A 105287-nucleotide genomic window follows, 5' to 3' on the forward strand; every position below is an offset into this window, starting at 1 on the left:
CTTTAATTGTTAGTGTGCTTTAATTTAATATTTCTATCGTTTTAATATCTGACTCATAGAAGCCATAATACATACCATCTTTAGTTTTTATATCTAATATATCTTCTTCCGATTCATTGGTTTCTGCATCCATATAATAAGCCATACCAATAAATTTATTATTATCTACATCTATTAATTTAACATATTTATTGTTATAATTTAGTAATTTCATTTTTACTCCTCTCTATGATAAGTTGGAATTAAATGTGATCCAGTTTTTGAATAGTGAATTGTCATTCCATTAGCAATATTACCCGAATATATATCAATTCCTAAATTTATTGTTTCCTTAAAATCAACTATTTCATGATTTTTAATATCACCTTTGATTTGTCTAAATCTTCCAGTCATTTTATATTCATTATATAACTTTTCCACATCTACGTCATCATAAAAATAACTTTTATATTCTCCTGCAGTAGATTGTATATGTCTTTTTTGTTTGTCTATATTAATTTCATCTTTCCATATACCTTTATTAAAATTATTTTGAATAAATACATGGTCTTTTAATTTTTCATACTCTACTGGGTTATCATATTTCAAATTCTGAAATGCTGATAAAGATTTAGGCATTCTATCTTCGCCCAATATATCCATATATTTTTTATATTGTTCTCTATCATCTTTTCTATTTATATCTTTTATTTGAATATTATGTCTTTTTCTTATTTCTATTTTATCATCTTTTTTCAGGATCATACCACTTTTTAGAATGAACATTTTGCTTTTTCCCATATCCAGGATAATAATCAACAGTACACCTACAAAATCTATGCCGTCTATAAATATCTTTCGGAACATTAGGATAATCATATTTACCGACTACGCTTTTACACCAATCACAACAATTTCCAACTTCTGTCCTTATTATTTTTGGCTTCAATCCCATTTTATAATGATGTTCTACATTAATTTTTATTGTATCATCTACAATTGATTGGCTAAAATTTTTCACTGGTTCATCTAATATCCAAGATATACTATCAAAATTATCTTCATTTGATAACCTTTCAATTATTCCATCTATTCTTGATTGATTTATTTTAGGTTTAATCCCATTAATGTTTAATTTTGCTTGATTATTTAATGCTGTTTGAGTTTTAACTGCATAATCTGAAATTAGATTGTAATTTTCTTTTAGCCTATCATTTAATAATCTGTCAGCAATATTATAGTACATTCTGCCATCTGGAAGTATATCTGATGAAATATTATTCTTAAATATTGTAGCAAGAATATATCCTACTTCTATAGCATAATCATTTGCAATCATATAATTAGATTCTCCTGATTTTAGAATATCTTCTAATTCTTTTATTTTATTACTACCTTTTATTTTTTTGTCAAATTCATTTTTTATTTTTTGAATTAATTCTGGTGTTATATCTTTCATAATTTCACCTAAAAACTTTTATTTTTTCTATACTATTTATTTTTTTGCTAAATTCTATTAACTTTTTTTCTATTTCTAAATTTGCATTAAACACCGAGTGAAGATTTTGCATATCTCTTTCTCTGTTTCTTATCAAGATATTCTTTTTGCACTGATTTATAGATGTATCAATTAAAATAATTTTAGGATTATATATTTTTAATTCTTCTATTTCTTCTTCACTTGGAACTGTAGTAATATGACATACTTTAAGATTCTTTTTTAAAAGTTTTTTAGTCCAATTAATTTGATCTTGTTTTCTGGCCCACTTATTCATATAATCTAAATCGGTAAAATAATCAAAATTTGATAAAGCAAAAGTTGTTTTCCCTGAACCTATAAGTCCACATAATATATACAATTTCCCCATTAACTTATCCTTTTTATACCAGTCAATTCTCTTAAAGTTTCTCCATTAAAGTAATCTGGAACTGCTTGATTAATTTTTATTGCTCCATCACCGATTAAAGAAATGGTTGAAGCGTCAGGTCTAAAGATTGGTTCCCATTTCATTTCTAAGTGAGTAAATGCTTCACGTCTATACTCTAATTCATCTCTAAGACAAACTGATAAATATCCTACATTTAAGAATCCACTCCCGAATCCTCTTTGTGCTTTTTCAGCCATTACTCTTAAAGTTTCATGACTTGCTTTAATTGCTTCAGCACTTGATGGATTATCCGAAATAAATCCTAAGTCATCTAAGGTAAGTCCTGTTTCCCCAGCGAAACCACTAGCAGCCATTCTTAATTGCTCTACAAAAGGACTCATTGATGGTGTTGTAAATTGCCCTAATTTTGGTGAATCTCCATCTTCATCTTTTTCAAATGATAGCATGGATGCAATAGTTGCTTTCCAACTGTCTAATTGTTCAACATTGTTACTCAACCCAGTTACATATTTTTGTGGAAATGAATAAAATTCAGCTGTAATATCAGCCCTTTCTAAAGTCCTTTTAGCATATTTTTGCCAATACTCACATGATTTAGTAATCCTACTTCTTCCAAATGGTCTTACCGCATCTGGTCTGTGAAGTATTGGTACAAGCAGTGGATAAGGAACTTTATGTCTTATCTCTTGAATATTTTCATCTTCATCTTCATTTTTAGATATTATTGTTGTCACATAAGGTTCAAAAAACGCTTCTAAAATAGGCTTATTTTTCTTATCTCTATCTAACACTGCATATCCCTCTTTAAGTAACCCTGTTATAGGATCAATAACCCCTGTAGCATTTAATGATTCAATTACTTGCAACCTAACTGAATCTCTTTCATCTTTTGAGATATAAATAAAACTACAAGATGAAATTAATGCATTAAGTATAGCACTATCGAATAGTATATCTGGATTGTTTGTTCTAAATATATCATTGATGTTATATATACTATCTTTTACCTCTCTAAATACAAGCCTATCAGCTAACGAATCTACAGCCTTAGTAGTCCAGCCTAAACTTGCTCTATATCTATCTCTTATGTGTCTAGGAATAACAAATCCTATATCATAGTCAAAGTATTTTACATCATATTGAGCATATCTTTGCATTGCTCTTTTTTCAAAAGTTTTTAATTTTTTTCTTAAATATTCAAGCTTTTCATATCGCTTATTTTGGTCCATGGTATCTCCTTTAATTTATTCAGCGAGAAAAATGTACAGTAAGGGTCTGGAAGGTCGTTTGGTGTAAGGGGGAGGGGGTGTACCCCCTATTATATAAAATCTTTTAAAACTCAATTTAAGGCTTTATATGATAACCAATCTACACTATGTGGTAAGTGTCTATTACCTAATATTTCTACATTTTTTTTATTGTTTTTTAAATTATCTGAAGCAAATAACTTATCACTTTTCTGCCTGTTACAATAATGATGAGCTATTTGTAAATTCTTAATATCTGACGGGTGCCCGCCTTTTGCGATTGGTAAAATATGATCTATTACAGCGCACATTGGATCAGGATATTTAAGAGACTTATCAACTGGCTTCCCACATATTCCACATATATCTTGTGTTTTTAATATTTTCTTTTTATTTGATTCATATACAGCTCTATGGCTACCAGTCCTTTCAGGTCTTTTTATAGGCATGATTCTCTCCGTTGATATTTATCCCCTCGGGTATTTTTAATCCCCTAGACACATATTTTAAATACCTCCCTATGAGTGTTTTTATTATAAGGGGTATAAAAATAGACACAAAAAAGACAACTTCTCTAATCTGTGTAATCAAAATTATTAAATGGAGTAAAATATGAAGGTAGCAGAAGTTGCCCGAAAAATTGTTGTATTATATTGTCTATATTTTTACAATACTAGTATAGCACCTTTATTTTTCCCTGGTGTTGCAACTTTTTTTATTTTATTAAATTTTATTAAAATATTTCTAAATCTTTTGCAACTTGATATATGAATTTACTTTTCCATCTACCATATGTTGATCTATCTGCATATATAGGATATGCTGCATTGTACATTATATTGTTCCAAATTCCTTTTCTGTATTCTTCAGGAATGCTTAATAGTGCATTTTCTATCACTTTAACTTGAGTAATATACTTATCTCTTTTCATTACTATATTTTCTGTTTGATTTGTTATTTTATTTGTTGATTGTACTTTATTAAAGTTAGGCTCTGGAGATTCTTCTATTAAGCTATCACATATATCTTTTAGTCTGTAGTAGTCTCTAATTACCCAGATAGTTTTTTGGTATACGACTCTATCTATTATGTATTTCGTATGCTTTTTTCTTTGATAGTCTCTCATAGTTTCTTATATCCTTTATTTCTCTTTGTATTGATATATATTCTTGAACTTCTTCTCCATTCCAATTATGTTTGCCTTTTATCTCTAATTCTCGTGCTTGTTTTTCTAAAAAATAAAGTTTTTTGTTGTTTTCTAATCGATTCATTATTTAACCTCAATTTTTTCTATGATTTTTTTTATTTGAATATCTTTATACATTCTTGCAGCCTTTGTCTTATGAAATTCAGCTTGTGCAAGTGATGAGTATAGAGTGGCATTATCTAATATAGTAGGTGCATATGTACCTCTTATACTTTGCTTTAGATATCCTTTTTTAGTTAAAAGTGTAAATTTTACAATCATAGCCATTTCCTTTCAGGAAGTTTTATTTCTACCCCCGTTTCTTCAAGTATAGTATCTCTTATATCTTTGAAGTCTAGTAGTCCAATACTCATATCTTTTATAAGTGTTGAAGCATGTTCCATAAAGTCTCCTAATCTCTTTTTGCCAAATCCGTACTTATCTCTTAAAACTAATATACTTATATAAAACATTATTGCTAAACTTACATCTACAGCTTCTTTTTTAATTCCTTCTTTTGCGTTGTGATTAAGTGCTTGTTGTAACTTAATCATTCTTTCCTTTTGCTTCTTTTTCATTTTTTACCTCAATAATATTTTTTTGTATCCAATAATCTATTTTATTTCTGATTTCCTTTATTCTATAACTATCTGCATGATTCCATGCTAGATCTTCTAATTCATCTAATAAGTCTTGTATACTCCTCATTGATTTACCTCTACTATTTCAATTTCAACTCTTTCATTTTCCTTATCGATATAAAATTTATGACTTATATTTCCTATCTCTTTCCAACCGTCATTTTTAATAACTCCAGCTGATTGAAGTCCATCAAATATAAATTTTTGTCCTGCCATTATATTGTCTTTATCTCTTTTTTTATTTTGGCAATACCAGGAAAAAATAAAATCTGCTTTTTGATTTAATTTTTTAATTTTGTAAATCTTACAATACCAAGCCACTAATTCTGTATACTTCTTTTTTTGTGCATTACTTATTATTTTATTTCCTCTTGCTTGATATATAATTTCATTTAATCCTGGTAGCCTATGTGGAATAATTAATTTCATCATTCATCCAGCATATTTAATTGATTATCTTTTACTTTAACTATTCCAAATTCATTTCCAATTTTAACTAATTCACAGTCTTTGAATGTTAGTCTATATGCGTCTTGATAGTTATGCGATAGTTTTGTATTTGTATCAAATGTTATTTTTGGTTCTTTATAACTAATTACATTTTCCCCTATAAAAGTATCTTTTTCAGTAACTGATAGCTTTAACTTTAATGTTATTGTTGCTTCATCAAAATTTTCTGAATTTATCTGAATTAATGCTTTTTTTATATGATTATCTAAAGTGTTTAGTATAGGCTTAAACATTTCATCAGATGTGTTTATATAATTTTTCATTATTCAATCACCTCCGATTTCCTTTTTATATCTCTTATAATTCTTCCAGCATTTTTGTGTGATACTCTTGGATAATACTTATACAAAATATTTTCCAATTCTATATCATCAATATAATATTTTTCTTTAATCTTTTCTCCATAGCTTTTTATATTATTACATATTTCATATGCTTTTGTATTTGATAATACTTTTGGGGTGTAAGATAATAATACTTCTAATAATTCTTTTTCACTTATCTTTATATTCATTTTATTTTCTCCTTTAAATCTTCTTGCTTAACAAATATTCCATTAATCATCTTGCCTTTTCTTTTTGATATTTCATTATATGCAAGTTCTACACATTCTCTTAATGTTGTATCTCTTTTTATCGCATAAAACGAAATAATAAATCCTAATATGCTAAAATTATTAAATTCATATATTTCAGGTATTTCATTTTCTGATATTCTATTTAATTCAAACGAAACACCATTTAACCATTTTATTTCATCATTACCACAATATTCTTTAACATTATTAATATCTCCATCACATTCAAATTCAATATAATTACTCTTAGCTCTTTCTAATCTGTCAAATAAATCTAATGTTTTTTCTTCATCTTTTGTTTGAAGTAAAGTACCTATTACTAAAGTTACATATACATCTCCTATACTATCTTTAATCATAGATATATCATTTTTACATACAGCTTTAATTAATTCAGCCATTTCTTCGATAGTTTTTACCCTTTGCCCTTCAACTGTTCCTTTTTCGTTTATTTTTCTTTCTTTTGCCCAATCTATTATTTTTTTTACTAAATCCTTCATGTGTCTACTCCTTAAAATGGTATTCTATTATCGTCAACTGGATTATATTCTGCTGTGTATTCAAAACTATCAGTTTGGTTATGATCATCTTTATAGCCTTGAGTTTGGTCTATTCCGTTATTATTATTTTTCCAATCGATAAATTCTGAATTATGTATTAATACATCAGTTGTGTATATCTTTTGTCCGTCTTTTTCATATGATCCTGTTTGAATTGAGCCATTAATTATAATTCTTGATCCTTTGTCTACAAATTTAGCAATATTTTCTGCTAATGTTCCCCAGCCTACACAATTAATAAAGTCAGCTGTTGCCGTTCCTTTTGCTTCTAGCTCTTGCTTCTTTTCTTTGCTTAAATTTTTTTCGCAAGCTATGTTAATCCTTACATAAGCTTTATTGCTTCCTTGTAAATATCTAAGCTCTGGTGTTTTTGTTAATCTTCCCATCAATATTACATTGTTCATTTTTACTCCTTTAATTAACTGTAGATAACTTTTTTATTTTTCTTCAAAATTTACTTTTTTTAAATGTATAACTAAATTTTCTCTAACAAATGCTACTACATCATCATTCTCATCATAGAAATTTAATAGATCTTCACTATATCCCCAATCTGTAGCATTGTATATTTTTATACTTTCTCCTTCTCTTAATGTAACAATATGTGTTACTTTGTTTTCTGTGCTTTGTTTTTGTTCATTTTTAGATAAAGATTTCATTATATTGCAAGTTCTTTCTAAATTCATACTAGTTGTAATCTTTAATCTTCTTATTTCACTTTTATTTTCTTCAGTATCTAAATATAATTTTATTAATCCTAATATTATAAATACTAAAAATCCTATTATTGTATATTCTGTTATTGTTAATTCCGTCATTTTATTCCCTTTCTTTTCATGTGGATAACTTTTTTTAAAAATTTAAATGTGGATAACTTTTGTTTATCGTTCTATGTGGATAACTTTTTTATTCCTTTTTTCTTAACTTGAGATATATGCTCCAGCCTAATAAGTCACTATGCACCTCTTCATATCCATTTTCTTTATCTGCAATGTAATATCCTGGATATTGTTCTTCCCAATACGATAAATCTTTTTGATTTCCTACTATTGATTGAATTTTTTTCCTGGAGTATTTATAGTCATTTGTTCTTGAATATGGTCTTTCAAGATTTTGGCTACTGCTCCATCTTCTCTTGTTGGTAGGTTGTTTAATCATATATCCAGCTATTGCGGCTAATCCAGTATTAGGATCTGGTTGAAGTCTTTTAGGATTAGCATATCCCATTCTTTTTTTATTTTTTCCTCTTCCTTTGCTCCACAACTCTTCTAATATATCTCTATCAATTCCACCATTGACTAATAAATGATGATGTACTCTTACTACTTCTGTATCTTCATCTTTATTTATATTTTCATTTTCTTTTTCTTTTTTAGGTGTGAATGCTGTTATGACAATATATTTTAATTCTTCCACATTTTCTTTTATTCTTCTGTTTTTTAATCTTCTTAAATAGTTTTCTACTTCTTTTTGTGCTTTTTCTAAAGTATTAGGTAAAAATTCATCATTATATGTTAGAGTAAGAAAATAGTCTTTCTCTGTGAAATTTGCTTCTACTAACTGTATTAGTTTTCTTTTAGCATTTTTATCATTTAAATTTCTTTGACATGGTAAGCTCTCTTTTTTCTTTTTACTTCTTTTACCATTTTTTTTACTAAAATTATAATGATATATATCTACCTCTAAATATTTTTCACCACAATATATTTTCTTTTCTCTTATCATTTTTTCTATCCTTGATTACCTTATATATTTTTATTTTTTATTTCTTTTCTCTCTATATATTTTTATTTAAATAGTTTGGTTGAAAAGATAATAATCTATACAAGCTCGTAAGATAGGCTATATAAACCTATCTAATTCTTGTACATTTGTTAAATATATGATATAATCAATTCGTAGTGTGTTGATTATATCAATACTTTGGAGACTTCCCAGTCTCCATTTTTTTATTTATTTTCTTGTATCTCTTCTTTTTTTATCTTCATATCTTTGAAGTATTTCCTCTAATCCTAATAAATTTTGAATTAGTGAATATATATGTTCTATTGATCTTGTAGTATTTTCTGATATGATTGTGTTCGTTAATAAATTTAATTTATTTTCTGTGTCAATTATTTTGTTGTTTATATCCTCTTTTTCTTCATCAGAAAATTTATCTGGATATATAATTTTTTCTTCTGTAAATTCTAATTTTTCTACCGGAACTACATATACTGCATCAGCATTCATATCTTGGCACTCTGCTTGACAATAAAATTCATCTCCATATTTTCTATAGATTAATGCATTTATTCTCTTAAATTTTAGATCCCTGTAATATACCTCTACCTTTTCATCAAATGCTTTTTTTGCTTCTTGATTGTTCATTTGACTTTTCCTTTTTTAGTTTTTCTCTATGTTCTTTTTCATACATTTTCTTAAATCTTTTTCTAACTCTCATCTCTTCGATAAATTTATATAATACAATTGATGTATCAATTAATTTACAGATTCCATATATAAGTAGAAAAATTGTTATCTTATCTAATATGCTCATTTTTAATCTCCTTTGATAAATCCTTAAAATCAAGATATATATATCTAACTAAAAATATTAATGGTACTATTAATATTTCCCCTCCTATTGCCTTGTATCCTCTTTTTGAATATGCAAAAAATATTAAAAATACATTTAATAAAAATATTAAAAAATATTTTATTAATATTTCTTTATCTATTTTTCTTTTATGTTTTATTCTCCTTATTTGTAAAACTCTTTCATTCATTATTTCCATCATTCCTCCTCGTATAATTCCCACCTACACAAAAACCTGGCCATAAATGGACTAAAAAATAATATTTTTATTGACTAGAGTTACAGCTCTAGTTCTTTTTTATTTCAATTTTTCTTTTAGAAAAACAATAAGCTTTTCCAAATAAATCAATCTGCAACCAACTTTCTGCATATAGCTTCCCATTTTCTATATATTTAGTAATATAATGTTTAATCATTTCTACTCCTTTCATTTACTTTTACAAATCCACCTAAATTTATTCTTGCCCCATCAATTTTTTTAACAAATTTATCTTCTAAAAATTTTTCAATTTGATTTAATTGAGCTAAGTTTAATGCGTAATCTTTACATTTATTTTCTTTATCTTCAACAATATCTTCAATATTTCCGTTAAGATCATTTACTAATTCATTTAATGAAGATAATTTTTCAATATATTCGCTAATTGCCATTCCATTAATATTTACTTCAATTTTTACATTTACTTCTGCTTTTTGTTTTAATCCCATTTTTTATAATTCTCCTTCCAAATATTTCTCTAATCTCTTCTTAAAAATATAATAAGAATACTCTTTTGTTTGTTTAACAGCTACTCCAAATGGAAATAGCTTTTGCTGTAATCCATGTCTTAATCCATTTTCTGTTATGTTTAGTTTTTTTGCAGCTTCTTTTACAGTTATCAATTCTAATTCTCTTACTGCATCCATCTCTTATCCTTTCTTTTTTTCTTTAATTTTTTGCTATACTTTACTCTAACCTCTCTGATATACTCTTATTAAGGTGTTTGCAGATACCTAATACTTAATAGGGAGGTTATATATGAAACTTGATTTTGATATTGTCCGTGAAGTTTTAATTGAAATAGAATCTAAAACTTCTCTTGATGAATATGTTATTTACAATAAAACAGATACTGAAATCAATAAATTTTATGCTTTATTAAAATTAGAAGAATCTAATTTAATTAATTGTCATATTATAGAAGCTTGGGGTGGACCTATAGGTATACGTGTATTTTCCCTTACTTGGAATGGTCATGAGTTTCTTAACAATATTCGTTCTTCTAAAGTTGTACAACATACTAAAACAGTAATAAAAGATTTAGGATCTGTTTCTTTGAAAGTTTTTTCTCAAATAGCAGAATCTTATATTAAAAGTCAGATTGGAATTTAATATTTTCTGTTGGAATCACAAATTTTATTGTTAGTTGTTTTTCGTACGGAGTTCCTTCAATCTTATATTCTTTCACAAAATTTATAGGAACTCCGTTTATTTTTAATTCAAATTTTTCCTTCGTGTCAGTTAATTCAAATTTCTCCATCTCTTCCTCTTTCTTTAATTGTTACAAATTTGTTTAAATTACGTAATGTGTAATTTTTTAATCAAAAAAAATTTCGCTAGGATTTTCAATTTCTAAAACTTTGGTCATTATATTCATTTCATCTGATTTAAATATTCCAGATGAAAATCTATTCGTTAAAGTTCGTTCTGATATTTTCAATATTTCAGCTAATTTTTTGTGGTTAATTTTCTTTTCAACCATTTTAGCTTTTATAATATTTATTTTCATTTTTTGTTCCTCCTTTATAATTTTATTACTTATTACGTAATAAATATATCATCTATTATATTGCGTGTCAAGCAATTTTTTTCTATGTATACGAAAAATATTGCTTATTAAGTAATTAATTGTTATAATTTTTTTAAGAAATTAAGGAGAATGTTATGAATATAGGAGATAGAATTAAAAATAAGAGAAAAAGTCTTAATCTAACCTTAAAAGAATTAGGAAAAAAGACTGGTGTAAGTGATGCTACAATTCAAAGATACGAATCAGGTAATATTTCAAATATTCCAAGTGACAGAGTTGAACTAATAGCTAAAGCATTATCTACCACTCCAGGATATTTAATGGGATGGGAAAAAGATTATAACTTAGACTTAGAAAAAATAAAAGGTATTACATTATTCAATAGGGCAAGACAAATCCCTATAGTTGGTACTATAGCATGCGGAACTCCAATTTTTGCTGATGAGAATTTAGAAGGTTATTTTATAGCTGATTCATCTATTCGTGCAGATTTTGCTCTTAAGTGTAAAGGAGATTCTATGATTGATGCTGAAATATATGATGGAGATACAGTTTTTCTTAAAAAAACTCCTGATGTTGAGAATGGGAAAATAGCTGCTGTATTAATCGACAATGAAGCAACGCTAAAAAAAGTAATTAAAACAAATGATGTTATAATTCTTCAGCCTTGCAATTCTAATAGCAACCTATATAAGCCTATTCTATTAGATGGAAAAGAAGATACAATGATATTAGGTGAAATGGTGGGTGTTTATCACCCTTACAAGAAATAGGAGAAGTAATATGTTTAAAAATAAAAGTTTTTTATGGTGGATATTAGTTGGCTGGTGGATATTTTTATTATACATAATAACAATTGGTTGGATAATAGAACCTGTAAAATATTTTTCTAATAAAAATAAAAATATTCCTAAATATAATAACTTAAATTTAATAGTTGCTGGGACATATTTTAGAAAAAAAGAAATTGAAGAATTTATGAAAAAAAATAGCGAAAATTTATGGGATAAAATTTCTCCAAATTCTAGAACTTTATTTAAATATAAATCCATACGTAACTATTCTAATGTTGAGCTTATTAGAGAACCCAATAATGAATATGATTCTAATGCAATAGCTGTAATACTTGATGGATTTAAGGTTGGGTATATTTCTTCAAATGATAATATTCAAGTTGGTTCAATTCTAAAAAATATTAAAAATATTTCAGCTGATATAAATGGTGGTGATTTCAAAAAAATTGACAAAGATGGTGATTTAATAAAAATTTTAAATGATTATAATATTACAATACATTTAAGTTGTTAGAAAAAGAAATAGATCCTCTTTTTGAATATACTAAAGAACAATATGCAAATTTGTTAGGAGTTAATTAAAAAGTATTAGATTATATAGTGGATAATAAATAAAATAAAAAATAACGCAATTAAAAAACAAAAATTAGGAGGGTAAATTTACACGAGTTTTGTACGAGTTTTACACAAGTTTTGTACAAGATATAAAAATGAAAAAATAAAGTTGGAGAATTAAATGGAAATAACGAAAAAAATGCTAAGATAATAATAAAATTTATCATATTTATATAATATTGACAAAATAATATAGTTTAATGTATAATGAAGTTAACCGAAAGGACAGGTTCGTGTTTAGAACCAACTTAGTAAAGACTTCTTTATGAAGTCTTTTTTTGTATTTAAGGAATAAATTATGAAAGAATTTAAAACAATTGATGAACAAATTAAAATACTAAAAGATAGAGACTTACTTTTTGATAACGAAGAAGATGCTAGAAATAAATTATTTAGATATGGATATTATGAAATAGTAAATGGATACAAAGATTTTATATTAAAAGAAACAGATAAATTTATAGAAGGTGAAACTTTTGAGCATCTATTCTCACTATTTACTTTAGATATGAATTTACAAAAAGAAATAATGGATGCTACAAAAAGATTCGAACTTATAGTAAAAACAGCTCTAGCATATCATCTTTCAGATAAGTATGGACATTTAGAATCCAATTATCTTAAAAGAACTAATTTTAAAAGTGGACATAGAGTTAATGGAATATTTCAAATTGACCAATTATTAAATACTTTTAATAAAGTAATTAACGATGATAACGAACCATTTAATCACTATAAAATTAATCAACATCATACACCAGCTTGGATTTTATTTAAGGGTGTTACATTGGGTAGCTTAAAAAATTTTTACAAACTACAAAAAAGTGATATTAAAGAAAAAGTTATTAGAACTGTACTCGGTATACCTATCTCAACTGATGTAGATGAAGATATAAAAAATTTATTTAGTACAATATTATATTTGTCTCATAAATTTAGAAATAGAGCAGCACATAATGGAAGAATATTTAGCTATAACCCTAGATATAATGATTCTCCTTTTATTAGTAACTTCCATAATAATATACATATTACAAGAGAAATGTTTAATTCAGGATATGGGAAAAATGATTTATATACATTTATAAATTATTTGAAAGTTCTAGATGAACTTAACATATTTGCTGCTTCAAAAGTAGGTATTGAATTTTATATAAATAAACATTTGAGCATATATCCAAAAGATAAACAATTACTCTTTGAAAACATGGGAGTTCCCGAAGAAGTAATATCAAATTATAATAAATCTAAGACAATTTTTTAAATAAAAAATCCCCTACCTCTCTCACCTGGTAAGGGATGTGTAAATAGAGTATATTGCTATACACTTCTTTGACAAGAATATTATAGCATATACTCGTTTCGTTGTACACAAAATACATGAAAGGAGTATTTTTTATGGCAAAAAGAATGAGATTACCTAATGGATATGGATGTATTGAAAAATTATCCGGAAAAAGAAGAAAACCTTATGGAGCAAAAGTTACAATAGGATATGATCCAAGTGGAAAACAAATTAGAAAATACATAGGTTATTTTGGAAGCTATAAAGAAGCATTAAATGCTTTATCTGAATATTCTTCTAACCCTTATGATATAGACATTAATAAATTTACTCTTAAAGAAGCTTTTGATAAATATAAAAACTGGAAATTTACCGACATGAGTACAAGTTCAATAAATAGTTATAAAGCAGCTTTTGATAAACTTGAAATATATCATAATAAGCCTCTTGTAAGTATCTCTTCTGAAAATTTACAAATTATATTAGATGATAAAAATATTGGACATGGTACAAAAAGAAAAATAATTATCCTTTTTAATCAATTATATATGTACTATTCAGAAGATATTCCTCAATTAAAGAAAATTACATTAAAAACTAAATTAAAACAAACTAAAAAAGACCTTCCTACTAAAGAAAAAATATTTACTAAAAAAGAAATCAAACTTTTATTGGATAATTTAGAAAATTATAGAGATTTAGATATTACTCTAATACTTCTTTATACAGGTTTTAGAATAAATGAATTATTAAATATTGAAATCAAGAATGTTAATTTACAAGAAAAATGGATGCGTGGTGGCAATAAAACAGCTGCATCAATTAACAGGATAGTTCCTATACATCCTAAAATTTATAAATTTATTGAATATAGATATGATGAAAATAAAACTTATTTAATAAGAAATAAATTTAATGAAAAATTCAAATATTCTAACTTTAAAAGAGAAAGGTTTGAAAGACTTATGCAAGATTTAAATATGGATCATACTCCTCATGACGCTAGACATACAGTAGCAACATCTCTTCAAGTTAATGGAGCAGATAAAATATCTATACGACAAATTTTAGGTCATGCTGGAAAAGATATTACTGAAAATGTTTATACTCATGCAGATATTGATGATTTACATAAAAATATACTTTATCTTGATTATTAATTTGTAGACTATTTGTAGACTATTTGTAGACTACGTACAAAAATGCTCACGAATTGTGAGCTATATTTATAACTAAAAAACGTTGGAATATAAGCAATTCCAACGTTTTGTAATTTGTATAATATTATCTCTTTGAGAATTGTGATGATTTTCTTGCTTTCTTTAGACCTGGTTTCTTTCTTTCTTTCTTTCTTGAATCTCTTGTTAAGAAACCTGCTCTTTTTAAAACAGTTTTTAATTCTTCATCAACTTCTAATAAAGCTCTAGATACACCGTGTCTGATTGCTCCTGCTTGACCTGTGAATCCACCACCTTTAACATTAACTTTAACATCAAATTGTCCTAATTTTTCTGTTAATTTTAAAGGAGATTTTGCTAATTCTTTAAGTGTTTCATATCCAAAATATTCTTCAATATCTTTTCCATTAATTGTGAATGTTCCTTGTCCAGGTAAAAGTCTAACTCTTGCTACAGCAGATTTTCTTCTTCCTGTACCGTAAAATTGTTCGCTCATGATACCTCCCTTAAATTTCTAATGCTTCTGGATTTTGACCACCATGTTTGTGATCTGGTCCTGCATATACATGTAATTTTTTGAACATTTGTCTACCTAATGAATTTTTAGGTAACATACCTTTAATTGCATGTTCTAAAATTCTTTCTGGATGTTTTGCTAAAACATCTTTGTAAGGGATTTCTCTTAAACCACCAGCATAACCTGTATAATGTTTGTAAACTTTATAGTTCGCTTTATTACCTGTTACTCTGATTTTGTCAGCGTTTACGATAACTACGTAATCACCTGTATCCACGTGTGGTGTGTAAATTGGTTTTGTTTTACCTCTTAAGATAGAAGCAACTTTAGATGCTACATCACCTAAAACTTTGTCTGTTGCATCAATAACATACCATTTACGCTCAACTTCATTGTGTTTTGCTAAAAATGTACTCATTTTTATCCTCCTGTTTCTTTTTTATATCTAGCCCCATTTATTTAGAACTCGCCTAATGAGGTGGCGATTTTGTAAATTCGACGATTTCTTTATCGCACATCGACGCTGCGATTTTAGATCGTAGATATCTAAAAAGAATCAAGATTCTCTTTAAATACTTATATATTATATAGTTAAACTCTGCACTTGTCAACTATTTTAGTATTTTATATCTATTAAATATAATCCTTGTGGTCCATAAGTTTTAGCAGCTCTTTTAATTTTTTTATCAAAAATTTCATTTACATAATTTACTTCTCTAAATCCTCTACCTATATCTATTAATAATCCAACCATTATTCTAATTTGATTGTGTAAAAATGACTGTGCCTCAAATTCTAAAAATATATCATCATCTTTTTGATAAATTTCAATATTAGTCATATTCCTTACAGGATTTTTATCTTGTCCCAATTTCATAAATGCCGAAAAATTATGTTCACCTTTTAATAATTCTCCAGCAGCCTTCATTTTATCTAAATTTAAATCATGTTTGATGTGAAGTTTATAATTTCTTTGATGAGGATAAAATTCCTTTGAATTACAAATTATATATCTATATTTTTTTAATTTCGCATCAAATCTCGAATGAAAATTTTCATCAGCTTCTTCAGATTCAATTATTGAAATATCCGTAGGAAGATATTTTTTCAATTTAAATTTATATGCTTCTGCTGGCAATAATGCATTTGTAAAAAAATTAGATACATGCATTGTTGCATGTACCCCTGTATCTGTTCTTCCCGCTGAAATAATTGATACTTCTTCCTTATTTAATCTCTTTAATGCTTTCTCTATTTCCCCTTGTACAGTTCTAACATCAGGTTGAATTTGAAATCCATTAAAATTTGATCCGTCATATGCTATTGTCAATTTTATATTTTTCATAAATAAATTCCTACTAAAACTAGAGATGTAAAGAATATAGTTACAATTATAAACACAATATAATCTAATTTTCTTAACTTTAATGGATTTAATCTTGTACGTCCTTCAGAACCTCTATATCCTCTTGATTCCATGGCAATAGCAAGCTCTTTAGCTCTCCTAAAAGAATTTATAAATAATGGAACTAATAATGGAACCATGCTTTTAGCTTTTTTCATTATATTTCCAGAGTCAAATTCTGCCCCTCTAGCTAATTGTGCTTTCCTTATTTTATTGGCTTCATCAAACAAAGTTGGAATGAATCTTAAAGCTATTGATATCATCATTGCTAGTTCATGAGCAGGAAACTTTATAACTTTTAATGGACTTAATAATGATTCAATACCATCAGTTAATTTGGTTGTACTTGTTGTAAGTGTTAAATATGAAGTACCAATTACTAAAAGAATTAACCTTACACCAATATATATAGCTCTTTCTATCCCTTCTAAAGTAATTGTTAATCCTATGAATTTAACCAATTCCTTACCAGGTGTAGAAAAAATATGAATTAATGTTGTAAATACTAAAATAAAAATAATTGATTTTAATGATTTTATTATATTCAAGAAACTCAAATTAGCAATTTTTATCGTCATATAAACAAATAAAAACATTGGAATATAATAAACTAAATTATTAATTAAAAATAATGTAATCATATACATAAAAACCAATATAATTTTAATTCTGGGATCTAGTCGATGTACAATAGTATTTCCTGGAATATATTGTCCTAGTGGAGAATTATTCATCCTTACCTCCCATTTGTTTTATTAAAGCCTCATATGCTTCTTCAACATTTATTATGGTCTTATCAAATTTATATCCTTTATTTTTTAATAATGAAGTAACTTTTGTTATTTGTGGTACATCAAGTCCAATATTTTCTAATTGTTCTTCATTACTATAAATTTTTTCCGGAATATCATCATCAAATACTTTTCCTTCAGACATAACAATAACTCTATTTGCTATTTTAGCTATATCCTCCATTGAATGAGACACAACAACAACAGTAAGTTCATTATCTGAATTATAAATTTTTCTAAGTTCTCCAAGTATTTCATCTCTTCCTTCAGGATCTAATCCAGCAGTAGGCTCATCTAAAATTAAATACTGTGGTTGCATAGCTAAAATCGATGCTATAGCAACCCTTCTTTTTTGTCCCCCTGATAAATCAAATGGAGATTCATCCTTAAACTTTTCATAATCTAATCCAACAAGTTTCATAGATTCTTTAACTCTTTTTTGAATTTCATCATCAGATAAACCTAAATTTTTTGGACCAAATGCGATATCTAATGCAATAGTTTCTTCAAATAATTGATATTCTGGATATTGAAATACTAAACCAACTTTTTGCCTTACTTGCTTTAGATTAGCTTTATTTTCATCAGAAATTTCTTCATTATCAACTAATACTGTACCTTCTGTAGGATAAACTAAACCATTAAATAATTGAACTAAAGTTGATTTACCAGAACCTGTATGTCCAATAATTCCTATAAATTCATTTTTATTAATTTGTAGATTAATATTGTCTAGTGCATATTTATCACTAGACATATTATATTTATATTTTACATTTTTTAATATTATACTCATAAAACTTCTACCAATTCATCAATAGTTAAAATATCTTTTTTTATATTTACTCCTGATTTTTTTAATAAATATGCTAATTCAGTAACTTGAGGTACATCTAATCCATAGCTTTTTATTTTCTCTACCTGACTAAATACTTCTCTAGGAGTCCCATCTAAAACTATTTGTCCTCTATCTATAACAACAACTCTATCTGAAAGAACTGCTTCATCCATGTAATGCGTGATATTTATAACCGTCTTATTTTCTTCTTTATTTAATTTAATAGCGTGATTTATTACGTCTTTTCTTCCAGTTGGATCTAACATTGAAGTAGGTTCATCAAATACAACAATATCAGGATTCATAGCTAATACACCAGCTATTGCAACACGTTGTTTTTGTCCACCTGATAACATATGTGGTGCATGCTTTCTAAACTTATACATTCCTACTGTTTTAAGTGCTTCATCAACTCTATTTCTTAATTCAGGATTTGGAATACCTAAATTTTCCGGTCCAAACGCAACATCTTCTTCCACTACAGTAGCAACAATCTGATTGTCTGGATTTTGAAATACCATTCCTACCTTTTCACGTATATCCCATACATCAGATGTTTTTGTATTTTTACCATCTATTATAACCTCACCTTCAGTAGGAAAAATTTGAGAATTTAACAATTTAGCTAATGTAGATTTTCCTGATCCATTTCGTCCTAAAATAGAAATAAATTCTCCATTATTTATATTTAAACTTATATTTTTTAACACATATTCTTCATCTTCACTATATCTAAAATTTAAATTTTTAATTTTTATCATTAACTTACATCCACCTTAGCTTCACCTTTTCTTATCATTTCTTGTTTTTCAAATTCAGTTGGTGATAAATTTGTGCTACTTTCATATATTACAACTGCTGTGTTTATAGGTACATTTTCAAAAATTATTTTCATTGCAGATGGTGGCGTATTTATACATGAACTACTTCCCCAAGTTTTATAGATATTACCACCATATTCTTTTCTTGTACTTGTATCATGTATACCTGATCCTGTCCAACCTACAGGCATCCAATATTCAACTGGATAAACATATTTCTCTCCAGTAATTTCATTTACACCTATAAGATCTTTACCTCGCTCTTTTGACCAAACCTTGTTAACACCTGTTGGAGTAGCTGCATTTCTTGATCTTGCATCTCCAGAAATAATATCCGTATCAATTACCAACTTTCCATCTTTATAAAACCACATATGTTGTCTAGAAAGATCTATCTCTATATAAGTGTTTCCTATATCATTTTTGCCTCTATGTTTTGCTTCCATTTCATATGCGATTTCAACTTTTCCATCTTTATATTCATTAATCATTTTTATTATGTTTTCAACAGTTTTATCTACATCCATCTTCCAACCATAAATCCCACCAGGAACTGTAATTTCTCCTAAACCAGTTGCCTTAAATTTATGTTCCTTCGCATAAGTATTTGTTTCTCTAGCAATTTTTATTACGTAACCTTCAATTTTTTCTTTGTTTAAGACATATTTATCATTTACTAGATCATACATCTGAATGATATTTTTTCCATTTAATTCATACTTTCTATCTTCAAAATCAAATATATAATTTAGATTTGATATTGTTTTTATTTTTTTTAAATCATTATCTAATTGTTTTGAATCAGATAAAACTTTTGGATTAATATATTGTTTATCTAATATTAACTTTGTCTCTCCATTTCTTATTGCATCCTCAATAGATATTAAAGTTTTATCTTTATCTAGTTTATCTCCTAAATCATGTTTTGTAATAATGTAGTCTGTTCCATTATATTCTATTTTTGCATCTACAGGTTCCTTTATTGAATTAAATAATTTTGATTCACTCAATATTTTTTCTAATTTTTTTTTATTATATGAAATATCATATTCAACTTTATAATTATGATTCTTAAATATATCAACTGGCCAAATCCATGAATTTTGTATTGGTTGTTTATCAACATTTTTTATTTTTTTATTTAATTCTATATCATTAAGTGATATTGTTAATTCTTTACTGTTTCTACCTTCAATTTTAAAATTTAAATTTGATTCATTATTAGTATTATAGTTAAATATATTATTTAATAAAACAAAACTTTTATCATTACCATTTAACCTAGTGCCAGGATAAGAAAATTCACTAAATAAAATTACTCCAATAAAATAAATTATTGCCAAAATGATAAAAGGAATTATTACAATTTTATTATTTTTTTTCATTTATCCCTCCATAACTATACTAATATATATTACCATAAAAATATCATTTAAACAATTGAACTTTTATACAAAAAAAGGACAGAGAATTCTGTCCTGTAATATTATAAAATATATTAAACTAATTCAAGGATTGCCATTTCTGTAGCATCCCCTCTTCTTGGTCCAAGTTTCAATACTCTTGTATATCCACCATTTCTTTCTTTATATTGTGGACCATATTCGTCAAATAATTTTTTTACAACATCTGTTTTATAGATATAAGCTAACGCTTGACGTCTTGCGTGTAAGTCACCTCTTTTAGCTAATGTAATCATTTTATCAGCCATTCTTTGAGCTTCTTTCGCTCTTGTAACTGATGTTTGTATTCTTCCATTTTCTAAAAGTGATTGAACAAGGTTTCTTAACATTGCATTACGGTGGTCAGTTCTTCTACCTAATTTTCTTAAATTTGACATAATGCCTCCTAATTACTCTTCCTCATTATCATCTAATAATTTTAGTCCTAAACTTTCAATTTTTTCCTTAACTTCAACAAATGACTTCTTACCAAAATTCTTAATTTTTGCTAATTTATTCATTGGAACTTCAAGTATTTGTTCTACTGTATTTAATCCAGCTCTCTTCAAACAATTAAATGCTCTTAAGTTCAAGTCAAGTTCTTCAATTGTTAGACTTAGTAATTGTTGAGTTTCATCTTCATTTTCTTCTTCATCTTCTTCTGTCACTACAACTTCTTGATCAATATTTGGTAGTTCAGTAAAGAAGTTTAAGTAATTTATTAAAATGTTAGATCCGTCTGCAACAGCTTCTTGTGGTGTAATTGTTCCATTTGTTGTAACTTCTAATATCAATTTATCAAAATCAATTATTTGACCAACTCTTGTTTTTTCAACAATGAAGTTAACTTTTGTTACAGGTGTAAATGATGAATCTATAGAAATTAATCCCACTGGAGGATTTTCTGGCTTATGTTGATCAGCTACAGAATATCCTGTACCATCTACAACAGTTAAATCCATATGTATGGATCCTTCATCATTAATTGTAGCTATATAGTGATCTTTATTTATAATTTCTAAATTGACATCTCCAGAAATATCACCAGCAGTTACAATTTTAGGTCCTTCAACATCTAATCTTAAATTAATAGGATCATTATTATCCGAAAGTTTTTTTATAGCTATTCCTTTAATATTTAATATAATTTCCGGAACATCTTCTATTACACCTTTTACAGTTGTAAATTCATGTAATACACCTTCATCAAACTTTATACTTGAAATAGCAGATCCTGGTAATGAAGATAATAGCACTCTTCTCATACTGTTTCCTAAAGTTGTCCCGTAACCTCTTTCTAGTGGAGAGATTACGAAACGACCAAGATTCTTTTCTTCGTTTATTTCTAAAATTTCAATTTTTGTATTTAGCTTTTCTATCACGGATTTGCCTCCTGTGCTTTAAACTATTATCTTGAATATAACTCAACTATTAATTGTTCATTGATTTCAAAATCAATATCTTCTCTATTTGGATTAGATTCTACTTTTCCTTCTAATTTTTCTGTATCAACGCTAACCCATTTAGCTTGATTCCATACTTTATCTTCTGTATATTTAAATACACCATTTCTTCTTGATTTTTCTCTTACAGCGATTACATCACCTTGAGCCAATCTATATGAAGGAATGTCTACTTTGCTTCCATTTACTAAGAAATGTCCATGAGAAATTAATTGTTTAGCTTCATTTCTAGTTTTAGCAAATCCCATTCTATAAACAACATTGTCAAATCTTAATTCTAATAATTGTAAAAGATTTTCACCTGTAATACCTGACATTTTTTCAGCAGTCTTGTATACTTTTCTAAATTGTTTTTCTAAAATTCCATAAACAAATTTAGCTTTTTGTTTTTCTTTTAATTGTAAACCATACTCACTTAATTTGTTTTTACCTTTTCCAGGATTTTTATTTGATTTTTTATTAATTCCTAATACTTGTGGTGCTAAACCTAATGCTCTAGCTCTTTTAAGTACTGGTCCTTTATATCTTGCCATATCTTATAAATCCTCCCCTATACTCTTCTCTTCTTTGGTGGTCTACAACCATTGTGAGGTATTGGAGTAACGTCTTTAATTCTGTTGATTGTTAAACCTACAGTTTGTAAAGCTCTTATTGCTGACTCTCTTCCTGATCCTGGTCCTTTTACAAAAACTTCTACAGATTTTAATCCATGTTCCATAGCTTTTTTAGCTGCTTCTTCAGCTGCTTGTTGTGCAGCAAATGGAGTAGATTTTCTAGAACCTTTGAATCCTAATTGACCAGCTGATGCCCAAGAAATAGCATTACCATTCATATCTGTTAACATAACCATTGTGTTGTTAAATGTTGAATTGATATGAGCTTGGCCTCTTTCTATTTGCTTTCTATCTCTTTTTCTTACACGAGTTTGTTTACCACGTGCATTTTTAGTTGCTTTTGCCAAATTCTACCCCCTATTTTTTCTTACCTTTACGAGTTCTTGAATTATTTTTAGTATTTTGACCTCTAACAGGTAGATTCATTTTATGTCTACGTCCTCTATAGCTGTTAATTTCACGAAGTCTTTTAATATTCATACTAATGTCTCTTCTTAGATCACCTTCAAGTGTGTACTTGTCGATTTGATCTCTAATTGCTGATAATTCGCTTTCTGTAAGATCCTTAACTCTTGTGTCAGGATTTACTCCAGCATCAGATAAAATTTTATTTGATCTTGCTCTACCAATTCCAAAGATATATGTTAAACCAATTTCTACTCTTTTTTCTCTTGGTAAATCAACGCCTGATATTCTTGCCAAAGTCCTGCCTCCTTAACCTTGTTTTTGTTTGTGTTTTGGATTTTCGCAAATTACCATTACTTTACCTTTTCTTCTGATAATTTTACATTTTTCACACATTTTTTTTACTGATGGTCTTACTTTCATAAAATCCCCCTATTTCTTTCTCCAAGTAATTCTTCCCTTGGTTAGATCGTATGGTGACATTTCAACTGTAACCTCGTCCCCTGGAAGAATTCTTATATAATTCATTCTTAATTTTCCTGAAATGTGAGCTTGTATTTCATGTCCGTTTTCAAGTTCTACAATAAATATTGTATTTGGTAAAGCTTCCTTTATCTTACCTGAAACTTCTATTACTTCTTTATTTGACATAGATTAAGCTTCCTCCTGTAATTTCAATTTAATATTTCTTTTAATTAACAAGTCATCTATTTTATCTATAGATTTCAATTTTTCAAAATCTTTAATATTTTGATTTACTATTTGTAAATGTTTTTTATTCTTCTTTTTTGGATTATTGATTTTCTTATCTTTTCCATTAACTAATAGAATATAATCCTCATCTACAAACTCATACACGATATATACTTTTCCTTTGTCACGTCCTTGCTTTGATATACAAAGTTGACCTAAAACAAATTCACATTTATTTTTTTTCGTTAAGCTCATATGAATTACTTCAGAGAATTTTCTATTTCTACATAAACTTCATCAATTTCATTATTTCCGTTGAATTTTTGTAATTTACCAACTTTTTCATAATAATTAATCAATGGTGAAGTTTGTTCTTCATATATTTCTATTCTTTGTCTAGCGGTTTCTTCATTGTCGTCTGGTCTTTGAACTAATTGTGAACCACAAACGTCACATATACCTTCTACCTTTGGTGGAAGATTTGTTACGTGATAAGTAGCTCCACAGTTTTTACATACTCTTCTTCCAGATATTCTTGAAATTAAAACTTCTATATCTGCATCTATATATATAACTTTTGTAAGTTCTTTATTATTTTTTGATAACCATTCGTCTAAAGCTTTTGCTTGATTAATATTTCTAGGATACCCATCTAACATAAATCCTGATTCTGAATTTTCATTAGCTAATCGATCAAAAACTAATTCGTTTGTCAATTCATCAGAAACTAATGATCCTGATGCAATTATTTCTTTAACTTTTAATCCTAATTCTGTTTCTTCTTTGATATTTTTTCTAAAAATATCTCCAGTTGAAATATGTGTGACACCAAATTCATTTATTATTTTTGTAGCTTGGGATCCTTTACCAGCTCCCGGAGGTCCTAATAATATTAATATCATAACTTTCCCCTTATTTATTTAAGAAACCTTTATAATGTCTCATTTGCATCATTGCTTCTAATTGTTTTTCTGTTTCGATAATTACCCCAACAGCGATAATTATTGATGTACCACCTAACATTAATGCAATACCCATGAAATGTCCAAATAATCTTGGTGCAGCAGCAATAATACCTAATCCTAAAGCACCGATTAATGTAATTCTATTTACAATTTTTGCTAAAAAGTCTGTTGTTGGTTTACCAGGTCTAATTCCTGGGATAAATCCACCATTTTGTTGTAAGTTCTTTGAATATTCATATGGGTTAAATTGTATTGAATTATAGAAGTATGCAAATACTATAACAAGTAAAAATTGTACAACAACTAATGTCAATACACTTATAGTTGAATTTGAATTCAGATACTTTTGTACGAAACTTGCAAATCCACCACCAGTTATCAATGCTATTGTTTGAGGTAATGCTAGTAATGATGAAGCAAAAATTACAGGCATAACACCACTCATATTAACCTTAATTGGAATATGTGTTGATGAACCACCGTACATTTTTCTACCAACGACCCTTTTAGCGTATTGTACTGGAATTCTTCTTTCACCTTGTGTTAGTAAAATTACAAATACTACAGATAACAGTGTTATTACTAACAGAATTAAAGCTTTCCACCATACTTTTGAAAATTGTGCTGATAATAATGTACTAATCCATCCGATTATTGAATCTGGTAATCTTGAAATTATTCCTAAGAAAATTATCATAGAGATACCATTTCCAATTCCATGTTCTGTAATCATTTCACCAATCCATACAATAAATTGTGATCCAGCAACTAAAGCTGTAATAACTATTAATTTTGGTAATAATCCTTGTGCAGTAAATACTGTACTAAATATACCTATAACAATACCGTATGCTTGTAAAATAGCTAACACTAATCCTAAAACTTTTGTTATTTTTTGAATTTTCTTTCTACCTTGTTCCCCTTGTTTTGACAATTCTTCTAATTGAGGAATTGCGAATGTTAACAATTGAACAACGATAGATGATGTAATATATGGTCCAACCCCTAAAGCGAATACTGATAAACTTGCTAGTCCACCACCTGTAATTTGGTTAAGTATTCCTAAAATTGAACCAGCTGCTCCAGAATAGATTTGTTTAACAATTTTGATGTCAACAAAAGGTAATGGTAAAACATTACCTAATCTGAATACAACTAACATCAATAATGTAAAAATTAATTTTTTTCTTAAATCTTCAATTTTCCAGGCATTTGCAAATGTTCTAAACATCTTAGATCACCTCTGCCCTTCCCCCTAGAGAATTAATTTTCTCTTCTGCAGATTTTGTAAATTTATGGGATTTAACAACTAGTTTCTTTTCTAGTTCTCCGGAACCTAAAATCTTAATACCGTCTTTTGCTTTTGCTCTTTTTACTAAGCCAGCTTCAAATAATAATTCTGGTGTTATTTCTGTTCCTTCTTCAAATCTATTTAATTGAGATAAGTTAACTTCACCATATTGTTTTGCAAAATTATTTGTAAAACCTCTTTTTGGTAATCTTTGGAATAAAGGCATTTGGCCACCTTCAAATCCTGGTCTTACACCACCACCTGATCTAGCCTTTTGACCTTTTTGTCCACGTCCAGATGTCTTTCCCCATCCTGTAGCGTGTCCACGTCCAACTCTTTTCTTTCTCTTAACTTCTCCACCTGGTGCCGGTCTTAAATCATGTAATTTCATCGTACACCTCCTATTTCACTTCTTTTACTTCAAGCATAAAGTCGATTGACTTAACCATACCTAATATAGCAGGTGTTGCTTCTTTAACTACAGTTTGTCCGATTTTTCTTAAACCTAATGCTTCAACAGTTCTAATATGTTTTTCTAATCTACCGATTTTACTTTTAATAAGTTTAATTTCTAATTTAGCCATTTCATCCTCCTAGTTTAGTATTTCATCAACACTTTTACCACGAAGTTTAGCTACTTCTTCAACTGTCTTGATTGCTTTTAATCCAGCTATTGTTGCATTAACAACACTCTTAGCATTTGATGAACCTAATGATTTAGCACGAATATTTGTTATACCAGCTAATTCACATACGGCACGAACTGGACCACCAGCGATAACTCCAACCCCTTCTTTAGCAGGTTTTAATAGTACTAAACCAGCACCTTTAGAACCGTAAATTTCGTGAGGAATTGTCCCATTAACTACATTAATATTCACAGCATTTTTCTTTGCGTCTTCAACACCTTTTCTAATAGCTTCTGGTACTTCATTTGCTTTTCCCATACCAACGCCAACAGATCCTTTTTTGTTTCCAACAACTACTAAAGCTGAGAATCTCATTGTTCTACCACCTTTAGCTACTTTAGTAACTCTAGCGATATCAACAACTTTTTCTTCATATTCTGATAAGTTTTGTTTTTTATCTTTTCTCATGTTTCCTCCCGACTAAAATTTCAAACCAGCTTCTCTTGCTGATTCTGCTAGTTCTTTTACTTTGCCGTGATATATATAACCTGATCTATCGAATACTACTTCTTCTATACCTTTTTCCAATGCACGTTTAGCAACTAATGTTCCAACTTTTTTAGCTGATTCAATATTTGCTCCTACATTTTCACCTTTTAAATCTTTATCTAATGTTGAAGCACTCACTAAAGTTACTCCATTAACATCATCAATGATTTGAGCATAGATGTTAGCATTACTCTTATACATATTTAGTCTTGGTTTGTCAGGAGTACCACTAAGTTTTTTTCTAACTCTTAAATGTCTAGCTTTTCTATTTTCTTTTTTACTGAATTTTGACATAATCACTCCCTCCTATTTACCAGTCTTACCAACTTTTCTTCTAATGTATTCGTCTGAGTATTTAATACCTTTTCCTTTATATGGTTCTGGTGATCTAAATGCTCTTATTTTTGCTGTGTAATTACCAACTAATTGTTTATCAATTCCACTAACAATAATAACTCTTTCATTAGGTACTTCAGTTGTTATTCCTTCTGGATCTTCTAATATTACAGGATGTGAAAAACCTAAGCTTAAGTTTAACTTATTACCTTGTTTTTGTGCTCTATATCCAGTACCAATTATTTCTAATTGTTTTTTGTATCCTTCAGTTACACCAACAATCATGTTAGCGATTAATGTTCTGTATAATCCGTGTAATGATCTATGTTGTTTTGATTCTGAAGGTCTTTTTACTGTTACTTGATTTTCTTCAAATTCTAATTCGAATCCTCTGCTTACTTCTTGAGTTAAATTTCCTTTAGGACCTTTTACTTCTACTAGTCCATCATTAAATTTAATTTCAACACCAGCAGGGATTTCTATTGGTTTCAATCCAATTCTTGACATATCTTCCTCCTTGTTGAAATACTACCAAACGTAGCAGATTACTTCGCCACCTACATTTTCTTGTCTTGCTTTTTTATCTGTCATCATTCCTTTTGATGTAGAAACTATTGCAGTACCTAAGCCATTTAATACTTGAGGTATATCTTGTGCTGCAACGTATACTCTACGTCCAGGTTTTGAAATTCTTTTTAATCCTGAAATTACTCTTTGTTCATCAACATATTTTAAGTCGATTGTAATAATTCCTTGTTTATCATCTTCAGTTACGTAAAAACCTTTAATATATCCTTCGTCTAATAAGATTTGAGCAAGGTCTTTTTTAATATTAGATGCTGGAACTTCTACTGATTTGTGTTTTGCTAAATTACCGTTTCTAATTCTTGATAGCATATCTGCTATTGGATCAGTCATCATAAGTATATACCTCCCTCTTACCAACTTGATTTTTTCACACCAGGTATTTCACCCTTGTATGCAAGTTCTCTAAAACATATACGACAAATTCCATATTTCTTTAATACTGAATGTGGTCTACCGCATAGACTACATCTTGTGTATTCTCTTGTTGAGAATTTTTGTTTTCTTTGTTGTTTTGCAATCATTGACTTTTTAGCCATATTATCTCCTTACTTACTTCTTAAAGGGCATACCTAATTTTGCTAGTAATGCTCTACCTTCTTCATCAGTTTCAGCAGTAGTTACAACAATTATATCCATACCTCTTATTTGTTCAATTTTATCAAATACGATTTCTGGGAAAATTAATTGTTCTTTAATACCTAAAGCGTAGTTTCCTCTACCATCAAATGATGTTGATGAAACTCCTCTAAAGTCTCTAACTCTAGGTAATGCAATATTAACTAATTTATCAAAAAAATCTTCCATTCTTTGTCCACGTAAAGTTACTTTACAACCGATTGATTGTCCTTCACGTAATTTAAAGTTAGAAATAGATTTTTTAGCTTTTGTAATTACTGGATGTTGTCCTGTAATTGTTCTTAATTCTTCTACAGCTGATTCTAATAGTTTTACATTATCTTTAGCTTCACCTAAACCAATGTTTACTATTATTTTTTCAAGTTTTGGAGCCTGCATAACATTCTTATATTCAAACTCTTTTACTAACGCAGGTAAAACTTCATTTTTATATAATTCTTTTAATCTTGAAGCCATTGTTTCTCCTTCCTACTTGTCTAACTTATTGCCAGATTTTGTTGAAACACGAACTTTCTTTCCATCTACGATTTCAGTTCTTGTTCTAACACCTCTGCCTAATTTTTCATCAAATAATAAAACGTTTGATGCATGAATTGCACCTTCTGTTTCAATAATTCCACCTTGTTGTCCAGCTTGTGTAGGTTTTTTATGTTTAATTTGAACATTAACACCCTCAACAACAACTCTGTTTTTCTTTGGTAATGCTTCTAATACTTTACCAACTTTACCTTTATCTTTACCTTTAATAACTTGTACTTTATCACCAGTCTTAATATGCATTTTAGCCTCCTTATAAAACTTCTGGAGCTAATGATATTATTTTCATAAATCCATTTGCTCTAAGTTCTCTTGTTACAGGTCCAAAAATACGTGTACCAGCTGGGTTTTTATCATCCTTTACGATAACTGCAGCGTTGTCATCAAATTTGATGTATGAACCATCTTCTCTATCGATACCACTTACTGTTCTAACAATAACTGCTTTAACAACTGCACCTTTTTTTACAACTCCACCTGGAGTAGCACTTTTAACTGAACATACTACTACGTCACCAATGTTAGCGTATTTTCTTTTTGATCCGCCTAATACTTTTATAACTAGTAGTTCTTTTGCACCTGAATTATCTGCAACTCTCATACGTGTTTCTGCTTGAATCATTCAAATTCTCCTTTCCAGAAATAAAAGTTATTTAGCTTGTTCTAATACTTCAACAAGTCTAAATCTTTTTGTCTTTGATAAAGGTCTTGTTTCCATTAATAGAACTTTGTCGCCTATATTAGCAACATTATTTTCGTCATGTGCTTTTACTTTTTTACTTCTTGTTACAAATTTCTTATAAATTGGATGCTTAACAGACTTTGATACTTCTACTGAAATAGTCTTATCCATTTTATCAGATACTACTAAACCGATAATGGTTCTTCTATTATTTCTTTCCATATTAAGCCTCCTTATTTAAGTTTAATTTTCTTTCTGTTATGATTGTTTTTACTCTTGCTATATCTTGTTTAATTTTTCCGATTGAACTCATACTTTCAATTTGTCCTGTAGCTGCTTGGAATCTTAAGTTAAATAACTCTTCTTTTAAGCTAAGTAATTTATTATTAAGTTCTTTATCAGATAATTTTCTTATTTCTGTAGCTTTCATTATTTATTTCCCTCGCTTTCTTCAGAACTTGCACGAGTAACAAATTTTGTTTTGATAGGCAATTTAGCACTTGCAAGTCTCATAGCTTCTCTAGCTACATCTTCTGCAACTCCACCCATTTCAAACATAATTCTACCTGGTTTAACTACTGCTACCCAATATTCAGGAGCACCTTTACCAGAACCCATTCTTACTTCTGCAGGTTTTTTTGTAACTGGTTTATCTGGAAATATCTTAATCCAGATATTACCACCTCTTTTAATATATCTTGTCATAGCTCTTCTGGCTGCTTCAATTTGATTTGAAGTTATCCAGTGTGGTTCTAATGCTTGTAGACCATAATCACCATATGCAAGTTGGTTACCTCTTTGAGCGTTACCTTTCATTCTGCCTCTATGAACTCTACGACGCTTTACTCTTTTAGGCATTAGCATAATTTATCCTCCTTCTACCAATTAAAAATAATTGGAGCGTAAATTCTCTTATCTATTGTTCTTTTCTCTTCTATTTCTATTTTTAGAATTTCTGTTGTTATTTTTTGAATTTTGTGGTTTAACTTCTTCTACAGCTTTTTGTCCTGGTAAGATTTCACCTTTGTAAATCCAAACTTTAACACCTAATTTTCCGTATGTTGTGTCAGCTTCTGCAAATCCGTATTCGATATCAGCTCTTAAAGTTTGTAGAGGAATATTACCTTCTGAATATCCTTCTGTTCTAGCCATATCTGCTCCACCTAATCTACCAGAAACTTGAGTTTTAATACCTTTTGCTCCTGATTTCATTGTTGTTTGGATTGCTTGTTTCATAGCTCTTCTGAATGTAATTCTTCTTTCTAAATCACTTGCAATTTTTTCTGCTTGTAATTGAGCATTAACACCAGTATTTTTTACTTCTTCAACATTAACAATAACTTGTTTACCTGTCATTTTTTCTAAAGCTACTTTTAAATCTTCTACTCCAGCTCCACCTTTACCGATAATCATACCTGGTTTAGCTGTGTAAACTGTAACTTTAACTTTATTTAATGTTCTTTCAATATCAACTTTAGAAACTCCTGATTGATATTGTTCTTTTTTTACATATTTTCTAATCTTATTATCTTCTGCTAATAATTTTCCGAAATCTTTTTTATCTGCAAACCATTTGGAATTCCAATCTTTAATAATCCCAACTCTCATACCATGTGGATTAACTTTTTGACCCATACATTCCTCCTATTCTTCTTCTCTTACAACAACACCAATATGTGATGTTCTTTTAAGTATTGGATAAGCTGAACCTTTTGCTTTAGGTCTAATTCTCTTCATGGTTGGACCATCATTTGCCCAAGCTTTTTCTACAACTAATAAATCTCTGTTTAGATTGTGGTTGTTTTCAGCATTAGCAATAGCTGATAATAATACTTTTTCTAATAATTTAGCACCTTTTTTTGGTGTAAATCTTAAAATATTTAATGCTTCATCAACATTTTTACCAACTATTTCTCTACAGATAAAATGTACTTTTAATGGTGAAATACGTACGTATTTTGCTTCTGATCTTACTTCCATTCTATCCCCCCTATTTCTTAACTTTACTTGTTTTATCGTTTTTTTCATGTCCTCTATATGTTCTTGTTGGTACAAATTCACCTAACTTGTGTCCTACCATGTCTTCTGTTACATATACTGGAACGTGTTTTCTTCCGTCATGTATAGCTATTGTATGGCCAACAAATTCTGGAAATATTGTTGATCTTCTTGACCATGTTTTAATAACTTTTTTATCATTTGCTTCATTTAAAGCTTCCACTTTTTTCATTAAGTGGTCATCACAAAATGGTCCCTTTTTTAGAGATCTACCCATTCTTTACCTCCTGGATCTATTTACCTTTTCTTCTTCTTATGATATCTTTATTAGATTGTTTCTTTAAGTCTCTTGTCTTAACTCCACGAGATTTCTTACCCCATGGTGTCATTGGTTGTGGTCTACCTACTGGTGTTCTACCTTCACCACCACCGTGTGGGTGATCTACAGGGTTCATAGCAGATCCTCTTACGTGAGGTCTTTTACCCATGTATCTTGACTTACCAGCTTTACCTAAAACAACTAATTCATGTTCCAAGTTACCAACTTGTCCAATTGTTGCCTTACATCTAATGTCAACTCTTCTTATTTCTCCGGAAGGTAATCTTACAATACCATATTTTCCCTCTTTACCAGCTAATTGAGCTTCTGCTCCAGCTGTTCTTGCCATTTGTCCACCTTTACCTGGTTTTAATTCAATATTGTGGATTGTTGTACCTACTGGGATATCTTTTAATTGTTTTGCATTACCTACAATAATATCTGCTTTTTCACCAGCTTCAACTGTTGCTCCAACTTTTAATCCTTTAGGAGCTAAGATATATCTTTTTTCACCATCAATATAGTGGATTAAAGCTATATTAGCTGTTCTATTTGGATCATATTCTATAGAAGCTACTTTTCCTGGTATATTTTCTTTATCTCTCTTGAAGTCTATAATTCTATATTTTCTTTTATTTCCGCCACCTCTAAATCTTGAAGTAGTTCTACCTAAGTTATTTCTACCACCTGATTTTTTTAGTGGAGCTGTCAATGATTTTTCTGGTGCTTTCTTTGTAATTTCATCATAAGATAACACTGACATTGAACGAAGCCCAGCAGAAGTTGGTTTATATTTTTTTATAGCCATTTCATCCCCCTATCTTACATATTTTCAAAGAATTCAATTGTTTTTGAATCTTCTTTTAATGTAACTATTGCTTTTTTCCAGTCAGATTTTTTACCTACTTTGTTACCATATCTTGTAGTTTTTCCTAACATATTAATTGTGTTAACTTTTTCTACTTTAACACCATCAAAAATCTTTTCAACTGCTTCTTTAATTTCTGACTTATTTGCTTTTTTACTTACTTTAAATACATATTTCTTTTCTTCCATTAAATCCATAGATCTTTCACTTACTACTGGAGTTAATATAATATCAAAAGGTGATTTCATTATGCGAATACCTCCTCTGCTTTTTTAACAGCAGCTTCTGTAATGATTAATGAATTATGTCTAATTAAATCATATACATTCATGTTGTTTACTACTACAACTTCAACACCAGGAACATTTCTAAATGATTTATATACATTTTCATTAGCTTCAGCTACAACAACGTATGCTGTTTTATCTGCTTTTATTGCTTCTAATATTGTTTTAGCATTTTTTGTGCTAATTTCATTTAAGTTTAATTCGTTTAATACGATAATTTCATCTTCAACAACTTTTGAAGTTAATAAAGATTTTAATGCTAATCTTCTAACTTTTTTTGGTACTGAGTATGAATAATCTCTTGGTTTTGGTGCGAATACAATACCACCACCTCTCCATTGAGGAGATCTTATAGAACCTTGTCTTGCTCTACCTGTACCTTTTTGTCTCCAAGGTTTTTTACCACCACCGCTTACTTCAGCACGAGTTTTAGCTGATTGTGTGCCTTGTCTTTTATTTGCTAATTGATTTTTAACTACTTCATAAACAACGTGTTCATTCATTTCAACACCAAATAAAGATTCTGGTAATTCAATATTTCCAACGTTATTTCCTTTTATATCTAATACATTAACATTAGCCATAAACTATCTCCTTCCTATTTTGATGCTTTTCTAGCTTCTTGAACAGTTACTAGTCCACCCTTAGGTCCTGGGATAGCACCTTTAATAAGTAGTAGATTTCTTTCAAGATCTACTTTAACTATTTCTAGATTTTGTACTGTAACTCTATCGTGACCCATTTTACCTGAGCCTTTTCTACCTTTAAACACTCTAGCTGGATCAGAACCTGCTGATCTTGCGCCTGCAACTCTATGTGATTTTGAACCGTGAGCTTCAGGACCTCTACTGTAGTTATGTCTCTTGATTGAACCTTGTGTTCCTTTACCTTTTGAGGTACCGATTACATCTACGATTTCATTATCACTGAAAACATCTACTTTTATCTCTTGTCCTAGAGTATATTCATCAGTATTTTCTACTAAGAATTCTCTTAAGTATCTCTTTAATTCAACATTAGCTTTTGCAAAATGTCCTCTCATTGGTTGGTTTGAATGTTTTTCTTTTCTTTCTTTGAAACCAACTTGAATTGCCTTGTAACCGTCATTTTCTTCTGTTTTAATTTGAGTAACAACTACAGGGCCAGCTTCAACCACTGTAACCGGTGTAACACGACCATTTTCGTCAAAAATTTGTGTCATACCAAGTTTTCTTCCTAATAAACCTTTCATTTTTTCCCCTTTCTTACAGTGGATTATGCTTTTAGCACAATCATACTAAGTTTTATAGCTTAATTTCGATATCTACACCAGCTGGTAGATTTAATTTTTTAAGAGCGTCTAATGTTTTACCATTTGGGTTGACAATATCGATTAATCTCTTATGTGTTCTTTGTTCAAATTGTTCTCTTGAATCTTTGTACTTATGAGTAGCTCTGATTATTGTTACCTTTTCAATTTCTGTAGGTAATGGAATAGGACCTGATACGTCCGCACCACTTCTCTTACATGCATCTACGATCTTTGCTGCTGATGAATCAATAACATCATGATCGTAAGCTCTTAATCTAATTCTTATTTTTTGTTTAGCCATTTTTCCTCCTATATTCTTGATAGCCATACTCTCTTCCGGGTGTACTAACCGTTTTCATTAAAAAAAGCGAAGCTATCTCGCTCAAATTTTTATTTGAACTAACTCAGTGCGAATTCCCTCGAACCGCTTAGAAGCAGCGTTTCAAGCAACCTCTCACTTCTTTGCTAAAATTAGTACCTAAATATAATACTAAAAATAATATTTTTTATCAAGTAAAATACTAAAATATTAACTTTTAGATAATAAATGTTAATATTTTTTAATATATTAGAAATATGTAATATTTTCTTTATTAAAGGCATTATAAATAAATTAATATTAAATTATAGATTTTTTACATTTCTATATTTTTCAATTCTGAGTTACGGAATACCTTCATTTGAATATATCTTAAAAATCTACACCATTCTTTCTTCTATTTTTCAATTTTGATAGGACCATAATTGCCCCAAATCACAAAAAACAGTCCATTCCTTATTCCATTTCTCAATTTTGATAGGACCATAATTCCCCAAAAGCACAAAAAACAGTCCATTCCTTATTCCATTTCTCAATTTTGATAGGACCATAATTGCCCTAAAGAACAAAAAACAGTCCATTCCTTATTCCATTTCTCAATTTTGATAGGACCATAATTGCCCTAAAGAACAAAAAACAGTCCATTTCTTATTCCATTTCTCAATTTTGATAGGGTATTCTCTGGTTAAAATCTCATAAATTTACCCATTCTTTTTTCTATTTTTCGATTTTGATAGGGATACTATAGTTTAAACTAATATAATAATAAAGTTTGCTTATCCACCTCCTCAAATCTACAAAATAAGAAATAGATGCATATGCAAACTTTTATTTTTATCTATTTAATTTATTTTCAGTATTAGCAACTATAACCGAACATGTAATATCTCCAGTTACATTTACTACCGTTCTCATCATATCAAGAGGTCTGTCAATACCCGCAACTAAGGCAATTCCTTCAACCGGTAAACCTACACTTTGTAGAACCATAGCTAACATTATCATTCCTGCTCCTGGCACCCCAGCAGTACCAATTGATGCCAATGTAGCTGACAAAACTATTATAAGCTGTTGACCTAATGTTAAATCAACCCCAAAAACTTTAGCAATAAATATAGCACACACGCCTTGATAAATCGCTGTACCATCCATATTTATAGTTGATCCTAAAGGTAATACAAATGAAGATACAGATTTTGATACTCCTAATTTTTCAGATACATTCATTGATACAGGCAATGTTCCAGAGCTTGATGATGTTGAAAAAGCTGTTAAAATTGCAGGCATAACATTCTTAAAAAATTTTATAGGATTTAATTTTCCGATAAATTTAATCGACATTCCGTAAACTAAAATAATATGTACGATTGAAACAAAATATACTACTAATATCAATCTTAATAATGAACCTATTACAGCAGATCCATTTGTCGCTATAGCAGGTACAATTAAAGCAAATACTCCTATCGGAGCTAAATTCATAATCCATGAAATGATTTTATACATTGCATTTGCAATGGTTTCAAATATTCCAAATACCTCTTTTCCTTTTTCTCCAGATTCTAAAAGTGCTATTCCTAATATAATTGCAAATGTAATTGTTTGTAACATATTACCATCTACCAATGATTTAACAGGATTTGACGGTATAATATTTATAATCGTTTGAGAAATTGTTGGAGCTTCTTTAACTACAACATCTGATTTTTTTACCATATCAGAACTCATTGAAAATCCTGCCGAAACATCAAGTAAATTCGACAAAAATAATCCAAGCATTACCGCAAACGCAGTTGTAAACATAAAAAATATAATAGTTTTTAGTCCAAATCTTCCCAATTGCTTAATATTATTTAAGGATCCAATCCCTACCAATAAAGAACAAAAAACCAGCGGAATAACTACCATTTTTATTAATGCTAAAAACGCATCCCCAAACGGCTTGATATATGTAATCGCTATTTTAGAATGATCCGTCATAACAATACCGACTAAAACACCTAAAACTAATGCTATTAGAATTTTTATAGGTAAACTCAACCTTTTTTCTTCTTTTTTCATTTTCTTCTCCTTGTTAAATTTTAAATATATTACCACTTTTAATGTTATATGTAAAATATTTTAAAAATAATTGACAAATAACGAAAATTATAATATATTATATAAGTATTCAATAAATTTATGTGGTGAGTATGGCCAAGTGGCAAGGCACAGGGTTGTGGCTCCTGGTATCGTGGGTTCGAATCCCATTACTCACCCCATGCGGGTGTGGCGGAATTGGCAGACGCGCTAGACTTAGGATCTAGTATCTTCGGATGTGGGGGTTCGACTCCTCTCACCCGCACCATACAATTATATATTTATCGCAAAAAGAGATAGAGTAGTCTATCTCTTTTTGCATGGCATAATAATAAAATTCTTTATCTTTATAGTATAATAACAAAATTCTTTATCTTTATAGTATAATAATAAAATTCATGTAAATAATCAGATTTTATTATATACTGGTAAAATTCATTAACAAAAATCATGTAAAATACCTATATATTTCCTATATAGGTAAATCAATTTTTTATTTTCATACAATATTATTAAAACAAAAAATTACATGTAAAAAATAATCTTTTTCAGAGAATTTTTACATGTAATTTTAATACATCATATAATTTACAGGTTATTTAAGATAAAATCTTAAAACCGATTAAAACGCAGGTACTACAGCACCTTTAAAGTTCTTTTCAATATATTCTTTTACTCCTTTTGATTGAAACGCTTTTAATAACTTCTTGATTATTTCTTTGTTTTTATCGGATTCTTTTACAGCAATTATGTTTGAATATTTACTTTCTGAACCTTCTATTACCAAACCATCTTTAACTGGGTTTAATCCCGCTTGTATTGCATAATTAGAGTTAATTACAGCACCATCTTTTTCTTTATAAGCCTTAGGTATTAATGCTGCATCAACAGGGGTAAATTTAATATTTTTCTTATTTTCAACAATATCTTGCTCTGTTACTAAATTTCCAGTACCTTCTTTAAGTTTGATTAATCCATTTTTTTCCAGTAGGAATAATGCTCTTGAACCATTTGAAGCGTCTGCAGGAATTAATATTTCAGCTCCATCTTTAAAATCATTTATGTTTTTTACTGAAGATGAATATAAAGCTATAGGTTCAACGTGAACCGGACCAATGCTTACTAATTTTGTATTTTTTTCTTTATTAAATGTTTCTAAATATGGTAAATGTTGGAAGAAATTAGCATCTAATGAACCATCATTTAATGCTAAATTAGGTTGTACATAGTCATCAAAAACTTTAATTTCTAATTCAATTCCATCTTCTTTTAATAATTTTTGAGCAATTTTGGATATTTCTTCATGAGGAACTGGACTAACACCTATTTTTATCTTTTTAGTCGAATCTATATCCTTTGCTTTTGTCCCACATCCTACTAATAAAATAGCAAAAACTAATAATAAGCTTAGTAATTTTTTTTTCATAATTTTCTCCTATATTTTTTATATTTTATTTAATTTTCTTGATAAATAAGTTCCAAAATATTGAATAAGTTGAACTAAAATAATTATTGTTATAACGGCTAAAAACAAATAATCAGCCTTAAAATTGTATAAACCAAATCTAATTGCCATTTGTCCTAATCCTCCACCACCAAGAGATCCAGCCATCGCCGAATAACCAATTAGATTGATAACGGTAATTGTAATATCATTGACTATGAATGGTAATGATTCCGGGATTAAAACCTTAAAAATAATTTCTGATATTTTACTTCCCATAGATTTCGCTGCTTCAATAATTCCCTTATCTACTTTTAAGAATGAAGCCTCTATAAGCCTTGCAATAAATGGAAATGAAGCAAATGTTAAAGGTACCAATGACCCTGTTGTTCCAATACTTTCTCCAAATATCAATAAACTTAGTGGCATTAAAATTATCATAAGTATTACAAATGGTACAGATCTTAATATATTAATTATGATATCTAGTACTCTATATACTATAAAATTAGGTTTTAAGCCGTCTTTTCTAGTAATGTATAAAGTGATAGATATTGGAGTTCCGATTAAAAATGCTAAAAGCATTGATATAGAAACCATAAATACCGTTTCTCTTATAGAATCTAATAAAATTTTAATCATTTTTTTCCTCCACGACTACACCAAAGGATTGAAAAATCTCTATAGCTTTATTTATATTATTTTCACTACCTATTAATTCTACTTCTAAAAATCCTACAGTATTTTCACTTAATCTATTAATCTTTCCAGCTAATATACTAACATCTACATTGGTAAGTTTTATTACTTCACTTACTATAGCTTTTTTTGTAATATTGTGATTAAAATTTAAAACAACGTATTTTGAATGTTGATTTTTTCCACTGTGATCAATTGTATTTTTATCTTCATAAGTATTTCCCCTAATAAAGCTTTTAGTTATAGAATGCTTTGGATTAATAAATAATTCTTCCGTTGTATTTTCTTCTATTATCCTTCCATTTTCCATTACAGCGATTCTATCACATATTTCTCTACAAACTTCCATTTGATGAGTAATCAATATAATAGTTAAATTAAATTTTTTAACCGCTTTTTTTAATAAATCAAGTATCATTTTTGTATTTGCCGGATCCAAAGCAGATGTTGATTCATCGGATAGTAAAATTTTAGGATTTACAGCCAATGCTCTAGCAATTGCCACTCTTTGTTTTTGTCCACCGGATAAATTTGAAGGATAATCATTTTTCTTTGATTGTAAATCAACAAAGCTTAGCAATTCATCAACTCTTTTTTCTATTTCATCTTTAGAATATCCAGCTATTTCTAAAGGATACGAGATGTTTTTATAAACAGTTTTTTGATTAAATAAATTAAAAGATTGAAATATCATGGACATTTCTTTTCTTATTTTATTTAACTCTTTTTCTGATTTACCAATAATTTCCTCATCTTCAATTTTAATCGATCCACTATCGGGTTTTTGTAATCCATTAATGCATCTAATAAGTGTTGATTTACCAGCTCCACTAAGTCCGATTATCCCAAAGATTTCTCCTTTTGAAACCTTGAAACTTACATCATCACAAGCCTTAAAAATGCTGTCCCCATTATTAAATGTAACATTTAAATTTTTTAGTTCAATCATATCATTCTCCATTTTCTTTTGTGCACTAAAGAAATAATAAATACCTAGAAATCTTAAAGTTAATATAAAAAAGTCCCTATATGCCTAAGCATATAAGGACGCCCATAAACGTGTTACCACCTTATTTTGAAATAGCTTCACAACTATTTCCTCATTAGTAGCGCATTCACTACTATCTTTTGATAACGGGAAGAACCCCGGATACATCTAAAGTTTCCATTCGACATATCAAACTCCAAGACCATGTTCGTAAATATGTTTTTTAGCTCTCTCAGCGAACGAGCTTTCTCTGTAAAAAATTAATATTTACTACTCTTCTTTTCTTTGTCAGTATTTATAAGTCATATTATATAATATTACATTTCATTTGTCAAATTTTTATGATTATCTACTATACTTGATATTGTATTCATTAGCATTTCAATTGCAATTACATTTTTACCACCATATGGAATGATTATATCAGCATATTTTTTAGAAGGTTCAATAAATGTGTCGTGCATGATTTTTACAGTATCTCTGTATTGAGTAATTACTGATTCTAAAGTTCTACCTCTTTCAATAACATCTCTTTGGATTCTTCTTAAAATTCTTTCATCCGCATCTGCTTCTACAAAAACTTTAATATCCATCATATCCCTTAATTCTTTATTTTCAAGGATTAAGATACCTTCTACTACAATTACAGGCTTTGGCTTTACCAAAACTACCTCATCAGATCTATTATGAATTGAATAGTCATAAACAGGACGATATATTTCTTCTCCGTTTTTTAATTTTTTTACATCTTCTATAAGACGATCAGTATCAAAAGCACTTGGATGATCATAATTAAGGTCTGCTCTTTGATCGAAACTTAAATCATTGTGAGCTTTATAATAAAAATCATGTCCTAATACTACCAAATCATTTTCATATTTTTTTCTTAATTTATCAACTATTGTAGTCTTTCCAGAAGCTGAGCCTCCACAAACACCTATTATTGTAACATTTTCCATAATTCCTCTAATTTTTTAAAATTTCTACTTCTTCTTCAGATAATTCTCTATATTCACCAGGATCTAAATTCTTATCTAATTCTATGTTCCCCATAGATATTCTTTTTAGATATAAAACCTCTTTACCACAGGATTTTAACATCCTCTTTACTTGATGATACTTACCTTCTTTAATGTAAACATAGCATTCAAAATCAGAAATTATTTCTAATTTTGCCGGCATTGTAAGATATTGTTCTTTTTCTAAATAAATTCCAGTTTTAAATTTTTCAATATCTTCTTCACTTAAAACATTATCAACTTTTGCATAATATTTTTTGTCAACCTTCTTTTTAGGTGATAAAAGCTCATGTGCTAACTTGCCATCATTTGTTAATAAAAGCAATCCTTCAGTATCTTTATCAAGTCTTCCAACTGGAAATATTTCTTTATTTTGATATTGTTCATCTAAAATATCAAGTACCGTATCGTTATAATCTCTTGTAGCAGATATATATCCTTGGGGTTTATTCATCATTAAATAAATGTATTTCTTATATATGATTTCTTGATTTTTAAATTTGATTTTATCAGTATTTTCATCAACTTGTTGAGTTGGTTTCAAAACAACTTTATCATTAACCAAAATCAACCCATTTTTTATATATTGTTTTACTTCTTTTCTTGTTCCAATACCTGTGTTAGATAGGTATTTATCTATTCTCATAATTTATCCCATTAATTTTTTTTCATTGCTTTTGAAATTTTTTTATAAACTAAAAATGTAACTATAGCATTTAATGTACCTTTTACTATATTAAATGGTAATACAGAAAGAATCATTAAATCATAATAATTTGTTACAATATTATATGATTTTGGTACAAATTTTACAAATCCATCTACTGGTATATGAAAAACCTTAGCATAAATAGGAAATATCACAAAATAGTTTGATAATGTAGCTACTACACTCATCCCAATTATCCCAATTATTAACCCTAAAATCGCTGTATATTTAGTCTTTTTATGACTATAGATTAAAGATGAGATAACGACAAATGTACTTCCAACTATAATATTTGATAATTCTCCTACATAAGCTGTAGTTGTACCATTTAACATTAAATTTATTAAATTTTTCAATACTACAGTTATAACCCCTGATACTGAACCTAATATAAATCCACTAACAAGTGTTGCCACATCACTAAAATCTACCGTCATAAATGGTGGTGCTATTGGTATAGGAAACTTAAATAACATAAGCACTCCCGCCATAGCCGCAAAAATCGACATTTTCACCATATTACTGATTGAAAAAACATCAACCTTCTTGTTAACTGCTTCCATAAAATCCTCCCTAAATATCTTTTTTAGGGCAATTTAAAAAATTAATTGCCCCGATACTTCGGGGCATTCAAAAACATAATTAATAACAGTATTTAAAATACCGCAAATCAATATATCTTCTTCCATCCAGACTATACTGTCGGTATCGGAGTTTCACCGATTCAGCTTGCGCTCGCGGACTTTACCGCCGGTAGGGAATTTCACCCTGCCCTGAAGATCTATACTTATATGTTACCATTATTGTATATTATTATCAAATTATTTTTCTACCCATACAGAAACTGATCCAGCTGAAACATAAAAATCAGCATTTCCATTTTCATCAATTGTTATTTCAGCATCGTTATTTCCTAGTCTATCAACATAAACTTTTCCAGCCTGATCTTGTCCTACATGCATGTTTAATGTTTTTTCTGTTGAGTTTGAAATTAATACAGCCATTCTTCCTGGATGATGTTCATCACCATATCTTACAAAACCAATAGTATTTCCATCTTGTAAATAAAGTTTTTGTTCTCCATATGCATAATTTTTTCTAAGATCTAATAAAATATCCAATTTTTCTTTCATTCCTGCATATTCAGAACCATCCGCTATACCATAAATATCGCCATAAAATACACATGGATATCCATGTTCTCTTAAAAGAATTAATGCATAGGCTATTTCTCTAAACCAGTTATCTACCCAAGATTGTAGAGATTGTCCTAATTGAGAGTCATGATTATCCACAAATGTTACTGAATTCATCTTTCTTTTACTTTCTACAGAATCGTCAAATAACCATCTTAAATCATATCCTTCTCCAGACACTGATGCTTCATGCAATTTATAATGGAGTGTAACATCAAATAAATCAACATTTTGATCTGTTGAGTCAATAAAATTAGTCAAACTATCTATATTATTTTCCCAATATTCTCCAACAAAATAGAAATCATTTTTTATTTCACTTAAGATATAATTTGTAAACTCTCTTATAAAATTACTATCAATGTGTTTTAAAGCATCATATCTTATACCATCTATTTTTGTTTCATTTACAAACCATTTTACCCAATTAAATAATTCATTTCTTACATCAGGATTAAAATGATCAATATCTGCAAACATTAAATAATCATAATTTCCTTTTTCACCAGATACACTTTGATTCCAATCTCTATTTTCCCAAATAATCTTAAAAATTCCATTTTCACCAGTTTTAGCATCATAATCTACACCATTAAAATGTTGGAATCCCCATTTAAAATCGCTATATTTTCCATTTCTACCAGGAAATGTAAATTTAGTCCATCCTTCTATATCTTTAGCTTCTTCAATCTCTTCTAATCTATTATTTTCGTTAACTTTTACTGCCTTAAAAACTTCAGTTTCATCCGCACCAGCTTTATGGTTCAATACAAAGTCAGCATATATTTGAATGTCTAATTCATGTGCTTTATTAATTAAATTTAGTAATTCTTGCTTTGTACCATATTTTGTACGCACAGTTCCCTTTTGATCAAATTCTCCTAAATCATAAAGATCATAAACTCCATACCCTACATCATTACTTCCAGTACCTTTTGTAACTGGTGGCAACCAAATTGCTGTAAATCCTTTTTCTTTTAGGTATTCCAATTGTTCCATTAGTCTGACAAAATGCTTACCATCTTCTGGCAAATACCACTCAAAACCTTGTAACATTAAACCATTCATAATTATCCCCCTTAATTTTAAATTTTATAAATATTTTATATTATACCCATTATAATATATTTAAATAATTTTTTCTCACAATATGCTATAATTTTGTAGAGAGAGGTTAGAATGAGAAGAACTACAATTTTTTTAATGATAATAACTTTGTTATCAAAATTAACAGGACTAATTAGAGAACAAGCTTTTGCGTATTTTTTAGGTACCAGCAATATAATGGATGCTTATAGCACAGCATCTACGATCCCTTTTATTTTATTTGGATCAATTTTAACATCCTTAGTAGCTGGTTATATCCCTATTTATACCGAAATAAAGACAAAACATGGAGAAAATAAAGCTAAACTATTTACTTCAAATTTACTTAACATTATAATGCTTATTTCAACTGTATTTATTGCAATCATTATATTAATAGCTCCTATTCTTGTATCAATATTCGCTCCAGCTTACGCAGGAGAAAAAAGGGAAATAAGTATACAATTCACAAGAATATTTGCTTTTTCATTATATCCAACTATGATTTCAGCTATTTTCATTGCATTTTTACAAATGAAAAATAGATTTATAATTTCTGAAACTCCAGGTATAATAATGAACTTTTTCCATGTAATAACTTTAATTATCTCTGTAAAATTAAAAAATTATTATATAATTGCTTACGGAATATTAATAACTGAATTTTTAAAATATTTTTTATTCCCATCAGCAATTAAATCTGAATACTATTCTCATAAAATAGTTTTAGATTTTAAGGATAAATACATTTACAAATTAATAAAGTTTGCTATTCCACTTCTGATTTCAATATCAGCAATGGATTTATTGACCATAACCGATCAATCATTAGCTTCTATTATAATGCCTACCGGGGGTGTTTCATCAATTAAATATGGAAATCTAATTTACCAATTGATTTCTGGAGTTATAATAGTTTCAATTACAACGTCCATTTACCCATCAATGAGTAAACTTGCAAGTGAAAATAGAATTAAGGAAATGAAAAAAACTATGATGAGTGGTTTAACAGCAGCATACATACTTATAATTCCTTCCATGATTGGAATTATGATATTATCTAAACCTTTGGTAAAAATATTACTTGAAAGAGGTGTATTTAATCAAAACTCAACTGCAATAATTTCAGGCGTGCTATTTTTCTACACTCCTACAATTTTAGGATTTTCAATAAAACAAATAATAAATAGAGGCTTTTATTCTCTTCAAAACACTAAAATCCCTATTTATGCAACACTTATACAAGTTTCATTAAATATAACTCTTGATGTAATCCTTTCATATTTTTGGGGACTAAATGGATTAGCCATAGCTACCGCTATCGCTTCAATATCAGCAGCAAGTTATGAAATATATTCATTCAGAAAGCATTACGGAAGTATAGAATTTATGCAATTCTTACACAAAATAACTAAAATAGCAATAATAAGTTCTATTATGGGAATATTTACACTATTGATTTATAATTTATTACAAACAACAAGCTATATTTTAGCTTTAATTTCTTCAATAATAATATCTATTTTTGTGTTTATGATTTTAATTATATTTGCAAGAATACCTGAAGTAATGAATTTAGTAAATAAATTATATCATAGATTTATTAAACAAAAGGTTAAAAAAAATGATTAAAAAGATATTTAATGCAGATTGGAAAAGTATATGGTTAATATTAAAGGATATGTCAAAAAGATCAGGTAGAACTAAACTTGATTTATTTATCGACATGTATAAGTCATACAAAAATGATGGAAATACATGGATTACATACTACAGTAGCAACTTCGATAGAGTTAAGGATAAAGAAATTAGGGATAGTTACTTAACACTTTATAAAGATAATAGTAAAATTTATAAAATGTTTATTAATGAAGATTCTTACAAATATCTAACAAATAAAGATGACTTTGTTGAAGAATACAAAGATTTTTTAGGCAGAGATTTTATTAATATTAAAAAATCTAATATGAATAATTTTAAGGACTTCTTAAAAAAAAATGAAATCATATTTGCTAAAGATCCATATTCTTGTGGAGGAAAGGGCGTAGAAAGAATTCTTTCTAACAAAATTACTAATACAGAAAAATTATTTAATAGACTATTAAGTGAAAATAAATACTTAATTGAAGAAGGCATCACTCAACATAAGGATATGAACAAATTATCCTTAAACTCAATAAATACCATTCGTACAGGAACAGTAATAAATGAAAAAGGTGAAGTTAGTGTAATTTACATGGTTTTAAGGGTATCTCAAACTGATAGCTACCTAGATAACGGAAGTCTTGGAGGATACTGGACATTACTATCAGAGGATGGAGTCATCGATAAACCACTATATACAAACGTTCCTTTAGAATCAATAATTACTAAAAATAAATTAACAGGATTTGATTACACGGGATTCCAAATACCCATGATAAAAGAATTAAAAGAACTAGCAATTAAAGCTGCTAGTTTACACAAAGAGCTAAGATATATTGGGTGGGACATTGCCATATCAGAAGATGGTCCATTAATTATAGAGGCAAATGAATTTCCGGGCCCCGATTTATTCCAAACATATATCCATATGAAAGATGGAAAAGGATTTGTCAAAGTATTTGAAGACAAAATGGGAATTAAACTTAGATAGAATGGAAAAACAGGATTAGAAATCAGGAGATTTCTGATCCTGTTTTTTTATAAATATAACAGAGCATTGAAATTTTTTTGAAACTGTGTCTTTGGTTTTATATAACTAAAATCAAGAAAAGTAAATTTAATAAATTTTATATAATAATTAAGTTGAAAATAAAATATCTGATCAGAATTAATTTAAAAAAGATATTTTATCTAATAGGGACTATTACCCAGATATGTTTATGACATAAAAAATCCTCCTGATTCGATTAATTAACCTAATCAGAAGGATTTAAAAATATTATATATTTACTTAACAATATAAGACTTAATATTTAAATCTTTTACAAATTAATATAGTTCACAGCTTTTCTCACTTTTTATTTGACCTAAATAAATTTTTTATCTTTTTATTAAAAAATGATACCAGAGACTGAGACCTGTACATTTTTTCTACCGGGAAATAATTTCCCATAGATTTAAGAGTTTTTTTATTATCTCTAGTAGAAAATGTAAAGTGTCCATTACTTTTTGTGAAAATAGCAAACCTATTAATCTTTTTACCTAGTATGACTGATGCAGATATGTGGGATATTTGATCCCAAGGAATCTGTACAAAGTCATTCACATTTTTTTCATTATAATATTCAAAAGCTTTATCTCCTAGGTATACATTTCCATATGAAGGAATCCCTGTAAGATGGCTTGCCTTTATAGAAAATGTAACTTCTTTGTTTTGAGAGTTAAACATTCTAGAAAATACCTATTACGTGTCCAACAATACCAACTACGAATAAGGCTAATATAATCACAATTGGAGAAACCTTCTTTTTCAATAGTCTAGAACATACTAATGTAAGTATCAAGGCTGCTAAACCCGGTATTAATTGGTCTAAGTTACTTTGTAATGTTGTAACCTTTATTTGGTCTAAAGCACTTGGTCCGATTGAATCATACATAGATAATGCTTGCTTTATACCTTCTGCTCCTTGAGGTAATTTTGCCCATTCGATATAGGCTCCGGGAGATTGAGTAATTCTGGATACAACAGGTGCAAATGAAATGCTTACCCACCTATTTACTAATGCCCCTATGATAAACATACCAAGTATAGAAGCAACTTCTGTTATCATACCCAATAAACCGCCTGATAAGTTTTTGGTAATTTCTCTACCAACTTTATATCCAAATTCTTGTGTATACCATTCGAAAACAATTCTAATAATATTCCATGCAAAGAAGAATAGTAAAGGTCCCATAATACTTCCTGTGAGAGCCAAGCTAGCACCTAGTGCTCCCAAAATTGGTCTAAGAGTAAACCAGAATAAAGGATCCCCTACACCAGCTAATGGTCCCATCATACCTACTTTAACACCTTGGATTGTCGCATCATCAATTGGAGCACCATTTGCCCTATCTTCTTCAAGAGCTAAGGTTACACCAAGTACTGGACTTGATACGTAAGGGTGAGTATTATAGAATTCTAAGTGTCTTTGTAATGCGGCAACTTGTCCTTCTTTTGTAGGATACAATTTTTTAATTGCCGGAATCATTGAATATGCCCAACCACCATTTTGCATACGTTCATAATTCCAAGAACTTTGTAACAATTGGTGACGAATAGCAATATTCATACGGTCTTTTTTAGTAAGTGTTAATCTATTTTCTGTCATATCTTTCCTCCTAATAATCGTTCAAAATATCGCCTAATGGGTCACCTGAATTGCCGCCACCATTGTTATTTGAACCTGATCTCTTAAGTGTTGTATAGATAAGAGCTAATGATATACCGATTACACCAAGACCAATTAGAGTTAATTGTGGTATTGCTGATAATACAAAACCTAAAGCAAAAAATGGCCAAGTTTCTTTTGTTTCCATCAAGTTAATAACCATAGCATAACCAACTGCAGCAACCATACCACCACCAATTGACATACCATTTGCAAGCCATGAAGGCATTGAATTAAGTGTATTTGTAACAACTTCCGGGCTTATGAAGCAAAGTAATAGAGCTGGTATAGCAATTCTTAAACCTTGCAATGATGCAGCTGCATAAGTAAGCATCTCGATACCTTTAAAATTAGCTGTTTCTGCAGCCTTATCCATACCATGAACCAGAGTAATACTGATTGTTCTTACTAACATTGTTAAAAATAGTCCTGCTACAGCAAGTGGAATAGCTAAAACTATAGCTGTAGATATTGTTGTTTGTAAATCTGCAGTTCCTCCTTCAAGACCAAGAACCATAATAATTGCAGAAGCAACACTTGCAAGAGCAACGTCCGGAGCAATGGCTGCACCAACGTTAGCCCAACCTAGAGCGATTAATTGCAAAGATCCCCCTAGTATAATCCCAGCTTCTAAATGACCTGTAACTAAACCAATCAAAGTTGCTGAAACTAAAGGTTGGTGGAATTGGAATTGGTCTAAAACTCCTTCCATACCTGCTAAGAATGCTATTATAAAAATTAAAATAATTTGAATAGTACTCATTTTTTCTCCTTAATAAAGCTCATTTTTAGCTTTTTTCATTATATTTTCAAATTTTTGATCGCTATCTGAAGGCACCTTTCTCACGTCAAATTCGATACCTAGTTCGCTTAGCTCTGCTAAGGCTTCATAATCATCTTTTCCCATAGCGACTGCATTTGTGATAACTGCCTTTCCTAATGAATGAGCGATTGATCCTATATTTACATGCTTAACACTTAAGCCAGCCTTAACTGCCTTTAATAAGGATTCCGGATTTTCAAATAATAACATAGCTTTTGTGTTTCCAAATCTAGGATCCTTATCAACCTCAACAATTTTTGAAATTGGCACAACATGAGCCCTAACACCTGATGGTGCAGCTTCTATAATCATATTCTTTCTTAAATTATCTTTGGCAACTTCATCACTTACTACAATAATTCTATTTGGTTTTGTAGTCTTAGTCCATGAGGTAGCAACTTGACCATGTAAGAGTCTTGTGTCAATTCTACATAAAACATACTCTATTTTGCCATTTCCAACAACTTGGCCTTGAGCAAATTTATCAGAAACTTCTTTTTTAGGACTTTCCTCTTTTTGTAACGCTTCAGGATAAGCCTTTATATTTTGTCTTGTTTCAGATACAAGATGTTTTGCAATATCATGGGCATTCATTTCCGGGTCCATCCTTGAAGATAGAGCTTCAATAAACATAGGCAAGTTTAATCCCGCCACTATAGCCCACTTGTCTTCCTTACCAGCCAACAAAGCAGATGATTGATTGAAAGGGGTACCCCCATATAGGTCAGCTAGTATAAGCACTTGATCTTGATTATCAAATGATTTAATAGCTGATTCAATCTTATTTCTAATATCATCAGGTCCTTCGTTTGGCATAAGTGTACAAGTCGCTAGATTGCTTTGTTGTCCAAAAATCATTTGTCCAGCTTCTTTAACTCCTTCAGCTAGACTACCATGACTTGCTAGTATAATACCTAACATAAATTCCTCCTTTTCGTGACTATTTACTAGTCAAGTATATAATATCAAAAATTAGTAAATTTTTAAAACTGTTTTTCAAAATTATGAAAATGTATTCTTCGGCTTAAAATACTTCTTTTATCTATCATTAATAGCTTTATATGTTTTTATCAGTAATTAATTTAAACTATTTCATTACTCGTTTTGCTTATAAAATTAAACTTCTTCCCCCTCATATTTTAACTTCCAAGATTGTCTTAATTCATCCATAATTTCTAATACATCAATTGTATAATTTAAGTATTTATTTTCATTTGTTTTTTCTAAAAGCTCTGAAATATACTCCACTTCATAAGCAAGTCTTCTATTGCTATCCCCAAGTTTAAGACTTTCTCTTTCTCCATTTAGTTTAACAAGTGTAGCTTCTGTCGCATGTGGATACTCATTAATTTCTACATATCCTTTTTCATAGGCTACAAGTCCTCGTTTTGGCATTTTAGCTCTGAAAGTAAGGGAAACAGTAGCTAACTCTTCTTTCTTGTTTTTCAGAATTATTGATGAAGATTCATCAACACCTGACTCATGTATGTTTACATAACTTGATATTTGGTCAGGTTTCTGAGAAATAAAAAATCTTACAAAATTTAGGGCATATACCCCTATATCAAATAGAGCTCCACCGGCTAATTCTTTTTTAAAGAAATATCTGTCTTCAAAATTTTTAAAAGTTCCAAAATTCACCTGAATCATTTTTAATTTACCAAGATTATGTTCTTCTATCCATGCTTTAATTTTTCTGAATAAAGGCATATAATGGATAGTCATGGATTCAACTAAAAACAAGTTTTTTTCTTTAGCAATTTACACGCAAACTTTTAGTTGGTCGACATTTAGAACTATTATTTTTTCAGATAAAACATTTTTACCAGCTTCAAGGACCTTTTTGATATATGGATAATGAGTATTATTTCATTTTCTTTATTTTATAGAAATTTTTGTAGCAGGTAACTTCTATCTAACTGATATATGAAAGGCATATTTTAGAAAAAAAAGTGGTGCACAAAATAGAAATCGTCTATTCTGCTACACCACATTTTATGTTTGTAGATTATTTATCTAATTCTTTTTTTCTTTTTGTTACATAATATAATGCTACTAGTGTAACTGTTATAAATGCTAAGCTTAGTACAAGACTATGACTGTCGCCTGTGTTAGGAGACTTCATATCTTTTTTATTATCTTTGTTTAAATCTTGTTCAGATTGGGATGGTTTATCTTCTTTATCATTTACGATAGGATCTTTTGGAGTATCTGTGTTTTCAACCTTTTCTCTTTGCACCAAGATTGTAACAGTTTGTCTAACTTTTGACCCGTCAGAATTTTCTACTAAGAAAGTAACTTCTAGTCTTCTTTCTTCTTCATCTACTGACCAATCGTCTACTTGTGGACTTCCAGTTAACACATTATTTTCAAATCTCAAACCTTTAAATAGTGGTCCTTCTACTGTAACTTTTGCTTGTTTGTCTTCCGGACTTACTATAACTGCTTTTATTTCCTTACCTTCAACTACAGTCTGTTCTTTTGGTTCAACTTTTACACCAGCTATTGCTTGTAGACCTGTTAATGGTACTTCTTTTGCATCTTTTGGATTTGTACCGGCAGCTTTTTCTGCTTCATCTGTAAATCCATCTCCATCATCATCTAGATCTTCAACATCCGGTGTACCGTCACCATCTGTATCTCTTTGAACAAGTATATATACTGTCAATTCTGAAGAAGGTGCCACAGAATTTTCTACTAGAAGTGTAAGTTTTATTTCTCTTTGTTCTTCATCTACTGCCCAGTCATCTATTTGTGGACTTCCGCTTAAAATATTATTTTCAAATACTAAGCCTTTGCTTAAGTCGCCCTTAACACTTACTTTTGCATTTTTATCTTCTGTTGTAACTTCAACAGTATCTATATCTTGTCCTTCAACTATACCTTGTACTTTAGGCATGACAGATGCACCCGGTATAGGTAAAACATTAACTACATCAGTCTTTGTTATAACTACATCATCCTTAATCTTATAAGTAAATGTTACATTATATACACCAGGAGTATTGGTGTCTACATTGTCCGTTACTGTATAGTCTGTAACACCAGGATAGTTTGGATTGAAAAATACTAAAGAATCTCCAGGAGTCCATGCTTGCCCTTGATAAATGCTTACAGGTTTACTTTCAAAAATCTTTTGAACTTCTAAATGAATAAATTCTTGATCCCCTGTAATTCCACTTCCAAGATTGTTATAGTCTAGAAGAATAGCTCCTCCGTTTGTTGTATAATAATAGTATTTTTGTATATCTCCATTTTCAAAAACATCCGGGCCTTCCATATTAGACATAAATCCAAGGTCTATACCACCTTGCCCACCTATGATATTAACAGAGTAACCAAAACTTTTTATCATATTAAAGATTTTCATAGAGTCTATAACATAGCTGCCACCATAGTATAAAACATTCTCTGATACAGTATCTTTCCAATTAGTATATGCATTGTTACTAAACTTAATTTCTTCAGGGCTTAATCTTACATCTATATCTTTAAGATCCGTAGCTACTTTGAAAACACCGGGATTTTCCGTTTCTAAAACTAATACTAGTGGCACATCTGCTATTTTATCCCTGTTAAAGATTGGATAAGTAACTAGAGAATTTACACCGGTATTAAATTGTCTTGGTGAAGAAGGATATTCTCTCCAAAATAGTTTTTTTCCAGGAGTAATTTCATGATTTAATTTTACAACAAATTCACTCTTAGGAGCTATTGAGCCTGTTGTGTGCATTAAGCTTAGTTGAGAAGGATCGTAGTTAGCGAAAGCTTTTAAATCAGTTTCTTTTAAATAACCTGAATCATTTTGTCCTAATTGTCTAAATTTAACATCTAAGCCGGAATTGTTTACAAGTGTAAAATCAGTTACAGATTTACTACTATTAAATTCTGTTATAAAGTTTATATTATTTAGTGTTAAATCTGAAGTATTTCTGAATTTATACACAAGATCAAGATTAACTTTTCCATCTGCGTTTCTATATTGATCTATATCAATTAAGTCTTCGAACTTTTGTCCCTTGCTTACATTTATTTCTCTTCCTTTTGTACCATCAGGATAGTATAAGATAACACTTATTTCATCTTCTAAGTAAGCTTTTGGGTTAGCCAAGACTTTTGCCTTATAGGCTTCAAAATCAGAGTTGTAAAGATCTGCCTTTAGAGACTGATCTTGACTTGCAGCACCAGCAAAGACATGCTTAACCTCTACTAGTGAACCTTGTTTACCATCAACAAGTAAATCAAGCTCTACAAGTCCTACTTTCCCTCCATTAAGTTGTCCATCAATAGTTACAATATTTTGATCAATGCTAGCATTTAAACCATTATTTGATAAATTTTCAAGTCTCACATTATCCGAAAAGACTAGTTGAGTTTTTACAGGTGCAAGATAGGATGAAGTATTTTGAATTTCATATCTAAACTTGGATTTTACTTCTCCATTAGCTTCTAATAATCCTTTTATATCCACTCTATCTTGTCGATTAGGTGCTTGCATACTTGTTGATAACAAGCTTAATCCTGCTTCTAAAGTCATAGTAGGTGCTAAATACTTACTAGGATTTGCTTCAACATCCTTTTTGACATTTGTAAAGTTTACAGTTACTTTTTCAGGATTTGGGTTAGTAAGATATTGCTTTACAATTATTTGTGAATTTACATTAGGATCTACTAAAAAATCCATTTTAAGAGTAACAGTATCACCTGCTTGTAATTGATTTTTTGCATTTCCCTTGGAGTGTAAGAAAGGATAAGCTACTTTATTGTAACTTTTAAAACCTTTAGCATCATCTTCAGGGCTAACATAGTGTCTAACCGGTGCAAGTCCTCTACTAGTATCTAATCCAATCCAAGCATTTTTATCTACATTACCTGCTGTAGTCCCCTTGTTAGTTACATGGAAGTTAACTGTAACCGCTCCCTTACCATCAGCATTTAAAGGAAGCTGGCTAGTGTCTACATTAATTACATTATCTAATACACCATTTGTTTTATAGGTGTCACTTCCAACTTCTACTGAAAAACTTCTTTCAATATTTTCCAGACCTGCCGCTGACACACTCTTCATATTACTAAAAGGTGTAAAAAAACCAAATAAGATAGCAAATACGAGCATGAAACTAACACGTCTCTTAATCATAATTTTATTTCTCAAAATAAAATACCCCTTTCTATATGTTACTTTATTAATATGTATATTAATAAAGCAATTATATTGTATCATATATTTAAAATCTTTCAATCAAACTTACAGGTTATTAATTTATATTATAGCCTCCATCACAAAGAGACTTATTATATAAAAATACCTTTATCATTTAAATTTTGAATGCATTCTTGCATATATTTTTTATCATGCTCCGAGTATATAGGTTTACCTACATTTTCTTCTTTAAGTTCTCTATATGCCGGTGCTTTCTTGCCCCTATAATTTTTATTTATCCATTCTATAGAGACCCTATAACCCCTCTTTTCCATTTCATCCATGACCAATGTGTGATAACTATATAAGTGGTAGGGCGAATAATTAAATACATAGTCCACAGTCTTATGCCTTATCCTCCAACCATTTCCCTTTAAAGCACAATATTCTCTATGCTGACCAAGAAGTTGATTTCTAGGTAATTTACAAATTAAATCTTGATGCCACAATCTCAATCCTATACTCCTCGTATAATAATGTTGTAGTTAAAACTACATATTTTATTTTCATCCCACATTCTTTATGGGATAATAGTTGTATAGATAGAGGTCGTAGTTCTCCTCCTTGAAGCTTTTGTCTTCCTTATTAAGGGTTACGCCTCTTCTTTACGTCTTTATGCGTATGAGCTGGATAGCACATTCGTTGCTGTATGTCTAACGAGGTTGCATTGTCGTAAAGTTCTAGAGGGAACTTTTTCTATCTAAATTTTTTGAAACTAGGTGATTTTATGTTTTACATTGGTATTGATATCGCAAAGAAAAACCACGAAGCTTCTATTATTGACTCTTCTGGAAAATCCTTATCTAAAAGTATATCTTTTTCTAATACTATTAAAGGTTTAGAAAAGTTTAGGGATTTTCTTGATTATTTTAATCTTGATATTAACAATTGCATTATTGTAATGGAAGCAACTGGTCACTATTGGCTTAGTCTTTATTCTTTTCTTCTAGAGCTTGGATTTAATTGTATCGTCATAAATCCAATTCAATCAGAAGCTTTCAGAAAAATGTACATAAGACAAACCAAAAATGATGCTGTTGACTCGTTTGTTATCGCTCAAATTATGAGGTTTGGTGAATACTCAATCTCAAATTTTTCTGATGAAGATACTTTTGCACTAAGAAATCTTTCAAGATACAGATTTGCTTTAGTTGATGAATGCTCTGATTGGAAAAGAAAACTAGTCGCTATTCTTGACCAAGTTTTTCCAGAATATTCAACACTTTTTTCTAATATCTATGGAGTTACTTCAAAAGAGCTTTTATCTAAATATCCTCTTCCAGAAGATATGCTCTCCATTTCTTCACAAGAATTAGCAAATCTTCTTTCTAAATGTAGTAAAGGGCGTTTTGGTCTAAAAAAGGCTGAAGAGATTCAAGCTATAGCTTCAAACTCCTTTGGAATTAAATTTGCTAAAAAATCTTTTTCTTTCCAAATCAAGCAAATCATTAATCAAATTTCATTTTTAGAAGATCAAATTTATGAAATTGAAGAAGAAATTTCTTTCATGCTTAATGAACTTTGCCCTGTAATTACTAGCATTATAGGTGTTGGAGAAGTTCTTGGAGCAGCAATTTATTCCGAAATTGGTGATATTTCAAGATTCGAAAAAGCAAGTCAGTTAGTTGCTTATGCTGGTCTTGATGTTTCAGTTAAGCAATCCGGAGAATTTAGTGCTTCAAATACTAAAATATCTAAAAGAGGTTCACCATACTTAAGAAGAGCAATTTGGCTATCAGCAACTGTTGCTGCATTTAGAGATCCTGCTCTATCTAAGTACTATCAAGGTATGAGAGACAGAGGAAAAGCCCATGGAACAACTATTGGAGCCGTTGCTAGAAAGCTTACTAACATCATTTTTGCAGTATTGCGTGACAACAAGTTGTATACTCCAAATATTTAATTGTTAATATTGTTTTTTTCACCTAAATTATTAGGTTTGTTTGCTGTGCACAAATTTAAGTAATTTTTTAGCTAAGTTCTGTCAAGGTGCTCTCCCTTGACAGGTTTTAGATAAAAAATTATAATCCATGAGCACTGCAAACAATTAATCATTTATCTATTGACATTTGATAGCTGCTCTTATTGATAAACTTGTCTATATTATTTTTTGAAATATTTTTTTCTTTTATACTTTTAGTATAAAGCTACTTGCCTATATCTTTATATCTATAATACGAGAATTAAAATATAAACTCAAACAATAAAAATTCTTCTTGCTTTACCGACTCGCATATATTATAATTTAGTAATGCCAAATATAATTATTTGGTAAACCTAAAATCAAAACAGGAGGAAGTATGAAAAAATTTTTTGTAAGCCTTTTAATGATAGCTTTATTTATTGTTTCAGGTAGAGATGTCATGGCTAACCAAGAAGATTTTAATCTAAAATTTGAAGACCTTAGTTGGGAATATCAAAGGCAATACAGCGGTGATACCTCTAAATATTACCCTGGTTTTCAATTTAAATGGAAGACAATTCTGCAAGCAGATAAATATAGTGTAAAAATTGAGGATAAAGAATATGCATTTATCCCTAAAAGTTCTCAAAATTTTACAGGAGAATATACAAGGTTTAGAACCCTTTATGATTCAGAATTTGATGTAGATTTTAAAAGGAGTGGTGATGATATAATCAAGCTAGAAAGCCAAGAAAGACCTTTTAATGTAACAATTACAGCCTTAGCTGGAGATAAAGAAATAACTAAAGAAAGTTTTGTAGCTAAGTTTCCTAAAAAAGCTGAAATAACTAAAATTGAAATCAACGGAGCTGAGTTTAAAAATGATGTTAAGGTATCCCAACCTGTTGAAATCAAGATATTTACAAATCAAAAAGTTAATGAAACAGCAGCTTTGACCCATGTAAAGATCATGAAGGGTGGCTATCAAGATATTAACACTAAGCTTGAAGTCCATGATGATTATATAAAAATCTCACCGGTAGAAGCTCTTTTATCCACTTCTAACTACAGCCTAAATATAAGTAACTGGTTAATGAATGAAGATAGAAGCCAAGCCTTTTTAGAATCTCCCGGTTTAACCTTAAACTTTAGCCTGACAGAAACAGCAACTGAAGAATTAAAACTTGAAAAAGCTCTTATTAATGACGAGAAAAGTAAAGATATATTACAAAATCCAAATTATAAATTAACAAGCGAAGATACTAGAATCTCTTTATACTTTAACCAACCAGTTTCATTAGAAAACTTTACAAAGGCCGATGCTTACAGCAATGGTTCCGGTATATATATGCGTAAGGATGTGGAAAGCAGACATACTACTGATTCAAAATTAACTGATGAGGTATTTGAAATAGTTGAAGAAAACGGAAAAACTGTTTCTAAACTAAGCTTTACAATGGTTGGAACTTTAACTTATGAAGAATCTTTAAGAAAGCCTTTAGATTCTAATTCAAAATACCTTATAACAATCAGCAAAAACATTTACAATGCTAATAAAAAAGGCTTACCTGAAGATCTAGTATTAACAATAAATACCGGTGATTTAGATGCTAAAAAATGGACCCTTTCAACAAGTGATGTTAAATTTATAAGTCCAGAGCATGACTCTAACGATTTACAAATACAATCTGGTGAAAAAGTGGTTATAGAAGCTATTGATAAAGAAGGTTTCGAATTTAAAAAATGGCAAGAGCCATATTCTATAAAAGATGATTTTCCTAAAATTTACTCTGATATAATGGCAAATATAAAAAATAAAAGGCTAGAATTTGAAATGCCTGACACAGATTTTTATATCAAGCCAATTTATACAAAAGTAGAAGATAAAAAACCTGAAGATAAAAAACCTGAAGATAAAAAACCTGAAGATAAAAAACCTGAAGATAAACCAAAAGATAATAAGCCTAATGTTGATAAACAAATAAATGAAGTGAAAGCTTATTTAGAAAACTATCTTGTAAAAAATGATCTTGTAATAGAAAACAATAAAGATGTACCTGAAAATACTAATGTCCTATTTGTAAATGAAGAATACTTTAAGCTATTAGAATCAGAAAACAAATATGGTTTAAGTATAGATAATAAGGGAAATCTTGTTGGCAAGGTAAATGTAGAGGATTGGTCAGAGGACGAAACTTCTAAACCTCTAACACTTACAACAAAAGTTAAAATGACTGAAAAATTCTGGAATGTCTATAACATAAACTCTAATTCGCCAATAACTGATGAGTTAAAACAAAGTCTTTTAGACGCAAGTTTTGACTTAGAAATAAAAGTATTAGTTTCTAAAGATGAAGATACTAACAGCGTAAACAGTAAAGCAAAACTTGTAGAAGAGAAAATCAAAAAGTTAGATTTAAAATTAAAATCTTTAAAAGTAGAAGAAAATAAATACTATGAAGATGAAAAAACAAATAATTTAATAGACCTTGAAGGATTAAATTTAGAACTAATATATTCAAGTCACATAAATGGTTTAGAAGTAAGTAGTCTAGGAAACTTGATAGGATTAGCTGATGTCAAGGATTGGAATGTTGATGAACAAGAAAGACTATTCAGCATTGATTTAGAACTTAAGATAAAAGATACAGACTTAGTATTTAACTACAAAATTGATTTAAAAATGAAAAGATCCCCATTAAATAGGGCTAATCTAATAGTATCTGATGTTGAACCTAACAAGCTTGTCCTACTAGGATTTATAGAAAATGGTATGCCTGTATTTGACCAAGAATCAAAAGAATGGTTTAAGGCAATTAAGGATATTGAAGTATTTAAGGATGATAAATGGCAAGTACTAAGCCCTGAATCTTACACCAAAATTGATGAATTATTTAGCATTAATTTTGGACAACTCGAAAAAGATCAGGTGTTCAGGATAAAAGTAGATGGATATGAAACAGTTTACTTTGAAAGCCTAGATCCTCAAGAACATCCTGTAGATGAAATATTCCCACCTTCAGCATTAGGACTTCTTGCAGAATACGAACTTGATGAAAAATACTTAGTAGAAAAACCGGCTGATGATGAGAAACCGGATAATGATGAGAAACCGGATAATGATGAGAAACCGGATAATGATGAGAAACCGACTGACTATTATAAACCGGCTGACTGTGATAAACCGGCTGACTATGATAAACCGGCTGACTATGATAAACCGGCTGATGACGATAAACCAGCTGATACAGAAAATGGTAAAAAGTTACCACTACCTCTTGATCTAACAAAAAATGTACAAAAATTTGTAAAAGGAAGTGATAGTAAGTTAAGCTTTAAGAGTAATGGTGAACTGGATGCACTTAAAGAAGTTCAACTAAATGGACAGGTTTTACCAAAAGATAAGTATACAGTAAAAGAAGGATCAACAATTGTTAGATTAAATAATGAGCTATTAGAAACTCTTAAAGAAGGTAAGCATAATCTAACACTAGTATTCAATGGAAGCACTACACACGCTGCAGGAGACGTTGAATTCAGCTTTAAGGTTTCTAAAGCAGATAAAACTAATACAAATCTTGTACAAGATGCAAATAAGGATGGTAAAATAAGCTCACCAAACACAGGAGACAGCCATCAAACAAGACTTTATATAGGATTATCAATTATTTCTTTAGCTGGACTATATATAGTTTCAAAAAAAAGAAAATCTATTAATAGATAGTCAATAAAATTGATAAATTATATATTAGAAATATAAAAAAATTAAATATAATTCCTAAATATGATAAAAGCTGGTCTTATATAGCACCTATAAGATCAGCTTTTTTTTATAATCTAATAATACTATTTCTTATGAAAAATCTTTCTAAAAATTTTTAATATTTCTCCCCTATAAAAGCTATACTCTCCAGAAATAAATATAGGGACTATGGAGGCAATGGAGGCTAATATAATAATTAATAATGTAAATAATATGAAATTCATATTATCTAATTTAAAAGTTTTTACTATCGTATAAATTAGTCCTGTAAAAAGTATAATCCATAAAGCAATTAGAAAATTTAAAAATACAAAATTTTTAAGAGGTTTTCTCAAACGCTTTTTATAGATGATGTAGGGATCTATCCAAAAGGTTAATAATAAACTTATAGCAGTCCCTATCAAGACTCCATAAGTTCCCAATCTATTTACTAAAATCAAGGAAATGATAATGTTAAATGCAGCTTCAAATATAGGCTTAAATCTAGTGTAATAAAAAAGTCCTCTAGCACTTGAAAAGGCTACTAATGATTATCTGATTCCGCTTAAGTAAAATGCTATGACCAGCCATACTACCAGCTGTTGACCTAAAAGATAGGACTTTCCCAGCCAAATTTCAATAGATGAGCATTTGGATTATAAATATGGACAAACACCACTTTCAATAAATACAAGAAATGGAAGTAGTAAAAAAATAGTTAAATCCAGCATTGGAGAACTAGAAATAAATATACCAAGAGATAGAGATGCAAGTTTTGAGCCACAAATATTGAAAAAATACAATAAAGATATTTCAAATATTGAAGCACAAATAATATCAATGTATTCTAAAGGTATGACAACAAGAGATATTTCATCACACATTAAAGATATATATGGTTTTGGAGTATTAGCAAGACTTGTAAGCAGTACTACAAATAAAATATTACCAACTATTGATGAGTGGCAAAATAGACCTTTAGATAAGGTCTATCCTTTTGTATTCATAGATGCAATACACTATCATGTAAGAGAAAATTGTCTAATAGCAAAAAAGCTGTATACATAGCTTTAGGATATAACATAAATGGTTTTAAGGAAATATTGGAATGTGGATTGGAGAAAATGAAACATTTAAATATTGGCTAATGGTTCTAAATCAAATGAAAGATAGAGGTGATGTTTCAATCTTTTTAATTAAATCTTCATTTTCAATTATATTTTCACTATCAAGATTTACATCTTCATAATTATCATTTTTTGATAAGTCTAAAATTTTAATATTTTTATTATCTTTTGAAATAACTAAAATATAATAATTATTAATTTTAATAAGTGAATCTATATTGTTATTTTTAGCTAAATAGACTAATTTTTTAATATTACTATTTTCAAATAAATTACCATAAACTACATAAATTGATTTTTCCATCTTTTCAAATTCACATAAATCATATATCGCTTTTGATAAAACTTGTTTTACAAAAATTTTATTAGTATTTTTTAGTTCTTCAAATTTTTTATTAATTAATGGAAAATCTAATTTTCTAGTATCTGTATATTCATCTATAAATGTAAAATTTTTTTATTATTTAGTTTTAATAAACTTTGTTTGTATATAGTGTATTTTAAATGTTTATATAATTTTAGATTCATTATTACCTCCGTGATTTTTATTTAGTTTTCATTTACTAAATATATAATATACTAATTAAGCTTATTTGCTAAATATATAAGTATTAAAATTTTATAATTCAAAATAATTAATAAAATACAAAAAAACCGCTACAAAACAACAATTTTAGTTGTATCACAACGGTTTTTAATTTCTATCTCAATTTCATTCCTAATTTTTCTTCAAAAAGTTTAACTTTACCTTTACCATCTTCCATGTGAATATGGGCTTGATATAGTTCTGTAGTTGGAAAATCATTGCCTTCTATTAAGATTGGGCCTTTTTCTGTAATTGCAATATCCCAACCTACGTATTTTAAATCTTTACATACAGAAGCAGCTTGTATAGCAAGCTCTTTTACTTTTTCAAAGTATGGAATCTTAAATCCCATGTAATTAAATTTTGTAATCGGGTTTATCCCAATCACATCTTCTTTTGGCAAATCTCTATATAATGGTTTATCTATAACGCCATTTTCATTTAATAAAGTCCAATATCCTCCACGACTTGCATTATCTAAATAGCTGTCATTTCCAGATACTCTTAAGACATTATATAATATACTTATATTCCCATCTTTATCAATCGCTGTTCCTGTTCTTATCGTATTTAGTGAATTTAATGATAATTTCTTCATTTCAGGGTGTTGAATTACTGACTGCTCTAAGATTATTTTTCCCTCTGAAAGCAATCTTTCATATAATTTATACGCATCATAATTTTCATTATAAACAACTCTTTCCACACCTTTCCCACCCATTAATACAGGATCTTTAGCAAAAAATATTGGATTTTTTCGTATAAATGATTTAAATTCTTCAAGATTATTATCTTCTAAATTAATTATCTCTCTTCCTAAAAATTTAGTAAATTTTTTATTAAATTGAATTTTATCCTGCAGATATTTTATTTCTGGACTTTTTATAAACTCTCTGTATATTTTACTATTATCTCCATATTGAGATAAAAAAGTTCTTCTAATTTCTAAGTTTTTTACTCTGTCAAAATTATAAGTATAATAATTTAACCATGTATATCCATATTTTTTATACATATTATACATATCAATAAATAGGTCAATTCTTAATCTTTTTGATCTCTTAGACATATCATTTAATACAGTTAATATACCTTTCCAATTAGAATTTAATATTTTCTTAATCATATATCCTCTCAACATCGTTTAATTTTAATGAAACTACTAAATAAAAACCTGTGTAATACATTAACTTATTAAACTTTAATTATTTTTTTGATTTTTTATATTCTAAATATTCATCTAAAATTTCTACAGTAAAATCTCCCAATGCAGGTCCATATTGTCTTTGATTATTTACAGGATATGCATTTAATTCAATGAATACAGGTTGATTATTTTGATCTACTGCAAAATCCCATCCTATATATCTTGCATGTGAAAATCTAGGATGTAATTTTTTAGCAAGAGCTAACGCTTCCTTAAATCCTTCTAATTTTTCAACCTTAAAATCTTCTGTAATAAATAATTTTTCATGAATTTTAGCTTGTTTTGACATATATCCATCTTTATCTAAAACTCTGGATATACCTCCTCTAGCCATATTGTCGACAATAGATCCTTCTCGACCATATCTAACAATGGATGATACAAATTCTACTTTATTATTGATCAATAATGTTGTAATTCTAAAAGTATTGACACTTGATTTATTTAGCCTGTTCATTTGTTCAGATTGTTTTACTAACTCTTGAACAATAAAATCTCCTGTTTTAACTTTTTCTTCAAATTCTTTAATGGCTTTTGCTTCATTATCGATAAAATTTAAAATTTCAACACCATTTCCTTGCATATCATCAGAAGGTTTAACTATTACTTTTCCTTCTTTTTTCAATGTTTGTAATGCTTGTTCTTTTGTTAAAAACTCATTATTTTCATTTACAAATATTTTATTTTCATATTTTAACACCGCTCTTGGTCTATTTACATCATATAACATAGAATCTAAAAATATTTTATTTTGTAATTTTTCATCAAAATTTACATCATTTAAGAATCTATATAGATCTGTATAGAAAAAATCATCTGGAATAAAGTGAGGATTAAATTTTTGATCTTTATATCCAAAAAATTGATACCATCTAATATCAGGTTTTAATCCATATTTTTTCCAAAATGGTAAAACGACTTTTTCATATTCTTCTTTTGATCCTTCGTAATAATCATATTCACGCATATTATTTTTCAATATATCTCTTTGTCTTTTTTTGTAGACTGTATATCTTAAACTTGAAATTGCATTATTTGCAAAATTTGTTACTTTATTCATGTTTTCCTCTCAAAATACTTTAGTCGATTTTATTTATTTTTATTAGCATAAAATTCATCTAATACTTGTTCAGTATATTTACCAAAAGTTCCTCTTCCATCTTCTCTTTGGTTATCACCAACATATCCATTTAACTCAATTAGGACTGGTTCATAATTTTCATCAATAGCAAAATCCCATCCTATAATTCTTAAGTGAGGAAATTTTTTATGATATTGTTTTACTAATGTTTCTACCTTATCATAACCAATTAACTTTTCTCTTTGAATTTTATTTCCATTATCATCAAAATTTACCATTTTGTCGCTAACGAATTCATAATCTACTAAATAGCCTTCATCATCTATAAGTCTTGATTTGCCTCCATTAGAATAATTATCAACTACAGCTCCTTTTGCTCCAATCCTCAATATCTTAGATAAAATTACAACTTCATTATTTATGATAAGAGAAATAGGTCTAATAGTATTTACACTTGAATCATTAAATTTATTCATTTGTTCTGATTGTTTAATTAATTCTTGAGCAACAAAATCTCCACTTTTAATTTTTATTTCTATTTTTCTTAAAGCTTCTCTTTCATCTGTATTAAAATCAATAACTTCAACCCCTCTTCCCTTCATATTGTCTGAAGGTTTTATTATGACCTTACCAAATGATCTTAATAAATTAATTGCTCCATCTTTAGTTACCAACTCATCATTATTTGTTCTATAAAATCCATGAGCATATTTTATAATAGTGTTTGCTTTCTTTGCTTCTGGTAAAAAATATTCAAAATAAATTTTATTATATAAAAACTCATCATATCTTGAATCATTTAGATATCTATTTAATTCTGCATAATAAAAATCATCTGGTATCATGTATGGATCAAACTTTTGTTCTTTATATCCTGTATATTGGAACCATTTTTTATCTGGTTTCATACCATATTTTGCCCAAAATGGAGCTACTACTTTATTATATTCTTCTTCACTTCCTTCATAGTATCCATTTGTTTCCATTTTATGATCTAGCCATTTTCTTTCACTTGCTTTAAGTTTTTTTATTCTAAGTTTTTCTTGTATCCTTGCTATTTTACTTCCCAAAGTATTCTTCTTCATCATTTCCACCTTTTATATTTAATATTACTTTAATAATTTAAAATAATACTCTATTAATTGTATCTAAATAATTTTATAATGTTGTTTTAAAATCCTTAAATTCTTCTAATCTTATGTTAAATGCTTCTTTCATTTCTTTATAAAATTCTAACTTTGGATTTTCAATAAAATTTTTCATAAATTGTAGTGTGAAATCCGGATTCATAATCAATAGTGGCCCTATCAAATAGGTACCATAAAAGTTTTTATAATTAATCCCTTCATTTTTTGTTTCCTTATCCATTCCGACACCCCTAATTGTCTTAAATAGATGTGGAACATTATTTTTTATTGGATGAGCATATGTAAATTGCGTCTTAAATCCTATTACGTCAATATCATTATATGTACCATGATATAATGAATTTATTCTACTCATCATTTGTCTTTTTGCATAATATGAAAATATACCTAATCCATTTATTTTTTCTCCATTGTCTTTTTCAATGTATTCAAATAACACTTCCATAGCGTTACCAATAAATAAGAATATATTTCCTTCTTCAATTTTTTTCTTTATTTCAGCTTTATATGGAATCCATTTTTCAATAATTTGTTCTTGGTATTTTTCAGCCATAGGTCCTAAATAAATCAAATCAATTTTTTCATCCAAAAATCTTGGTTTTTCTGTAATGTGCGTTTTTATAACTTGAGCATAAGGAAAAATATTACTTATAAAATCAATATGTCCCATTTCCCCAAATAAATTTGCAATATCAGGATATAATACTTCTATTTTCATTTATCCAACCTCTCTTGCAAAATGTTTTCTATTTCTTTTTTAACTTTACCTGTCAAATCTAATGTATCAATATCATTTAGTAAAAATATAGTATCAATATTATCATAATCTATAGCTTCAGCCACACCACTCCAACCATCAATACTAATTATCTTATTTTTATCTATACCAGAAAGTAACAATGCAACCTCTTGGTCCTTAAATCTCTTACCACATGTAATATATTGTTTTATGTTTTCTGAATCTTTTAAATATCTAAAATCCAAATCATATAGCCATGATGTATTTTCAGAATTTTTATACCCTATGTCATGCTTGGAATTTCCAAAAATAACAGCAATGTTTCCCGGTTGCTTTCTTATATAATCAAAAGTTCTGGATGCAGAAATTGGATTTATTGCCTTTGCCATAATATAAACCAATCTCTTATCTCCAATCATATAGTCATTATATCTAGATTTTACAACTTCAACATCTTCAAAATTTCGAATTAATTCATTCATAGAAAATCCTATTTCACTCAATGCTGTAATGGCAGCTAATAAATTATATAAATCAACAATATTACTACTTTGTAAATTAAATTTATATTCTTTTGAATCATGTTCTATTATTGCAAACCTATTTTCTAAATCAGCAGATTTAACTAAATAATCCGGTTTAAAATTTTCAAATCCACAATTTTCACAATGATAACGTCCTATATGGTTATATCTTATAAACTCTGGAGTTAATCTGTGATTACATTTCGGACAGTTTTCTACATCTTTTATCCTTGAATTTCTTTCCTCTTCTTCTCCATCAAGTAAATTAATTGAAAAGAATGTTTTTTCTCTATCTTTATCTAATAGTGAACTTATTAAATCATCAGAATTTAATATTAATTTAGTTTTTTCTGATACTGAATCTTCTAATATATTAAATATATAATCAGCATGGGCATTTCTTTTTGAGGAATCTCTGAATAGATTTGTAACTATTAGGTAATCTGGTGTAAAATGCTCATAAACTCTATATGATGATCTTTCATCAACTTCTATAATTCCATATTCATAATCTAAATTTCCCTTCAAATCTGAAAATTTAATAAATGATGCAATTATGCCCTCCACAGTATTTGAACCATAATTATTATGAATATACTTAATTTTTTTTTTGTTTAGAAAATCAGAAATCATGTTCGCCGTTGTTGTCTTTCCATTCGTGCCGGTGAGAGCTATTGTCGTCTTTGGAACTTTCATATATTTGATAATATCCGGACATAATTTATATGCTATCATTCCCGGTAAATATGTAGCTCTTCTACCTAATAGATTCATAGTTTTAATTATAAATTTAGAAGTCCACAAAGCAGCATAAAATCTCAAACTTTTTTTCATAATTAACCTTTCATTCCATAATACATTTAAAACATAAACATTATATAACATTTAATATTATATATCAATTAAGATTACAAATTCTCATACATGTTCACATATTCATTATTTTTTGTATCTTCTGGATTCATATCATTAAATAATCTGCTTGTTAGATATTTCGCTGAATTATATCCCAAATTCTTTTGTCTTAAATTTCTAACTGCAACTTCCAGTATCATGGCAATATTTCTCCCTGGTTTTACTGGAACAGTTAATTTAGGGACTTCAACTCCTAAAATAAAATCTGAATCATCTTCCAATCCTAACCTATCATATTCTTTATTTTCATCCCATTTTTCCAATTCAATTACAATATCAATTCTTGTATCTATTTTTACCGAACCTACTCCATACAGTCTTCTTATATCTAAAATACCGATACCTCTAATTTCCATAAAGTGACGAATATTTTCTGGAGATGTACCATATAATTGATTATCAATCTTTTTTATGTCTACAACATCGTCAGCTACAAGTCTATGTCCTCTTATTACTAAATCTAGTGCTGTTTCGGATTTACCTACTGATGATTGTCCTCTTATAAGCACACCAGACCCATATACTTCCATTAAACCAGCATGAATGGTCAACTCTTCAGCTAAATGTTTTTCTAGGGACATACTTAATTTACTAATTAATTTAGTTGTCGCATATTCTGAAATAATTAATGTTTTATTATAATAATTTGCTAAATCTAGGATATCTTGAGTTACATCTCTATTATATGAAAAAATTATACATGGGATATCTTCAGATAAGATACCTCTAAATCTTTCATATCTCAACTCTGGGGTCATTTGCATGTAGTAATTATATTCTACATTACCAATAATTTGAATTCTTTTATATGGAAAAGCTTCCATAAATCCTGATAATTGTAAACCCGGTCTATTTACATCACCATTTGCAATTTCTATTTCTTCATAATCTCTTGCAGGCATTATAACCTTTAAATCTAACTCTTTAACTAATTCTGATAATTTAACACTTTTAGCCATTTTTCTCTCCAAAATATTTTATAATATTATTTGCTACAACTTCATTTATATTATCTACTTCTAACAACTGCTCTTTTGTCGCTTTTTTTATATTAACTATAGAACCAAATTTTTTTAATAATGATATTATTCGTTTTTCACCAAGACCTTCTATTTTAGTAAGTTCAGATTCAAACATTTTCTTTTTATGAACATTATTAAAATAATTTATCGCAAATCTATGGACTTCTTCTTGGATGTCATATAAAAATCTATAGATTGCAGTATCATTTTCTATTGGGATTTCCTTATTTTCATAAATTATAGCTCTTGTTTTATGCTTATCATTTTTAACAAGCCCTATAACTTTAATATCTTGATTAAATTCTTGCATTACTTGCAAAGCAATATTTACTTGTCCTTTTCCGCCATCCATTATTATTAAATCAGGTTTTTTTGAAAAACTTGTATTATCTTCATCGCTTATAAGTCTTTTAATTCTTCTTGTAAGCACTTCTCTCATAGACCCATAATCATCGGCCCCTTCAATAGTTTTAATTTTAAATTTTCTATAGTCCTTTTTAGATTTTTTCCCTTCTTGATACACAACCATAGATCCAACTGAATCAACTCCGGATATATTAGAAATATCATAAGCTTCAATCCTATCAATCGGGAATATACCTAAAAATTCCTCTAATCTCTTTAATCCAAGATTCTTATTTCTCTCTCTATTATCCATTTTCTTTAGATATTCTAACATCATCTTCTTTGCATTTTTCGTTGCCATATCTAAATAACTTACTTTTTCACCACGCATCGGAACTTTAAGTTTAACTTTAGAACCTCTTTTTTCCGACAAAATCTCTTCTATAATTTGATAATCTTCAGGTAATTCAAGCAAAATAATTTCTTTTGGAATGTATGTCATATCGAAATAAAATTGCTTCATAAATGAAGATAAAATTTCAGCGTCATTATTGTCCATATCATTTTCTATAATAAAATGTTCCCTATCTACTATTTTCCCACTTCTCATGAAAAATACTTGGATAGTTACAAATTTTCTCGCTTTAGATAATGAAACTATGTCCATATTTTCAGAATTAACCGTGGTAACTTTTTGTCTTTCCATAAGACTTTCTATATTAAAAATATGATCTCTATACTCTTTAGCTCTTTCAAACTCAAGATTTTTTGAATAAGAAAGCATTTTACCCTCTAATTCTTTAATAAATTCTTTAACATTCCCCTTTAAAAAATCTCTTACTTTTTCAACATTTTTCATATATTGATTTTGATCTTTATAATCATGACTTGGATCATTGTATTTATATAAAAACTGCTTCAAAGATGGTCTTTTAACACTATTGAAATTTTGCTCAATCTTATCAACTCGAAGTTTGAATGTGTTTTGCAACAATCTGATAACGTCATTAACTGCATAGGCATTTGGATATGGCCCAAAATACTCATTCCCATCATTTTTAACTTGTCTAACTTTTTCGATTCTAGGAAACGCCTCATTTGTAAGCATTATGTATGGATACTGCTTGTCATCTCTTAGCAAAATATTGTAATGTGGTCTATGTTCTTTAATGAAATTAGATTCAAGTACTAAAGCTTCTACTTCATTTTCAACAATGATGTACTCAAAATGGTCTATTTTTTCAACCATTTTAAGTACCTTCATTGATTTATTTTTTTCACCATTAAAATATGATCTAACTCTATTTTTCAAGTTTTTAGCTTTTCCTACATATATTATGTTGTCATCCTTATCTTTCATCAAATATACACCAGGCAAATCTGGCAATCTCGATAAATCATATTTTAAGTCATTCATTATATTTCTCTTGTTATCTTTCTTAAGTAAATTAAATCATCACCATCTAATTCTTTAGATAGTCTATTGTAACATTCTGCATTATAGCTATTTAACCATTCTAATTCCCAGTTTTCTAATAATTCTTTCTTAACTGGTCTTGTATCTATTGGTAAATACAATAATGTTTTGATTTCTAAAATATTTGGTTCTTCTGCTTCATCAACATAAACGATATTTTCGATTCTTATACCATGTGATCCTTCGATATATAAACCTGGTTCAATAGAAAATATCATACCTTTTTGTAAAATGATACCATTATCTCTTCTTGAAATGCTCATTGGTCCTTCATGAACTCCTAGCATAAATCCAACTCCATGTCCTGTACCATGATTAAAGTCTAATCCATATCTGTATAGTGGATTTCTTACTATAGAATCTAAGAAATATCCAGTAGAATTATTTCTAAACTTAGCTGTTAAACCTGCAATAAATCCCTTCAATGTCAATGTATAATGCAATTTTTCATCATCTGTAAGTTCACCTAAAGCAAAAGTTCTTGTAATATCTGTAGTACCTTCTAGATATTGAGCTCCACTATCTACTAAATATAATCCTTTTGTTTGCAATGTTGCAGGTATTACTTTTTCTGGATCATAGTGTGGCATAGCTGCATTTGCTCCATATGCTGAAATTGTAGTAAAACTTGGTTCAATAAAGTTTTCTTGTTGTTCTCTAAAACTTAAAAGTTTTTTAGCTGCAAATACTTCATCAATAGTTCCAGACTTAACTCCTGTTTCAACCCAATTAAAGAATTTAGTCAATGCTATAGCATCTTTATGGAATGCCTTCTTTTCATTTTCAATTTCAGTTTCATTTTTAATCATTTTCATTAATGTAGTTAAATTTGTACCACGTTTGATTCTAACATTTTTATTTATACTTTGGTAAATTCTAACATTTGTTCTATTAGGATCTAAGTAAATTGAATTTGATCCTCTTATTTCATTTAAGACATCAAATACTGCATCATATTTGTATACTTCTATATTATTAAATCTTAAATATTCTCTTACTTCTAAATCTACTTTATTTTCATCAATAAATAAGATAGCATTTTCATATCCAATTAATGCATATGAGAAAAATACTGGAGTAGCATATATATCATCTCCTCTTAAGTTAAATAAATATGCTATATCTTCCAACGCACCTATAAATCCATAATCACATTCTATTTCTTTTAATCTTTTTCTAAATTCTTTTAATTTTTCAGATACTGATTGTCCTGTATATTTTTCTCCAAAAATCCATGCTTCTGATTTAGGTAATTCAGGTCTATTTTCCCAAATATCCGAAATAAAATCTACATCCGTGATAAGTAGTCTGTCACCTAATTTATCATTTATTGAGTCATATTGTGCTAAAGATAAACATTTTCCATCAACAGCAACTTTACCAAATTTAGATACTTCTTCATTTATAAATGTTAAATAATCAATATCTTCACCCATTCTGTATAGTTTGAATGGAGAATTTTTCAACTCATTTTCTGCTTGAACAAAATATCTTCCATCAGTCCATAATCCAGCCTTATCTCTAGTAACAACGGCTATTCCTGCTGAACCTGTAAATCCTGAAATATATTCTCTTGTCTTGTAATAATCTGATAAATATTCTGATTGATGAGGATCTGATGTTGGAACAATATATGCTTCAATATCTCTATCCATCATTAAATCCCTAAGACTATCAACTCTATCATAAATACTCATAATTTTTGCTCCTTTTTAGTACTATATATTCTATTATACATTAGTATAAAAAAAATGACTAGAATAATTGAGTATTCTCAACATTCTAGCCAAAAAATTATTTAACTTTTTCTAATTTTAATAATTTAGAAACTACCATTGTCACAATTAAAACTACAAATCCTGGAAGTAACCAACCTAAACTTTGTCCAAATAAAGGTAGTTGTTTAATAAGAGCAGTTAATCCTGGAACTTCAATCTTAGCTACCAATAAACCTTCAACTACAGCTATTACTGAAACTACGTAAATAGTTGCTTTATATGCTAATTTACTAAATCCTAATTTATCATGTACTAATGTTAATAGTATCAATGTTAATGAAACTGGATATATTGAAACTAATACTGGAACTGATACTGCTAATATAGTATTTAGTCCAAAGTTTGCCACAACAAATGAAAATACCGTGAAGAATACTGTCCATTTTTTATAGCTTATTTTATTATTTGTTAATTTTGCAAAATATTCACTACCACTAGTTATCAGTCCAACACATGTTGTTAAACATGCCAATGTAAATATAGAAACTAATAATACTCCACCAAAATTACCAAATACTTTATTTACAGTAGCAACTAATATTTGCGCTCCATTTTCAGCACCTGCTGTCATTTGACCTGTAACCATTCCTACATATGAAAGCATTGCATATATTACAAATAAAACGGTACCTGCTAAAAATCCTGCTTTAACAGTATATCCCATAACATGCTTCTCGTCTTTAACGTGGAATGATTTTATCGCTAATGCAATTACTAACCCAAAGTTAAGTCCTGCAATTGCATCCATTGTGTTATAACCTTCTAAAAACCCTTTAACCGGAGCATTTGTTACATATGCTTCAACTGGTTGAGATGGAGCATTGATGTCTGAAGCAACTACACCAACAAACATAAATAAAATAAGTACTAATAAAGTAGGTGTAAGCACTCTACCAACTCTATTTACCAATTTACTTGGATTTAATGAAATTAAGAATGCTGATAAAAAGAAAAATAATGTGTATAAAAGTCTTAAAGAAAATACATTAACTCCTTCTGGTAAATATTGTTGTACTGCCATTTCAAATGGTAAACTTCCTGCTCTTGGTATCCCCAGTCCTGGTCCGATTGATAAATAAATCAATGATGTAAACACCAATGAGAATACTGGTCCAACTCTGTTTGCTAAATTTGTCAACCCTGATGTCTTAGCTACAGATATTACCGCTAAAACCGGAAATACTACAGCTGTTACAGCAAAGAATAATAAACTCACAAAGGTTAAATTCCCTGCTTGATGTCCTAACATTGGAGGAAATATTAAATTTCCTGCCCCAAAAAACAAACCAAATAGCATTATACTAACGCTTAAAAATTGATTTCTAGATAAACTTTTTTTCATAATCTTCTCCTAAAATATATTTTTATATTTAAAATAAAAAATCCTTTGCTATTTCTAGCAAAGGACGAAATAATCGCGGTACCACCTTTTTTCTTCACGTAATGAAGCACTTATAACATCTAACAATGTCAGGTATTTATAACGTAAACCACTACGGAATTTCTTACTACTAGTTCAGAAATTCAATAAAAAAGATGATTTTCAAAAGTAATCCACACTGTTTCGCACCATACAACAGCTCTCTGTAGTTTCAAAACTTTTTACTCTTTCTTTTATTTTTAATATATTAACTGCTATTATAAATAAATTTTTTCTATATGTCAAGCACAAAATATTATTGCATGTTTTGTGCAATATACCCAACATAAAATGAAAATGCTATTATAAAAATAAAATAAAGTATAAATACGTAATCTGTAAATAAATTTTTTAAATATTTTTTCTCCATTTTATCTATTTTTAAATTATTCTTAAATTCTTTTCTTCTTTTTTCAGTAAATAATTGAACTAGCGCACTAAATCCTAAAAGTATCAATATAATTGAAAAAATGCCTATTTGCATTGATTCTAAACCAAAATTTGATGATAAAAATCCTACAATTGCAACAATCAAGTTATTGATAACATGTAATATTAAAGCATCTCTAAATGAATAGAAATAAGCGACATAAGTAAATACTAAGGCTAATCCAAAAGTCCCTAACCCTTGAATTATGTTTAAATGAGAAAATGAAAATAATATAGACACCAAGAGTATGCTTGCCATTTTCCCATATTTTCTAGTTGCATTTAAATAAAATCCTCTAAACTGCAATTCTTCCATTGCCGGTCCAAAAATTACAGCATAAATAAATAATGTTATATTTAAATTATCTTGAATCATTTTAGTAACATTTGGAGAAGGTATATTAAGCTTACTTACAACAAAATTAGTAAAAATACTAAATATTAAAGTTATAGCATAAGATAAACCTACAAAGAAAAATAAATCTTTTATACCGAAATATTTTTGTTTTTGACTTCTTAAATTTTCCAAAGATTTTTTGCCAACAAAGAAATATATTGGGATTATACCTAAACCAACTATTGTTATTTGTCTAATCCCTATATCCTGTATAAACCCTGTTAAAGAAGCTAAAATATTGATACTTAAAAAATATATCAAATACGAAAAAATTATTTTTCTATTTGCCTTCCTTGCTTCCACTAAGTTATAATTTTCATTTTCTAATAAATTTTCTAAATTATTTTCCATTAACAACTCCTAAACATTATGTCTAAAGTGAGTAATATCACCATCTTGCATAATATAATCCTTACCCTCTAGTCTAACCTTACCAGCTTCTTTAGCTTTAGTCATTGAACCATCATAATTCATAAGTTCATCAAAGGAAATTATCTCCGCTCTGATAAATCCTCTAGATATATCAGAATGAATTTTACCAGCAGCATCAACAGCTTTTGTCCCCTTTTTTATTGTCCAAGCTCTAGTTTCAATTTCCCCGGTGGTTATAAATGAAATTAATCCCAATAAATCATAACTTGCAATAATAAGTTTTTCTAAACCAGGTTTTTCTAGTCCAATCATTTCTAAGTAATCCTTCTTTTCTTCATCTTCCAGTGTCGAAATTTCAGCTTCAATTTTAGCTGAGATTACTACAACTTTGGCCTCTTCTGTCTTTGCAAATTCTCTAACTTGTTGCACATATGGATTTGATTGTCCATCATCAGCAACTTCTTCTTCAGATACATTTGCAACATATATTATAGGCTTTGTTGATAATAAATTATATCCTTTTAATATTTTTTGCTCTTCTTGTGTTAAATCTAAAACTCTAGCACTTTTTCCTTCTTCTAAAGTTTTATATACTCTTTGTATCAACTCTAATTCAGCTTTTTTTTCCTTATCAGATTTAGCCAATTTATTTAATCTATTCATAATATTTTCAAGCATATCCATATCAGAAAAAATTAGTTCTAAATTAATAGTTTCAATATCCTTCAACGGATTTACTTCACCATCTACATGAATTACATTAGGATCTTCAAAGCATCTTAAAACTTCAACGATAGCTTCTGATTCTCTAATATTCGCTAAAAACTTATTACCTAAACCTTCTCCCTTGCTAGCACCTCTAACAAGCCCGGCTATATCATAAAATTCTATGTATGCAGATACGATTTTCTTTGAATTATTTAATTCTGATAATTTTTCTAATCTATAATCCGGAACGTCTACAACCCCTACATTTGGTTCAATAGTTGTAAATGGATAATTAGCTGATTCAGCTCCCGCCTTTGTAATAGCGTTAAAAAGTGTTGACTTACCCACATTTGGCAATCCTACTATACCTAATTTCATTTTTACCTCTTCTTTCTATACCAAATAATTATAACTTAAAATTTAAATAATTTGAAGATAAACCGACAATTTAATGTATAATTGATATATGAAAACTTTTTGGAGGAAAAATGAATAAATTAAATATTAAAACTATAGCTTTAGACCTTGATGGTACATTACTAGATAATGAACATAATATTCAACCCAAAACTAAAAAAGCTTTAATCAAATTACACAATGAAGGGGTGAAAATTATATTAGCATCCGGTAGACCTGTGCTTGCAATGCTAAAATATGCTAAAGAGCTTGAATTAGATAAAAATAATGGAATTATAATTTCCAACAATGGTGCAATAGCTTATGATGTAGCAAATAATAAATTAATTTATGAAACACCTTTATCTAAAGAACTTGTTTATGAAGTTTTAGATTATGTAGAAGATAAAAAAATATATCCAATGATTAATAGGGATGAATATATGTATGTTGAAGATGTTTACAATGCTGTTGTTGATACCGGAAATTTAGGTAAAGGAAGGATAAATGTTATTGAATGGGAAGCAAGAAATGGTGGATTTTTACTTCAAGAAGTAAAATCATTAAAAAATTTTGTAGATTTCAATATAAATAAAATCCTTACAATAATGGAGCCAAAATACCTTGATGATGCAAAAGCAGAGATAACTGAAAAATTTAAAGATAAACTTTATGTAGCTCAAACGTCACCATTCTTTCTAGAATACATGAGTTTAGGAGTAAGCAAAGCAAATGCTCTTGAAAAATTAGGTATCAAAAGTGAAACTTTATTATCTTTCGGTGACAGTTCAAATGACAAGGAAATGGTCGAATATGCTAAATACGGAGTTGCTATGGGAAATGGTAAAGAAGAAGTTAAGGATGCAGCTGTCCATGTTACTGATGACAATAATAACGAAGGAATTTTCAAGGCATTAAAACATTTTGGATTAATTTAAATAAAAATTTGTAAAATTAATTGTTACAATTTAAATACAAAATCACATCACATATGTTTGACAACTCCAGAATTTTTATTTTTCATCATTCAACTATTTCAAGAAATCTTATAAAGATGGGTTCTTTAAAATCCGTTGAGGAAGAAAAAATTTTCCTCAACGGATTTCAAAGAACTATTAATAATCATAATATTTTTCTAATATTTCATTTGGATTTAACACTATATCGAAATTAAAATGTATAAATTGTTGATATAATTCTGTTCCATTTTCTAAATTTAAATCATTATATAATATATCATAACCCAATACAAACAGTATTTTTTCTTTTACTATCTCTCCAAATTCATTCGTATATTCTAATTCTTTTATACTACCTTCTGTAATTTTCTTTATATATTCATTATTAACCTCATCAAATATACCAATTTCAAAATTAATTTTACAATAATATATTTTTTCCATATATGATAAAATTTGTTCATTTATATAATTAGCGACCAATACTTTAACTGTTATATTCATAACTTATTCTCATTTCTTAAATCTGCCATCCCTTAGAAGCTTCAAAGCTTTTCTTGCGTTTGCATTTCCTCTAGATGCAGCATTCATTATTTCTTCAATTGTTTTATATAAAAACTCAGATGGGAATTCTCTTCTAATTCTAGCTTTTCTAAATTTAGAAATTATTTCATCAGCGGTCATCGAAATACTTTCTTCCTCAACATTATTATTTTTGAAATAATTAACCACTTGATTATACAACCAAGTTCCTGTTTTTATTACAGCGTCTCCTATTATAATAACCCCCGCAACTGTTATTACTACTTTTCCAATACCTGGAATCCAATATGTGCCAGCTAAACTTTTCCAAATTATTGATGTATCGCTATAAGCTTTTACAAAAATATTATTATCTATACTACCATAGTGTGATTCCAATAAAATGTTTGATTTATAACTTTTAGACAATAAATTTATAATTTCTTTTTTGTAAAGTATTTTCCATTTATATAAATTTCTTCCACGATATCATCAACAATTAAATTATTTCTGATTTCATTTGTTGCTAATACAGATGCAACTCTAAAGTTGCATACTAACCCAAAAACAATAACTACAATTATTATCTTTTTACAATATTTTAATATTTAAATATCTCCACAAATTATTATTAATATTTTTCGTTAATATTATTATCTTACAGTAATAGTTTATCTAAAAAATTATATTATTTAATTTTATTTTTATCTAAGCTTTCTAGATAAGCTTCTAATTTTGGAACAATGTATTCAAATGTTTCTGCTTCAAATGGATTTTTTAATCCCACATGTTTTATAATTTCTTTTGTACCTAAACTTCCACCTAATTTACATAATTCTAAGTATTTACTCCATGCTTCTTCATGATTTTCCATATCTAGTACAAAGAATTGGAATGCATTGATTTGAGCAATTGTGTAATCTAAATAGTAGAAAGGTGACTGGTAAACATGCATTTGAGCTTGCCATCTTCTACCTGATTCCATATATTCATTATCTGTATAATCAATATGTGGAGAATATTTTTTTTCAATTTCTCTAAATTTGGCATTTCTTTCTTCTGGTGTTGCTGTAGGATTGTCATATACCCATTCTTGGAATTCATCAATTGATGCTCCGTATGGTAAAAATTTTAACGCCCCAACAACGTGGTTGTAGTAATATTTTTCTGTATCTTCACCGAAAAACGCTTCCATCCATGGATGTGTAAAGAATTCCATACTCATTGAGTGTGTTTCCATGATTTCCATGCAAGCACCTCTGTTTTCAACAGGATGTACATTTCTTGTTACATAACCTTGGAATGCATGTCCTGCTTCATGAGTTAAAACATCAACATCATGCGCTGTACCATTAAAGTTTGCAAATATAAATGGTAATCCGATTACATCTAATGAAGTCATGTATCCACCTGGTGCCTTACCATCCGTTGATGATAAATGCATCATTTCATTATCTATCATTGCATTAAAAAATTCATCTGTTTCAGGTGATAATTCTTTGTACATTTTTTTAGCTTCTTTTACAAGTTTAGCTTCATCACCCTTTGGTGTTGGGTTTCCTGATAAGAATTCTAATCCTAAATCGTAATATTTTAATTCATCTACACCAATTCTTTGTTTTTGTTCTTCATAGAATTTTTGAGATAATGGAACTATATATTTTAAAATTTGTTCTCTATAATTTTTAGCATCTTCTCTATTCCAATCAGTTCTACCAAAATCTCTATATGCAACATCAAGATATGATTTAAATCCTAGTTTTGTAGCAATTTCATGTCTAATTTTTACTAATTGATCATAAATGTTATCGAATTGATCTTTTCTTTCATCAAACCATTTTGAAGTAGCTTCTGATGAAGCTTTTCTAACTTCTCTATCTTTTGATTGTTTGTAAGGAACCATTTTTGACAGATTTAATTTTTTACCATCAAATTCAATTTCTGCTGTACCCATTAGTTTTTGATATTCAACAGATAATTTTGATTCTTTAACTTGATCTTCCATAATTTCCGGTTTAAATATATCTTTTTGTAATTGGTCTTTTGCAGTAATATTTTTACCAAATTTAGCTTCATATTCATCTCTATATGGAGATTCTAATCTTATATTTTTTAATTTATTATCTAATTGAGAAAATCGTGGTAAAACCTCATGAAATGCTTCCACTTCTTTTTCATAAAATTCATCTCTTGTATCTATTGAATTTCTAACATATGCAAGTGTGTAATCTTGTGAAAATTGACTAGAAACTCTTTCAATTTTCTTTAATCCATCAAAATATTCTTCACTTTTTGTTGCTTTTTTAGCTTCATCCATGTATCTATCTAAATCAGATAACACTTTTTCAAAATCTGGTCTTTTATATTCTATATCCTTAAACTTCATAATTACCTCTTTTTATTTCATTTAATATTTCTTTTAGTGTTAAATCTTCAGAAATATTATATTTCTCCCTCAATTTTGCTATTTGATATCCTTCCAATTTTTCAGTTAAATTTAAAGGCTTTGAAAAATTTGTTTTTCCATTTTCTAATCTATATAGCAATAGACTTCCCTCATTGATAAGTTTAATGGCAAAATTTCTTAATTCGTCATTAGAATTATCTATCAAGACATTCCACCTTTTTATATTTTTAGGTTTATATGTTTTTTCTGGAAGTGAGTCAATGTATCTAGCTGCTAGATTTCTTATAGTCCCTTTTACATTTAAGCTCTTATCTGTTATGGAACTTTTTATCGGAGACATCTTTAGTCCACTTAGTGGTCCATTTAGTGATATCAAATAATCCATCCTATATTTATTTATACCAAGTTTCAAAATTTCATCATCTAAGATTTCTGTATCGTCCATCTTTCTTAGATTTTTTATCCTATAACCTTCATCTTTACTTAAATCTATATCATATTTAATATTTCCAAAAATATCAAATGTAGAATACTTAAATTTAGTTCTTTCAGGATTAAATGAAATATTAATATCGTCAGGCTTAAATTTATTAAACATACCTGCAGACCATTCAATATATTTCTTTAAGTCAGATCCTAAGATATCATATATTGAAACTTCTCCCCCAGAGTAGCTGTACGAATTATTAATATTTTTTCGTTTAATTTCACCCTTCAAGATAACTGGATATGGATTATCCAAATGAACTGATACTACATCAGCATTACTATAATCAAGCATTACATCCAGGAAAAAATCTGTAATTTTTGTTTGCCCTACTCTCGTTTGAGCAATCCCTTTTACATCATCACTTTCAGACAAGTCTTCTGAAGAGTATCCTATAAATTCATTTGCCCTGTCTCTTAATTCGTTATGATATTGAGTTAAAATTTCTTCAATTTTTCTATCTGATTCTATTTCTTCATCAATTTTTATAACTGATGAAGAAATATCTTCTAATTTTTTACTATCTAAATCAAAGGTAAGATCTAATCTGCTTAATCCTTCAGCATGATATCCAGGTTCAAGAAAAACCGTGTTATTTATTTTTTTATTTATCATTTGATGCATATGTCCACCAAAAATAGCATCAATTTTATCTGCACCCTTTACATTGTTTAATAAATCTACAACACCTGTATTTTCAATATCATTTTCATTGAAATCACCCATGTGGAATAATCCAATCAAAGCATCACACTCTCCAACTTCGTTGAGCAATCTTTCAAGCTCAAAATCCGCATCTATCACATCAAAATTTTTCAAATTCCCACGTTTTGATTCAAATTTTCTTACCAAAGGCGTATTTAAGCTTACAAATCCAATTCTTATCCCTTTTATATTTTTATAATAAATTCCATTCATGAATCTCATGGTATTCTTCTTTCTATAAAGATTTCCCATCATTGAAACACCATCAAATTGTCTTACAACATCTATTAAATGTTCCATACCAAAGTTAAATTCATGATTGCCCATATTATAAATTTCATATTTCATTTTATTTATAACTTCAATTCCCGGATATTTTTCACTTTTAATAAAATATTCGGCACTATTTCCTTGAATTAAGTCTCCATTGTCAATTAAAACAACATTTTCATTTACTTTTCTTAAATTATTAACATATGTTGATACTCTGGAAAGTCCACCCGTTGTAGAATACTCATCTTTAGAATAATCCCAGGGCATGTAATATCCATGAACATCACTAGTGCACAATAGAGTTACTTTTAGTTTCTTTTCCATATTTCCCCAAAAGTCTTATTAATTAATTTTAATTATATTTTTAATAATTCTTTAACTTTTTTATCTAAACTTTTTACATTTTTATCTAAAGGTAATTCAAATTTTTTTCTTTCTCCTCTAACAAATTCCATGAATTGATTGATTGCTTCATCAATCACTTTGTTACTTTTTGTTAAAAATACACCTTCTAAATTTGTATTTCTTGAGTCATTTAAAACTACGTCTAATAAATTCTCTGAGTTAGCGTAAAATGTTACCTTAAATTCTCCTGTATTTAATCTATATCTATTTATTACTTTAACTGCCATAAATTTGTCCCCCTTTTAATTTAAGCATTTAATTATTTTATTATTTTATCATTTTGTCTAATTTATCAACTAATTCTCTAAATGTTTCTAAAGATTTATTAACAGTTTCTGGTTTAGACATATCAACACCAGCAATCTTTAATTGTTCAATTGGGAAGTGATTATCCCCATCTTTTAAGAATTTAATATAGTTTTCTCTTGCATTTTCAACACCTTCTAATACTCTTCTTACTAAAATTGAAGATGCTGTAAATCCAATAGCATATTTATATACATAGAAATTTGAATAGAAATGAGGTATTCTCATCCATTCATAAGCAATCTCTTTATCTGAAACCATTGCATCACCAAAGTATTTTTTGTTTAATTCTAGATAAATATTTGAAAAATCATCTTTTGTTAAAACTATACCATTTTCAATTTTATGATGTACTTCTCTTTCAAATTCAGCAAACATTGTTTGTCTAAAAACTGTTGATTTATAGTTATTTACATAAAAGTCTGTTAAGTATAATAATTCTTCTTCACTTTCAGCTTTTTTCATTAATAAATCTAATAACAATGCTTCATTGAATGTTGATGCTACTTCCGCAACGAAAATCGTATATCCTGAATGCAAGAAATCATTTGTTGATCTATCATAATAACTGTGTAGTGAATGTCCCATTTCATGAGCTAAAGTAAATACACTACTTAATGTTCCATCAAAATTTAATAGTATAAATGGCTTTGTATCATATGATCCTGATGAATATGCTCCATTTCTCTTTCCTGGTCTTGGTTCAACATCAATCCAATTTTCTTCAAAAGCTTTTTTATAGTTATTTACATATTCTTCACCCATTGGTTTAACAGATTCAATAACTAATTCTTTAGCTTCTTCAAATGTATATTGCTTTTCAAAATTACTTGTCATCGGCATATAAACATCATACATATGTTGCTCATCAAGTTTTAATGCTCTTTTCTTAATTTCATAATATTTGTGTAAATATGGTAAATTATCGTGTATTGATTGCACCAATGCATCATATACATCTGTACTTACATCATCTCTAAATAAAAACATTTCTCTTATTGAATCATAATTTCTCAACTTTGAGATTTTTCCAAGTCCATCAATATGTGAATAATATGATTGTGCAATTGTATTTCCATATTGATTAAATGTGTCATAGAATTTTTTAAATGCTTCTTTTCTTAATTCTCTATCTTCATTCATTTGAATATTTACAAAATTTGTATTTGTTAACTCTTTATCCCATTTTTCTAAATATGGGAATTTCATATCTGTATTAGTTAAGAAATAATACATATTTGCAGATGTTCTAAGTGTTGAGCTTAATGTACTCATTACTAATTCTTCTTTATCTGAAAGTGTGTGAGCTTTATATCTAAAAATTTTGTTCAAATATACATCGAATCCTTTTAACTCTTCCCTATTTTTCAATTCTTTAATTTCTTTTTCATCTAAAGATAATAGAAGAGGTGTTAAAAATGCAAATTCAGTAGAAATTTTAGAACTTAAATTAGAAACCTCTTTATCTAATTTTTGATAATTAGTAACATTTGAATCTTCATCTTTTTTCATATGAGAATATGCTCCTAATTTATATAACTTTCTTGAAATTTCAACTTCTTTTAGTAATAATTGAACTAAATTACTCTTTGAATCACTTTTTAATTTTTTTACTTCTTCTAGCTTTTCTTCTATTTTCTTTATTTCATCTCTAGCTAAATCATCATTAGCATAAATAGATGCCAAATCCCATCTTAATTCTTCCATGTTACCTCCTATGAATTTATTTCATCACTATAAAAATATCCTTCTCCCCATCTGGTCTGAATATATTTATCAGTTGATGTTGATTCTAATTTTTCCCTTAATCTTCTAATATGAACATCTACAGTTCTGATATTTGAATCTTCAATATCCTTCCACAAAGATGCTGCCAACTCTTTTCTTGAAAATACTTTTCCTTTATTTGAAACAAGTATGAATAATAAATCAAACTCTTTTCCAGTTAAATCTAATTCTATTTCGTCTACTGTAACTTTTCTTCCTAATATATTGAACTCAAATTTATCTTTAGACATTGAATTATCAGCTTCTTTAACAACTTTTATAGTTTCATCTTTATTTACTCTACTTCTTCTTATAACAGATCTAATTCTAGCCTTTAATTCTAATAAATAAAATGGTCTTATAATATAGTCATCACAACCGTATTCTAAAGCCAATACTATTTCATTTGGTTCTTTATTTTCTGATACAACAATTGTTGGTATATCAATAATTTCATTCATTTTTCTCTTTAAATCCAACCCTGTACCATCTTTAAATAACATATCCATTATAACAAGATCATATTCATTTTTTTGCAATAATAATAATGCTTCTTTAATCGTATGTGCTGAAAATATACAATATTCTTCAGATTTAAAACTATAATTAAAATTATCTATGAATTCTTGATCTGAGTAAACTAAAAGTAATTTCACTATAATACACCCCTTTTTATATGTTTTTAAAATTATAACATAAATGTAACATATTACTCAAATAAAAAGTTAACCTTTTCAAATTTTTAGAAAAGATTAACTTTAATTACTGGATTAGAAATTTAATCCATTCATATTTTGACTAGTTTGATTTAACTCTTGATCGTCTAAACTGTCTGTAATAGCAGCTTCTGTAGTTAAAATCATAGAAGCAATTGATGATGCATTTTCTAGAGCTGATCTTGTTACTTTAGTAGGGTCTACTATTCCTTTTTCAATCATATTTACATATTCATTATTTAATGCATCAAATCCTATACCTGCATCTAAATTTTTAACTTTATCAACTATTACAGATCCTTCCACCCCTGCATTTTCTGCTATTTGTTTAGCAGGAGCTTCTAATGCTTTAGAAATTATCATAGCACCTGTTTTTTCATCTCCATTAACTGAAGCAATGTATTCATCTAAAGCTTTGATGGAATCTAATAAAACTGTTCCCCCACCTGATACTATACCTTCTTCAACAGCTGCCTTAGTTGCTGCAAGGGCATCTTCAATTCTAAGTTTTTTCTCTTTCATCTCAACTTCTGTAACAGCTCCTACTTGAATTAAAGCAACTCCACCAGAAAGTTTAGCTAATCTTGACTTATATCTTTCAATATCAAATTCTGAATCAGAATTTGATATATCATTTTTAATTGAATTGATTCTAATTTTTAATTCATCTTTTGAACCCAATCCATCAACAATGGTTGTGGAATCTTTATCAACATTTACTTTCTTTGCATTTCCTAACTCATCTAATTTTATTAATTTCAAATCATCTTCTAATTCTGATTTAAATACTCTTGTTCCAGTTAATATAGCAATATCTTCTAATATTTTAACTCTATTTTCTCCAAAACTTGGAGCTTTTACAGCAACAACATTAAATGTCCCTCTTATTTTATTTAAGATTAATGTCGTAAGTGCTTCACCTTCAATATCTTCAGCAATTATTAATAATGGTTTCGACATTTCTACTATTTGTTCAAGTATAGGTAATATTTCTTGTATATTAGAAATTTTCTTATCAGTAACTAATATATATGGATTTTCTAATTCTGCAATCTTCTTTTCTGTATTTGAAGCCATATATGGGGATAAAAATCCTTTATCAAATTGCATTCCTTCAACTATTTGTAAATTAGTATCTATTGTTTTTGATTCTTCAACAGTTATTACACCATCTTTACCAATTTTATCCATAGCTTCCGCAATTAAATCTCCTATTTTCTTATCAGCTGAAGATATAGTTCCTACTTGCGCAATCGCATTTGTTGAATCAACAGGTATAGAAAATGATTTTATTTTTTCGACAACTAATTGAGTAGCTTTCTTTATACCTTTTTGTAAAATTATAGGATTTGCCCCAGCTGCAATATTTTTAAGCCCTTCTTTAACTATAGCTTGAGCAAGTATAGTAGCTGTTGTTGTACCGTCTCCTGCAACATCATTAGTTTTTATAGAAACCTCTTTTAACAACTGAGCACCCATATTTTCAAATTTATCTTTTAAATCTATTTCTTTCGCTATAGTAACTCCATCGTTTGTAATAAGTGGTGCTCCATATCCCCTATCTATAACTACATTTCTCCCCTTAGGTCCTAAAGTTACTTTTACAGCATCTGCTAATTTATTTATACCTGCTTCTAAAGCACTTCTTGAATCAAGACCATATTTAATTTCCTTACTCATAAAATCTCCTATTCTTCAATAATCGCTAATACATCATCTTTATCTATTACTATATATTCTTCATCATTATTTTGTATTGTTGTCCCCTTATATTTTGTATACAAAACTTTATCTCCAACATTTATATCATTCATATTCTCAATATCTTTTGAAATCTCTATAACCTCTGCAAATACAGGTTTTTCTTTTGAACTATCAAGTATCAAAATGCCTGATACTGTCTTTTCTTCTTTTTTTAATGTCTTTAATACTATTCTTTGTCCAATTGGTTTAATTTTCATAAATCCTCCTTAGCACTCGTTTTCTTTAATCGCTAATAAAATTATACCACAAAAAAAGGAAAATAATCTTATTTCCCAATTTTGTTCTCTCTAGCATAATAAAATAAATATTGCTGAGCGTATCCTCTTAATTTCCCAAAATAATTTGTTCCTTCTTCTAGAATTTTGCTATTTGGAATTGATTTTCCAATATATAAAGTTTCCATAAGTCTTTTAACCCATACATCAACAGGAAATGTTTCTCCCCTAGCATATCCAAATAATAATATGCAATCTCTTACCTTCGGACCAATCCCTGGAACTGTTAGTAAATTATTACCCAAAATTTCATCATCTAGACTTTCATCAAAAAGTTCAGGTGTTTCAATAAACATTTTAGAACATTCTACTATTCTAGTATTTCTAAATCCAACTCTGCATATTTCTTTAATTTCTTCAGGATCAGATTTTGCTAAAACATCTGCTTTTGGAAACGCATAGTATTTACTCCCCTTATATTCTTGTATAAAATCTCCATATGTTTCCGACAATAATCTAATAGAATTTTTTATTCTCGGTATTTGATTATTTGCTGAAATTATAAAGGAAATGATAGTTTCAAATTTATCCTGATTTAATATTCTAATTCCATAACCAAAATTCATAGCTTCTTCAAGACTTGTATTTTGCGAATACGCTTTCGTTGACTTTAAATCATTTTTTAATTGAGTATAATCTCTATTCAAATCAAAGTATGAATGCCATACATTTCTAAATTCTTCTTCAGATGAATTATATACTATCAAATCTCCATTTTCATCATGTTTTAATTCGATCACTTTTCCATGTGCAATAACAATATAAGAATTATATTCAGTTTTTTCCCATCTAAACGCCTGTCCACATTCAAAAATATGAGTTAAATTAAAATTTTTTAACCCTGTTATTAGTAAATTTCCTTCTTTTTTTGTAATTTTATATTCCATATCCTACTCTACTTTTAATGCATGTACTACAAATCTTCCTTCTAAAGTATCATTGTCACATGTTGATAATGTTAAAATTTTTGAATTTTCTGTAAATTTTGGTTCATATTTAAATTTATTAATTGATTTATTTTTTACCTTATTTAAATAATCAACCCATTCATCTTTGTTTCTATTTGCTTGAATATAATAATCGCTCGTGTCTGAATAATACGCAGTAAATATCTTGTATTTATGATATCCTTGTTCCGTATAAACTTCAACTATAAAATCATCTTTAGAATTTACAAAATCTTTTTTTTCTAAAGTTAATAATAACTTAAACATTGGAGCATACATTTCTGGATTTGTTCTCAAATTATGTCCAAAAATAGTTGTATTCATATCTGAAAAATCTGGGTTATTGTATCCATTTACCATTAATGTACCTGGTCTTGACCAATTTCCATCTAAATCGCTGAAAAGATAAGTTTCATTATCTTCAAATAAATAAGTAGCTGGGAAATTAACCTTAAAATCTTTTGCTTTTATAAACGCTTTAATGTCTTTGTTTCTTTTCTGCAAATCAGCTATTATTTTTTTTGCAAGTTTATCTTTTTCCGCTTTAGATAATTCCTTACCTTTGTTGTCAAAATCAATTTCCTTTTCGATTTTTGTAACTTCTTCAGATACTTCATTTAGTTTCTTTGTGGATTTGTAATTTTGATAGTAATAAGTTCCTATTTCATACGCACTATAAATAATAATTGCAACTAAAATAATTTGTATTAATGTTAAAAATACTTTTTTTGTTTTTTTCATTACATTCTCCATTTAACTTTTTGTAAAATATTATATCACATATCATCATAATTAATAAATATGTACAAAATGTGTAGAATGAATATAATCTAGAGTTGTAAAATTTTCTTCAATTATATTTACATTTTTTTCATCCCATAAATATAGTCTAAAAATGATTGATTGTCAATTTTGAATTCAACCACAGCACGATTAAAAAAATATGAGATAAGAAAATGTAATATTCAATTATTTTTTAAGAATATTTCATAATTTAATCTATAAATAAAATTCATTTAATTTTTGATGCTTAATAAAATAAATTCCACCAACAAACATAGATAACGGTAATATCGTCATTACATACACAATATTATCAGTAATAATAATTCCAGCAATATAACTTCCTAAAGGCATAGCTACAGCTATTAAGGAATCTACGGTTGAATTAACTCTTCCTAACAATTCTTCCGGTGGAACAATACGAAATATACTACTAAACCCTATATTGTAAATGGACATTGCGAAATATCCAATAAAAAATAGTGCAAGATTTAGATATATATTTCTTGTAAAAATCGCTACAAACCATACTACTCCATTTAATAATAAAAGAAATCCCAATAAATTTGATTTACTAATTTTTCTTATAACATAACTTGATACTATACTACCAATTATCCCACTAATACCTTTAACACTTAGAAGTAAACCATAGTAAACTTCGCCATTAAAATATATTTTTGAATATATAGGATATGCAACAGCCTGTATAGCATTAAAAAAATTTATAATTAAGAAAATTAATGTAACATCTCTTAATAAACTATTATTATTAACAAAAGTTAAACCTTCCTTTAATTCTAATTTATATTTCTTAAAATTATATTTATCTTCAGTATTATCAACTTTTGTTTGAAATTTAAGTTTAACACCTGATAATACCAGTAACGATAATATAAATATCAATACATCATATCTAAATAAAATAAAAATGCCAAAACTAGCAATAATTATTGATATTATAGAATTCAAAAAAGAATCTAGAACTTTACTAGAAAATTCAAATATAGAATTTGCAAACAATATTTCATTTTTATCAACAATTTTAGGGATTAAAGTCCCTTGAATTACATAACTAAAAGTACTAGCTGTTGTAGAAATAAAAATTATGAATAATAATATACCTATTGACAAATATTGATTAAATAAAATAAAAAATAATAAACAGGAAATTTGTGTAAAAATAGATATATATAGTAATTTCTTTGTATTGAATTTATCTATTATTGGTCCTAGAAAAAATATAAAAATATCTGGAATTAATGTTATTGAAAAAAACAAGCCAAGAAAATAACTATCCTTAAAATTGTTATTAATATACCACAACATACTCATATAGAAAATACTATCTGCAATATTTAAAATTACAACTAATAATAGTAATCTATAAATTTTTTTCATATATATCTCCTCTAACTATCTCATCAATTAAAAATTTAAGTTTATTAGGTAATTTTAAGTATAATGACTCACAATTTTCTAGATATTTTTTTGCGTAATCATCTTTTTTTGATAAAGCAAACCCATTATCAATTAAACAATATTTATAATAAGATAAATTATAACCTAAAATATTTTCTAGCTTATTAACGTTAAGCTTAAGACTATCCGTTATTTTGTTTAAATTTAATGGTACATAAAAATCTATCACTCCTCTATTAGAAATCTATAATCCTCTTTGATCTAACTTTATTAATACTTTTATAATTTTCACAAAAAACATCTAAAATTTTATGATTATAATCCAATTCTACATTTTCATTGCTAACTCTATAATATTTTTTATTTATGATAATTATACAACATAAAAAAAATATTTCAACAGGGAAATGAAATAGTTTTCTATTTTTTGTGTGTAAAAAACTGATAAAAACTTCACGTTCAATGAATATGATGATAGCACCAGTAGAGGAAATTAAAAAAAAGAAACAGAGACAAATATTTCTAGTTGTCTCTGTTGCAATTTCCAAATTTTTGGAATCAGCTTATTTAATTATAGTTTTTTATGATTTATTAAACTAAGTCTATTATCTATATTTTTTAAAAGAATATTATAATTTATTTAATTATTTTCTTTTTCGATAAATATATTCCTAAAATTGAAATACCTAGTAATGAAATATAAATTCCTACTCCATAATCTGCAGTTAAAGGATTTAATTTATTATCTTTTATGGTAAAACCAAAATCAACATTTCCCGCTTTATTTTTTTCACCTTCTCCAAATTTCATAGTTAATATATGATTTCCTTCCTGTAATTTACCAAAATATCTTTCAGGTAAAATTACAATAGTACTTCCCTCTAAAGAAAAATAATCCGATTTACTTAATTCTTTTCCGTCAACCTCAACTTTTTCTAAAGTTTTTAACAGGCCATCCGATTTAAATTCTATTTTATCGACTTTACCTTTTTGAATAATTTGTCCACTACCATATACTACTTTAGGAACAAATTTATTTTTATCTTCATATTTTTCTTTAGATGTTTCTTTTTGCGTTTCCTTTGGTGTTTCTTTTTGCGTTTCCTTTGGTGTTTCTTTTTGCGTTTCCTTTGGTGTTTCTTTTTCTGCTTCCTTCAATACTAGAGTATTTTGAATTTCATCCAGCATTTTTTCCATATCTTTAATTTCCCCATTAGAAACATCTTTTTTCTTTAATAAAGCTTTTGCTTTTTCAACCGCTTCTTTAACTTTATCTTTACCATCTTCTTTATATTTATAACTATTAATCATATCTTCTGATTTTTCAATCTTAGATATCAAATCTTCAGCTTTATTTTTTCCTAATATTATATAAGTTGGTAATGATTTATTTCCAACATAGTCTTCTAAAACTACTTCAACAAGCCCATAAGTTTCATTAGAATCTACAAAATCATCATAAATATCTTCTTCTGATTCATCTTGCATTTCATCTTCTAATTCATCTTCTGAAGTATTTTTATCATCAGAAAATGTAACATTCATTAGTGTCGCACCTCTAATAGCGTAATCTGATTCCCATCCAAATCTATTACTAAACTTAACAATTTCGTCATTTAATTTAACATGTAATTTAGACCAATCATTTGGCTCAGGACTCCAAAATGTTTTATTTTTTTCATTAAATAATTCTTTATTATATCTTTGGACATAAGTATCTTTCAATTTACCTGTTAGTGTAACGGATTCTAATTTACTTCCATCATTTAATACAGTATAGATTGTAGCTTCAAATTTTTCTCCATTATTATAAGGAATTTCTATATCTGTAGTACTTTCTCCTTTTTTTATAATCTTTGTAAATAAGGCTTTAGAATCATTTTCCGGTAAAGTAACTCTTAATTCTAATTCTTTGTAATCAGCTTTTGGATTTTCCCAATTTAATACTAATTTTCCATCATGTTTAGATTGTACAATACTCCCCTTTACCGGATGGTCTTTTTTAGTCGTTACTTCAACAGTTTCAGTTTCATAATTTAATCTATTTACGATTGAATCCGGATTAAATTCAACTATTGAAGGTTCACTCTTTTCTCCATTTTTACCAACAGCAACTAATTCAAATTTATTAGCATTTTTTAGTGATTTAACATAAAATACATCATCATAAATTCCACCTAAAAATACTTTTTCTCCATTAGGTAAAACTCCTCTTATTTCATATTTATCTACATTACTAAAATCTTCTTTTTTCCATTCAACAATCATCTCATCATCTGAAAATAATTTTTGAATTTTAAATCCTTCAGGTTTACTTGGAGCTTTTAATCCATCACTTACTGAAATTTTTCCAATATTCATTTGATAATTTTCAGATTTCCCTTCAAATGATAATCCAATCATAGCTAATTTCTTACCGTCATATTTTGATAAATTAATTGTTGAAGTTGTCCACGCTCCTGATTTTTCTGAATTTTCTATATCTTCTTTTACAATTTCACCTGTTTTATCTTTAAAGATTAATGATAACTTCATTTTAACATCATCTGTTGATGTTTTTCTAAATGTAATATCCAATTTAGAATTTTGATTAATATCTAAATCTGTTTTGTATAATCTAATTGTATTTTGACCATCTAATTTTCCATAAGTAACTAAAGATGAACCTCCTTCATAAGCTCCTATTTGATTAAAAGGCAATTCGATAACTTGTTTTGATTTATCTCTTCTTACTTCTTTTTTACCAAAATCAAAATCTAAATTTAATTTCCCCTTAGTATTTTCACTATCAATCCACCATTGCCAAGTTAATGGAATATCTTGAATATTTATATTTGACCATTCTTCATCTAAACTTACTTTTCCATTTTCAAAGTATTGTACACCTTTACCGATATTGAAAGATGAATAAAAATTAGAACCTTTTATCACAGATTTTTCACTTGTAAAATCTGCTACTCCAACCCATCCACTTGCATCATCAAACATTACATCTTCTCTTTTATATCCTTCAAACATTCCTGTTTCTCTAGGATTTACTTTGGCACCTGAAAAATACATTCTTGCTCTTTCTTCAATCATCCATTGATAACCTGTATCTTGAATCATATCATCAGGTAATGCTCTTTGATAAAAATCAGATGGAGTAAATAAGGCTATACTTGCTCTAGGATTTTTTGTGTTTTTTTCATATAATTTTTGAATTTGTTTCCCTGACGTATGATTACCATTAAATCCATTTTGATTTGCCTCAACACCATAAAATACATTTTTAAATGGATCAATTTTTTTACTTTTTATAAATTCCATTTGTTTATCAACAGTTCCCGGCCACCCATAATTTACAAATACGGAATCTTGGATTCTTTCTTCTTTACCATCTCCATCAGTGTCATAAAATAGCCATTGATATTTTGAACTGTTCATCGCATTTTCAGTATTGTAATATTGAGTATATAATCCTGCATCGTGTAATCTTTTTAAAAATAATTTTTTACTATTTTCAAATCTTTCTTCTACACTTTCTTCCGCATTAAAGAAATATCCATCATATCCGAAAAACTTTGCCATTTCTATAAGTTTTTCTGCCACCGGAAATTTCCCATCTTTATCTTGAACAAATAATTCATTGATTGTTTGACCCTGTCTATAATATTGATCAAAATAAATAACAGCTATAGATTTAACACCATTTTTATGTGCTGCATTTGTATATGCTGGATTAGGTATATTTAATACACCGAATTCAAAATATCTTTTCTCCCATCCTCTATCTACTTTTGATTCATATTTTCTATCATACAAATCTTCGGGAGTTGTAGCAGTAATCGCTCCATGCCATGGTGCAAAATAATCAGTATATTGCCAGAAACTTAATGGATAATATCCAAAAGTATTATTGTACATCATACCATCAGTAAATGTATTACCATAATCGCCTTGCATCAACATAATTTCTGCATTTGACTCAAGTGTTGGATTTGCTTGAGTAGCCTTAAACGGTTCATTCCTTTTTTGTAGAGGAACTTTAGCTTTAAGAAGTTGAGCCCCCGGATCATTTTCCGGCGTCCAATCTCTTATATCCCAAACTCTGTAACCTGAAAATTTTGGTTGATTTGCTTTTCTTTTCGCCTCTCCTGTCATAGGTATAGAATCTGCAGCATATGCTTTTTGAGGCACAAAAGATGCTAAAAATACCACTGATAATGCAGTCGCCAATATCTTTTTATATATTTTCTTCATTTCAACCCCTCCTATTGAAAACGTTTTTTATCTACATTTTTAATATATCACTAAGTTTTTAATTTGTAAATTTCATTTAAAAATTTTTGAAAAAACTTTATATAAAATATTCCGGTTTCGTAAAAAATGAAAACGGTATTTTAACATATATCACATAAATTGTTGAACGAAAAAAGATTTTTCGATATTATATAAATGAAATAAAAAAATAACGAGGTAAAAAATGGCGGAATTTAGATTCAATCCCTTACTAAACGATTGGACAATTGTAAACGGAAATAGACAAAATAGACCTGACATGCCAAAAGATTATTGTGCATTTTGTCCGGGTTCTGAACAAATAAAAGAAAATTATACTGTAATGAAATATGATAACGACTGGCCTTCAATGATGCCGCACCCCCCTGTTCCGGATAATATATCTACAGATTTTTATAAAACAGCAAAATCTTATGGAAAAGCTGAAGTAATTCTCTACTCTCCAGATCACAACGCATCTTTATGGCAACTTCCAATTAATCACATTGTGGAATTAGTCAGACTTTGGAAAGAAAGATTTATTGAAATAAAAAAGGATAAGCATATAAAATATATACTCACATTTGAAAATAAAGGTAAAGAGGTGGGGACTACACAAAGTCATCCTCATGGACAAATTTACGGATATGGATATGTACCTTTAAGAATTAAACAAGAAATTGAAAATTCTAAAAATCATTTTAAAAAAACCGGAGAATCACTAATTCTAAAAATTAGAGATGAAGAGTTGAAAATTAAAGACAGAGTTATAATGGAAAATAATAACTTTGTAGCATTTTTACCATTCTTTACAGACTATCCTTATGGTGCATATATCGTTCCTAAGAAAAATAACATTTATACATTTGAAGATTTTAATGATGAAATTACTGAGGATTTTGCTAAAATATTAAAAAATCTTTTAGGCACATTTGACACACTATTTGATAGAGAATTCCCTTACATGATGGGAATTTACCAAAATCCTGTAAATAGCGAATTAGAGGAAGAATACAAAAACTTCTACAACTTCCACGTAAAATTCTTTCCCCCATTAAGAGGTGCAAATTCAATCAAGTGGAATGCGTCTTCTGAAACTTGCGTATGGGCTAAAACAAATCCAAGAAGAGTTGAAGATACTGCAATAGAATTACGAGAAGCATTTGAAAAATTTAAGAAAAGAGGATAAAAATGGACTTACAAGAATTAAAATCAAAATTTATAGAAGCATTTAGTGAAAATGATAATGAAATTAAAACATTCTTTTCCCCAAGTAGAATCAATATAATAGGAGAACATATTGATTATAACGGCGGACAAGTATTTCCATGTGCAATAGAAATAGGAACATATGGAGTTGCCAGAAAAAATTCTGAAAATATTTTAAGATTAAAAAGCTTAAATCTTTCTAAAGAAGGACATGTTTCACTTTCTCCTATTGAACATAAAGAAGAAAATGAATGGATGAATTTCCCTCTTGGTGTTGCAAAGTTTATAAAGGAAAGAGAATTTGATATTGGAGGACTGGATGTTTTAGTTTACGGGAATATTCCTAATGGCTCCGGTCTTTCATCATCAGCTTCACTTGAAGTTCTTTTTGGAGAAATCTTCAATACTTTCTACAACAAAGGAAAAATTACAAATATAGAATTAGCATTAATCGGTCAAGAAACGGAAAATAAATTTATAGGGGTAAACTCCGGAATAATGGATCAATTTATAATCGCAAACGGAAAAAAAGATAATGCAGTTTTACTGGATACCGAAACATTGGATTTTGAATACATTCCATTCAAACTAAAAGACAATAAAATTGTAATCCTAAACACAAATAAAAGAAGAGAATTAAAAGACTCAAAATATAATGAAAGACGTGCTGAATGTGAAGAAGCTCTAGAAATTTTACAAGATTATGCTGAAATCGACAATTTATGCCAACTTACAGAAGAAGATTTAGATTTACTTGAAAATATAGAAAATGAAAATGTAAGAAAAAGAGCTGAACATGTAATTATGGAAAATTTAAGAGTCGCTGAAGCTGTACAAGCATTACAAAATGGAGATATAGAAACTTTAGGAGAACTATTAGTAGCATCAAACGATTCATTAAGAGAACTATACGAAGTTACAGGACCACATCTTGATTCAATTACTAAACATTCAAATGATTTTAACGGTTGTCTCGGAGCAAGAATGACAGGAGCTGGATTTGGTGGTTGTGGTATAGCCATTGTTAAATCCGATAAAATTGAAGAATTTAAGGCTTATGTCGGTCCAAGATACAAAGAAGAAACAGGTTTAGATGCAGAATTTATCATTTCAAATGTTGGTAATAATGTGCATGAAATTTAAAGATTAATAAAATAGAAAAAAACCACTTAAGACGTTTATTTATTGGATATATAAATCCAACAAAGATATCTAAGTGGCTTTTTATTTTTATGAATTGATCTTTCTTAAAAGTTTTTAATGTCTTTCAAAAAATCAGACATTCTCAATATAAGATACAAATTTTGATTAAAATTTATTTCATACTATCTATTTTTCTTTATAATCAATAAATTAAACAAGTTAAATATTATTAAACCTAATATTAAACTTATTGAACTAAATAGATATGATCCATTTTTAATCTTGTTTATTATTATACTACCATCAGAAATAACATGTGCCGATAAGCTATTAAATGGTGAAAATGCTTTATACATTTCAGGAATATAATTTGATAAAATAACACCTGCTACTAAAATTATAAAAGTAAATATGATAACATTTAATTTTTTCTTAAATATATTAGATAAAAATATAGATATAGAAGAAATAAATCCTACTTGTAAAATTAGCATAAATATATTTTTTAATATATATAACCATAAAGGAATTATTGAAAAATAATCTCTTTGATTCTCTTTAATTGCTACAAAATTTTCCAATAATTTATTATACTGAATAATAGGATAATTATATGCTCCTATCCCTTCTGCAACTAAGCCTATTAAAATAATAATCGCATTAAATCCTAATATCAAAACTACCGACACAATTATTATACTTAACAATTTATATACTAAATACTTATATTTACTAATCGGCTGAGTATACATAAATTCAATTTGATTTCCATATTCTTTATCATAAGTATAAGCTCCCATACAAGCAATAATTAAAAATCCTAATAATATATAATCTAAATTTTCTAAACTATAACCTCTATGCAATAACTGAAACGAAGCATTTGACTTTGGAAATAATTCTGATTTAATATCATTTTCAATTTTAGGTGTCTTAAATGTTTCAAATGCTGAAAATGTATAATTTGTTAAAATAGGCTTTACATTATTTTCAATTGCATATTGCGCTCTTGCTAAAGATTCATAATATGTGGCATCTGAATCTAACGGTGCAGTAGTATAAGGATTTGCCTGTCTGGGATATTCAGACATTGGCATCATTCCAAAACGATCTTTTAATTGCAAAATTAAATTTGAATAGTATAATTCACTATTATTATTTACAAAACCTTTATGCTGATTTGTATAAATATCTCTTAAAAATTTACCTCTATCTAATCTACTTTTTGTATAAGTAATGTAATATTGTTTAGAGCCATCCATATCTTTACCTTCATCAATTGTTTTTTGAAACTCTCTAAACTTTTCTTCAATACCATTTACTTTAGATTCTTGTAATTTACCGTATTCATTACTTATAAGGCTTCTTATTTCTTTATTATTACTTTCAAAATTTATAAAAAATATACTCAAAATTAATGTTAGTAAAGCTATATTTACAACCTTAAATTCTTTTTGTTTTATAATTTTTTCTATTTCATAAATAAGAATACTTTTATTTTTAATCTTTACATCTTTTTTACTTTTTACTGTATATTTTTCTTTCACATTTATCATAGACAGTAATAAAAATATTATTGATAAAACTAAATATATTAAATATGGGTAAATCCCCGAACTATATGAAATGTTAAGAATTTTTTCATATCCTTTCACCTCTTCTGTATAATTTCCATTCAAAATCGTAGCATAATCCATCATATATATTGGATTATAATTATTTTGTAAAATTTCATATCTATTTGTAAATACTGTTAATAAGATTATTGTTACAAATAAGATAACTAAAGTTTTCATAGTACTCTTAACTCTAGTACTTATAAAAATAATGAAAGAGCTTATAAATGACATCATAATCATATACGCTAAAAATATCTTAAATAATAAATCTCTAGCTAATATATGTGAAGTTGCATTACCAATATCAAATACCCTGTATAAATCATTAAAATTTCCAATTGGTATCCTAAATTTAACTCCATAAATTATGTAAATTATTATTAAAGCTACAACTAAATACAAAAAACTCATAAGTAATATACTTAAAAATTTTGAAAAAATTAACTTATGTCTATTTATGGGCTGTGTTTGTAAAAATGAGTTAGTATTATGTTCATTTTCATCAGAAATTATTCCTGAAAATAATAAAATAAAAACCATAAATACCGGTATTCCTAATATTATGTCTGAATTATCTATAAAAATTCTTGAAATATTTATTGTTTTATATTTATAAGGTGCTATTAATGAATTTGATTCATTATTAATTGATTTTTGATTATCAAATTTAAGCCATTCAAAATTAGATTTAGCATTTTCCGAAAGTTTTAAATCATATTTTTCATACATTTTTTGATTAATTTTAACAAATTCATCAAAAGATTTTTTATTATTTTCAATATTTTTTGAATTATCATATTTTTTAAACATAAAATACCATAATAAATCTGTGTCTTTATTTATTTCATCCCTTTTTGCTTTAGATAGACTTAGCAATACATCCTTGTATTTATTTTGAATTGCAGATTGAATAGTAGAATAATTTCCTTCATTTCTATATTGCTTATGTCTATAATCATAATTATACTTTGTTGATAGAAATGAATATATACATATCAAAATAGCAAATAAAATAATCGCAATTATCTTTTTCTGTTTCCATATTTTTTTTAGTTCAAACGATATCATCGTTACCTCTTATTTAATGTTTTTTTAATGTTAAACAATCATAATCATATAACTGATGATGATTATGATTGTTTAACTATCTTAATTATAATACATTTTCAATACATACTATAATTTTATAATAATCATAATTTAGTAGTAAATTATTAATTTTATTCTATACTATTGAAGACAAACATATCCTTCATAAATTGCTACATATTTTCCAGGACTAATATATTGAACTCTTATTTTATTTAATTTTCCTTTAAATAATCCTAATCCCTCATCAGGAATATAGGTAATAGTATCTGGTGCTAAATTAGCTTCAGATTGCGAATTGTAGTACTTATTAACAATTTTATGTATAGGAAAATGAGTACAACTATTTTTTTTCAATTCTCCAAAAATCTCTTTATCACTATTATAAGGGTCTGTCCATGTATATGCATAAGTATTATAGTTTGATAAATACATCAATGTAATTAACACACTTGCAAATAATAAATTATTAAAAATTTTCTTCATTTTTTACCTTCCTTTTTTAATTTATATATTTGTAAATTATAACTTACAAATAAATATTAATATAATTAAAACTTAAATTCAATGACATCGATGTCATATTTTAAAATATTTTATATAATTTTATTCGTTGTATGTTAAATAAAAAAATTAATTTTAAATTAAATAATATCATTAAAGCAATTAACATCAACATTTATTATCATACCTATTTTTATTTTGGGTACAAATCAGATATTATTCAAAATAAAACAATTTTCTATATATCTAAAAAATAATTTTTTTAATTTAAAATAATTATATTGTAAATATTTTATCTTCTAATTTTCTCCATTTCTTCCGGAAACATTCTCATATATCTTTCTTCTGAACCAACTTTTTTCTTTGTAATATCTGTAAATTCTATATTTTCATCTTCTAATTTTTCTATTAGATATGAAACTTTATTTATTCCAATATTCGCAATCATTTTATCTTGATTTAGTTCATAATTTAATCCCTTAATTTGATAATCTTTAAGTTTTTCTACTGATTCTTTTGTTAATGATAACTCATAAATATTGTCTTTTATTAAATCCATTTGTTCTTCTACTATTCGACCATCTTTCAAGAACATTATTTGATCTGTCAATAAGTCTATTTCACTTAATGTATGTGATGAAATTAATATAGCTGTTCCCGATTCTACTAATTCTTTTAATAGATGTCTTACTTTAATTACCGATGTAGGATCCAGCCCATTCAAAGGTTCATCAAGTATCATAAGTTTCGGTTTATTCATCATTGCCATCGCAATTAGTAAATGCTGTTTCATTCCTAATGAATAGTCTCCGGTTTTTTTATTCATATAATGGGCTATTTGTAATTTTTCAACAACCTCATCTATTCTTTCTTTCGGTAATTTTTGTGCTGTTTTAATAAATGCTAAATGGTCATATCCTGTCAAATAGTCATATAAAACTCTATTATCTTTTAAAAAAGATACTTCAAAAAATATATCTGAATTCGTATTTTTCTTTCCAACAACTTCGATTTCACCACTATTGGGTTTCAATAAGTTTGAAATTACATTAAATAAAGTAGATTTTCCTGCCCCATTCGGTCCTATAACAGCATAAATACCGGGATTTTCAATATGCATGTTAATTCCTTTAAGCACTTCCTGTTTTCCAAATTTTTTTGTTACATTTTCTAATTTTAAAATTGACATAATTTCTCCTCGCATAATAATTTTATAATTAAAACCACATGTTTTATTTTTATCTCAAACTATTTGTAATATATTAGTTGTATAATTTCTAATCGAAAGATGTCGAACTAACAATATTCTCTCAATATGGTACAAGATATTAGTTGTATAATTTCTAATCGAAACTCTCTCTACTTATTAGTTGTTACATCTTGATAAAATCAAGCTAAGAAATAAATTAAAGTTTCAGTTCAAATATTGTTACATTTTCTTAATAATTAAAAGCAGACTCATTTTTTAATTTTCTATTTTTTGTCCGTAAAATTTTTACTATTTTGCTAAAATAAGCATACAAAAATCTAAAGTTAGACCTTTTTGTCCGTAAATTTTAAGTAAGAATGAAAAATAAATAGCTAAAAGCAGACAGAATCCACCAAACATCTATTTTTATCCGTAAAATTTTACAAGCACAGCAAACAAAATTGTTAAAAATAAGGTTTTTATCCGTAAAGTATACAGCTAGTGTCTAAATTCGATTTCAACTTATAAATAGTTGTAAACTTATAAGTTGTAGCAACCATACTTTATACTTTTTGTTTCCTTTTATTAACTATCATGCTTCCAATTATCATAAATATTATGCTCCATACAGTTAAGACCATCACACTTGTCACAAAGTTCCCACCGATTATTACATTTCTTATCATTACCGAATTATCTGCCACTTTATTTGCAAATAAATAGCTAAATGGACTATATAACTTTACGATATTTACATTTAATAAATTTGTTAAAATCACACCTGTTAATATAAATCCCGATGTCATAGCAATTAGTAAATTTTTACTCTTTGTGTATATTGAAAATAATGTTGCTATTGATGATATTAAAAATCCTTGCAATATCATTACTATAAATGTCTTTGTTAGATACTGCCAAATTGGCATAGTCGTAAATGTTTTTATTGCATTTAATCTTTCTTCAGGGATATTAAATTTCTTAAAATATGTTAAATAGTGAATTACAGGTTGTTTTATTTCTCCAAATCCTTCTGTAATAACACCGTTTAATATTGCAAATGCAAATACTACAAAACAGAAAATCGCTAATACATATGTTTGTGAAAAAACTTTTGTAATATTATATTTAAATCTATTTAAGGGTTGTGTATATATCATATTTAGCTGATTTCCATTTTCTTTTTCCGATACATACCCATGAAGTATCATAAACATTACAATCCCTAAAAATATTATATCTAAATCTTGATATTTTAACATTCTGTATATGGTATATACACCTGAATTTGTTCCATATCTTTCTTGATTTCTAACTTGTTTTTCTATCAAATTAGAATTAAAAATTTGATATTCTGAAAATTTAAAATCACTTTTTGTTATAGGTATTACTTTATCTTTTATAGACACATCACTTAATACTTCATTTTCAAAAGTATTAAATGGTAGTGAATCTTGTTTAGAAATAAACATAGTATTATAGTGAGTTGATCTAAATATATCAAGCCATTTTTGAGAGTTATAAAATAAGCTAGAATCTCCTTTTTTATATCCTGCTATCATATTATTTATATGATTTTCTTGTGTTTTTGCTAAAGCATAAAATGAAGAGTTTATATCACTCAAATTGATATTTTTTATACTTTCACCTCTAGCCTCTATTCTATTCTTTTCTAATTTAACTTCTTCTACTATTTCTTTTATCTCTCCATTTTCTCCTATTTTATAATTTTTAATATTTATAGCTTTGTTTTTCTCAAAAAAGTGTAAAGAAAATATTAAAATTAATGTTGCTAATAAATAAATTAAAAAACTTTGATTATTAGTTATTTTCCTTACTTCAAATCTAAATACACTATATTTATTAATATAAATTTTATCTTGAACCTTATTAAACTTAAAATTATATCTAAGTATATAAATTGTTGCTAAAATTAATATTGTTGTGAATAAAATAAATATACCTAAAAAATAAAAGTTACTACTATACAATTCTTTATATTCATATTGTCCCGATATTGATATCGTCGAAAAAATTTTTCCATTAATTGTTCTAATATAATCCATTACATATATAGGATTAAATACCGTTTTTAAACCTTCAATATTTTCTGTAAACGTGAAACTCAATCCAAATAAAGTAACTAACAGAGCCAATGATACTTGCTTACTTCTAAATATTGAATTTACAAATAATATTATTGAATACATCAAATTCATAATTGTAAAAAATAATAATAAAATTAATGGCAAAAGATTATAAGCTAAAATATATTTTGGATTTAACCCTTCATGAAATACTCTATATATTTCTCTAAATCCACCTAAATTAATTCCTTGAGCAAAACATATTAATGCAAAAAATATAAAAAAGGATGACAAATATATTATGGAAATTAAATTCATTGAAATTAATTTTGAAATAACTAATTTTCTATAATCTATAGGTTGAGTTTTCAATAGATTAATCGTACCATCTTCCATTTCCTTGCTTAAAATCCCATAAAATATTAGTATCGCAAATACTAAAAATGGTATACCAAATATTATCTTACTATTATATATGATTCTTCTTGCGTAATTTGTTGACAAATGTTCTAAAAAACTATTATTTCTAGGAATATCATTTTTTTTTAGATATTCCATTTCCAAAACAGCATAATTAACATCTTTTTTTTCTAGTTTATCTTTTAACTCTAATTTATAATCCTTATAAAATTTTAATACCTCTGTTAATAAATTGTAATCTAATTTATAAAATTTTTTACTTATATCAAATTTTTCCTTAAATGTCTTTTTATCTATATTTAACATAAAATGATTAAGCTCTGAATATTTAGAGTAATGATTATTATCTATAATTTCATTTAGCCTAGTTATATATTCTAAATTTTTTAGAAAAAGAAAATCATTTTTTCTTGCATTAGCAATTAAAATGGTATCTCCTGGAACTTTTGATACTTTATATTCATGACTTAATTCTAAAATATTATTAGATCTATAATTTACATAAAATGACATAATAATAGCGAATAAAATAGTAAATAATATTAACTTTGATTTATGTAATTTTTTAAGTTCTAGTTTTAGCATATCAGCCTCTATAAAAAAAGATCTATTAAAATCAATATAATTTCTATTTCAACAGCTCTTTTTATATTATTTATAATATTTTATACTCTACATACGTTGCAATTAATTAAACTATTTATATCTACTTATTTCTATAATATTTAGATATCTTAATTCCAAATGGAACTATAACTCCTCTTCTTTGAGCTTCGTACATTGTTTTTACAGCTACATTCTGAATTCCTGAATAATAACTTTTATCATTATCAAAGTCATATCTGTCAGTTATTGTTATCTTTCCATAGTCATGTTTCGTCCAAGTGAATCCGTGTATTGCATAATACAAATCTTTTTCAATCGTTCCACCTATATTAGGAAATTCTGCTTTACCAGAAAAACTTGAAGATCTATGAATATTCTTAAATACTCGTGAGCTTGTCACTCTATCACCATGTATAGGGATATACAAAGAATCAATTTCATTATTTTCTTTTGCATGTGTTAAAAGTTCTGCTGACAAAATATATCCTTGATAATTAAACCATGCAATTACAGCAGAAACAGCACTTGAGTATATAAAATTATTAGCACTCTTAAATCTATAATCTCGGTTAGTGTTATAACTTTTAATTTGATCATCTAATGAATTTATAATACTGTTTACTTTATCTTTTTCATACTGAGATAAAAAGTTCAATGCTAATAAATTTTGATAATACTTTATATTTTTCCTTAATTCTGTTTCAACACTTGTCCCATTTTTTTTCTAACTCATTTTTTATAATCTCTATATCCCCTTCTGAATTACTTGCTTTTACAAATGCACCTGATGGAAAAATCAACAAAACAAAAGCAAAAATAAGTCATATTAAATTTCTTTTACTATATATTTTAAACATATATTCTCCTAAATTTTATTTTCAAACAAATAATAAATATCTTCTTCTGTATTATACATAATAATTAATGTATATCCTTTTTCTGATGTTTCGATAGTTTTTAAATATTGCATTTTATCTAATTTTAAATTAATTTTTGATTCAGTAATAATTCTTTTTACTATGTCTTTTTCAATATGATTAATCATATTATTTTCTTTTTTTATTAAATCAGTACCTTCCAATTTTTTAGAAGTTGTAATTAATTTTAACAATCTATTACCATCTCCTAAAAAACTATCTCTAGAAGAAAATACTTCTGTAACTTTTGAATCTATAGGTAATTTAACTCCTGTTCTTTCAATCAAATTAGATTTCAAGTTAGATTTAAGCGTAAAAATCGAAAATAGTATAATAAAAATTATTCCCACCCCTAAAACGCAATATAATTTTCTTTTTTTCATTTTTCTCCTTAACTGAATTTTTTTCTTGTAAATTATAACTTACACCCCTATATTAATATAATTATTTTCGTTTTACAATGACATCGATGTCACATG

124 protein-coding genes, 2 tRNA genes, 1 riboswitch and 2 other annotated features are annotated in these 105287 nt (G+C 27.9%); of the genes, 15 read left to right on the top strand and 111 right to left on the bottom strand.

Annotated features, from left to right (window positions below):
- Positions 1–19: 19 nt before the first annotated feature.
- The 24 genes from ABGF48_RS01305 to ABGF48_RS01420 all read right to left on the bottom strand — a co-directional run bounded on the left by ABGF48_RS01305 (position 20) and on the right by ABGF48_RS01420 (position 10073).
- Positions 20–214: a hypothetical protein gene (locus ABGF48_RS01305; RefSeq protein WP_408104562.1), complete on the bottom strand. Its 195-nt coding sequence runs from the start codon at positions 212–214 to the stop codon at positions 20–22.
- A gap of 2 nt (positions 215–216) precedes the next feature.
- Positions 217–744, bottom strand: coding sequence for a polymorphic toxin type 50 domain-containing protein (locus ABGF48_RS01310; protein ID WP_408104563.1), 528 nt, complete (start codon positions 742–744; stop codon positions 217–219).
- Positions 725–1438 (bottom strand): hypothetical protein, encoded by a 714-nt coding sequence (locus ABGF48_RS01315; protein ID WP_408104564.1) that lies wholly within the window; start codon positions 1436–1438, stop codon positions 725–727. Before ABGF48_RS01315 ends, ABGF48_RS01310 begins: the two co-directional genes overlap by 20 nt.
- A 4-nt stretch (positions 1439–1442) precedes the next feature.
- Complete coding sequence (locus ABGF48_RS01320) at positions 1443–1847, bottom strand: hypothetical protein (RefSeq protein ID WP_408104565.1); 405 nt, start codon at positions 1845–1847, stop codon at positions 1443–1445.
- A complete protein-coding gene (locus ABGF48_RS01325) occupies positions 1847–3097 on the bottom strand; it encodes a hypothetical protein (protein WP_408104566.1) in 1251 nt (416 codons plus the stop codon). The genes ABGF48_RS01320 and ABGF48_RS01325 overlap by 1 nt, the downstream gene beginning before the upstream one ends.
- 110 nt (positions 3098–3207) lie before the next feature.
- Positions 3208–3564: an HNH endonuclease gene (locus ABGF48_RS01330; RefSeq protein WP_408104567.1), complete on the bottom strand. Its 357-nt coding sequence runs from the start codon at positions 3562–3564 to the stop codon at positions 3208–3210.
- A 284-nt stretch (positions 3565–3848) separates the two neighbouring features.
- Positions 3849–4241, bottom strand: a complete 393-nt coding sequence (locus tag ABGF48_RS01335; protein WP_408104568.1) for a hypothetical protein — start codon at positions 4239–4241, stop codon at positions 3849–3851.
- Positions 4195–4386 (bottom strand): hypothetical protein, encoded by a 192-nt coding sequence (locus tag ABGF48_RS01340; protein ID WP_408104569.1) that lies wholly within the window; start codon positions 4384–4386, stop codon positions 4195–4197. Before ABGF48_RS01340 ends, ABGF48_RS01335 begins: the two co-directional genes overlap by 47 nt.
- On the bottom strand, positions 4386–4583 hold the full coding sequence (locus ABGF48_RS01345) for a hypothetical protein (RefSeq protein WP_408104570.1): 198 nt from the start codon (positions 4581–4583) through the stop codon (positions 4386–4388). The genes ABGF48_RS01340 and ABGF48_RS01345 overlap by 1 nt, the downstream gene beginning before the upstream one ends.
- The gene (locus ABGF48_RS01350; RefSeq protein ID WP_408104571.1) at positions 4580–4879 is read right to left on the bottom strand and encodes a hypothetical protein; all 300 of its coding nucleotides are present in this window, start codon (positions 4877–4879) and stop codon (positions 4580–4582) included. The genes ABGF48_RS01345 and ABGF48_RS01350 overlap by 4 nt, the downstream gene beginning before the upstream one ends.
- Positions 4848–5009, bottom strand: a complete 162-nt coding sequence (locus ABGF48_RS01355) for a hypothetical protein (RefSeq protein ID WP_408104572.1) — start codon at positions 5007–5009, stop codon at positions 4848–4850. The genes ABGF48_RS01350 and ABGF48_RS01355 overlap by 32 nt, the downstream gene beginning before the upstream one ends.
- On the bottom strand, positions 5006–5371 hold the full coding sequence (locus ABGF48_RS01360; protein ID WP_408104573.1) for a RusA family crossover junction endodeoxyribonuclease: 366 nt from the start codon (positions 5369–5371) through the stop codon (positions 5006–5008). The genes ABGF48_RS01355 and ABGF48_RS01360 overlap by 4 nt, the downstream gene beginning before the upstream one ends.
- Entirely contained in the window at positions 5371–5715 is a 345-nt protein-coding gene (locus ABGF48_RS01365; RefSeq protein ID WP_408104574.1) for a hypothetical protein, read from the bottom strand. Before ABGF48_RS01365 ends, ABGF48_RS01360 begins: the two co-directional genes overlap by 1 nt.
- Entirely contained in the window at positions 5715–5966 is a 252-nt protein-coding gene (locus tag ABGF48_RS01370) for a hypothetical protein (protein WP_408104575.1), read from the bottom strand. The genes ABGF48_RS01365 and ABGF48_RS01370 overlap by 1 nt, the downstream gene beginning before the upstream one ends.
- Complete coding sequence (locus ABGF48_RS01375) at positions 5963–6529, bottom strand: MazG-like family protein (protein WP_408104576.1); 567 nt, start codon at positions 6527–6529, stop codon at positions 5963–5965. Before ABGF48_RS01375 ends, ABGF48_RS01370 begins: the two co-directional genes overlap by 4 nt.
- Positions 6530–6540: 11 nt before the next feature.
- Positions 6541–6993 carry a single-stranded DNA-binding protein gene (locus tag ABGF48_RS01380; RefSeq protein ID WP_408104577.1) on the bottom strand — a complete coding sequence of 151 codons (453 nt, stop codon included), beginning with the start codon at positions 6991–6993 and terminating at the stop codon, positions 6541–6543.
- 33 nt (positions 6994–7026) lie between these two features.
- On the bottom strand, positions 7027–7407 hold the full coding sequence (locus ABGF48_RS01385) for a hypothetical protein (RefSeq protein ID WP_408104578.1): 381 nt from the start codon (positions 7405–7407) through the stop codon (positions 7027–7029).
- An 88-nt stretch (positions 7408–7495) separates the two neighbouring features.
- Entirely contained in the window at positions 7496–8314 is an 819-nt protein-coding gene (locus tag ABGF48_RS01390; protein ID WP_408104579.1) for a hypothetical protein, read from the bottom strand.
- Between the two features lie 228 nt (positions 8315–8542).
- On the bottom strand, positions 8543–8959 hold the full coding sequence (locus tag ABGF48_RS01395; protein ID WP_408104580.1) for a hypothetical protein: 417 nt from the start codon (positions 8957–8959) through the stop codon (positions 8543–8545).
- Positions 8928–9128, bottom strand: a complete 201-nt coding sequence (locus ABGF48_RS01400) for a hypothetical protein (RefSeq protein ID WP_408104581.1) — start codon at positions 9126–9128, stop codon at positions 8928–8930. Before ABGF48_RS01400 ends, ABGF48_RS01395 begins: the two co-directional genes overlap by 32 nt.
- On the bottom strand, positions 9112–9366 hold the full coding sequence (locus ABGF48_RS01405; RefSeq protein ID WP_408104582.1) for a hypothetical protein: 255 nt from the start codon (positions 9364–9366) through the stop codon (positions 9112–9114). The genes ABGF48_RS01400 and ABGF48_RS01405 overlap by 17 nt, the downstream gene beginning before the upstream one ends.
- A gap of 88 nt (positions 9367–9454) precedes the next feature.
- Positions 9455–9583: a hypothetical protein gene (locus ABGF48_RS01410; RefSeq protein ID WP_408104583.1), complete on the bottom strand. Its 129-nt coding sequence runs from the start codon at positions 9581–9583 to the stop codon at positions 9455–9457.
- The gene (locus ABGF48_RS01415) at positions 9576–9875 is read right to left on the bottom strand and encodes a hypothetical protein (protein WP_408104584.1); all 300 of its coding nucleotides are present in this window, start codon (positions 9873–9875) and stop codon (positions 9576–9578) included. The genes ABGF48_RS01410 and ABGF48_RS01415 overlap by 8 nt, the downstream gene beginning before the upstream one ends.
- Positions 9876–9878: 3 nt before the next feature.
- Positions 9879–10073, bottom strand: coding sequence for a hypothetical protein (locus ABGF48_RS01420; RefSeq protein ID WP_408104585.1), 195 nt, complete (start codon positions 10071–10073; stop codon positions 9879–9881).
- 112 nt (positions 10074–10185) lie between these two features.
- Between ABGF48_RS01420 and ABGF48_RS01425 the strand changes: the two genes are divergently transcribed.
- Complete coding sequence (locus tag ABGF48_RS01425) at positions 10186–10539, top strand: DUF2513 domain-containing protein (protein ID WP_408104586.1); 354 nt, start codon at positions 10186–10188, stop codon at positions 10537–10539.
- Here ABGF48_RS01425 and ABGF48_RS01430 read toward each other — a convergent pair.
- A complete protein-coding gene (locus ABGF48_RS01430; protein ID WP_408104587.1) occupies positions 10517–10687 on the bottom strand; it encodes a hypothetical protein in 171 nt (56 codons plus the stop codon). The genes ABGF48_RS01425 and ABGF48_RS01430 overlap by 23 nt on opposite strands.
- 57 nt (positions 10688–10744) lie before the next feature.
- Positions 10745–10936, bottom strand: a complete 192-nt coding sequence (locus ABGF48_RS01435; protein ID WP_408104588.1) for a DUF739 domain-containing protein — start codon at positions 10934–10936, stop codon at positions 10745–10747.
- A 155-nt stretch (positions 10937–11091) separates the two neighbouring features.
- On the opposite strand from ABGF48_RS01435, the gene ABGF48_RS01440 reads away from it, so the two are divergent.
- From ABGF48_RS01440 to ABGF48_RS01455, 4 genes are all read left to right on the top strand, one after another.
- A complete protein-coding gene (locus ABGF48_RS01440; RefSeq protein WP_408104589.1) occupies positions 11092–11730 on the top strand; it encodes a LexA family protein in 639 nt (212 codons plus the stop codon).
- A 10-nt stretch (positions 11731–11740) separates the two neighbouring features.
- The gene (locus ABGF48_RS01445) at positions 11741–12265 is read left to right on the top strand and encodes an HIRAN domain-containing protein (protein WP_408104590.1); all 525 of its coding nucleotides are present in this window, start codon (positions 11741–11743) and stop codon (positions 12263–12265) included.
- 399 nt (positions 12266–12664) lie between these two features.
- The gene (locus ABGF48_RS01450; RefSeq protein ID WP_408104591.1) at positions 12665–13630 is read left to right on the top strand and encodes an Abi family protein; all 966 of its coding nucleotides are present in this window, start codon (positions 12665–12667) and stop codon (positions 13628–13630) included.
- Positions 13631–13764: 134 nt separating this feature from the next.
- Positions 13765–14811 carry a tyrosine-type recombinase/integrase gene (locus ABGF48_RS01455; protein WP_408104592.1) on the top strand — a complete coding sequence of 349 codons (1047 nt, stop codon included), beginning with the start codon at positions 13765–13767 and terminating at the stop codon, positions 14809–14811.
- A gap of 124 nt (positions 14812–14935) precedes the next feature.
- Here the strand turns inward: ABGF48_RS01455 and rpsI are convergent, their stop codons facing one another.
- From rpsI to ABGF48_RS01650, 39 genes are all read right to left on the bottom strand, one after another.
- Positions 14936–15328 carry a 30S ribosomal protein S9 gene (gene rpsI, locus ABGF48_RS01460; protein ID WP_408104671.1) on the bottom strand — a complete coding sequence of 131 codons (393 nt, stop codon included), beginning with the start codon at positions 15326–15328 and terminating at the stop codon, positions 14936–14938.
- 7 nt (positions 15329–15335) lie between these two features.
- Positions 15336–15764 carry a 50S ribosomal protein L13 gene (gene rplM, locus ABGF48_RS01465; RefSeq protein WP_134711511.1) on the bottom strand — a complete coding sequence of 143 codons (429 nt, stop codon included), beginning with the start codon at positions 15762–15764 and terminating at the stop codon, positions 15336–15338.
- A 198-nt stretch (positions 15765–15962) separates the two neighbouring features.
- On the bottom strand, positions 15963–16691 hold the full coding sequence (truA, locus tag ABGF48_RS01470; protein WP_408104593.1) for a tRNA pseudouridine(38-40) synthase TruA: 729 nt from the start codon (positions 16689–16691) through the stop codon (positions 15963–15965).
- The gene (locus ABGF48_RS01475) at positions 16688–17485 is read right to left on the bottom strand and encodes an energy-coupling factor transporter transmembrane component T family protein (RefSeq protein WP_408104594.1); all 798 of its coding nucleotides are present in this window, start codon (positions 17483–17485) and stop codon (positions 16688–16690) included. The genes truA and ABGF48_RS01475 overlap by 4 nt, the downstream gene beginning before the upstream one ends.
- The gene (locus ABGF48_RS01480; RefSeq protein ID WP_408104595.1) at positions 17478–18338 is read right to left on the bottom strand and encodes an energy-coupling factor transporter ATPase; all 861 of its coding nucleotides are present in this window, start codon (positions 18336–18338) and stop codon (positions 17478–17480) included. The genes ABGF48_RS01475 and ABGF48_RS01480 overlap by 8 nt, the downstream gene beginning before the upstream one ends.
- Entirely contained in the window at positions 18335–19141 is an 807-nt protein-coding gene (locus ABGF48_RS01485) for an energy-coupling factor transporter ATPase (RefSeq protein ID WP_408104596.1), read from the bottom strand. The genes ABGF48_RS01480 and ABGF48_RS01485 overlap by 4 nt, the downstream gene beginning before the upstream one ends.
- Positions 19141–20586: a L,D-transpeptidase family protein gene (locus ABGF48_RS01490; RefSeq protein WP_408104597.1), complete on the bottom strand. Its 1446-nt coding sequence runs from the start codon at positions 20584–20586 to the stop codon at positions 19141–19143. Before ABGF48_RS01490 ends, ABGF48_RS01485 begins: the two co-directional genes overlap by 1 nt.
- Before the next feature lie 113 nt (positions 20587–20699).
- Complete coding sequence (gene rplQ, locus ABGF48_RS01495; protein ID WP_408104598.1) at positions 20700–21041, bottom strand: 50S ribosomal protein L17; 342 nt, start codon at positions 21039–21041, stop codon at positions 20700–20702.
- 12 nt (positions 21042–21053) lie between these two features.
- Positions 21054–22025 (bottom strand): DNA-directed RNA polymerase subunit alpha, encoded by a 972-nt coding sequence (locus ABGF48_RS01500; protein ID WP_408104599.1) that lies wholly within the window; start codon positions 22023–22025, stop codon positions 21054–21056.
- Between the two features lie 26 nt (positions 22026–22051).
- Entirely contained in the window at positions 22052–22639 is a 588-nt protein-coding gene (gene rpsD / locus ABGF48_RS01505; RefSeq protein ID WP_408104600.1) for a 30S ribosomal protein S4, read from the bottom strand.
- 17 nt (positions 22640–22656) lie between these two features.
- On the bottom strand, positions 22657–23067 hold the full coding sequence (gene rpsK, locus ABGF48_RS01510; protein WP_408104601.1) for a 30S ribosomal protein S11: 411 nt from the start codon (positions 23065–23067) through the stop codon (positions 22657–22659).
- Between the two features lie 10 nt (positions 23068–23077).
- Complete coding sequence (rpsM, locus tag ABGF48_RS01515) at positions 23078–23422, bottom strand: 30S ribosomal protein S13 (protein WP_408104602.1); 345 nt, start codon at positions 23420–23422, stop codon at positions 23078–23080.
- 12 nt (positions 23423–23434) lie between these two features.
- Positions 23435–23548: a 50S ribosomal protein L36 gene (gene rpmJ, locus ABGF48_RS01520; protein ID WP_005398614.1), complete on the bottom strand. Its 114-nt coding sequence runs from the start codon at positions 23546–23548 to the stop codon at positions 23435–23437.
- A 9-nt stretch (positions 23549–23557) separates the two neighbouring features.
- Positions 23558–23776: a translation initiation factor IF-1 gene (gene infA, locus ABGF48_RS01525; RefSeq protein WP_134711522.1), complete on the bottom strand. Its 219-nt coding sequence runs from the start codon at positions 23774–23776 to the stop codon at positions 23558–23560.
- A 3-nt stretch (positions 23777–23779) separates the two neighbouring features.
- Entirely contained in the window at positions 23780–24073 is a 294-nt protein-coding gene (locus ABGF48_RS01530; protein WP_408104603.1) for a hypothetical protein, read from the bottom strand.
- 5 nt (positions 24074–24078) lie between these two features.
- On the bottom strand, positions 24079–24720 hold the full coding sequence (locus ABGF48_RS01535) for an adenylate kinase (protein WP_408104604.1): 642 nt from the start codon (positions 24718–24720) through the stop codon (positions 24079–24081).
- 10 nt (positions 24721–24730) lie between these two features.
- Positions 24731–26014 (bottom strand): preprotein translocase subunit SecY, encoded by a 1284-nt coding sequence (gene secY / locus ABGF48_RS01540; protein ID WP_408104605.1) that lies wholly within the window; start codon positions 26012–26014, stop codon positions 24731–24733.
- A 1-nt stretch (position 26015) separates the two neighbouring features.
- Entirely contained in the window at positions 26016–26465 is a 450-nt protein-coding gene (gene rplO, locus ABGF48_RS01545; protein ID WP_408104606.1) for a 50S ribosomal protein L15, read from the bottom strand.
- Positions 26466–26475: 10 nt separating this feature from the next.
- Entirely contained in the window at positions 26476–26658 is a 183-nt protein-coding gene (gene rpmD / locus ABGF48_RS01550) for a 50S ribosomal protein L30 (RefSeq protein ID WP_134743865.1), read from the bottom strand.
- A gap of 9 nt (positions 26659–26667) precedes the next feature.
- Positions 26668–27171: a 30S ribosomal protein S5 gene (gene rpsE, locus ABGF48_RS01555; RefSeq protein WP_408104607.1), complete on the bottom strand. Its 504-nt coding sequence runs from the start codon at positions 27169–27171 to the stop codon at positions 26668–26670.
- Positions 27172–27183: 12 nt separating this feature from the next.
- A complete protein-coding gene (gene rplR / locus ABGF48_RS01560; RefSeq protein ID WP_456264606.1) occupies positions 27184–27546 on the bottom strand; it encodes a 50S ribosomal protein L18 in 363 nt (120 codons plus the stop codon).
- Positions 27547–27558: 12 nt separating this feature from the next.
- Complete coding sequence (rplF, locus tag ABGF48_RS01565) at positions 27559–28095, bottom strand: 50S ribosomal protein L6 (protein ID WP_408104608.1); 537 nt, start codon at positions 28093–28095, stop codon at positions 27559–27561.
- A gap of 21 nt (positions 28096–28116) precedes the next feature.
- Positions 28117–28509, bottom strand: coding sequence for a 30S ribosomal protein S8 (rpsH, locus tag ABGF48_RS01570; protein WP_134711530.1), 393 nt, complete (start codon positions 28507–28509; stop codon positions 28117–28119).
- A 17-nt stretch (positions 28510–28526) separates the two neighbouring features.
- A complete protein-coding gene (locus tag ABGF48_RS01575) occupies positions 28527–28712 on the bottom strand; it encodes a type Z 30S ribosomal protein S14 (RefSeq protein ID WP_005398628.1) in 186 nt (61 codons plus the stop codon).
- 13 nt (positions 28713–28725) lie between these two features.
- Complete coding sequence (gene rplE, locus ABGF48_RS01580) at positions 28726–29268, bottom strand: 50S ribosomal protein L5 (protein WP_408104609.1); 543 nt, start codon at positions 29266–29268, stop codon at positions 28726–28728.
- Positions 29269–29280: 12 nt separating this feature from the next.
- Complete coding sequence (rplX, locus tag ABGF48_RS01585; protein WP_134711532.1) at positions 29281–29592, bottom strand: 50S ribosomal protein L24; 312 nt, start codon at positions 29590–29592, stop codon at positions 29281–29283.
- 10 nt (positions 29593–29602) lie between these two features.
- Positions 29603–29971 (bottom strand): 50S ribosomal protein L14, encoded by a 369-nt coding sequence (gene rplN / locus ABGF48_RS01590; RefSeq protein WP_134711533.1) that lies wholly within the window; start codon positions 29969–29971, stop codon positions 29603–29605.
- Between the two features lie 27 nt (positions 29972–29998).
- A complete protein-coding gene (gene rpsQ, locus ABGF48_RS01595; RefSeq protein ID WP_134711534.1) occupies positions 29999–30253 on the bottom strand; it encodes a 30S ribosomal protein S17 in 255 nt (84 codons plus the stop codon).
- Between the two features lies 1 nt (position 30254).
- On the bottom strand, positions 30255–30461 hold the full coding sequence (gene rpmC / locus ABGF48_RS01600) for a 50S ribosomal protein L29 (protein WP_134711535.1): 207 nt from the start codon (positions 30459–30461) through the stop codon (positions 30255–30257).
- Positions 30461–30895, bottom strand: a complete 435-nt coding sequence (gene rplP, locus ABGF48_RS01605) for a 50S ribosomal protein L16 (RefSeq protein WP_408104610.1) — start codon at positions 30893–30895, stop codon at positions 30461–30463. The genes rpmC and rplP overlap by 1 nt, the downstream gene beginning before the upstream one ends.
- 48 nt (positions 30896–30943) lie before the next feature.
- Positions 30944–31666: a 30S ribosomal protein S3 gene (gene rpsC / locus ABGF48_RS01610; RefSeq protein WP_408104611.1), complete on the bottom strand. Its 723-nt coding sequence runs from the start codon at positions 31664–31666 to the stop codon at positions 30944–30946.
- Positions 31667–31675: 9 nt separating this feature from the next.
- Positions 31676–32011: a 50S ribosomal protein L22 gene (gene rplV, locus ABGF48_RS01615; protein ID WP_408104612.1), complete on the bottom strand. Its 336-nt coding sequence runs from the start codon at positions 32009–32011 to the stop codon at positions 31676–31678.
- Positions 32012–32021: 10 nt separating this feature from the next.
- Positions 32022–32306: a 30S ribosomal protein S19 gene (rpsS, locus tag ABGF48_RS01620; RefSeq protein WP_134711539.1), complete on the bottom strand. Its 285-nt coding sequence runs from the start codon at positions 32304–32306 to the stop codon at positions 32022–32024.
- 16 nt (positions 32307–32322) lie between these two features.
- Complete coding sequence (gene rplB, locus ABGF48_RS01625) at positions 32323–33156, bottom strand: 50S ribosomal protein L2 (protein WP_408104613.1); 834 nt, start codon at positions 33154–33156, stop codon at positions 32323–32325.
- Positions 33157–33170: 14 nt separating this feature from the next.
- A complete protein-coding gene (rplW, locus tag ABGF48_RS01630) occupies positions 33171–33464 on the bottom strand; it encodes a 50S ribosomal protein L23 (RefSeq protein ID WP_408104614.1) in 294 nt (97 codons plus the stop codon).
- Positions 33464–34087: a 50S ribosomal protein L4 gene (gene rplD, locus ABGF48_RS01635; RefSeq protein WP_408104615.1), complete on the bottom strand. Its 624-nt coding sequence runs from the start codon at positions 34085–34087 to the stop codon at positions 33464–33466. Before rplD ends, rplW begins: the two co-directional genes overlap by 1 nt.
- Before the next feature lie 14 nt (positions 34088–34101).
- On the bottom strand, positions 34102–34734 hold the full coding sequence (gene rplC / locus ABGF48_RS01640; RefSeq protein ID WP_408104616.1) for a 50S ribosomal protein L3: 633 nt from the start codon (positions 34732–34734) through the stop codon (positions 34102–34104).
- A gap of 52 nt (positions 34735–34786) precedes the next feature.
- A complete protein-coding gene (rpsJ, locus tag ABGF48_RS01645; RefSeq protein WP_134711543.1) occupies positions 34787–35095 on the bottom strand; it encodes a 30S ribosomal protein S10 in 309 nt (102 codons plus the stop codon).
- 852 nt (positions 35096–35947) lie between these two features.
- The gene (locus ABGF48_RS01650) at positions 35948–37174 is read right to left on the bottom strand and encodes a dicarboxylate/amino acid:cation symporter (RefSeq protein ID WP_408104617.1); all 1227 of its coding nucleotides are present in this window, start codon (positions 37172–37174) and stop codon (positions 35948–35950) included.
- Positions 37175–37299: 125 nt separating this feature from the next.
- Between ABGF48_RS01650 and ABGF48_RS01655 the strand changes: the two genes are divergently transcribed.
- Together ABGF48_RS01655 and ABGF48_RS01660 are read left to right on the top strand one after the other, a co-directional pair.
- Positions 37300–37374: transfer RNA gene (locus ABGF48_RS01655), tRNA-His, on the top strand.
- A gap of 1 nt (position 37375) precedes the next feature.
- Positions 37376–37460, top strand: a tRNA-Leu gene (locus ABGF48_RS01660).
- 354 nt (positions 37461–37814) lie between these two features.
- Here the strand turns inward: ABGF48_RS01660 and ABGF48_RS01665 are convergent.
- The 7 genes from ABGF48_RS01665 to ABGF48_RS01695 form a co-directional block, all read right to left on the bottom strand.
- Complete coding sequence (locus ABGF48_RS01665) at positions 37815–38618, bottom strand: MetQ/NlpA family ABC transporter substrate-binding protein (protein WP_408104618.1); 804 nt, start codon at positions 38616–38618, stop codon at positions 37815–37817.
- An 18-nt stretch (positions 38619–38636) separates the two neighbouring features.
- Positions 38637–39278: a methionine ABC transporter permease gene (locus tag ABGF48_RS01670; protein ID WP_408104619.1), complete on the bottom strand. Its 642-nt coding sequence runs from the start codon at positions 39276–39278 to the stop codon at positions 38637–38639.
- Positions 39271–40284 (bottom strand): methionine ABC transporter ATP-binding protein, encoded by a 1014-nt coding sequence (locus tag ABGF48_RS01675; RefSeq protein WP_408104620.1) that lies wholly within the window; start codon positions 40282–40284, stop codon positions 39271–39273. The genes ABGF48_RS01670 and ABGF48_RS01675 overlap by 8 nt, the downstream gene beginning before the upstream one ends.
- Positions 40285–40375: 91 nt before the next feature.
- Positions 40376–40618: a binding site (T-box leader), on the bottom strand.
- A gap of 22 nt (positions 40619–40640) precedes the next feature.
- Positions 40641–41282 carry a uridine kinase gene (udk, locus tag ABGF48_RS01680; RefSeq protein ID WP_408104621.1) on the bottom strand — a complete coding sequence of 214 codons (642 nt, stop codon included), beginning with the start codon at positions 41280–41282 and terminating at the stop codon, positions 40641–40643.
- 7 nt (positions 41283–41289) lie between these two features.
- The gene (locus tag ABGF48_RS01685; protein WP_408104622.1) at positions 41290–41988 is read right to left on the bottom strand and encodes a pseudouridine synthase; all 699 of its coding nucleotides are present in this window, start codon (positions 41986–41988) and stop codon (positions 41290–41292) included.
- An 11-nt stretch (positions 41989–41999) separates the two neighbouring features.
- The gene (locus ABGF48_RS01690) at positions 42000–42614 is read right to left on the bottom strand and encodes an ECF transporter S component (protein ID WP_408104623.1); all 615 of its coding nucleotides are present in this window, start codon (positions 42612–42614) and stop codon (positions 42000–42002) included.
- A 110-nt stretch (positions 42615–42724) separates the two neighbouring features.
- Positions 42725–42836: riboswitch (FMN riboswitch) on the bottom strand.
- A gap of 36 nt (positions 42837–42872) precedes the next feature.
- Complete coding sequence (locus ABGF48_RS01695; RefSeq protein ID WP_408104624.1) at positions 42873–44315, bottom strand: alpha-amylase; 1443 nt, start codon at positions 44313–44315, stop codon at positions 42873–42875.
- Between the two features lie 111 nt (positions 44316–44426).
- Here ABGF48_RS01695 and murJ point away from each other — a divergent pair, with 111 nt between their 5' ends.
- Positions 44427–45965 carry a murein biosynthesis integral membrane protein MurJ gene (gene murJ / locus ABGF48_RS01700; RefSeq protein ID WP_408104625.1) on the top strand — a complete coding sequence of 513 codons (1539 nt, stop codon included), beginning with the start codon at positions 44427–44429 and terminating at the stop codon, positions 45963–45965.
- Complete coding sequence (locus ABGF48_RS01705) at positions 45958–46968, top strand: sugar-transfer associated ATP-grasp domain-containing protein (RefSeq protein ID WP_408104626.1); 1011 nt, start codon at positions 45958–45960, stop codon at positions 46966–46968. Before murJ ends, ABGF48_RS01705 begins: the two co-directional genes overlap by 8 nt.
- A 360-nt stretch (positions 46969–47328) precedes the next feature.
- Here ABGF48_RS01705 and ABGF48_RS01710 read toward each other — a convergent pair whose 3' ends face one another.
- From ABGF48_RS01710 to ABGF48_RS01740, 7 genes are all read right to left on the bottom strand, one after another.
- Complete coding sequence (locus ABGF48_RS01710) at positions 47329–47706, bottom strand: DUF956 family protein (RefSeq protein ID WP_408104627.1); 378 nt, start codon at positions 47704–47706, stop codon at positions 47329–47331.
- Position 47707: 1 nt separating this feature from the next.
- Positions 47708–48628 carry a PTS system mannose/fructose/sorbose family transporter subunit IID gene (locus ABGF48_RS01715; RefSeq protein WP_408104628.1) on the bottom strand — a complete coding sequence of 307 codons (921 nt, stop codon included), beginning with the start codon at positions 48626–48628 and terminating at the stop codon, positions 47708–47710.
- Between the two features lie 10 nt (positions 48629–48638).
- Positions 48639–49451, bottom strand: coding sequence for a PTS mannose/fructose/sorbose transporter subunit IIC (locus ABGF48_RS01720; RefSeq protein ID WP_408104629.1), 813 nt, complete (start codon positions 49449–49451; stop codon positions 48639–48641).
- A 9-nt stretch (positions 49452–49460) separates the two neighbouring features.
- The gene (locus ABGF48_RS01725) at positions 49461–50432 is read right to left on the bottom strand and encodes a PTS sugar transporter subunit IIB (RefSeq protein ID WP_408104630.1); all 972 of its coding nucleotides are present in this window, start codon (positions 50430–50432) and stop codon (positions 49461–49463) included.
- A 195-nt stretch (positions 50433–50627) separates the two neighbouring features.
- Positions 50628–51221, bottom strand: coding sequence for a Gfo/Idh/MocA family protein (locus tag ABGF48_RS01730; RefSeq protein WP_408104631.1), 594 nt, complete (start codon positions 51219–51221; stop codon positions 50628–50630).
- Between the two features lie 298 nt (positions 51222–51519).
- On the bottom strand, positions 51520–54666 hold the full coding sequence (locus ABGF48_RS01735; RefSeq protein ID WP_408104632.1) for an LPXTG cell wall anchor domain-containing protein: 3147 nt from the start codon (positions 54664–54666) through the stop codon (positions 51520–51522).
- Between the two features lie 140 nt (positions 54667–54806).
- Entirely contained in the window at positions 54807–55169 is a 363-nt protein-coding gene (locus ABGF48_RS01740) for a TIGR02328 family protein (RefSeq protein ID WP_408104633.1), read from the bottom strand.
- Positions 55170–55441: 272 nt separating this feature from the next.
- Between ABGF48_RS01740 and ABGF48_RS01745 the strand changes: the two genes are divergently transcribed.
- The 3 genes from ABGF48_RS01745 to ABGF48_RS01760 all read left to right on the top strand — a co-directional run bounded on the left by ABGF48_RS01745 (position 55442) and on the right by ABGF48_RS01760 (position 61427).
- The gene (locus tag ABGF48_RS01745; RefSeq protein ID WP_408104634.1) at positions 55442–56617 is read left to right on the top strand and encodes an IS110 family RNA-guided transposase; all 1176 of its coding nucleotides are present in this window, start codon (positions 55442–55444) and stop codon (positions 56615–56617) included.
- Positions 56618–57014: 397 nt separating this feature from the next.
- Positions 57015–60341, top strand: a complete 3327-nt coding sequence (locus ABGF48_RS01750) for an LPXTG cell wall anchor domain-containing protein (protein WP_408104635.1) — start codon at positions 57015–57017, stop codon at positions 60339–60341.
- A 669-nt stretch (positions 60342–61010) separates the two neighbouring features.
- Positions 61011–61427 carry a transposase gene (locus ABGF48_RS01760; RefSeq protein WP_408104636.1) on the top strand — a complete coding sequence of 139 codons (417 nt, stop codon included), beginning with the start codon at positions 61011–61013 and terminating at the stop codon, positions 61425–61427.
- 90 nt (positions 61428–61517) lie between these two features.
- On the opposite strand, the gene ABGF48_RS01765 is transcribed toward ABGF48_RS01760, so the two are convergent.
- The 12 genes from ABGF48_RS01765 to ychF all read right to left on the bottom strand — a co-directional run bounded on the left by ABGF48_RS01765 (position 61518) and on the right by ychF (position 76012).
- Entirely contained in the window at positions 61518–61790 is a 273-nt protein-coding gene (locus ABGF48_RS01765; protein WP_408104637.1) for a hypothetical protein, read from the bottom strand.
- Positions 61791–62187: 397 nt separating this feature from the next.
- Entirely contained in the window at positions 62188–63198 is a 1011-nt protein-coding gene (locus ABGF48_RS01770; RefSeq protein ID WP_408104638.1) for a sugar-transfer associated ATP-grasp domain-containing protein, read from the bottom strand.
- A gap of 79 nt (positions 63199–63277) precedes the next feature.
- Positions 63278–64339, bottom strand: coding sequence for a sugar-transfer associated ATP-grasp domain-containing protein (locus tag ABGF48_RS01775; RefSeq protein WP_408104639.1), 1062 nt, complete (start codon positions 64337–64339; stop codon positions 63278–63280).
- A 29-nt stretch (positions 64340–64368) separates the two neighbouring features.
- On the bottom strand, positions 64369–65445 hold the full coding sequence (locus tag ABGF48_RS01780; RefSeq protein ID WP_408104640.1) for a sugar-transfer associated ATP-grasp domain-containing protein: 1077 nt from the start codon (positions 65443–65445) through the stop codon (positions 64369–64371).
- Between the two features lie 73 nt (positions 65446–65518).
- The gene (locus ABGF48_RS01785) at positions 65519–66226 is read right to left on the bottom strand and encodes a hypothetical protein (RefSeq protein ID WP_408104641.1); all 708 of its coding nucleotides are present in this window, start codon (positions 66224–66226) and stop codon (positions 65519–65521) included.
- Positions 66223–67605, bottom strand: a complete 1383-nt coding sequence (locus ABGF48_RS01790) for a MurT ligase domain-containing protein (RefSeq protein ID WP_408104642.1) — start codon at positions 67603–67605, stop codon at positions 66223–66225. Before ABGF48_RS01790 ends, ABGF48_RS01785 begins: the two co-directional genes overlap by 4 nt.
- A gap of 74 nt (positions 67606–67679) precedes the next feature.
- On the bottom strand, positions 67680–68645 hold the full coding sequence (gene hprK / locus ABGF48_RS01795; protein ID WP_408104643.1) for an HPr(Ser) kinase/phosphatase: 966 nt from the start codon (positions 68643–68645) through the stop codon (positions 67680–67682).
- Positions 68638–70470: an excinuclease ABC subunit UvrC gene (uvrC, locus tag ABGF48_RS01800; RefSeq protein ID WP_408104644.1), complete on the bottom strand. Its 1833-nt coding sequence runs from the start codon at positions 70468–70470 to the stop codon at positions 68638–68640. Before uvrC ends, hprK begins: the two co-directional genes overlap by 8 nt.
- Positions 70470–72227, bottom strand: coding sequence for an aminopeptidase P family protein (locus tag ABGF48_RS01805; protein ID WP_408104645.1), 1758 nt, complete (start codon positions 72225–72227; stop codon positions 70470–70472). Before ABGF48_RS01805 ends, uvrC begins: the two co-directional genes overlap by 1 nt.
- A gap of 97 nt (positions 72228–72324) precedes the next feature.
- Positions 72325–73650 carry a branched-chain amino acid transport system II carrier protein gene (brnQ, locus tag ABGF48_RS01810; protein ID WP_408104646.1) on the bottom strand — a complete coding sequence of 442 codons (1326 nt, stop codon included), beginning with the start codon at positions 73648–73650 and terminating at the stop codon, positions 72325–72327.
- A gap of 57 nt (positions 73651–73707) precedes the next feature.
- Positions 73708–73930: a binding site (T-box leader), on the bottom strand.
- Between the two features lie 54 nt (positions 73931–73984).
- Positions 73985–74905, bottom strand: a complete 921-nt coding sequence (locus ABGF48_RS01815; RefSeq protein ID WP_408104647.1) for a CPBP family intramembrane glutamic endopeptidase — start codon at positions 74903–74905, stop codon at positions 73985–73987.
- 9 nt (positions 74906–74914) lie between these two features.
- Positions 74915–76012 (bottom strand): redox-regulated ATPase YchF, encoded by a 1098-nt coding sequence (gene ychF / locus ABGF48_RS01820; RefSeq protein WP_134711563.1) that lies wholly within the window; start codon positions 76010–76012, stop codon positions 74915–74917.
- Between the two features lie 110 nt (positions 76013–76122).
- Here ychF and ABGF48_RS01825 point away from each other — a divergent pair, with 110 nt between their 5' ends.
- Positions 76123–76968, top strand: coding sequence for a Cof-type HAD-IIB family hydrolase (locus tag ABGF48_RS01825; protein ID WP_408104648.1), 846 nt, complete (start codon positions 76123–76125; stop codon positions 76966–76968).
- A gap of 177 nt (positions 76969–77145) precedes the next feature.
- Here ABGF48_RS01825 and ABGF48_RS01830 read toward each other — a convergent pair whose 3' ends face one another.
- The 14 genes from ABGF48_RS01830 to ABGF48_RS01895 form a co-directional block, all read right to left on the bottom strand.
- Positions 77146–77493 (bottom strand): hypothetical protein, encoded by a 348-nt coding sequence (locus ABGF48_RS01830; RefSeq protein ID WP_408104649.1) that lies wholly within the window; start codon positions 77491–77493, stop codon positions 77146–77148.
- 9 nt (positions 77494–77502) lie between these two features.
- Positions 77503–77940 carry a hypothetical protein gene (locus ABGF48_RS01835; protein WP_408104650.1) on the bottom strand — a complete coding sequence of 146 codons (438 nt, stop codon included), beginning with the start codon at positions 77938–77940 and terminating at the stop codon, positions 77503–77505.
- A gap of 259 nt (positions 77941–78199) precedes the next feature.
- Complete coding sequence (locus ABGF48_RS01840; protein WP_408104651.1) at positions 78200–79897, bottom strand: M3 family oligoendopeptidase; 1698 nt, start codon at positions 79895–79897, stop codon at positions 78200–78202.
- A complete protein-coding gene (locus ABGF48_RS01845) occupies positions 79887–81707 on the bottom strand; it encodes a bifunctional metallophosphatase/5'-nucleotidase (RefSeq protein WP_408104652.1) in 1821 nt (606 codons plus the stop codon). The genes ABGF48_RS01840 and ABGF48_RS01845 overlap by 11 nt, the downstream gene beginning before the upstream one ends.
- Positions 81708–81739: 32 nt before the next feature.
- The gene (locus ABGF48_RS01850; RefSeq protein ID WP_408104653.1) at positions 81740–82015 is read right to left on the bottom strand and encodes a methylated-DNA--[protein]-cysteine S-methyltransferase; all 276 of its coding nucleotides are present in this window, start codon (positions 82013–82015) and stop codon (positions 81740–81742) included.
- A gap of 40 nt (positions 82016–82055) precedes the next feature.
- Complete coding sequence (gene pepF / locus ABGF48_RS01855; protein ID WP_408104654.1) at positions 82056–83801, bottom strand: oligoendopeptidase F; 1746 nt, start codon at positions 83799–83801, stop codon at positions 82056–82058.
- 8 nt (positions 83802–83809) lie between these two features.
- Positions 83810–84517, bottom strand: a complete 708-nt coding sequence (locus tag ABGF48_RS01860) for a response regulator transcription factor (RefSeq protein ID WP_408104655.1) — start codon at positions 84515–84517, stop codon at positions 83810–83812.
- A 114-nt stretch (positions 84518–84631) separates the two neighbouring features.
- Positions 84632–86257, bottom strand: a complete 1626-nt coding sequence (gene groL, locus ABGF48_RS01865; protein WP_408104656.1) for a chaperonin GroEL — start codon at positions 86255–86257, stop codon at positions 84632–84634.
- 8 nt (positions 86258–86265) lie between these two features.
- Positions 86266–86538 carry a co-chaperone GroES gene (locus ABGF48_RS01870; protein WP_408104657.1) on the bottom strand — a complete coding sequence of 91 codons (273 nt, stop codon included), beginning with the start codon at positions 86536–86538 and terminating at the stop codon, positions 86266–86268.
- 68 nt (positions 86539–86606) lie between these two features.
- Positions 86607–87503 (bottom strand): DNA-3-methyladenine glycosylase family protein, encoded by an 897-nt coding sequence (locus tag ABGF48_RS01875; RefSeq protein WP_408104658.1) that lies wholly within the window; start codon positions 87501–87503, stop codon positions 86607–86609.
- Positions 87504–87506: 3 nt separating this feature from the next.
- Positions 87507–88304, bottom strand: coding sequence for a class B sortase (locus tag ABGF48_RS01880; RefSeq protein ID WP_408104659.1), 798 nt, complete (start codon positions 88302–88304; stop codon positions 87507–87509).
- 258 nt (positions 88305–88562) lie between these two features.
- Complete coding sequence (locus ABGF48_RS01885) at positions 88563–89747, bottom strand: MFS transporter (protein ID WP_408104660.1); 1185 nt, start codon at positions 89745–89747, stop codon at positions 88563–88565.
- Positions 89731–89997: a hypothetical protein gene (locus ABGF48_RS01890; protein ID WP_408104661.1), complete on the bottom strand. Its 267-nt coding sequence runs from the start codon at positions 89995–89997 to the stop codon at positions 89731–89733. Before ABGF48_RS01890 ends, ABGF48_RS01885 begins: the two co-directional genes overlap by 17 nt.
- A 407-nt stretch (positions 89998–90404) precedes the next feature.
- Positions 90405–94010, bottom strand: coding sequence for an endo-beta-N-acetylglucosaminidase (locus tag ABGF48_RS01895; RefSeq protein WP_408104662.1), 3606 nt, complete (start codon positions 94008–94010; stop codon positions 90405–90407).
- Positions 94011–94233: 223 nt separating this feature from the next.
- Here ABGF48_RS01895 and galT point away from each other — a divergent pair, with 223 nt between their 5' ends.
- Positions 94234–95217, top strand: a complete 984-nt coding sequence (gene galT / locus ABGF48_RS01900) for a galactose-1-phosphate uridylyltransferase (RefSeq protein WP_408104663.1) — start codon at positions 94234–94236, stop codon at positions 95215–95217.
- A 2-nt stretch (positions 95218–95219) separates the two neighbouring features.
- Positions 95220–96380 (top strand): galactokinase, encoded by a 1161-nt coding sequence (locus tag ABGF48_RS01905; RefSeq protein WP_408104664.1) that lies wholly within the window; start codon positions 95220–95222, stop codon positions 96378–96380.
- A gap of 182 nt (positions 96381–96562) precedes the next feature.
- Here the strand turns inward: ABGF48_RS01905 and ABGF48_RS01910 are convergent, their stop codons facing one another.
- The 6 genes from ABGF48_RS01910 to ABGF48_RS01935 form a co-directional block, all read right to left on the bottom strand.
- Positions 96563–99067 carry an ABC transporter permease gene (locus ABGF48_RS01910; protein ID WP_408104665.1) on the bottom strand — a complete coding sequence of 835 codons (2505 nt, stop codon included), beginning with the start codon at positions 99065–99067 and terminating at the stop codon, positions 96563–96565.
- Between the two features lie 162 nt (positions 99068–99229).
- Positions 99230–99574 carry a hypothetical protein gene (locus ABGF48_RS01915; RefSeq protein ID WP_408104666.1) on the bottom strand — a complete coding sequence of 115 codons (345 nt, stop codon included), beginning with the start codon at positions 99572–99574 and terminating at the stop codon, positions 99230–99232.
- A gap of 310 nt (positions 99575–99884) precedes the next feature.
- A complete protein-coding gene (locus ABGF48_RS01920; RefSeq protein ID WP_408104667.1) occupies positions 99885–100781 on the bottom strand; it encodes an ABC transporter ATP-binding protein in 897 nt (298 codons plus the stop codon).
- Between the two features lie 563 nt (positions 100782–101344).
- Positions 101345–103870 (bottom strand): ABC transporter permease, encoded by a 2526-nt coding sequence (locus ABGF48_RS01925; RefSeq protein ID WP_408104668.1) that lies wholly within the window; start codon positions 103868–103870, stop codon positions 101345–101347.
- A 121-nt stretch (positions 103871–103991) separates the two neighbouring features.
- Positions 103992–104546: a hypothetical protein gene (locus tag ABGF48_RS01930; protein ID WP_408104669.1), complete on the bottom strand. Its 555-nt coding sequence runs from the start codon at positions 104544–104546 to the stop codon at positions 103992–103994.
- Positions 104547–104756: 210 nt separating this feature from the next.
- Positions 104757–105191, bottom strand: coding sequence for a hypothetical protein (locus ABGF48_RS01935; RefSeq protein ID WP_408104670.1), 435 nt, complete (start codon positions 105189–105191; stop codon positions 104757–104759).
- Between the last annotated feature and the right edge of the window lie 96 nt (positions 105192–105287).

Source organism: Helcococcus bovis, assembly GCF_046035835.1.
Taxonomy (GTDB): domain Bacteria; phylum Bacillota; class Clostridia; order Tissierellales; family Peptoniphilaceae; genus Helcococcus; species Helcococcus bovis.

What these genes read in the sequence shown, in the direction of transcription:
- ABGF48_RS01880 (WP_408104659.1), bottom strand. Translation starts at nt 88,304, where the DNA reads ATGAAAAAAACAAAAAAAGTATTTTTAACATTAATACAAATTATTTTA.
- ABGF48_RS01370 (WP_408104575.1), bottom strand. Translation starts at nt 5,966, where the DNA reads ATGAATATAAAGATAAGTGAAAAAGAATTATTAGAAGTATTATTATCT.
- ABGF48_RS01845 (WP_408104652.1), bottom strand. Translation starts at nt 81,707, where the DNA reads ATGGAAAAGAAACTAAAAGTAACTCTATTGTGCACTAGTGATGTTCAT.
- rpsQ (WP_134711534.1), bottom strand. Translation starts at nt 30,253, where the DNA reads ATGGAAAGAAATAATAGAAGAACCATTATCGGTTTAGTAGTATCTGAT.
- ABGF48_RS01425 (WP_408104586.1), top strand. Translation starts at nt 10,186, where the DNA reads ATGAAACTTGATTTTGATATTGTCCGTGAAGTTTTAATTGAAATAGAA.
- ychF (WP_134711563.1), bottom strand. Translation starts at nt 76,012, where the DNA reads ATGAAATTAGGTATAGTAGGATTGCCAAATGTGGGTAAGTCAACACTT.
- ABGF48_RS01400 (WP_408104581.1), bottom strand. Translation starts at nt 9,128, where the DNA reads ATGAGCATATTAGATAAGATAACAATTTTTCTACTTATATATGGAATC.
- ABGF48_RS01785 (WP_408104641.1), bottom strand. Translation starts at nt 66,226, where the DNA reads ATGAAAATAGAAGTATTATATCCTGATATTGCAAATTTATTTGGGGAA.
- ABGF48_RS01475 (WP_408104594.1), bottom strand. Translation starts at nt 17,485, where the DNA reads ATGAATAATTCTCCACTAGGACAATATATTCCAGGAAATACTATTGTA.
- ABGF48_RS01815 (WP_408104647.1), bottom strand. Translation starts at nt 74,905, where the DNA reads ATGGAAAATAATTTAGAAAATTTATTAGAAAATGAAAATTATAACTTA.
- ABGF48_RS01450 (WP_408104591.1), top strand. Translation starts at nt 12,665, where the DNA reads ATGAAAGAATTTAAAACAATTGATGAACAAATTAAAATACTAAAAGAT.
- udk (WP_408104621.1), bottom strand. Translation starts at nt 41,282, where the DNA reads ATGGAAAATGTTACAATAATAGGTGTTTGTGGAGGCTCAGCTTCTGGA.
- rplQ (WP_408104598.1), bottom strand. Translation starts at nt 21,041, where the DNA reads ATGTCAAATTTAAGAAAATTAGGTAGAAGAACTGACCACCGTAATGCA.
- ABGF48_RS01530 (WP_408104603.1), bottom strand. Translation starts at nt 24,073, where the DNA reads ATGAGCTTAACGAAAAAAAATAAATGTGAATTTGTTTTAGGTCAACTT.
- ABGF48_RS01490 (WP_408104597.1), bottom strand. Translation starts at nt 20,586, where the DNA reads ATGAAAAAAAATAATAAAATTGTAATAATTCCTTTTATCATTTTGGCA.
- ABGF48_RS01885 (WP_408104660.1), bottom strand. Translation starts at nt 89,747, where the DNA reads ATGAAAAAAATTTATAGATTACTATTATTAGTTGTAATTTTAAATATT.
- rplC (WP_408104616.1), bottom strand. Translation starts at nt 34,734, where the DNA reads ATGAAAGGTTTATTAGGAAGAAAACTTGGTATGACACAAATTTTTGAC.
- rplD (WP_408104615.1), bottom strand. Translation starts at nt 34,087, where the DNA reads ATGGCTAATGTTAATGTATTAGATATAAAAGGAAATAACGTTGGAAAT.
- rpsH (WP_134711530.1), bottom strand. Translation starts at nt 28,509, where the DNA reads ATGATGACTGATCCAATAGCAGATATGCTATCAAGAATTAGAAACGGT.
- ABGF48_RS01340 (WP_408104569.1), bottom strand. Translation starts at nt 4,386, where the DNA reads ATGAATCGATTAGAAAACAACAAAAAACTTTATTTTTTAGAAAAACAA.
- ABGF48_RS01765 (WP_408104637.1), bottom strand. Translation starts at nt 61,790, where the DNA reads ATGGAAAAATCAATTTATGTAGTTTATGGTAATTTATTTGAAAATAGT.
- ABGF48_RS01430 (WP_408104587.1), bottom strand. Translation starts at nt 10,687, where the DNA reads ATGGAGAAATTTGAATTAACTGACACGAAGGAAAAATTTGAATTAAAA.
- ABGF48_RS01790 (WP_408104642.1), bottom strand. Translation starts at nt 67,605, where the DNA reads ATGAAAAAAAGTTTGAGATTTTATGCTGCTTTGTGGACTTCTAAATTT.
- ABGF48_RS01830 (WP_408104649.1), bottom strand. Translation starts at nt 77,493, where the DNA reads ATGAATATAACAGTTAAAGTATTGGTCGCTAATTATATAAATGAACAA.
- ABGF48_RS01910 (WP_408104665.1), bottom strand. Translation starts at nt 99,067, where the DNA reads ATGATATCGTTTGAACTAAAAAAAATATGGAAACAGAAAAAGATAATT.
- rplB (WP_408104613.1), bottom strand. Translation starts at nt 33,156, where the DNA reads ATGGCTATAAAAAAATATAAACCAACTTCTGCTGGGCTTCGTTCAATG.
- pepF (WP_408104654.1), bottom strand. Translation starts at nt 83,801, where the DNA reads ATGGAAGAATTAAGATGGGATTTGGCATCTATTTATGCTAATGATGAT.
- ABGF48_RS01925 (WP_408104668.1), bottom strand. Translation starts at nt 103,870, where the DNA reads ATGCTAAAACTAGAACTTAAAAAATTACATAAATCAAAGTTAATATTA.
- ABGF48_RS01725 (WP_408104630.1), bottom strand. Translation starts at nt 50,432, where the DNA reads ATGTTAGGTATTATACTAGCAAGTCATGGTAGTCTAGCTGAAGGAGTT.
- murJ (WP_408104625.1), top strand. Translation starts at nt 44,427, where the DNA reads ATGAGAAGAACTACAATTTTTTTAATGATAATAACTTTGTTATCAAAA.
- rpsC (WP_408104611.1), bottom strand. Translation starts at nt 31,666, where the DNA reads ATGGGTCAAAAAGTTAATCCACATGGTATGAGAGTTGGGATTATTAAA.
- ABGF48_RS01365 (WP_408104574.1), bottom strand. Translation starts at nt 5,715, where the DNA reads ATGAAAAATTATATAAACACATCTGATGAAATGTTTAAGCCTATACTA.
- ABGF48_RS01330 (WP_408104567.1), bottom strand. Translation starts at nt 3,564, where the DNA reads ATGCCTATAAAAAGACCTGAAAGGACTGGTAGCCATAGAGCTGTATAT.
- ABGF48_RS01325 (WP_408104566.1), bottom strand. Translation starts at nt 3,097, where the DNA reads ATGGACCAAAATAAGCGATATGAAAAGCTTGAATATTTAAGAAAAAAA.
- ABGF48_RS01315 (WP_408104564.1), bottom strand. Translation starts at nt 1,438, where the DNA reads ATGAAAGATATAACACCAGAATTAATTCAAAAAATAAAAAATGAATTT.
- ABGF48_RS01535 (WP_408104604.1), bottom strand. Translation starts at nt 24,720, where the DNA reads ATGATATTAATATTATTAGGACCTCCGGGAGCTGGTAAAGGATCCCAA.
- ABGF48_RS01780 (WP_408104640.1), bottom strand. Translation starts at nt 65,445, where the DNA reads ATGAAGAAGAATACTTTGGGAAGTAAAATAGCAAGGATACAAGAAAAA.
- ABGF48_RS01360 (WP_408104573.1), bottom strand. Translation starts at nt 5,371, where the DNA reads ATGAAATTAATTATTCCACATAGGCTACCAGGATTAAATGAAATTATA.
- ABGF48_RS01750 (WP_408104635.1), top strand. Translation starts at nt 57,015, where the DNA reads ATGAAAAAATTTTTTGTAAGCCTTTTAATGATAGCTTTATTTATTGTT.
- ABGF48_RS01405 (WP_408104582.1), bottom strand. Translation starts at nt 9,366, where the DNA reads ATGGAAATAATGAATGAAAGAGTTTTACAAATAAGGAGAATAAAACAT.
- ABGF48_RS01480 (WP_408104595.1), bottom strand. Translation starts at nt 18,338, where the DNA reads ATGAGTATAATATTAAAAAATGTAAAATATAAATATAATATGTCTAGT.
- rpsD (WP_408104600.1), bottom strand. Translation starts at nt 22,639, where the DNA reads ATGGCAAGATATAAAGGACCAGTACTTAAAAGAGCTAGAGCATTAGGT.
- ABGF48_RS01705 (WP_408104626.1), top strand. Translation starts at nt 45,958, where the DNA reads ATGATTAAAAAGATATTTAATGCAGATTGGAAAAGTATATGGTTAATA.
- ABGF48_RS01485 (WP_408104596.1), bottom strand. Translation starts at nt 19,141, where the DNA reads ATGATAAAAATTAAAAATTTAAATTTTAGATATAGTGAAGATGAAGAA.
- ABGF48_RS01895 (WP_408104662.1), bottom strand. Translation starts at nt 94,010, where the DNA reads ATGAAGAAAATATATAAAAAGATATTGGCGACTGCATTATCAGTGGTA.
- ABGF48_RS01305 (WP_408104562.1), bottom strand. Translation starts at nt 214, where the DNA reads ATGAAATTACTAAATTATAACAATAAATATGTTAAATTAATAGATGTA.
- ABGF48_RS01355 (WP_408104572.1), bottom strand. Translation starts at nt 5,009, where the DNA reads ATGAGGAGTATACAAGACTTATTAGATGAATTAGAAGATCTAGCATGG.
- brnQ (WP_408104646.1), bottom strand. Translation starts at nt 73,650, where the DNA reads ATGAAAAAAAGTTTATCTAGAAATCAATTTTTAAGCGTTAGTATAATG.
- rpmD (WP_134743865.1), bottom strand. Translation starts at nt 26,658, where the DNA reads ATGGCTAAATTAGAAATTAAACTTATTAAAAGTAAAATCGGTAGATTA.
- ABGF48_RS01440 (WP_408104589.1), top strand. Translation starts at nt 11,092, where the DNA reads ATGAATATAGGAGATAGAATTAAAAATAAGAGAAAAAGTCTTAATCTA.
- rplO (WP_408104606.1), bottom strand. Translation starts at nt 26,465, where the DNA reads ATGAAATTACATGATTTAAGACCGGCACCAGGTGGAGAAGTTAAGAGA.
- ABGF48_RS01445 (WP_408104590.1), top strand. Translation starts at nt 11,741, where the DNA reads ATGTTTAAAAATAAAAGTTTTTTATGGTGGATATTAGTTGGCTGGTGG.
- rpsJ (WP_134711543.1), bottom strand. Translation starts at nt 35,095, where the DNA reads ATGGCTAAACAAAAAATAAGAATTAGATTAAGAGCTTACGATCATGAT.
- rpmC (WP_134711535.1), bottom strand. Translation starts at nt 30,461, where the DNA reads ATGAAAGCTACAGAAATAAGAAAATTATCTGATAAAGAACTTAATAAT.
- secY (WP_408104605.1), bottom strand. Translation starts at nt 26,014, where the DNA reads ATGTTTAGAACATTTGCAAATGCCTGGAAAATTGAAGATTTAAGAAAA.
- ABGF48_RS01730 (WP_408104631.1), bottom strand. Translation starts at nt 51,221, where the DNA reads ATGCCTTTATTCAGAAAAATTAAAGCATGGATAGAAGAACATAATCTT.
- ABGF48_RS01850 (WP_408104653.1), bottom strand. Translation starts at nt 82,015, where the DNA reads ATGGCAGTTAAAGTAATAAATAGATATAGATTAAATACAGGAGAATTT.
- ABGF48_RS01310 (WP_408104563.1), bottom strand. Translation starts at nt 744, where the DNA reads ATGATCCTGAAAAAAGATGATAAAATAGAAATAAGAAAAAGACATAAT.
- ABGF48_RS01840 (WP_408104651.1), bottom strand. Translation starts at nt 79,897, where the DNA reads ATGAAGTTTAAGGATATAGAATATAAAAGACCAGATTTTGAAAAAGTG.
- uvrC (WP_408104644.1), bottom strand. Translation starts at nt 70,470, where the DNA reads ATGAATGACTTAAAATATGATTTATCGAGATTGCCAGATTTGCCTGGT.
- ABGF48_RS01410 (WP_408104583.1), bottom strand. Translation starts at nt 9,583, where the DNA reads ATGATTAAACATTATATTACTAAATATATAGAAAATGGGAAGCTATAT.
- infA (WP_134711522.1), bottom strand. Translation starts at nt 23,776, where the DNA reads ATGTCAAATAAAGAAGTAATAGAAGTTTCAGGTAAGATAAAGGAAGCT.
- ABGF48_RS01650 (WP_408104617.1), bottom strand. Translation starts at nt 37,174, where the DNA reads ATGAAAAAAGAAGAAAAAAGGTTGAGTTTACCTATAAAAATTCTAATA.
- ABGF48_RS01905 (WP_408104664.1), top strand. Translation starts at nt 95,220, where the DNA reads ATGGACTTACAAGAATTAAAATCAAAATTTATAGAAGCATTTAGTGAA.
- rplE (WP_408104609.1), bottom strand. Translation starts at nt 29,268, where the DNA reads ATGGCTTCAAGATTAAAAGAATTATATAAAAATGAAGTTTTACCTGCG.
- ABGF48_RS01455 (WP_408104592.1), top strand. Translation starts at nt 13,765, where the DNA reads ATGGCAAAAAGAATGAGATTACCTAATGGATATGGATGTATTGAAAAA.
- rpmJ (WP_005398614.1), bottom strand. Translation starts at nt 23,548, where the DNA reads ATGAAAGTAAGACCATCAGTAAAAAAAATGTGTGAAAAATGTAAAATT.
- ABGF48_RS01435 (WP_408104588.1), bottom strand. Translation starts at nt 10,936, where the DNA reads ATGAAAATAAATATTATAAAAGCTAAAATGGTTGAAAAGAAAATTAAC.
- ABGF48_RS01575 (WP_005398628.1), bottom strand. Translation starts at nt 28,712, where the DNA reads ATGGCTAAAAAGTCAATGATTGCAAAACAACAAAGAAAACAAAAATTC.
- groL (WP_408104656.1), bottom strand. Translation starts at nt 86,257, where the DNA reads ATGAGTAAGGAAATTAAATATGGTCTTGATTCAAGAAGTGCTTTAGAA.
- ABGF48_RS01825 (WP_408104648.1), top strand. Translation starts at nt 76,123, where the DNA reads ATGAATAAATTAAATATTAAAACTATAGCTTTAGACCTTGATGGTACA.
- rplF (WP_408104608.1), bottom strand. Translation starts at nt 28,095, where the DNA reads ATGTCAAGAATTGGATTGAAACCAATAGAAATCCCTGCTGGTGTTGAA.
- ABGF48_RS01710 (WP_408104627.1), bottom strand. Translation starts at nt 47,706, where the DNA reads ATGTTTAACTCTCAAAACAAAGAAGTTACATTTTCTATAAAGGCAAGC.
- rpsE (WP_408104607.1), bottom strand. Translation starts at nt 27,171, where the DNA reads ATGAGAAAAGATAAAAAACAAAACTTATCAGAATATGAAGAAAAAGTT.
- rplN (WP_134711533.1), bottom strand. Translation starts at nt 29,971, where the DNA reads ATGATTCAAGCAGAAACACGTATGAGAGTTGCAGATAATTCAGGTGCA.
- rpsS (WP_134711539.1), bottom strand. Translation starts at nt 32,306, where the DNA reads ATGGGTAGATCTCTAAAAAAGGGACCATTTTGTGATGACCACTTAATG.
- ABGF48_RS01335 (WP_408104568.1), bottom strand. Translation starts at nt 4,241, where the DNA reads ATGAGAGACTATCAAAGAAAAAAGCATACGAAATACATAATAGATAGA.
- rplV (WP_408104612.1), bottom strand. Translation starts at nt 32,011, where the DNA reads ATGGAAGTAAGATCAGAAGCAAAATACGTACGTATTTCACCATTAAAA.
- hprK (WP_408104643.1), bottom strand. Translation starts at nt 68,645, where the DNA reads ATGGCTAAAAGTGTTAAATTATCAGAATTAGTTAAAGAGTTAGATTTA.
- galT (WP_408104663.1), top strand. Translation starts at nt 94,234, where the DNA reads ATGGCGGAATTTAGATTCAATCCCTTACTAAACGATTGGACAATTGTA.
- ABGF48_RS01665 (WP_408104618.1), bottom strand. Translation starts at nt 38,618, where the DNA reads ATGAAAAAAAAATTACTAAGCTTATTATTAGTTTTTGCTATTTTATTA.
- ABGF48_RS01775 (WP_408104639.1), bottom strand. Translation starts at nt 64,339, where the DNA reads ATGAATAAAGTAACAAATTTTGCAAATAATGCAATTTCAAGTTTAAGA.
- ABGF48_RS01345 (WP_408104570.1), bottom strand. Translation starts at nt 4,583, where the DNA reads ATGATTGTAAAATTTACACTTTTAACTAAAAAAGGATATCTAAAGCAA.
- ABGF48_RS01675 (WP_408104620.1), bottom strand. Translation starts at nt 40,284, where the DNA reads ATGATTGAACTAAAAAATTTAAATGTTACATTTAATAATGGGGACAGC.
- truA (WP_408104593.1), bottom strand. Translation starts at nt 16,691, where the DNA reads ATGAAAAATATAAAATTGACAATAGCATATGACGGATCAAATTTTAAT.
- rplP (WP_408104610.1), bottom strand. Translation starts at nt 30,895, where the DNA reads ATGCTAATGCCTAAAAGAGTAAAGCGTCGTAGAGTTCATAGAGGCAGA.
- ABGF48_RS01920 (WP_408104667.1), bottom strand. Translation starts at nt 100,781, where the DNA reads ATGTCAATTTTAAAATTAGAAAATGTAACAAAAAAATTTGGAAAACAG.
- ABGF48_RS01670 (WP_408104619.1), bottom strand. Translation starts at nt 39,278, where the DNA reads ATGATTAAAATTTTATTAGATTCTATAAGAGAAACGGTATTTATGGTT.
- ABGF48_RS01745 (WP_408104634.1), top strand. Translation starts at nt 55,442, where the DNA reads ATGTTTTACATTGGTATTGATATCGCAAAGAAAAACCACGAAGCTTCT.
- ABGF48_RS01715 (WP_408104628.1), bottom strand. Translation starts at nt 48,628, where the DNA reads ATGACAGAAAATAGATTAACACTTACTAAAAAAGACCGTATGAATATT.
- ABGF48_RS01420 (WP_408104585.1), bottom strand. Translation starts at nt 10,073, where the DNA reads ATGGATGCAGTAAGAGAATTAGAATTGATAACTGTAAAAGAAGCTGCA.
- ABGF48_RS01350 (WP_408104571.1), bottom strand. Translation starts at nt 4,879, where the DNA reads ATGAAAAAGAAGCAAAAGGAAAGAATGATTAAGTTACAACAAGCACTT.
- ABGF48_RS01915 (WP_408104666.1), bottom strand. Translation starts at nt 99,574, where the DNA reads ATGAAGAAAATTTTTAATAATTTATTATTTGCAAGTGTGTTAATTACA.
- ABGF48_RS01685 (WP_408104622.1), bottom strand. Translation starts at nt 41,988, where the DNA reads ATGAGAATAGATAAATACCTATCTAACACAGGTATTGGAACAAGAAAA.
- ABGF48_RS01935 (WP_408104670.1), bottom strand. Translation starts at nt 105,191, where the DNA reads ATGAAAAAAAGAAAATTATATTGCGTTTTAGGGGTGGGAATAATTTTT.
- ABGF48_RS01320 (WP_408104565.1), bottom strand. Translation starts at nt 1,847, where the DNA reads ATGGGGAAATTGTATATATTATGTGGACTTATAGGTTCAGGGAAAACA.
- ABGF48_RS01720 (WP_408104629.1), bottom strand. Translation starts at nt 49,451, where the DNA reads ATGAGTACTATTCAAATTATTTTAATTTTTATAATAGCATTCTTAGCA.
- ABGF48_RS01375 (WP_408104576.1), bottom strand. Translation starts at nt 6,529, where the DNA reads ATGAAGGATTTAGTAAAAAAAATAATAGATTGGGCAAAAGAAAGAAAA.
- ABGF48_RS01805 (WP_408104645.1), bottom strand. Translation starts at nt 72,227, where the DNA reads ATGAGTATTTATGATAGAGTTGATAGTCTTAGGGATTTAATGATGGAT.
- ABGF48_RS01390 (WP_408104579.1), bottom strand. Translation starts at nt 8,314, where the DNA reads ATGATAAGAGAAAAGAAAATATATTGTGGTGAAAAATATTTAGAGGTA.
- ABGF48_RS01770 (WP_408104638.1), bottom strand. Translation starts at nt 63,198, where the DNA reads ATGATTAAGAAAATATTAAATTCTAATTGGAAAGGTATATTAACTGTA.
- ABGF48_RS01875 (WP_408104658.1), bottom strand. Translation starts at nt 87,503, where the DNA reads ATGGAATATAAAATTACAAAAAAAGAAGGAAATTTACTAATAACAGGG.
- ABGF48_RS01415 (WP_408104584.1), bottom strand. Translation starts at nt 9,875, where the DNA reads ATGGGATTAAAACAAAAAGCAGAAGTAAATGTAAAAATTGAAGTAAAT.
- ABGF48_RS01695 (WP_408104624.1), bottom strand. Translation starts at nt 44,315, where the DNA reads ATGAATGGTTTAATGTTACAAGGTTTTGAGTGGTATTTGCCAGAAGAT.
- ABGF48_RS01870 (WP_408104657.1), bottom strand. Translation starts at nt 86,538, where the DNA reads ATGAAAATTAAACCAATTGGACAAAGAATAGTATTAAAGACATTAAAA.
- ABGF48_RS01385 (WP_408104578.1), bottom strand. Translation starts at nt 7,407, where the DNA reads ATGACGGAATTAACAATAACAGAATATACAATAATAGGATTTTTAGTA.
- rplW (WP_408104614.1), bottom strand. Translation starts at nt 33,464, where the DNA reads ATGAAATCACCTTTTGATATTATATTAACTCCAGTAGTAAGTGAAAGA.
- rplX (WP_134711532.1), bottom strand. Translation starts at nt 29,592, where the DNA reads ATGCATATTAAGACTGGTGATAAAGTACAAGTTATTAAAGGTAAAGAT.
- rplM (WP_134711511.1), bottom strand. Translation starts at nt 15,764, where the DNA reads ATGAGTACATTTTTAGCAAAACACAATGAAGTTGAGCGTAAATGGTAT.
- ABGF48_RS01380 (WP_408104577.1), bottom strand. Translation starts at nt 6,993, where the DNA reads ATGAACAATGTAATATTGATGGGAAGATTAACAAAAACACCAGAGCTT.
- ABGF48_RS01395 (WP_408104580.1), bottom strand. Translation starts at nt 8,959, where the DNA reads ATGAACAATCAAGAAGCAAAAAAAGCATTTGATGAAAAGGTAGAGGTA.
- rplR (WP_456264606.1), bottom strand. Translation starts at nt 27,546, where the DNA reads ATGTCAAAATTCAGTAAAAAAGAAAATAGAAAAGCTAGACATTTAAGA.
- ABGF48_RS01690 (WP_408104623.1), bottom strand. Translation starts at nt 42,614, where the DNA reads ATGGAAGCAGTTAACAAGAAGGTTGATGTTTTTTCAATCAGTAATATG.